Here is a 100,781-nt window from a genome sequence, read left to right as displayed (position 1 = left end):
AACAGGTTTTTTTAACTTTTTTAAAATCCTATCAACCTTAACCGCGATACACTCATAGTCCGTACGGGATTCGAACCCGTGTTACCGCCGTGAAAAGGCGGTGTCTTAACCCCTTGACCAACGGACCTTGAGCTTGTCAACTCTTTCTATTATACCTACTTTTTGACGCTTGTCAACTGGTTTTATAAAAAATTAGTTGACTAGAGTCAATAGCTACAAATAGAATGTCGGCAATCACAATTCAGCAATTTGATTCAAGTTTACTTCTGCTACTGTATCATTACCAAACATTGAAATAATCATCTTCACTTTGTTATTATCAATTTCAGTAATTTTTCCTGTGTAATCAGCAAAGGCACCATCGATAATACGGACAGTTTGACCTACTTCAACATTGATATTGAATTCTTGTACAGTTTGTCCCATTGATACCAAGATATCTCTGATTTCTTGTTCCAATAGTGGAGTTGGTTTAGATCTGTTACCGTGTGACCCAACAAATCCAGTAACGTTTGGTGTGTTACGCACTACAAACCAAGCTTCATCTGTCATAACCATCTCTACAAGAACATAACCTGGGAAACGATTTTCTTCAACTTCTTTTTTCTTCCCATTTTTTTCAACTTGTACAGTTTGAGTTGGGATTTCAACACGCAAGATGTTATCCAACATATTGTATGTCTGTGCACGTTGCAAGAGATTTTCTTTTACTTTATTTTCATAACCAGAATATGTTTGTAGGACAAACCATCCTTTGTCAAAACTATCCATCTTTTTTCCTTTCTTAACAGTAAACTTCTTTCAGTGAATTTGTTCTATTTTAAAAAATATTAATGAATCGAATTAATCCGCTAACGATTAATTGGTCAAAAATATAAATAATAACTACAAAGAAGGCAGTGTATTCCATGATAGATTTAAAATCTACCCAACTTTGTTTTCGAGTTGGCCAAGTTGTATCTTTAAGAAGAGTAAAGATATCCTTAATAAAACCCATTTTTATCTCCTATCTCGTTTCTCTATGTGTTGTGTATTTACCACAATGTTTACAAAATTTATTTACTTCTAAGCGAGTCGGTTTTGGATTCCCACTAATTTTAATTGAGTAGTTTCTCGAACCACAAACCGCACAGGCTAGACTTGCTTTTTTAAGTGCCATAGCGCCTCCATCCTAACTATTATAACAAGAATCCCTGTCTTTGACAAGTTAAATTATATTATCAGTTTTTCCTATTTTCAAAATAAAAAAGCCTAGGATTAATCCTAGACTCTATTTTACATTATTTTCCGAGGTAGTATTCGTTAACAACGTTCAATTTTTCGTCAAATTCGAATACCAATGGTGGGAAGTTTGGAATTTCAACATCCATGATTTCGTCGTCTGACAATTGTTTGATGTGTTTTACAAGGGCACGGATTGAGTTACCGTGTGCACCTACGAATACGTTTTTACCATCTTTAAGAGCTGGAGCGATTTTATCTTCCCAGAATGGAAGGGCACGTTCCAAAGTAACTTTCAAGTTTTCAGCATCTGGAATTACTGAGTCGTCAAGTGAAGCGTAACGACGGTCAGTGTGTGCTGAGTGCTCATCATCACGATCCATTGCTGGAGGCAATACATCGTATGAACGACGCCAGATGTGAACTTGCTCATCACCAAATTGTTCAGCAGCTTCTGCTTTGTTTTTACCAGTCAAACCACCGTAGTGACGTTCGTTCAAGCGCCATGATTTTTCAACTGGAACCCAAAGTTGGTCAGATGCTTCAAGAGCTAAGTTAGTTGTTTTGATCGCACGTTTCAGTACTGAAGTGTATGCTTGGTCAAATTCGATACCAGCTTCTTTGATCAATTTACCAGCGTCGATAGCTTGTTGAGTACCTTTTTCAGAAAGATCTACGTCAGCCCAACCTGTGAAAAGGTTAGCTTTGTTCCATTCAGACTCACCGTGGCGAGCGAAAACCAATTTTACCATTAGTTGGATTCTCCTTTTATTTTTCGAGGTTCCCTCGTTTATCTATTCTATTTTACAAAATTTTTCACAAAAAAGCTAGTTAAAATCAACGAAAAAGAGAAGAGCGCTTCAACTCTTCTCTTAGATAATCATTTATCCTTCAATTTTAAATTGTTTCAAGCTTGCTAGATACAAAGCTCCACCAATTACGAGGACAATTCCTCCAATCCATCCAAAGAATGGGATCAGTGCAACAACAGAACCAACAATAAATAGAATTGACGGTGCTAGTGAAATACGTTTGTCATCCTTATAGTAGACAAGCGTTAGGATTCCAAGAATGAGGGTTGCAATTTTTACCAAAGAGAAAACGATGAAAATGATTCCCAATATAAGTCCAGCTACATCTTCATCCTCAGAAATAGCTGCAAGAAAAATAATAAAAAATGGTAAGAAAGCTAAAACAGCTCCTGCAATGATACCAATGAATCCATCTACTTGTGCAAGTGTTTTTGTCTTCATAAATGTCTCCTTTTATTTTAATAAAGTATATTATACCATATTTTTATTAAAGTTTTTAATTTTTAAAAAAATACAGGAGTAACTCCTGTATTTTTGTTAAATTATTTTGCTTCAAAGCCCTCTGCTACTGCGTCTGCAAAGTTCTCTTCGACGATGCTTGCACAGTGATCACAGATGGTTGCGTGGTAGTGGCGTTCAGCCGTTGTTGGATCGATGCGACGGCAACGGTCACAAACTTCACCAGCTGCACGTTCTACTGTAAAAGCCACATCTTCAAAGCTGACAGCACCTTCAGGAGCTTCTCCTTCTGCGATGGTCAATTCTGACACAATCAAAAGTTGAGCAACATTGCTATCAACAGCTCCAAGAAGGGTTTTCACAACTTCATTTGGATAAACTGTCAAGTGAGCTTCAAGAGATTTACCGATTACTTTTTCATTACGTGCTTCTTCCAAGGCTTTTTGAGCTTGACCACGGAAATCCATGAAGGCTGACCAAGTATCCAAGATTTCTTCTTGGTTGGCAAACGTTTCTGCTTCTGGCAATTCTGACAATTGAACGAAATCTTCTGCTTCAAACTCAAGATAGGACCAGATTTCTTCAGCAGTGTGAGGAAGAATTGGCGTCAAGAGTTTCGTGATTTTCACAAGGATATCATAGAAGACTGTTTGCATTTGACGGCGTTCGAGGGATTTAGCTCCTTCGATGTAAACAACATCCTTGGCAAAATCCAGGTAGAAGGCAGACAAATCAACGTTAATAAAGTTCACTAGCGCTTTGTAGATCGTTAAGAATTCGAAGTTTTCATAAGCATCACGGATGGTCTTAACAAGCTGGTTAAAGCGAATCGTCATGTACTTGTCTACGGAACGAAGTTCGTCATAAGCAACTGCATCCTCAGCTGGGTTAAAGTCAGATGTATTAGCAATCAAGAAACGAAGAGTGTTACGGATCTTACGGTAAGTCTCAGAGACTTGGCTCAAGATATCCATAGAGATACGCACATCATTGCTTGAGTCTACACTTGTTACCCAGAGACGCAAGATTTCCGCACCAAATTGTTTTTCAACGTCACTTGGAGCAATGGTATTTCCAAGTGATTTAGACATCTTCTCACCTTTACCATCTAAAGCAAAACCTTGAGACAAGATTTGTTTGTATGGTGCGACACCATGGTTCGCAACAGAGGTGATGAGTGATGAGTTGAACCAACCACGGTATTGGTCAGAACCTTCTAAGTAAAGATCGGCTGGATATTTAAGTTCTGAACGGTTAACCACAACACCGTTCCATGATGAACCTGAGTCAAACCAAACGTCCATGATGTCTGTTTCTTTTTTGAACTCTCCATTTGGTGAACCTGGATGGGTGAACCCTTCTGGCAAGAGGTCTTTGGCATCACGTTCCCACCAAACGATGGAGCCGTGTTCTTCAAAAAGTTGCGCCACATGTTCGATTGTTTCAGCTGTCATGATCGGGGTTCCGTCTTCTGCATAGAAGATTGGAAGAGGCACACCCCAGGCACGTTGACGAGAGATGACCCAGTCACCACGGTCACGAATCATGTTGTAAAGACGAACTTTCCCCCATTCTGAATGGAACTTCACTTTTTCGATTTCATCTAAAATATCTTGACGGAATTTTGATACTGAAGCAAACCATTGTGGAACTGCACGCCAGATGATTGGTTTTTTCGTACGCCAGTCAAATGGGTATGAGTGAGAGATTTCTTCTTGAGCAAGAAGCAAATCACCAAGTTTTTCGATAACCGTTGGTACAACCTTGTCATAGAATTGGCCTTCAAAGTCAGAACCAGCATTCTCCATCATGATTCCACGTTCGTTAACAGTAACAGCAACTTCGAGGCCATTGGCAATACCTACATTGTAGTCATCCTCACCAAAACCAGGGGCTGTATGGACGATACCAGTTCCTGAATCAAGTGTTACATGCTCACCAAGAATCACCAATTCATCAACTTCCGTATCCCATGGGTGTTCTGTCACGATATGGTTCAATTCTTTTCCTTGGTAAGTCGCAAGAACTTCAGCATTTTCCCAACCGAATTTTTCAGAAAGGCTTGGTAAGAGATCAGATGCTACGACATACTTGCGGTCGGATCCAGCAGGTTTCACTACGATATAATCAAACTCTGCACCTACCGTCAAGCCACGAGAAGCCGTGATTGTAAATGGAGTTGTTGTCCAAACAACAATGTAGGTATCTGCATCTAGAACACCCTTACCATCTTTAACCTTGTTGGCATAGTAGAGTGATGTAGAAACCAAGTCATGGTATTCAATTTCCGCTTCAGCTAGGGCTGATTCAGAAGACCATGACCAGTAAACTGGCTTAGCCCCACGGTAGATGTAACCTTTATTGGCCATTTCACCAAAGACACGGATTTGCGCTGCTTCATAGTCAGGCGTCAAGGTTACATAAGGATGATCCCAATCACCTGAAACACCTAAGCGTTTAAAGTCTTCGCGTTGTTTATCTACTTGAGAAAGAGCGTATTCACGGCAAAGTTTCAAGTATTCAACCAAGTCCATTTCTTTACGTTTAACACCTTGTTTAGCCAAAACTTGCTCGATTGGCAAACCGTGTGTATCCCAACCTGGAATATATGGTGCGTAGAATCCTGACATAGACTTAGAGCGAACAATGATATCTTTTGAAATCTTGTTCATGGCATGTCCTACGTGGATGTTTCCGTTAGCGTATGGAGGTCCATCATGAAGAGTGAAATGAGGTTTCCCTTCATTTAACTCTTGACGGCGTTGATACAATTTTGCATCTTCCCATTCTTTTTGCCAAACTGGCTCTTTGGTTGGAAGACCAGCACGCATTGGAAATTCTGTTTTTCCAAGATTAAGGGTTTCTTTAAGTTTCATGTTTACTCCTTTAATGTAAATTGAAAAAATAAAAACCACGACTCGCAAAAAGGACGAAAATCGTGGTACCACCTTTGTTCGGAAAAAGACCTTGCCTTTTTCCCTCTTTTCCCGTAACGTGGGTAACGTCAAGTCTTACTCATTTCAGACTTGATACTAAGAGAGGATAAATTTACCAACAGGGATTGTAGGACTTCCACCATCTCCTACTCGCTAGAAATATATTTGATAAATCCTTGTTCTCTACTAAAATCTTATAAAATTAGAACTGACTCTTGTTGAGTATTAGCATCATCTTGAGGTTCTTCTTCATTAGCAGATTCAACAGGAGTTTCAACAACTGGCTGAACTTCAACTTCAGGTTCAGTTGTCTCTTCAACATCTTGATTTGCAGTAGCTTGTTGAGCTTCTAATAATTCCTTATTAGCTGCTTCAATACGTGCTTGAAATTCTGCAACTTCTTCAGGAGAGAATTGACGAGTCATGTCAATTGGGTCTTCTTCATGATATGAATATGTTGCTTCACCCAATACTTCTTCAACAACTTCCTTGAATGCTTCGTCACTCGTTTGAAGATAAGTTGCAGTTGGACGTAAAATCTCTTCCCACTCAGATGAATCAACAATGGCCAATTGGCTTTCGATAGTTGATTTCAAGCGTTGGTGGAAGACACGACTCTTATTCTTCAACTCTTCAGTTTCCACAGCAACTTTCTTAGCATTATCAGTTGCTTGTCGCAAGATTTCATTTGCTTTGTACTTAGCTTCATCAAGTAAACGTTGTGCATCTTGTTCAGCTTGTTGAATAATGTTGTGAGAACGATCGTTGGCTGCTTGTTTTACACGCTCAGCTGTATCTTGAGCGATTAAAACTGACTGGCTCAATGAATCTTTGATTTCATCAAAATATGATAGACGATCTTCTAAATTTTTAATATGTTGATCTTTTTCATGATTGCTACGAACCAAATCTTCATAGTCACGAACAACAATATCTAAAAATTCATCAACTTCTTCACGATTAAAACCTCTAAACTGAACACCAAAGGTTTTGTCCTTAATTTCTAACGATGTAATTGGCATATTTTTCCTCACTTACTTAATAAAAAATAGAATCATTCATTGCTTCTGGTTCTTGCTCTTGGTCGTTTGTTACTGTTCTCTTAGGAATATCATTCGTATAATAGGACAGACGTTCTTCTAGTCGTTTAATATAACGTTCCGTCTCATCCTTGTAACGGGTTAATTCCTCGTAATCAATATAAATTTTATCTAAAAATTCGTCAACTTCTTCCTTATCGTAGCCTCGGAATTTTGTTGAGAAAGCTTTATCAACAATATCTTGTGGTGTAATCGACATATTTTTCTCACTTACTTAATAGTAGCTGAACTGTTAATTTTTTCTTATCTTTCTTCGTTTGACCGTTTTCTTTAAGCAAGATGATTCGGCCAAACCGTCTGACACTTATCAAATCCCCAACTTTTACTTGGTAGTCAGATTTTTCAACTATATGATAATTGACTTGAACCAACTTCTTTTCAACTAGAACTAAAGTTTGTGATCGAGATAATTTCAATATACTTGATAAGAAAGTATCTAGACGAAAACTTGAAACTAGGATTTCCTTTTCTTGATATTCGTTTTTTGATTCTATTATATCTGAAAAAGGACGTTCCTCTAATCTTACAGGTAACTTGGAAATTTTTTGAATCCCATCCTGGAACAAGGTAATAAATCTCTGATCCACAATAATCTGAGCCTTCTCTTCAGTCACTATGATATCACCGAACAACTTACGGTCAATACCCAGACGATTGAGAACCGTTCCCAGAATTTTTGAATGGGTTAGTTGTTGAAACTTGCTGGGATACTCAATCTCAAGCAAGGCCATTTCGAAATCTTCCAATCTTGGTGTAAAATAATCTGGCGCCAGAATCACTCTAGCATACTCTGAGGGAATTTGGCTAGTACTAGTAAAAGTCTTGACTCCCCTATTATTTCCCAGTGTTTCTAAAATAAAAACTTGATGAGGATTTATAAACGGCGTTAAAATCGGTGCGTAATGCTCTTCTACCTGTCTTAACCACTCTAGCCCCTTGTCAATGAATGGGACATCTTCTGTTGCGAAATGTTGGTAAAGTTCTTTACTCATAACATAACCAGCAAATTGATAAGATAGCGACTAATCATACGGATGAGAATTAGAGCTATCCAAACTGAGAAATCCAAGCCTGCAATTTGCAGCGGTAGACGTTTCAAGGGTTCCAGAATTGGTTTACACAAGGTCTCCAAAAATTTTCCCAACTGAGTGTCGTAGGCATTTGGAAACCATGATAATAGCGCAAAAGCTACAAGTATCATTGAATAGATATCTGTAGCATTTTGGATAAAACGAATTATTAGAAACATTAACGTACTCTATTTCTCTTCATGTCAAAGTCGTACTCTTCACTTTGAGTTTCTTCCGGTAAACGAATATCTTCAATATTTACCACAACACCTACAGGTGTCAAAAGGTACATTGTATGCGCAACTTTTCTTAACTCACCAGCAAGAACATGACGTGCCCCATCCAAGTAATCCAAGCAACGACGCGCTTGAACTTCTGTCATATATTGGAAGTCAATCAAAATACTCTCGTTACCAGCCAACAAATCAACAATATCTGTTGCATCTTCGTAACGACGTGGATAACGAACATCGATGGTTACTTTTTCAGTACTGCGATGACTCTCAATTGCTAATTGCTGTTGACGAGCATGAAGTTTTGTAATATTCTTCTCTTTTGTCTCAACTGGTGAAGGTTCTTGAGCAGCAGAAGCTTGCTGAGGTAATTCTCTCTTTGGAGGAACTGAAGCTAGTGGACGTTCAGAACGTGCAGCTACAACATCTGAAGCAACTTCATCTCCATCTTCTGTAAAGTAATCTATAAATTTATCAAATTTATCTTTTAATGACATGATTATTTCCTATTTAAAAAATGCTGTACCAATTCGAACATAAGTCGAGCCACACTGAATCGCTTCTTTATAGTCACGACTCATTCCCATACTTAATTCTGTCATTGGCATATTGGGGAGTTGTTGTTCACAAATATATTGTTGCAACTCTTGCGTTTCTTTAAAGATTTTTTGCAACTCTTCTGTTTCAGCTTCAAATGGAGCCATAGTCATAAGACCAACATACTCTATTTGATCCAAGCTTGACAAGTCTGGTAAGACCGCCAAAAGTTCTTCTTTCGAAAAACCATGCTTGCTTTCTTCTCCAGAAATATTGACCTGCAAAAAACATTTAACCTTACGATTGGCACGTTTTTGAATCTCTTGAGCTAATTTCAAAGAATCTAAAGCGTGAAAATAATCAACATAAGGAATAATATCTTTCACTTTTCGTCTTTGCAAGCTACCAATCAAGTGCCAAGTAACATCCTTATCACTTAAAGCATGATACTTTTCAAGAAATTTGTCGACACGGTTTTCACCGATGTGTTGAACTCCTTGGTCGATCAAATTAGCTGCGGTTGCAATATCAACATATTTTGTTACTGCAATTACAGAAACCGAACCGTCTTCACGGCCGGCTTCTGTAATTGCTTTGGTAACCTGTTGAAATACCTGATTTGTGTTTTCTTTCAAATCCATCTCTATTAACGGTTTTTAAAGAATGGTGGTGTTTCTAACTCATCATCATCAGAAGATGGTGCTTCGAAACGCTCAACTGGTGATACGACTGATTCACCTTGACGAACGATTGAATCACGTCTCAAGTCCCAATCACCGAAAGCTGATGCCTTAGGTGCTTCAGAATGACGTTGAGAAGGAGTTGGAAGTTCAGCTGTTTCAGCTAAATCAAAATGACGGTCGTAAGTGTGGGTGTGTCCAGTTCTTGCTGGTTCACGGAATGATGCTTGTCTTGGTTGTGGTGCTACCACTTTTTCAACTGCATCTTGACGAACCCCAGTAGCAACAACAGTTACACGGATTTCATCTTTCATTGATTCATCAATAGAAGTACCGAGCCAGATGTTTACACCGTGTCCAGCAGCTTGGTTAACTATTTCTGAAGCTTCTTCAGCTTCAATCAAGGTCATATCCAAACCACCAGTTACGTTAACGATAACGTCTTCTGCTCCATCGATTGTTGTTTCAAGGAGTGGTGAGTAGATAGCTTTACGAGCCGCTTCAATAACACGCTCTTCTCCGCTACCGATACCGATACCCATGAGGGCATTTCCTTTGTTTGCCATTACTGTCTTCACGTCTGCAAAGTCCAAGTTGATCAAACCAGGATTTGTAATCAAATCTGTAATCCCTTGAACACCTTGACGAAGAACGTTATCTGCTTCAGACAAAGCTTCAAGAAGTGGAGTTTTCTTATCAACGATTTCTAGCAAGTTGTTGTTTGAGATAATCAAAAGAGTATCAACATGTTCGCGAAGTTCGTTAATACCTTCAACTGCGAATTGACCACGTTTGCTTCCTTCAAAACCGAATGGACGTGTTACTACACCAACAGTCAAAGCACCTAAACCTTTTGCGATACGAGCGATAACTGGTGCAGCACCTGTACCAGAACCACCACCCATACCAGCAGTAATGAAGACCATATCTGCACCACTGATTGCTTCAGTGATTACTTCTTCGCTTTCTTCAGCAGCCTTGCGACCAACTTCAGGTTGTCCTCCAGCACCAAGTCCACGAGTTAATTTAGGGCCAAGCTGGATAACTGTTTCAGCTTTTGTACTGCTCAAAGCTTGTACATCTGTGTTGGCCGCGATGAACTCAACACCTGAAACGCCTTCATCAACCATGCGGTTAATGGCGTTTCCTCCGCCACCACCGACACCAATTACTTTAATTACTGCACCTTGTGCTGCTGCTGTATCAAATGAAAATGTCATATTTTATTCCTCTATCCTATTCATCAAACATGCTTCCGATCAAACTACGGAATCGTTCAGTCAATTTCGGCTTTTCTTCTGATTGATTTGGAGTTGTTGAGTCAGTCGAATAAGTTGATTCAGCTGATTCAGTTGAAGTTGTTCCAAATACTGAACGTTGAGAAGTTGCAGGTTTTTCCTGACTTGGAGTTCTGAAGTCAATTGGTTGTTGACGCAAGACTTGATCTCCTCTGATAGCTCGTTGAGCCAAAATATTAACTTCTGTAAGACTTCCAGCGTATTCTGACAGACTAATCACATGGGCAAATGCTGGATTGCGGATACCTACTTGGTTTGGTACGTAAAGTTTTACACGAACTCCAAGTACTTCTTGGGCAAGCTCAACGATACCCGGCAGAATAGCATTCCCACCAATCAGAGCAATACCACCTGGCAAGTCTAGCAAATGTCTTCTTTCCAAATCTCGTTTGATTTGTTCGAAGATGTGTTTCAATCGAGCTGAAATAATTTGAGCCAAGTATTCTTCTGTAACTTCAACAGGTTCTACTTCACCGATAACTTCAACTTGGAAAGTTTCTTTGCTTGCAAGTTGCGGATAAGCTTCACCGTAGTTCAGTTTCAAACCTTCTGCGATCTTCTTAGAAGTTTTAAGAACTTTTGAAATGTCTTTAGTGACGTAATCGCCACCTTCTTGGTAAACATTTGTGTATTGAAGCTCTTGATTACGGATAGTAGCAACGCTTGTTTGACCACCACCCATATCGATAACAGTCGCTCCAAACTCACGTTCGCCTTCGTTAAGAACGGAGTTTACAATTGCAAGCGGTGAAATAATCACGTTATCAACTTGAACACCAACACGTTCAACAGTCTTACGAAGGTTGTGCAAAATAGTTCTAGGACCTGTGTAGAGTAGCCCACGCATTTCCAAACGAACACCCATCATACCACGTGGGTCACGAATACCTTGGAAACCGTCAACCACAAATTCTTCTGGTACAAACGTAATCACTTCACGATCAGGTGTCATGCTCTTTGTCAAAGCAGATTTAACAACATTTTCAACGTCTTGATCTGTAATTTCTTTTGTGTCTGACGTTACAGGAATCATTCCTTGAGTTGGTTCAACCTGCAACAAGTTCGCTGGAAGTCCAACGTTTACAGACTTGATTGAAATCCCTGCTTTTTCTTCTGCTTGAGAAATAGCAGATTTGATAGCCGTCGCTGCGGCTTCAATGTCAACGATAATTCCATCCTTGACACCTTTACTTTTGGCGTTGCTAACACCGATTACATTTACTTCACCATCTACAAGCTCAGCAACTAACACTTTAATTGAGCTCGTTCCAATATCTAAGCCTGTAAAGAAACCATTTCTAGTCATTACATTGCGTCCTCTCTATCTTCCAAGTTTCACACTTTGATTTTTTTAACAGCTACAAGAAGGCATAGCTATTCACAGAATATTATATCACAAAAATCTGATTCGTGGCCATTTTTTTATGATTTTATCGAAGGTTTTTCATTAAATTTATTTTAATATTCCATTACAAGTGCTAAATTTTATATTTTTTGTCAAAAAATAGTGTAAAACTATTAAAAATACTGAAAATTATTCTGAAAATCAACTGTTTTCCCATAGAAATTTTATCCAAATCCATTCATGAATCATTCATTTTTGTAATAGGAATTGATGTTTAATAGTATGTGCTGTTTTTTCTGTCCCTTAAAGACAAAAGAAGCTATAGACTAGCTTCTTAAGAATATTTTTTCATTTTATTACGTCTTGTTTGTAAAATTCTTTCAAGGCATCTTGCCAAGTTGGAATAACAAATCCAGTTGCTTTAGCTTTGGCTAGGCTCATCGTTGAGTTTAGTGGACGTTTTGCTTTGGCAGGAAATTGGCTTGAGTCTACTGGCTTGACTTCAACATCTGTATCCTTCAAAATTTCAACTGCAAAGTCATACCAAGTTGTGTCTTCCGTCGCATCATTTGACAAATGATAATAACCAAATTCCTTGCGATTTTCAGCTAGGAAAGTCATGAACTCGGCCAGGGTACGCGTCCAGGTTGGTCGACCATGTTGATCATTTACAACTGTTAAGGTCTTATGAGTTTTAGCAAGATTTTGCATTGTGAACACGAAGTTTTTGCCGTAATTTCCAAAAACCCAGGCAGTACGGATAATATAGAAGTTTGAAACGTATTTTTCTACAATCTCCTCTCCCCTACGCTTAGTACGACCATATTCAGTTTGAGGATTTGGTTTGTCATCCACTTCCCACTCTTGTCCAACTGGTTTCTTACCGTCAAACACATAATCTGTAGAGATGTAGACTAGAGTTGCTCCATGCTTTTCGGATGCTTTTGCGACATTTTCTGTCCCCGTCACATTGATAGCGAAGTCCAGTTCTTTTCCTTCATCTTCTGCTGCATCAACAGCCGTGTAAGCTGCACAATGGTAAACTAAAGTCGGTTTCACCTCTTCAAAAACTTTCTCAACCATTTCTGCATCGGTAATATCCATCTCAGCCACATCAACAGCAACGTATTCTTCATTACGCTCGTCCAATAAATAGCGAAGTTCCGTTCCTAATTGGCCATTTGCCCCTGTAATTAAAATCATTTTTCTTCCTTTCAACTGATTCACAATTCTTCGGTATAGCAATAAAAAGCAGAAAGTTTCTGCTTTTTATTTTGCAAGAACCTCTTGCGTCTTGGCATAGTTAGCCTCTACAGCCTCTTTCTCAGATTGCCACCAGTCTTGATTGTCTGTGTACCACTTGATGGTCTCTTTGAGACCTTCTTCAAAGTTGGTAAACTCTGGCTTCCACCCTAGTTCATCACGGAGCTTGCTTGCGTCAATTGCATAACGAAGGTCATGTCCTGCACGGTCAGTCACATGATCATAGGCATCGGCAGGTTGTCCCATTTCCTTAAGGATAAGTTCCAAAACTTCCTTGTTTTTCTTCTCGCCATCAGCACCAATCAAGTAGGTTTCACCAATTTGACCTTTTGTCAAGATTGTCCAAACACCTGAAGAATGGTCATTGGTATGAATCCAGTCACGAACGTTCTTACCTTCACCGTAAAGTTTTGGCTTAATTCCACTTAGGATGTTGGTAATCTGACGTGGGATAAATTTTTCAATGTGTTGATAGGGACCGTAGTTATTTGAACAGTTGGAAATAGTTGCCTTGACTCCAAAGGAACGTACCCAGGCTTTGACAATCAAGTCTGAAGCTGCCTTAGTTGATGAGTAAGGCGAGCTTGGATTGTATTTGGTATCAGCAGTAAATTTCTCACCTGGACCTTCACCATGACCTGGCAAATCCTCACGTAGAGGGAGATCCCCATAAACTTCATCTGTCGATACATGGTGGAAGCGAATATCATACTTACGAGCAGCTTCTAAAAGAGTATAGGTTCCGATGAAGTTAGTATGGATAAATGGTGATGGATCATTGAGTGAATTGTCATTGTGACTTTCCGCGGCATAGTGCACAATAGCATCTGCTTGAGCTGCCAACTTGTCTACCAACTCTGCATCCGCAATGTCACCAACAACTAACTCAACATGATCGCCTAAAATCTCCTCAATATTCGCGCGGTTTCCAGCATAAGTCAATTTGTCCAATACTGTCACGTGAACATCTGGAAAATTCTTGTAAACATAGTGGACAAAGTTGGAACCGATAAAACCAGCTCCTCCTGTCACGATAATATTTTTGTATTCAGTCATATTCTTTCCTTTTACAAATCCTCTTTTTTTAAAGGTTTTACATCCTTAAGTAGCGGATGATTTTTATCTGCTTCTGAAACCTCTGCTTCTGCAAGATTTTCCCATTCAATGCCAAGGCTTGGATCAGCGTAGTTTACAAAGGAGTACTTGGGTTTGAGTTCAAGAGCCCAGTAATCATTGACCAGATAACTATAAGAAACTGTATCTGATAGGACTTGGAATCCATTAGCTACGCCTCGAGGCACAAAGATTCCTTTGCTTGCATCAATTACTGTCTGATAAGTATTCCCAAAGGTTTCGCCCTCTCGTAGATCAACCCAAGACCCCAGTACTTTCCCACCATCTGCTACAGAGATGTACTTATCCCAAGGTTCGGCATGAAGGCCTCGAAGAACATTTTTACGTGAAAAGGATACATTGTTTTGCAGTTTCCCTTTTGCAAAGAATGACTCTGGAAAGCCAAGTGGCAACATTTTTTCTTTTTGAAAATTTTCTTTAAACCAACCACGGTTGTCTCCATGAACGGGAATATCAAACTCCAACATACCTGGAATAGCTTCAACCTTGCGTGCCGCAAGCGTCTTACCGAAAAAATTATCTGTCATCTATGCTTCTCCAATCAAACGTAGCAGATACTGTCCGTATTCATTTTTCTTAAGTGTTTGGGCTAATGCCAATACATCTTCTCGACTGATATAGCCCATGCGATAAGCAATCTCTTCCAAGTTTGCCACCTGAACATTTTGCATCCGTTGAACTGTCTCAATGTACTGCGAAGCTTCTAATAAACTTTCGTGTGTCCCTGTATCCAACCACGCAAAACCGCGTCCCATAACCTCAACCGATAAATCTCCACGATCCAGGTAAGCCTTATTTACATCTGTAATTTCCAATTCACCACGAGGACTTGGTTTTATATTTTTAGCAATTTCTACCACATCATTATCGTAGAAATAGAGGCCTGTAACTGCAAAATTTGAACGAGGGTGTTCTGGTTTTTCTTCGATAGAAATAGCATTCATATCCTTGTCAAACTCCACAACACCAAAGCGTTCTGGGTCTTTCACATGGTATCCAAAAACAGTCGCTCCTAACTCCTTGCTTGCTGCCTTTTGTAGCATCTTCGAAAGGCCAGGACCGTGATAGATATTGTCACCTAAGATCAGAGCAACGTTATCATTACCAATAAACTCTTCACCAATGATAAAGGCTTGCGCCAAACCATCTGGACTCGGCTGTTCCGCGTAAGACAGTTTAATCCCTAACTCAGAACCATTTTGCAAAAGCTCTTTGAAACGAGGCAAATCTTGAGGAGTTGAGATAATTAAAATATCCCTAATTCCAGCCAACATCAATGTTGAAAGTGGGTAGTAAATCATCGGTTTATCATAAACCGGCATCAGTTGTTTTGATGCAGCTCGAGTCAAAGGATATAAACGTGTCCCCGAACCACCTGCGAGAATAATACCTTTCATTATAAGCTACCTTTCTAGATACTCCTCATTACAATCTCACAAAAGATTATACTTTATTTCAAAAATACTGAAAATTACAGCTAACAGAACTATTATAGTAGAAAAATAAAAAATCAATCAAATTTTTTTAATGCCGTTTTTAAGTAATATCCTGCTCGAATATTTTTTCCTATTTTTTGAGAACAGCTCACTAGTTGTTGATATTCTTCATCCGATAAGGATTTTATTTTTTCAGCCAATTCAGATAAAGAGCCTACCGCAATTCCGCAATGATTGTCCAATACAAAAGTAGATAGAGCAGACTCTTCCCATACAACTAATGGAAAACCTGATGCTAGATAAAGCGATGCCTTGTGAGAATTGTTATAGCGAAGATACTCGCCAAAAACACCACTACATGTTTCAGCACTGTCACCATCCCAAACAAGTCCAAAACCACCCTCGAGAGCAGCAGGAAGCTCATCAGGTAGAAATGAACCAAAGTAGGTCTCGTTCTCTAGAGCTCTACTCTCGTCAAAGCCAACACCATAAAGGTTATAGTCTGGTGCTTTTGGAAGAGTATAAAGATAACCAGCCTTTTCCTGAGCCAAATTACCAGCCACAATAATGGGCTGATCTTTTGTCAGACCATTATTTTCTTGGAAATTGGGAATCAAATAGTCGAAAATGCCAAGACTAACAATCTTATCTGCATCAATCCCTTTATCCACCAGAACAGATTTCATAACTGGATTGTGGGCGATGATCCCATCCGCCGCACCAAGAAGACCTGATTCTTGAATCTTCATTCGGATTCTATGTTTCAAAGGAACAGCTTGACCATTCATGAAACGAAGAGCATCTAAGTCATGGATAATGAAATAGATCTTCACACCTCTTTTTCTTGCTTTTTTCACAAGAGATGTAGTAAAGAAACTATGGTGGAGCATTGGAAATTGAATCAGAAGTTCATCCCCTTTATTCAAACGATTTAAAGACTGTCTTAATGAGTTAGCCTTATGTATTTGAGCTTTTGTTATGCTCATATTGTACCAATTATCAACCGATAAGATAAGAGGTTCAAATCCTTGACTTCTTACTATAGATTCAACATCATTACGTGCCTTATTACCCGCATTTTTAACATTATTATCGTGTAAAAATTCTTCTTTTAAATAGTATTTCATCTTTTATTTCTCATTTTTCAAAAGCTGATTTTTCAGGATAGTGTTCTTGTAAGATTTCCTTAAAACGTATGATATTGTCCTCTTTAAAGTTAACTTCATCATTCACACAAAGCAATTTTTTGTGTTTATCTTTAAAGATACTCTCTAACCTATCTACTTGATGTAAATTTATCGTTTCACCAAAATTCTTTGATATAGGATAAAACTGATTACTTTCAATCTGCCAATACTGACAAATATATTGATTAACGTCTACTTCGTAGTCTCTAATTTTATTTCGTGACGTTCTATCTAAGGTTTCACCCTCAATTTTCCACAAATGTGCCAAAGTACTCTTTTTCATAGGTGTCGCTAAATGGTTGTTCACATAGCCTGTTGGTCCCCATGGCAAAAGTAGCAAGTTTTTAATAACTAAATGCCCATAGCGGTAGTTAAAAAATTTCCAAGGCGAGGACTTTAGGGCGTTCTTATTAGGAAAATGACGATAAATCAACTCAACATTTTTGTAATAAGTATTTGTATATGATGACCAAGGAACCAAGGCATCATATACAGCAAAAAGCTTAGGTTGACCATTTTTATAAAAATCCGAAGGTTGACTATCTCTAATCAAGTACATATCATCATTGAAATACAAATAATTCTCCGACAATCCTTCAATCCGATGAAGATTAAGCTCAATAGCAGCAGAATTATAGGTAGGTAGATACTCCTCAGGCATAAATTCCTTATGAGTAATCCATCTAAGTTTTGGATGATCTAAATTCAACCATTCAGGCTTTTGACCGTTGGTAACTAAGTAAACATTATTAACCCAAGGGGCATGTTTTTCAATCATTCGAAACCAGTAATTAAAAATTCCAAATTCACGGTATCTTAAATCTCCATCAACTAATTCATTAGAAACTGAGATTTGGCCTGTTACTTCTTGTTTCTCACAGATAAACTCCGGGTCGCTTCCATCTACCCAGAGAACAACGATATCAATTTTTTCTTGCGTCATTTAGTAAATTCTTTCTCAACGACTTCTAGAGCACGCTCAATAACCACGTGCATGTCGTAGTATTTGTAGTCTGCTAGGCGCCCACAGAAGATGACCTTGTCATTTTTAGCGGCTTCTTCTTGGTACTTGGCAAACATAGCGTTGTTCTTTTCATCATTGATTGGGTAGTAGGGTTCATCTCCACGTTTCCAGTCAACTGGGTATTCGCGGGTGATAACTGTCTTAGGTTGTGTGCCATACTCGAAGTGCTTGTGCTCAATGATCCGAGTATAAGGAATCTCACGCTCTGTATAGTTGACGACCGCATTCCCTTGATGGTTTTCCTCATCCAAGACTTCATGTTCAAAACGAAGACTACGGTACTCCAACTCACCGTGTTTGTAGTCAAAGTATTGGTCAATCATTCCTGTAAAGACAACTTTATCAGCTGAAGCTTCCAGCTCTTCACGATTGGCAAAGAAATCAACTCCAAGTTCAACTTCTACATCGCCCAGCATATTTTCAATGATGACGTTGTAACCACCGATTGGAATCCCTTGGTAGCGGTCATTAAAGTAGTTATTATCAAAGGTCAAACGAACTGGAAGACGTTTGATGATAAATGGTGGAAGGTCTGTGGCAGAACGTCCCCATTGTTTTTCAGTATATCCCTTAATCAACTTTTCGTAGATATCTGGACCAATCAACTTGATAGCTTGTTCTTCAAGGTTTTTAGGCTCAACGTCTTTCATATCAGCCGTTTGCTCAGCAATCTTATCCTTAACCTCTTGAGGAGTCTTAATGCCCCACATAGCGTAGAAGGTATTCATGTTGAAGGGAAGATTGTAAAGACTGCCCTTGTAGTTAGCTACTGGTGAGTTGATATAGTTATTGAATTCAGCGAACTGGTTGACATAGTCCCACACTTTTTTGTTGGACGTATGGAAAATGTGGGCACCGTACTTATGGACGTTGATGCCTTCAACCTCCTCGCAGTAGATATTGCCACCGATGTGATCTCGCTTGTCAATCACTTTTACTTTTTTACCACGTTTTGTAGCTTCATGTGCGAAAATGGCTCCAGACAAACCAGCACCAACAATCAGATAATCGTACATAGTAGACTCCATTATTTCTTAAATATTTGTTTCAATTCTTTCACATCTACCACTCTCAGCGATAGAATTGCAATCAGATAAATGATCCCACCAAGTACAGTAAATGCTAAAACATTTATGGTTGGTGTGGAATGTATAACTGTTTTTGAAACTAGCAAGAGACCATACATGATAGCTGATGCTAGAATAATTTTCATCATTGATCCGATAATCGGAACATCTTTTATATATTTACGAGTAAAGAACACTTGTATTGCCCATACAAGTGCTTCTGTCAATACAGAGACAATAGCTGCTCCGATATAACCAAGCCTTGGTAAGAAAAGTAAGTTTAATCCTACACTGATAATCGCAGGAACTGTTGTTGAAATCATGAATTCCTTGTTTTTATTATGAGGAATTAAGATTTGAATTCCCATAATATTGGTCCAACCGATAAAGAACATCCGGAAAATCATGATTGCAATCGCATAACGTGCATCTTGAAAATCTTGTCCAAGGAAAAATCGAACAAAATCATCATTGACGATTAAAATTCCTGCCATCATTGGGAAAATGACTAAATTATAAATGAGGAATGACATTTCATGCATCTTATTAACCGCCTTATGATCACCTGTCGATAACAAATGCGCAACACGAGGCAACATAACACTTCCCAAGGAAGTCACCAGGGTCAGAAGGATATTTACCAGTTTTAGAGCCTGGTCATAAATCCCAACGTCTTTTGTAGAAGCTAGTGCTCCAAGCATGGTACGGTCTAACGTGACATACAAAGAAATAGCAACTTGAGGTAGAAATAATAAAACGATTGGCTTCAAGTGACGCTTGGCGTACTCTAAATCAACATGCGGTTTTCCAATAAACTCTCTTGCCGGCAACCACATACTGAGTTGCCCAAAAAGTTCAAATATAGTAAGTAAAAAAACATAGAGATAAAGGTCGCTTGCAGATTTAACAAAGAGGAAGATAGAGATGACACCAACGAGTTTAACCGTGATGTTTCGAACTGTAATCTTTCGAAAATCCTCCAAACCATGAAAGAGCCAAGAAATGTCCAAACCTTTTGAAACCAAACTCAAACCTAAAATGTAGGCTACTGGATTTTGCATAAAAGGAAGCGCCAGACAAAGAACAATGTATAAGAACAGAGAAAAAATCGTCGCACTCAGTTGCAGGGAATATATTCCCCAAAAGTTTTTTTCAATTTCCTTGCGATGCCCTGAAATGACCTTTGTTCCATAGTTGGAAACTCCTAGTGTTGCTAAGAGGATAAAATACGTAACGATGGAGTTAAAATAACCATACGTTCCTAGATCATCCGATGAAAAAACCCGTGTTACATAGGGAGTCGTAATAATCGGGAGTATAATCACCAACAATTGATAAGAAAGATTGTAGGCGTAGTTTTTAAGAACCTTCATAAATAACCTTCATAAATATAGAACATCTTGCCTTCCTGTTACATTATCGTTTTTATCTTCTTTATTCAATTTCATTGTCTGAATTCATGATAAATAATCGACTAATAAATAAGATCAATGGAGAATATCGAAGAACTAACATTTGAGGGTCAAACATGCCATGGATAATCATAATTCCTAAACAGGCAAGTACGATATCCTTTCGAATCGAGGCGAAATATCGCATGACATTAGTAAGCGCAAACATCATAAAACCACCAACAATTAAACCATCTATTACAAACAATTGTACAAACGAGCTATCAATAAAATTATAATTACTAGTGAAATTACCAAAAATATCTGTTGTTGTAAATGTGATGTGTTGTCCTAACCAAGATACTCCAAAATTTCGGAACCCTTCTACACTTAACCGTAATCGATTATGTGTGAATTGGTCTACTAGATGAAATAGATTCCCAGATGAATAGAAACAAAAATATAATGTAATGATTAAAGCGAAAACAAAACCATATTTTGCAATTGTTTTTATCCAGAAGTTCTCTATAATAAAGCCTTTTTTAATGATTTTTAGACTAAATAATGCATACGCAAGTATCAAAATGCTTAAGTAAAATGGACTGGATGTAGAAGTTTGTTGGTACATGTAAATCGTAGCCGAAAGTAAGGCCAGCAATTCCATGTACGAAATTTTTTTACCACGAAACATCAGGTAGCTACACAAGGCAAAAAACAATCTCTGTGAAGCAAATGAAACATAGTTAAACCCTAGACTAAAACGATAGCCACCATCTGCCCTCATAAACATATTGGAAATCACGCCCTTGTTGCTAGCAAAAATTGTCAAAACAAGGACTAGAAATGTGGCAAAAGAGAAAGTTCCCAATAACTTTCTAAAATCTATATCTCTAGCAGAAAAAACTAATAATAACACGTTTATGTCAAGTAAACCATCACGATTTTTTGAAACTATCAACATCGAAAAGAGGAATGCAAGTGCTATCAACAGCGATTTCCAATGAAATCTAAAGTAATACAAGGTCTTGGGAAGAGTGATGAGCTCTTTTATCAAAATCATGACAATTGTAAAATAGAGGAGCATCCTATACAGGGATAGAAAACCTTCTAATCGAATAAAATAGGTAGTTGTGACTAATGATGCGACAACAACCCATATAAATAAGGTAAATATGTAAATTTTTTCTGAGATAAAACGATTGTTCACCACTATAGTCTTCCAAACCTTTCATTCATTAGAATAAGAATAAGATTAATATTTATATGGCACACCATTATGAAATGATGGGTGCTTCCACTTCAACAACATTTGCAACCTTTTGAGAAAAATCACTGCAATGTACATTCTCCAATACAATAAAAATCTAACAAGCGGATTAAGGAAAGAATCCACTTGATTTAATAAAGCAGTCATCTCTGAATTTTTGCACAATGCCTCAACATATCTCAGTTTCAAAAACAACGATATGTTTTGAATCGAAATATTCTGTATATTACTCATCAAAATACGAGCTTTTATTTGATCAATAAATTGATCATTATGAATATTCCATCTCATCATCAGCTGATCAATTTTACCTAGTTCTTCCAATTGACAGCTCATTCGTTTGGGATTGTACTGTCCCATCGCAGAGCCTACTCTACCCGAGATATAAACATAATAACAAGTTTGTGAAAAGGAAATGCTATTAACACGCTCGTATACTTTTAAATTGAATCGAACATCTTCTCCTAATTCATACTGCTCAAACATTATTCGATGCTCTTCCAAGAACTCTCTACGATAAATTTTATTCCAAACAGTATACATCATGTCTGATAAAAATAATTCTGTAAAAAGAGCAATGAACTGATTCCTGTCTTTTTTTCCTTCAATAGGAAGAATTTTTGCTGATCTAGCTGTTTCAGAAAAATTCTTTTCAATAGAGTTATAGTAGCTAAAAACCAACATATCCAATTCAGAATCCAGCTTATTTTCCTTATCGGAAAATAGGTTTCCTACTAAATAATCATCTGCGTCTACAAAACAAATAAATTCACCTTGAGCTTTTGCTAAACCAAAATTTCGAGCTGAACTGACACCGTGGTTTTCAATATGATAGACTGAGATATTCGAGTACTCACTAGCATAAGTATCGCAAATACTACCACTACTATCAGTAGATCCATTGTCAATCAATAAAATTTCTAAATCAGTATATTCTTGGACAAGTATACTATCGATGCAACGATGAAGATAGTTCTCTACATTGTACACCGGTATAATGACTGAGTACTTCAAAATAATCCCCTAAATCTCTTACTTCATTCCTTGTATAGTAAAAGCCATCTTCAACAAGTTCAAACGGTATAACAAATATTTCATCCTATTTGGCAGGTATTTTATTTCACTATACATTATTTTATTTTTTCTTAATTCCTGATTGACATCATTTCTTATTTCAGCATATTGACGATCTAATTTAGATTTATACAAACTAGCTAACAAATGAATCAATCCATTTACATAATAAAGTTGCGAGATATACAACTCTTCTCGATTTAAGTGCGAACGTACAAAATCTGAATAAAATATCTCTTTATAAAACCCAAACATATCTCGAAACTTTTTCTCATTCCAAGACTGTGTAATAGAATCTGGGTTATCGATCAAGTAATGATAATACTTTTGGTTAGTTGCATAGACCTTCTTAGCTGAAAGAAACAGTTTGTAATTGGTTCCAAGATCCTCATAGTATTTACCAATTGGAAACTGGATGTTATGATCAGAGAATAAGGATTTCCGATAGAGTTTGTCGTTAGCGAAACCAGTAATATAACTATGCTTCAGCATTTGCACAAAAGCATCTTTACCTTCAAACACTTGAGTCACTTCTGATTCCGAAATTATAGCATCTTCTTCACTCTTTACAAACTCACGATTAAAAGAAATAATATCAAACTCTTGAGATTCTAACGCTTCTGCCAAGGCTATAAAGGTATCTGGTTCAAGCCAGTCATCAGAATCAGGAAAATAAACATATTCACCCTTAGCATGTAAAATACCAGTATTGCGAGCTTCAGAAAGGCCTCCATTTTCTTTATGAATCACTGAGATAAAGTCATAATCTTTAGCATATTCATCACAGATTTGAGGAGAATGATCAGTACTTCCGTCATCAACTAGTAGAATCTCATAGTCCTTCCATTCTTGGACAAGAATACTTTCAATGCAACGTTTTATATATCTTTCAACATTATATACTGGAATAACGACAGTTAATAGTGGCTTCATAGATTCTTTACCTAAATTTTATTCTACTCTAAATCTTCTCCTCTCTGATCTAACTGACTTACAACATTCAATAATATATGGTAAATCTTTAAATCAGCTCGGATATAATCCTTTTTTCAGCGAATTTGATTATTTAATATTTTTTATACAAGTCCGAAAAATTCCGAATATAACTTTGTAATGAGAAGAGTTCTTTTTGGCGTTGGACAGAGGCCTTACCAAATTGCTCTCTCTTCTCGGTATTGTTAGCCAATTCTTGAATAGCCTTAGATAATTCTCCAGGCTGATTCGGTATAGCAAGAAGACCATTTTCACCTTCCCTGACCATCTCACAGACACCACCATGTCGGTAGCCGACTACAGGTTTGCCACAACCCATGGCTTCGAGGACGACTGTTGGTAGTGGATCTGGATTGGTACTTGGCAAGACAAAGATATCAAACATATTATAGAGTTCTGTCGTCTTGCTATAATAGTCAATTCGCTTGATTTGGCTAGCTACTGGAGAGTCTGAAATAGCTTTTTCCAACTCATCCACGCGCCACTCTTCCCCCTCAAAAGCACTACCTGCTAGAAAGGCTACTGCTTTTGGATTGGCCTGTAAAATTGGCGTCACAGCTTCTAGGAAGTCTCCTTGCCCTTTCCAGGCATTTACTCGACCAACCATTCCAATAACCAAGGCATCCTGTGCGATACCAAACTGGTCACGGACCGCGCTGGCATCCATTACCTGGTAAACAGCATTGTCAACACCATTATAGATAACTTGAACCTGCTCGTCTTTCACATAGCGAGACTGCTTGACGTGGTTGGCTACAGCATTTGAAACTGTCACAATCGTATCAGCATAGCGCCCCATCAAAAAGTTGATAAAATCTGAAATAGCTTTTGGTTTGACGATAATTTCATGCACATGCCAAATCAAAGGAAGTTTCAACTTCCGCTTGAGGTAAATTCCCTCCAGCACCGCAGTCGTATTATTGTGAACGAGGCTAATACCATTCTCCTTAGCATACTGAGCAATTTGTTTGGAATAACGGTTATAAGAGCCAAAATACTCAAGAATTCCTTTTGGATTAAAATATTTCCTTCGCAAGATTGGGTAGTCAATGACTTTAACCTTAGCTCCAACCTCTTCCAATGCACCCACTAAGACACCTTCATTAGGTAAAATAACGTGTGCTTCAAAAGCATCTTTATCCAATCCTTTAATAAGCTCCAACAAAACCTTGTCTGCACCATACATTTCGGCACCAGCGTGAAGATATAAAATTTTCTGCATTTCTATCCTTTAAATACTTTCTCGTAGTCAGTGACAATCTTTTCCCAAGTAAAGGCTTCAGCAATCCGTTGACTTGATTTTTGATTGAGATCTTCGATTGCTTGAGCATCCATTTGTTCAGCCTGATCAATGACATGTGCCAATTGATCTTTCTTCCAATAAAGTGCTCCATCTTCACCGACTTCACGGTTAAAGCCAACATCTAGCAAGAGGTTGAGTTTAGTAGACTCGAGCGCTTCTAGAAGTGACGGATTGGTTCCACCCACCTCATGACCATGGAAGTATGCGAAGGCATTCTCACGAATGTATTTGAGCAATTCTTGATCGTAGACTGTCCCGACAAACTTCACTCGAGGATCTTGATCAAATCCTGTATCCTTATGCAACTGTTCATAGAACTTGTTTTGTTCCACATTGGTAATGAGAACAAAGTCCTTGTCAGAGTTTGATGCCATAAAGCCACGAATCATGGCCTCATAGTTGTTTTCGGGGACAAAGCGACCCACGACAAGATAGTAGTTTCCTTCGAAGACTTGCTTGTCTGAAAACCAAGTTCGTACTTTCTCGTCCTCTTTATTCAGGATAGACTTGCTTGTATCAGTTCCATAAGCGATATAGGTAGTCTGTGGCTGATACTTAGCGTAATCCTTCTGAATATAAGCCTCGATATTCTTGCTATCGCAGATCAAAAGATCGGCGTGTTTAACCATGAGTTGTTCAGAAAACTTCCAGTATTTACGGACTGGAAGACTCCATTTCGCACGAAGCCATTCATGTCCGTCCGGATTGACCATAATGGTCCCACCGATAGCCTCTATTTTCTTTTTAATTCCTGAAATAAAAGGACCTATACGGCAAGCAAGAATGTAAAAAATTGGAGCCTCATCCTTATTAAACTTGGCTAATTCGATAGCCTTATTGACTGCGGCAATATCATAGGCGATTGCCCGAGCAGGTCCAATATTCGGAACATCAATGTTGTAACATTTTGCTCCATTATGCTCGAAATTGTCTGCTGAAATACTAGATTTAGCTGAATTTTCACGCATACAAGCTACATAATACTGAATATCTTTGTCTTGTTGAAACTCTGTCAGTTTCTCAACAAAAGTTTCAAATCCCCCATACTTTGCAGGGATTCCTTTCGACCCTACGATATAGACACTTCTTTTCATGCTACTCCTAATTTATAGAAAGACAGGCTATATTAACAAAATCACTTTGCTCCATCTCTCATCACAACTACTTTTATTGTTTTTAATAAAATTTCAAAATCTTTCCAAATTGTCCAATCATCGATATAGGCCACATCTAGTTTGACAACATCATCAAAATTGGTAATTCCACTACGACCACTAATTTGCCACAAGCCAGTAATTCCTGGTTTGAAACTCAAACGACGTTTTTGCTCTGGTGTGTATTTTTCGTATTCATCGACAGTTGGAGGACGAGTTCCTACTAAGCTCATATCACCAATCAACACATTCCAAAATTGGGGCAGTTCATCTAAACTTGTCTTTCGAATAAAGTGTCCAATTTTGGTAACGCGAGGGTCATTGTCCATCTTAAACATACCACCCTGCATGGTATTTTGGTCCATCAATTGCTGCTTGATTTCTTCCGCATCTACCCTCATAGAACGGAATTTATAAAAAGTGAAATGACGACCATTTTTCCCTATTCGGGTTTGAGAAAAAATTGCCGGCCCACCATCTTTTCGAATCATTGGAACAAGGACTATACTTACTAGTCCAAAGATGATCAGTCCAACAATTGATCCTAAAATATCAATGATTCGCTTTGCAATGATATGACTAGGTTTATATAAATTTGTAGAAAAAGTTACTACATTCAAACCAGCCATTTCATGAATTTGTTTATTTCTACCTAAATTTTTATTAAAGGCATTTAGATTGACTGTAACATCAATCCCCATTGTTTCAAATTGTGAAATAATGCTACCAATATCATAATCCTCACTAGGTAGATTTACAAACACTTCATCTACTACCTCATGAGTTGCATAATTAATGAGATTTTCTCGAGGAATAACCGTGACTTTATTGTGTTTAAAATCCGGTTTATCTAGTACACTCACAGCGACAAGTTTCCCACCAACATCAGTTGCATTCAACAAGCGGTCTATCACTTTCTCAATTCGAGATGTCGCAGTAATCAAAATGATTTTACGACTCCCCTTTAAATTATGGTTAAAATAAACCCAATATTTTTTGATAGCAAAACTCAGGAAATAATTAACTACTCCGTACAAAGATAGGAAGTAAATCATACCACGCCTTGAAATAACAAATTGGTCTTTCAGGAAAAAACTAGAAAAACTAATCAGCAATGCGAAAAAGATGATGTATTTTATTATCTCTATCAATTCGACGGATTGACTGCGTTTAAAAAAATCCTTACCGTAGCCACTGATATAGAAAGCTGCAAAATGAAGAAAATACAGAACAAAAACCGTTTTTGCAACAATTTCTGTTTCAGATACAGAGATTAGTATATAAGCTAATATACTGACCAGAATACTCTGTAAAAACGCTAAAGTTACGTTGTAGAAACCCCTTCCTTCCATACTTCCTCCCTAAACTTATTTTTTACCGTAGGCACCGTAATTCCCATATACGCCATATGTACCGTAAGTACCATATTTCTCAAGTTGAATATTAAATTTATTCAGAATAACTCCTAAGAATGGTGTTCCTGTTTGCTCTAGCTGGTCTTTAGCTTTTTGAACTTCTCTCCGTTTTGTTGCAGAAGCTTCAGTCACCAGGATAGAGGCATCACATTTTTGTACGATAATCGCTGCATCGATGACAACTCCGATAGGGGCTGTATCTACAATGATATAGTCAAAGTATTTGCGCAAGGTCTCAATCATTGCTTCAAATTTTTCACTTTGAAGAAGAGCAGTTGGGTTTGGTGAAACGGCTCCTGATTGAATGACAAACAAGTTTTCTACGTTTGTTTCACACAAACCATGAGATAGATCTTTGGTTCCTGACAAGTAGTCTGTCAAACCTGTAATTTTTTCTCGAGACTTAAAGACACCTGACATGACTGAATTACGAATATCGGCATCGATAAGAAGCGTCTTGTAGCCTGCACGCGCGAAAGCCCAAGCTATATTGGTTGAAGTGGTAGATTTCCCTTCTCCAGGTCTAACCGAAGAAAGTGCAATCACCTTTAACTTATCTCCACTCAATTGTATATTAGTACGCAAAGCATTATAATATTCTTCTGCTTTTTTTACGAATGCTTGGCGTTTTTCTGATAATTCTAACTTTGCCATATTTTCTCCCTTACTTTAATTTCTCTAAATTTGGAATAACTCCCAAAAGCGAAATATGCATTACTTCTTCAATATCTTCTGGACGTTTCACACGGTCATCCAATAGTTCAACCAATAGAGCTAATAGAATGACAATACTTGCTCCTATACCAACACCCAAGATTGTATTGCGACGAATGTTTGGAGAAGATGGTGATAGAGCAGGGCGAGCTTCTTCCAAAGTAGTTACGTCAGATACTTTCGTAACAGAGATAATTTTTTGAGCAGCCACTTCTCTAAGAGCATTCGCTATACGACTAGCTTCTTCAGGATTTCCATCTTTTACTGAAATTGACACAATACGGGTGTCTGCTGGAACCGTTACTTGAACTTTTTTAGAGAGAGCTTTTGCATCAAAATTTAATCCTTGATCAGCTACTACTTTTTCTAAAACATCTTGAGAAAGAATAATTTCACGGTAGTCTTTTACCAAGTAAGAACCAGCTTGCAAATCTTGATTAGTCAGACCAGGTTTGTCTCCTTGGTTACGATTTACCACATAGATACGTGTGGTACTTGTAAATTGAGGTTTAACTACATATGAACTATATCCAAAAGCAAGCGCACCTGTGACAATTGCTGCCAACGCTATTATCAATTTGCGTTTCCATAAAACTTTTAGCATTTGCACTACATCAATTTCGATTTTATCTTGTTCTTTCATCGTTTCTCCTATATAATTTCATCTTTTATAATTTTTGAAGGATTTGTTTCAAAAAGCTCCTGAGCTTTTTCTTTGCCATACTTTCTACTTATCAAATCATAAGCTGCTCTCATGTGAGGTCGTCTATCATCCAAGTTATGCATATCACTCGCAACAACATGAACTAAATCTCTATCTAAAAAATAGCGAGCACGTTTCTTCATAAACTTATAAGTGTCCCCAAATAGTTTCGGTTTTAGAACACTTGAACTGTTAATTTGCGTATAGCATCCCATATTGATGAGTTCTCTCACTCTTTTTTCATCATTCTCCAAAGCATGATAACGTTCAATATGAGCAATCACAGGTGTTACACCTAACATGAGAACTTTTGACAAGGCACTATGAATCTCTCGATAAGGTGTATTCATACTAAATTCAATTAAAGCATAGCGTGTGTCATTTAGTTTCGGGATAATATGATTTTCTAATTTGTCCAAGATATCGCTAGTGAAATATATCTCAGCACCGTATAAGATTGTTAAGTCAGGAGCTATCTCCTTGGATAGTTCCTGAATGATTTTAAAATTAGCAGCAATTTTATCTTCCGGTGTTTCAAACATTCCCTTTCGTCGATGAGAAGTTGAAACGATAGTCCGAGCACCTTGTGCATAAGCCTCTTTTAGCAGTGTCCGACTATCTTCTATACTTTTTGGTCCATCATCGACATCAAAAACTATATGTGAATGGATGTCAATCATCTTATTTTCCTTCCATGGTATCTTTTATTGCAGTCTTGATTGTCTCCAAACTCGTTGGATCAATTTCTAACATATATAGGTTGCTATCTGGCATAGCATATGACGGAAGATCCATACGTCCGGTTCCTTTTAAATCTTGATTTGTAACGGTATATTTTCCTCCGCTTGCCAATTGAGCATTGACCAGACTAACCATTGTTTCTGGCGGCATATTGGTTTGAACCGAATCTTGTAAACTTTGAATAATACTATCAAAGTTTTTCAAAGCTTCAGTTGAAGTCAATTTTTGAATAATAGCTGTAATGACTTTTTGTTGGTTGCGACCACGATCTCCATCACCATTTGCCAATGAATAGCGTTCACGAACAAATCCTAAAGCCTGTTCAGAGTCCAGATGAACGTTCCCTACAGGGAAGTGATATTTACCGTGTAGTGAAGTAAACTCTTGATCATTATAGACATCGACGCCTCCGAGAAGGTCAATCAATTTCAAGAACGAAGTAAAATTAAGACGAGCATAGTAATTCAAGTCAATATCATAAAGGTTTTCCAAAGTATGAATAGAAGCATCAACACCATAAATACCTGCATGCGTCAACTTATCATTTTGGTTATTCCCTCCATCTGCTATCGGAACATAAGCATCTCGAGGAGTTGTCGTCAAAAGAATCTTTTTAGTATCTTGATTGACTGTCATGATGATATTAACGTCTGAACGCGAAACAGAACTGATAGGACCATAGGTATCAATCCCACTAATGTAGACATTGAAGGAGTTTCCTGTAGCTACCTTAGGCGCTTCCACCTTCTTGGTCAAATCCTTGGTATAGATTTTCTTAATCTTTTTAGCGTGGTCAGGATATTCCTGCTCAATCAGATTTTCAAAAACGCTATTTAAAACAATCGCTTTGGTTTTACCATCTAACAAACTCTTATAAGCTGCCAGGTATGAAGAGCTCTCTTCTACTGTCAACTCTTTACTTTGAGTTACCTTAATGTCATCCATCAATCTTTGAATATTCTCAGCATCAGTCCCCGTTGGAGCAGTTACACTTGAAAGTTCTGAAACATTATTAATCTCACTATCTGCTAGCACCGCCACACTCATCGAATAACTCGAATAATTAGAAGTGGCATTAAATTGATTTGCAAGACTAACAAACTGTTGTACTGCTACTAACGCAACAGAGTTGAGTAACACTGCTAAGATAAGCATAATCAATGTAAATATTTTAGCTTTTTTCTTTAAAATCAAAACCAAGGCCAACAATCCTACAAGTACGAGGACTCCCGAGAGAATGATATTTACAAAATGAATGGCTAAAATCTGATATCTAAAAATTAGAAACAATAAAAAACAAGCAAGAACTACATAGATAACTAACAAACCTGCGTTCAAGCTCTGCTGAATTTGACTAGATTTACTTTTTTTTAATCGTCTGATACTCACGGAACACCTCTACAATATATTTTAATTCAATTATATCACAAACTATACCTCAAGGCTAACTACTTATACCAAGGAAACGCTTACTTTTGAATATGTATTTATCTTTTACATTTTTATTATTGTTTTTGTTAGTTTTTGCGTTTTTTAAAAACAATCAAAATAAAAATAGAGCTTTTGTAAGCTCTATTTTTTGTTATTTAACGTGGCTTTCAAATTCTTTTTGACTCTTTTCGACAGAATTTTTACGTTCCTGTTCCCATTTAGCCTTGGCTTCAGCAAATTGAGAGCTTGTAACGACATCTGTCTGCAATCTCATGTACTTGTAGTTACTTCCAGTTCCTTTGATACCAACTAGTGAGTAAGCACGTGTAAATGGTGTCACACGTGTCACCGAAGCACCACCACCATTTGATACAACTGGGATTAGAAGGGAACTATCAATCAACCAAGCTTGTGCATCTGCATAGTTTTCATAGCGTTTCGCTACGTCTGTATTTTCTGCATCTGCTGTTTTTAATTTTTGAGTATATTGGTCCAAACCTAGACTAGTAATCTTGTTTGCATCCTTGCTTGGATCAAGTCCCAAAATTTTGAGATAGAAACCGTCCTCAGAGTTGAAAGGATTGAGGTAAGTTGAAGGGTCTTGATAGTCAGCTGACCATCCATCCAAATTCAAATCATAGTCATGATCTGCTGGAGTTGGCGCTTGAGCTGTTGCATTTGTATAATCATCTGTCGATAATTGGATAACATCAACCACTACATTTTCAGAACCAAGTGTTGATTCGATTGATTGCTTGATTGAGTTTGTACCTGAAAGCAAAGTCTTGTTAACTTGGTCTACAGGCAAATCCAAATGAATTGGGAAGCTCACACCTTGAGCTTCTAATTCTTTTTTAGCTTCTGCAAACTTAGCTTGTGCTTTTTCTTTGTTGAAATAACCATCTTGAGCATCTTCAAGATTCATATTTGCCCATTGTGTACCATAGTTCACCAATTTAGAAGCAACTGTTTCACCAAAAGTCTTGTCTCCAACTTGTACAAAAGTCGGTGGCACAAGTGTGTTACGAAGAGTGTTCTTAGCTGCTTCTTCACCGTTTGATTGGGCTGAATAAGCTGTACGATCAATGGCGAAGTTGATTGCCTGACGGAAGTTTTTATTCAAAACTGCAGCTTGAGTTGCTTGTTTTTGTTCATCGCTTGTTTTTGCAGTGTGGTTATAAGCACCGCGGTTGACGTTAAAGTTATAATACCAAGATGTCGCATCTTGCAAACTATAAACGATATTGTCCTTGTATTTTTCCTTTGTCTTAGCAAAGTTTGAACTATTTGGATAAACACCTGCAGATGAGTATGCGCCACTTTCAAAGTTTCGGATCGTCAAGTCTTGGTCTGAGCCATCAAAGTAGGCCAATTTTACCTTTTCAATCGTTACCTTTTCTTGGTCATAGTAATGTGGGTTTTTCACATACTCGATAGAAGACTTAGATGTAAAATCTTTTAACAAATATGGTCCACTATAAAGAATACTATCTGGTTTCAGAGTTCCGAAGCCTTTTCCTTTAGAAGCAAGGAATTCTTCGTTTACAGGGAACAAGATACTGTTAGTTGTCTTAGAGTTCCAGAATGGCTCTGGACGAGTCAAAGTATACTCAACTGTGTAATCGTCTATAGCTTTTACACCAACATTTGAAAAGTCCGTATTAGCACCTGTTACATAATCATCCAAACCCTTGATAGAGTTTTGAATCAAATCCAGAGCTTGACCCTTGTTATCAGCAACGTACTTGATACCAGTTACAAAGTCTTGCGCTTTAACAGGAGCATACTCTTCTCCATCTGAAGTATACCACTTAGCATCTTCACGGAGTTTGTAGGTATAAGTTAAACCGTCTTTAGAAACACTCCACTCTTTTGCAAGGGATGGAATGAGGTTCCCGTAGTTATCATTTTCAAGCAAACCATCTACCAAGTTGGTTACAATGGCAGTGTTATCACCAGCGTAATCCAAGAGATAGTTAAAGGTTGTCGGATCCGCACCAAAGGTAGACGAGTATGTCTTGCCGTCTGATGCTGACTGGCCACAGGCTGTCAATAGAACCGCAGCAGCAAGCGTCAACCCCACTCCAATCAAATGTTTTTTAAGCTTCACGTTTCATTTCTCCTTGTATGTTAGGTTTTATGACATATAATTATATTATCAAATTTTAGCCTAAAAGTAAAGTTATATACTATTCGACCTCTTATTTGCAATCGAAAAAAAGAAAGAAATCCTGCTAAAAACAAGATTTCTTTATGGATAGTCAAAAATTATTTAACGTGATTGGCTAGCTCTTTTTGGTATTTGGCATTTGTTTCGATTTTTTCTTTTTGCCATTTCTTGAGAGCTTCTTCGTATTCTTTAGCAGTTACAATATCATTTTGCAATTCTAAGCCTTTGAATACAAATGGATCTCCCTTGATACCAACTTGAGAGTATGCTTTTGTGAATGGCACTGTACGGCTAACTGTCGGAGAACCACCTGAAGAAGCTACAGGGATAAGAAGTGAGCTATCTGATACCCAAGCTTGTGCTTTGGCATATTTTTCATAGCGTTTGTTAAGATCACTTGTTTCTGATGCTGCATCATCCAAAAGTTTCTTATACTCATCAAGTCCAACTTGAGCCATGACTTCTGGATCTTTACCTTTTGTAATACCCAAGTGTTTAAGAGCAGAACCCTTCTTAGCATCTAAGATATTGAGGTAGGTTGCTGGGTCTTGATAGTCCGGCCCCCATCCAGTTCCATTCAAGTCATAGTCTTTTTGAGAAGGCACTTTGGCTTGAGATGTGATACTCATTTTCTCATTGTCAGTCATTTGAAGTACATCGATAACAACATTTTCACTTCCAAGTGCTGCTTCGACAGACTGTTTGAGGGAATTGGTTTGTTGAACAGCAATGACATCTGTCTGTTCAACTGGAATATCCAAATGGATTGGGAAGGTTACACCTTTAGCTTGCAATTCTAATTTTGCTTTTTCAAAGGCAGCTTTTGCTTTTGTTGGATTGTAAAGAGTGTCTTTACCATCTGTCAAAGCTACATCTTTCCACTGTTCTCCGTATGTTACCAATTGTTCTTGAGCCAATTCACCGAAAGTCTTTTCACCGACCTGAACATAGTCATAAGGTACAAGACTGGTACGGATAATCTTGTCCGCTCCTTCTTCACCATTCATCTGAGCAGAATAAGAATGACGGTCAAGAGCAAAGTTGATTGCCTGGCGGAAGTTTTTATTGAGAAGTGCTTCTTTTGTAGAAGTCTTTTGTGCTTCATCTGTCTTAGCTGTTTTATTGTAAGACTGACGATTTACGTTGAAAGTAAAGTAATAGCTAGTTGCTTCTTGCGGACTATAAACAATCTTATCCCCGTATTCCTGCTTAGTTGAGTCAAAGTTTGAACTTGTTGGGAAGAGACGAGCTGTTGTGTAGGCTCCTGATGAGAAACTACGAATCAATGATTCTTGGTCAGATCCATCGTAGAAAGTCAATTTGACGTGGTCAATCTTAACATTGTCTTTATCCCAATAATTAGGGTTCTTTTCGTACTCGATCACTGATTTTGAAGTGAAGTTCTTCAAAATATATGGTCCATTGTAGAGAATACCTGAAGGTGTTGCTGCACCATAATCTTTCCCTTGAGAATTTAGGAATTCTTCATTAACTGGGAGCATAGTCGCTGTTGTTACCTTAGAATTCCAGAAGCTTTCTGGCTGGTTCAAGGTGTATTGAACAGTGTAGTCGTCAATTGCTTTAACTCCAACTGTTGAGAAGTCATTGCTTTCACCACTAACGTATTCTGCCAAGCCTTTGATAGAATCTTGGATAAGAGTTAGACCATCTGACTTACCATCAGCAGCATGCTTCAAACCAGTCACAAAGTCTTGAGCCTTGACCTCAGCGTACTCTTCACCTTCAGAAGTATACCATTTGACACCTTTACGTAGCTTGTAAGTGTAGGTCAAACCGTCTTGTGAAACCGACCAGTCTTCAGCAAGAGATGGAATCAAGTTCCCGTATTTGTCATTTTCCAAGAGTCCGTCGACCAAGTTAGCGATGACGTCTGATGTTGAACTTTTACTTGTAACGCTATAATCCAATGTTGATGGATCGATGGCATATACGTATGAAAATGTTGTTGGAGCGTCTGCTTTTTTCTCAGTCTTGCCACAAGCTGCCAAAAGAAGAGCTGCACTCATCGTTATCCCTGCTACTGCGAGCAACTTTTTCGATTTCATCGGTATTCTCCTTTAAAATACTATTTTTCACCATTATACCCTATTTTTTTATAAAAGCAAGGGTTTTCATGCAATTTTTTAGAAAATTCAAAATAATATTTTTTAAAGAAATTCCTACACTTATTTTAGAAAAAACTCAAGCATCTTGGATACTTGAGTTTTTTAGGTTTAATTGGCTAATTCGACGCAGAAGGCATCCCAAGGAGCTAGTGTTAATTGCTCGAGTTTGTCTGGAACATCGGTGTTGGCAACCAAGACTGAGTTGACGACCTCATCTAAGCGAAACTCTTGTTCTTGACTTGAAAGGTTTACCACTACTAAAAAGCGACGTTCTCCGTCCTTACGGATATAGGCAAAGACTTTCTCAGCTGTTTCTAGCAACTCAAAGTCAGCTTGAACCAACCAGCTATTTCCCTTGCGTAGCTGAACTAGTTTTTGATAAGTATAGAAGATGGAATCTGGATTTGCTAAAGCCTCTTCTACATTAATCTTCGCATAGTTTGGATTGACTGATAGCCAAGGTTTTGCACTTGAAAAACCAGCATAATCTGTAGAATCCCACTGCATTGGCGTACGAGCATTGTCACGTCCAATCACACGAATGCTGTCCATGATTTCTTCAATCGGAACGCCTTTTTCAAGAGCCTCACGCGCATAGTTGAGGGATTCAATATCTTCTACTTGGTCCAGAGTTTCAAACGGGAAATTGGTCATCCCGATTTCTTCCCCTTGGTAGATATAAGGCGTCCCTCTCATGAGATGAAGTAAGATTGCATACGCTTTGGCAGATTTTTCACGGTAGTCTTGGTCATTTCCCCAGATAGAGACAATACGAGGGAGGTCATGATTGTTCCAGAAAAGTGAATTCCAGCCATCTTCAACTCCCAACTCTGTCTGCCATTTGTTGAAAATCTCTTTTAACTTCCCAACATTTAGCTCTTTTTGGTACTGCCACTTAGGTTGCCCTTCCTGATACTGAAGACAGATATGTTCAAACTGGAAGACCATAGACAGTTCTTGTCCTTTAGGATCTGAATAGAGTTTAGCGATCTCTGGTGTTGCCCCCCAAGTTTCCCCTACTGTCAAGAGCTCTTTATCGCCGAAAGTAGCTTGATTCATTTCCTTGAGATAAGGGTGCAACATGGGACCATTATTTACAACTTTCTCATCCGGAATCTTTCCGATCATATCGATTACGTCCATACGGAAACCACCGATTCCCCTATCAATCCAGAAGTTCATCATCTCATAGATTTTTTGTCGGAGTTCTTCATTTTCCCAGTTGAGGTCTGGCTGCTTCTTACTGAAAAAGTGGAGATAGTATTGACCAGACTTTTCGTCATATTGCCAGGCAGAACCACTAAAAATAGACTCAAGTTCGTTAGGTTCATCCCGCCAGATATAGTAGTCTCGCTCAGGACTATCAGGATTTTCACAAGCTTCGATAAACCAAGCGTGCTCATCTGATGTATGATTGACCACCAAATCCATAATGATTCGGATATCTCGTTTTTTAGCCTCAGCAATCAGCTCATCCATATCTTCCATGGTTCCAAAGATAGCCGCAATATCTTGATAATTGGCAATATCATAACCATTATCGTCCATAGGACTGTCATAAACAGGAGAAAGCCAGATTGCTGTAATCCCTAGTTTAGCTAGATAGTCAAGCTTACTAGTAATCCCAGGCAAATCACCAATCCCATCTCCATTGCTATCCTTGAAGCTTTTAGGGTAGATTTGATAGACGACTGCGTTATGCCACCATTTTTCTTGCATCTTTTTACCTCTTTTAATATTCACTTTATTCCATCATAGACTTTTTATCATTTTTATGCAAGCGTTTGCTTCATCTTTTTTTCTCACTTTTGCGACTCTCTAGTTTCTAATCTTCTAATTTTTTTATATAATAGAAAATAGAGGTAAAAAAATGAAAAAACAAGCTTTCAGTTCTGAAAAATATCTAAATTTACAACGCGACCATATTTTGGAGCGTATCAATCAATTTGATGGCAAGCTCTACTTGGAGTTTGGAGGCAAGATGTTGGAAGACTTCCATGCTGCCCGTGTACTTCCTGGTTATGAACCAGACAACAAAATTAAACTCTTGCAAGAATTGAAAGAGCAGGTTGAAGTTGTTATCGCTATTAACGCTAGCAATATCGAACACTCAAAAGCTCGTGGAGACTTGGGCATTTCTTATGACCAAGAAGTGCTTCGTTTGATTGATAAATTCAACGAGCTCGGTATCTTTGTAGGTTCAGTTGTTATCACTCAATATGCTGGCCAACCTGCCGCAGATGCTTTCCGCAATCAATTAGCTAAAAACGGTATCGACTCTTATCTTCACTACCCAATCAAAGGGTATCCGACAGATATGGATCACATCATCTCTCCAGAAGGTATGGGGAAAAACGACTACATCAAAACTAGCCGCAATTTGATTGTCGTGACAGCTCCTGGACCTGGGTCAGGTAAGTTGGCAACTTGTATGTCTAACATGTACCACGACCAACTAAATGGCATTAAGTCTGGTTATGCTAAATTTGAAACCTTCCCAGTTTGGAACCTTCCTCTCCATCATCCAGTCAACTTAGCTTATGAAGCAGCAACAGCAGACCTAGATGACGTTAATATGATTGACCCATTCCATCTCCAAACTTACGGAGAAACAACAGTCAACTACAACCGCGATATCGAGATTTTCCCTGTCCTTAAGCGTATGCTAGAACGTATCTTGGGTGAGTCTCCTTATGCATCTCCAACTGACATGGGTGTAAATATGGTTGGTTTTGCAATTACTGATAATGACGCTGCAATTGAAGCATCTAAACAAGAAATTATCCGTCGCTACTATCAAACAGTTCTCGACTTTAAGGCTGAAAAAGTTGCTGAGTCTGCTGTCAAGAAAATCGAACTTCTTATGAAAGATCTCGGTATCACACCAGCTGACCGTAAGGTAGCTGTAGCCGCTCGTCAAAGAGCTGAAGAAACAGACGGACCAGCTCTAGCTCTTGAATTACCATCTGGTGAAATCGTTACAGGTAAGAACTCAGAACTCTTCGGTCCAACAGCTGCTGCCTTGATCAATGCTATCAAGAAGTCAGCAAATATCGATGCAGAAACAAAATTAATTGAACCAGAAGTGGTGAAACCAATCCAAGGATTGAAAATCAATCACTTGGGTAGTCGCAATCCACGTCTTCATTCTAACGAAATTCTCATTGCACTTGCCATCACAGCTATGCAAAATCCTGATGCAGATCGTGCCATGAAAGAACTCGGAAATCTCAAAGGAAGCGAAGCTCATTCTACAATTATCTTAACGGATGAAGACAAGAACGTCCTTCGTAAACTTGGAATCAACGTAACATTTGATCCTTACTACCAATACGATCGTTTATATCGTAAGTAGATTGAAGACTAGTAGAAACTTCTTACCAAGTATCACCCCTCTTCGATAGATTTCAAATCTCTCTTAAGGGGTGACTTTATTTTATATAAGAACTCTGGCAATCTACGATTATCTTTTTTTCTAATTATTCTAACATTACTTAGGGAGTTTATTTATAATGAGAGAATTACTCAGTCAAAAAGAGCAGAGACAATTAAAGATTTTAGAATATTTGTTTGAAAATCCTGACTGGATTTACCTAGATGATCTATCTAAGATTATTGGCTACAACGCTCGTATCATCAAGAGTGATATCAAGGATTTACGCGAAGTCTTCCCTGACTTTGATATCAGACATTCAACTGCAGGGATTATGATGGTGAATGTACAAAATAATGGTATTGAGCGAATCTACCAATATTTTTTACAGACATCTGATTATTTCCAAATTTTAAAAGCTTTCTTCCTCTTGAACAGCCCCTTTACCTATGAACATCTGGCCGAATCTTTGGATATTTCCCTTCCTTCTTTGCGTAAGAAGGTTGCAGATATCAATAAGATTCTTGACGGAACCTACCGCTTCAAGCTCAAGGTAACCCCTATCTCTATTATTGGTGATGAAAAAGATATTCGATTTTTCTTCTCCCAATATTTCCATGAAGCATATAGCTTTTTAGAATGGCCCTTCACAGAAATCAAAGAAGCAGACATTGATAGCTTTGTTTCCTTCTTTATCAATTTGGCAAAATTCCCTGCAAAATATCAAAACCTCTACCAAATCAGAACTCAGGCTACAGTCGATTTGCACCGAATGAAGAGAGGTTATTTTGTTCGTTTCCCAAAACAGACCACTTCCTGGTTGAGCCCTATCTACGACCAACTCTCTAATTTTCAGCATCAGTTACAAAACTTGGCCCAAGGCCTCAATGTTGAAATTACACCAGAGAACCTCAATCAGATTTTTAGCCCTTTTGCAGAACCTGCTCTCTTCTTTACAGTTGAAGATTTCCTAGCTGCCCGTCAGTCTTACGAACAAGTGGATCGTTCCTACCATGCTGCACGAGACATTCTAGACAACTTGACTCGAAGATTTGGTGTTCAATTTTCAAATACGGATACCTTGATTTGGAACTTGCATAACACTGCCTTGCTTGAGCGAAGAGAAATCAACTCTGAATCAATCATTTCACAAAACAAAGATTATACGCTTGGAAAAATTAAGAAATTCTTCCCTAAATTTTATGAAGCAACTGTCTTTGAAATGATGCGTTACAAGAGCATTATGGGACAAAAGGAGAAGACTCCTGCCCTTTCTCACCTGATCTACACCCTGTTCACTCACGCTGAAGGGCTTACAGATCAATTATTTGAACATAAAAAGAAAGTCAAGGTCTTAGTTCTGAGTGAGTATGACTTTGCGCATCCACAATTCTTGATTTCCCTCTACGAATTCCATACTTCAAATAACATCCAGTATGAAACTTGGGATAAAGAAACCCTTAATATCGAAGAAATTTTAGATTGTGAGTATGATGCTATCGTCACTAATTTTGATATCAAAGGTCTCGAAGACATGCTCGTCATCAATATCAGTCGACTATCTATCCTGCAAGTAGTCAATGAACTCAATAAAATTTCTATGCAAGATTTATAATAAAAAAGTCTAGTTTAACTAGACTTTTTTTATTCTACTGTTACTGATTTAGCAAGGTTACGTGGTTTGTCCACATCGAGTCCACGGTGTAGGGTTGCAAAGTAAGCGACCAATTGTGTTGGTACGACCATTGAGATTGGTGAGAGGTAAGGGTGTACGGTCGTAAGAACGATATCGTCTGTATCTTTTGCAACATTTTCCTCAGCGATAGTAAGGACCTTAGCACCACGCGCTGCCACTTCTTGGATATTTCCGCGAGTGTGGTTGGCAAGAATTGGGTCTGACAAGAGGGCCAAAACAGGTGTTCCATCTTCAATCAAGGCAATGGTTCCGTGCTTGAGCTCTCCAGCCGCAAAACCTTCACATTGGATGTAAGAAATCTCTTTGAGCTTGAGACTGGCTTCCATGGCTACATAGTAATCTTGACCACGTCCGATGTAAAAGGCGTTGCGTGTTGTTTCAAGAAGGTCACGAACCTTAGCGTCAATCAATTCTTTCTCTGAAAGAGTTGATTCGATAGACTGAGCCACGATAGACAACTCATGAACCAAGTCAAAGGCTTGAGCTTTTTCGTTGCCATTTGCTTCACCAACCGCTTTTGCAAGGAAGGCAAGGGCTGCGATTTGTGCTGTATAAGCCTTAGTTGATGCTACGGCAATTTCAGGACCTGCATGAAGCAACATAGTATGGTTGGCTTCACGAGAAAGAGTTGACCCTGGCACGTTTGTAACTGTCAAGCTTGGGATACCCATTTCATTAGCCTTGACCAAAACCTGACGGCTATCAGCTGTTTCACCAGACTGACTGATAAAGATGAAAAGAGGTTTCTTGCTGAGAAGTGGCATATCATATCCCCACTCAGATGAAATACCAAGTTCAACTGGTGTATCAGTCAATTCTTCTAGCATCTTCTTAGAAGCAAATCCTGCATGATAAGATGTTCCAGCAGCAAGGATGTAGATGCGGTCAGCGTCTTGAACAGCCTTGATGATAGCTGGGTCTACGACAACTTGACCATCCTCATCTGTGTAGGCTTGGATTAACTTACGCATCACCGTTGGCTGCTCATCAATTTCCTTGAGCATGTAGTAAGGGTAAGTTCCCTTACCGATATCTGACAAGTCAAGTTCAGCAGTGTAGCTAGCACGCTCACAACTATTGCCGTCATAGTCTTGCACTTCGACGCTATCAGCCTTGACAATTACCAACTCTTGATCATGGATTTCCATGTATTGGTTAGTTTCACGAATCATGGCCATAGCGTCTGAGCAGACCATGTTATAGCCTTCCCCGAGACCAATCAAGAGAGGTGATTTGTTCTTGGCCACATAGATGACATCTGGATTTTCAGAGTCAATCAAGGCAAAGGCATAAGAACCACGGATGATGTGAAGGGCTTTTTTGAAAGCCTCAAGTACTGACAAGCCGTCTTCTTCCGCAAATTTTCCAATCAAGTGAACAGCGATTTCTGTATCTGTTTGTCCCTTGAAATGGTGACCCGCAAGGTATTCTTCCTTGATTTCAAGATAGTTTTCAATCACCCCGTTGTGCACCAAGACAAAACGTCCTGTCTCAGAGCGGTGCGGGTGAGCATTGTCCTCTGTTGGCTTCCCGTGAGTGGCCCAACGAGTATGTCCGATACCAGTTGTCCCCTCAACGCCTTCTGTCTTGGCAGACAATTCTGCAATACGACCAACAGCCTTGACCAGATGGCTTTCAGCACCACCTAGAACAAAAATTCCAGCAGAATCATAACCACGGTATTCGAGCTTTTCAAGCCCTTGAATCAAAATATCAGTTGCATTTGTGTTTCCAACAACACCAACAATTCCACACATAGTATATACGACACAGACAATCTGTGCTTTCTCCTTAAATTGGTATAGTCTAATTCTCACTTTGCAGAATCAGCAAAAACAGTATATACTTGTTTCTTTCGCTTGTCAAGAACAAAAATTGGTATAGTTCAATTGCTTTTAAACAGTATACAAAAAACCATTCAAGAAATAGCTCTTGAATAGCTAGGAATGATAGTTGTCTGCATTGTTATTGTTTCAACAACATATATCTAAGACAAGAATCTTCACTGATGATTTCGCACAAGTCCAAGATAGGCATAAGTTCGAGTTCGTGGGCAATCTTTTTCCATCTTCACCCTAAAATAAAACCGATGCTCCCTACCGTCCTTGGCATTTTCCTTATTCAAGACAAAATAATCTTTTTGGTTAATGGCCATGGTTCGTAGAATGTCGTCAATCAGAAAAGTCAGGGGCACATTCATGGCAGAGAATTTTTGAAAATCTTCCTCGAAACGAATGTAATCATCTGAGAAATAGTCCATCTGTAATTTATTTTCATATAGCTCTTTTCTAGTCATACACTTCCTCCTGACAAAGCTGGATTGCGAGAATGTCTTGGACCCTTAGCAGCCTATAACCATCATCCGTTCTAACAGAGACTCCTTCAGGAGATAATTCTCTTACTTCACCGAATATCCTGCTTTTGCCTTCTTTCTCTCTAAATATGAAAGAACCTTTTAGTCGATTTATATAGAGTTGAGAGAGCAAGAGCAACTTCTCAACTGAAGTCAAATCTGTCGATAAGTCCACACGATTTTTTTCCTCACTGAGAGAAGTCGTATGTTCTGATAAAAAGAAACCCATCCACTTCTGCATCCCTGGATCCTGATAGTCCCTCGCGGATTGGAAGGGCAAATAAGAACGATCAATCATTTCAAGCCATCTAATCCTCCAGCAGAATGCCCTCCGATCAGCTTACTTCTGGAAATACTTCTCGATGCATCCTCTAAGGCAGTCGCCTTTAAGAGAGAAGTAAATCCGAATTGCTCTCGAATGGAATCAATAGCAGTCTGGAGCCTTTCTTCTTTTTCTACTTTGTCTACATCATCAAAGAGGGAAATCAAACCAAAGGATTCGTCCACAAATCCTGAATAACTAACGGCAACACTCCTGACGGCCCCAGAAGTATATTTGCTGTGAAATAATTCCAGGACATGACCGACCAAAATACTGGTGTTATTGGTCGGTTCAACCTTCATCTGAGTATGAATGGAGCGTTTCTGTTCCTGCTTAGAAAAACCAAGATGGATGGATACCACCGTCGTCTTCTTTCTGGCCCTTCGAAGTCTGATAGCCACTTGTTCAGCCATCTCTCGAAGGATAATTTCGATATCTCGTTGTTTGACATAGTCTCTCGGTAAAATTTGTGAATTGCCCAAGCCGTGAGATTTAGCTTTATAGGGCTTGTGAACATTACTTTCATCAACTCCATTAGCATGAAACCACAGGCGAAGTCCAGCTTGACCAAGTTCTTTCTTCAGGACATCAGGATTGCTATTAGCCAATTCCTTGATTGAATAAATCCCCAAACTGTTCAAGCGCTTCTCCATCCGATGCCCAATCCCCCAAAAGTCTGTCATCTTTGGAATGGACCAGACCTTATCTTCCACATCCTGATAAGACCAGTTAGCTCGCATGGTTGGTGTTTGCTTGGCTTCATTATCCAAGGCCAACTTAGCAAGCAGGGGATTGGCATTCGACATGCCGACCGTCGAGTAAATCCCTGTCTGTCGCCAGATATCTCTCTGGATACGAGCCGAAAGCATGTCCAGCTTATCTTTTCGAGAAATCTGCTGGCTTGGGACAAAATAATTAAGCGAACTGGTCAGGTCAATGAAACCTTCATCAATAGAGTAGGGATAGATATCATCTGGACTGCCATAATTCTGGAAAATGCGCTGAATTTCCATATTGACCGTGATATACTTATCCATCCGAGGAGGGACAATGACGGTCACCCGAGCCCAGTCTTCGATAAATTTCACATAGTCTTGGTCTGTCCGTAAACCTTGTTTCTTGGCATTGTAGTAGGAAAATTTGCGCGTCTTGATATCAAAAGGGAGGTCATAGGCACGACCAACATTTGCTTTCCCAAAAACCTTTTTAAACATAGGTGAGGAGGCAAGAATCAGCCCAACAGAATTATCCGCCCGACTCATAACACAAAGGGAGGTTTTAAGGGGATGGAGTCCTTTTTCTACACACTCAACGCTAGCATAAAAGGACTTCATATCGACAAAGGCAATATCACTTTTGGGCTCTCTGGAATAATCAAAGTAGCCCATAGACTATCCCTCCATCGGTACAAAATTACCTACGATAATTCCCACAATCCGCGGATCTTCTTCGTAAGAGATGTGGATATCCTTGTATTTAGGATTGATAGAGACCAAACGCAGACCATCTTCTTCACGGTAGACCCGTTTGATATAGGTCTGGTTATTACAAACCACTGCATAGACAGCTCCATCATAATCAAATCCAGTCTCTCGAATCAGAGCTACGGAACCATTTTGATATTTAGGTTCCATGGAATCTCCTGATACCCAGGAAGCAAAGTCGTGGGCTAGTTCTTCATTAAAGTAAACCGTATCAAAGTTTCGATCATCATAAACCGAAGCTCCGATACCAGCTGACATGCGTTCATAGACGTGATACTCGTATAGTTTTTCTGAAATAGCAATCACCTTCTTGGCTTGTTCTTCTTGAGCCAAATTACGGGCATAGACTACCACCTTTTCTTTCCCTTGGTTCGAGAGGCTATTATAGAGACGAACAATTTCGATTTGGGTGAAATAGCCTTTTGGTACTTTTAAGATTTTCTCTAGCTGCGTAACCTTTCCTTCAGAAGGCTCTTTGACACCACGCTCCCAAGCCGAATAAGCCTGAAAACTAATCCCAAGCTGCTCTGCAATCTCTTTCTGTGTTAGCTTTAACTCTTTTCTACGAGCTTTGAGTTTTTCTGGTTGGTACATGATTTACCTCCTAGTGTGATGTTTTCATCGTAGGTTGACTCTATTTCAAAATTCAACCATTTCGGTTTAGTTTTATTATATAAAAAAAGTAGACAAATGTCTACTGGGAAAATCAAATTTTAAACCTACTTACTTCATCTTCATAAAGTGATAATGACTCACAAATAAAGAAGAAAACCATCTCATCAAATCTGAGATGGTTAATCATTTAGTCTACTTTATAAAAAACTTGTTCTGAGCTAGTTGGAGCAGCTTGACCTGCAATAAGTCTATTTTTACTTAAATCAGAATCAACCCATTTCATAGTAGTCCCCGCAGGATAAATACTCATGCCAAATCCTGTAGCTCCAGATCTAACGCTAAAGTTAATACTCCCATCGTTACCCATGCTCACTTTCTCAATGTTCCCACTGTTTACTAGTCCATTTTTATCGAATGTAAACTCTTGGCCAAGTCCATTTCTCCACGTTCCAACTAGAGTAGAGAAATCTCCATTTAGAATGGCTTGCTCATCTATTTTTTTTGATTCAGCATTCGTTTTCTCTTCTTGTGTCGAAGTTCTTTCCTCCTCCGTAGTAGTAATACTATCTTGGGTAGTCGTTAAACTAGTGGTTGTCGAACTAGTCGTTGTCGTACTAGTAGTAGAACGCTGTTCCGTTGTAGGAGTATTCACTACTTCTGCATCTTGCTTCTTATGATTAAAAAAGAAGAAGAGAGAACTTATCAGCACTATAGGGATTAAGGAACATAACAAAATCAAAAGCCAATTTATGCCTTTTCCTATTTTCATTCATAACTCCTTTAAATTATTCTTATTTAATTATATCATACTACACTCATACAAGGAACAAAATATTGGACTTAAATATATTATTTGGGTGAATTTTGTATTTTTGAAACAAAAAGACATCCAAAAGAAAATTCTTGAATGTCTGTAAATGTTGATAGTATCGTATTGATTAAGGTTTACTAAATTGTGATGCTTTACGAGCTTTCTTAAGGTCTATTGAAAATATATTATTTTTATGCTAATAAAACAAGAAGCCTACTCATACCTAAAACTGTTTTCACCCAGATTAACCTTAAAATATTTGAACCTCTTGTCTGAATCTGGAATCGAGAATTCGAAGCTTTGTTTAGTTCCATTTTCCCATAAATATCTTGTTTCAAACTTAAAACCAGAATAAATTTTATCATTTTCATCATAAAAAGAAATATTTATATCTATGTAATTGATGCGATGACCTGTAGTATTTTCAAAATTCCCCACGTAGCGTTTCTCTTTTTCTGATCCATCTTCAACCTCTTCAACTACAAAGTTTTTTGCATCAAACGTATCTACTAATATTCCGTAAACTCTATTAAATTCTTTAACAGCTTCACCGGACCTCAATATATCATTTAAACTATTTTTATCTTGAACAGGGATTTCACTTATTGAATTAATATCTAAAAGTAATTCATAACGTTTATGTTGGAGTTTGTTCCACTCGTTTCTAAAGATTCTATCCAAGTATTTTCGATTTATTGCCGTTTCCTTTTCATTCTTAAGGACATCAATATAGGTGTCAGCTAGTTTCTTTAACTCAGGATTTTCGAACTCTCGATTTTTATATTTCTTAAGTTCATTTAGTTCATAATCCACATAGGTTCTATAGTTTTTTAGTGATTCTTTATCATACTCCCTTTTGGCAACAACCTCCCAACGTTTATCTAACCCTTTTGCTAATGAAGTTAGAAATTCATTATCATAGGTATTATTGTTGTTTTTACTTGCATTAAATATAAGCAAAAGCATTAGTAGAAGTATTGAAACTACACCTATTAGTTTTTTTCCCACACTCAATCTCTCATTTCTATCTTTTTTTCTATTATAACACTCCTTTGATTACTGTCAAACTAATAGATGCTTTTGAAAAGTATTGTAAATATAGGCCCTTTTCTATATCAAATGAATTTCATATATTTGAGAAAAGTTGTCGATAAAAAATAACTCAAGAAAAATTTTGTGATAAGTCTTACTTTTTAACAAAAAAAGAACACCCCGAAAGGTGCTCTTTGTAAGTATAGTAATTCTTTCGAATTAACGTTTACTAAATTGTGATGCTTTACGAGCTTTCTTAAGACCTGGTTGGGGCATCACTTATTTCGTCTAATTTCAAAGTGCTTTAAAATCAACATTTTCATAAGTTTTTAAAAATTAAAATTTCAATTAATTTCAATCACTTTCATTAAAATAAGGTAAACTTTCATTAAAAACAAGATAAAATCGAACCAGAATATCAAAAGTTTACCTTATTTAGTTTTTACAGAGGTGAAATAGGGGTTCACTACACGTCAATAGATGTTAGAAACCTTGATTTTAAGCGATTCTTGAAATTCTAAATTTCACTACATTGCAATATAAATCAACCGAATCACTACCTTTTTCACTACCTTTTTTGAAATAAGAATAATGATTCGGATATATAAAAGAAGAGGAACTTTATTGTGAAGCTCCTCTTTTTGTTATGTGTTCTTTTTCTCACAGATCGTATGACCTGGTTTGACACAGTTGGATTTCAGGTACTTTCAGTTTAGCTTTATATCAACCATCATCAAAATCCAACTATTTTCTTATTTTAAAAAATATGAATAAGTTTGATTGAATGAGGGAATTTCTTTAAATTTTTTCTTAGCACCTATAAGTTAATAATACTATTCTTTAAATTATAGTTTATAATTATCTGATGTTTCAATGACCACAAAACAAAGTACAGCGAATCACTTCCTTTAGTCAAACATATAACTGAACAACATTGTTTATCTTCCTGCACTTTCATATTTTTTCAATCCTTTTCTAAAAATTGTACGACTGATAATAATCAAAAAAACTGTAAAAACTATTTGATAGAAAAATAGGTTCAATGTATCTTTCCCTAAAAATATTAATACTGCAGGATTGGCAATTAATAAATTGGGCACAAATAACATAGTGATCAATCTGTTAATACCTGTAAAAATATTATATGGATACTTAGAAATTCCAATATAATTCAAAAATACATCTACTTTTGAAAATTTAGTTGGGAACCAAAATGAACTAATCGTTATTAGAAACCAAATTGAATAATATATAATACAACCACACATTAAAGAAAGGATATAAAATAATATTTTTAATGAATTTAAATGTACATTTAAATTTCCATAACTTATAAAAATGATCGCAAGACCAAAAAAAGTATTCACGAATTGAACTAAATTAAATGATCTAAAAATATAGAACAACTGAGTATCAAACGGCCTCAATAAAATTTGATCCAAGTTACCACTCAAAATATCTGATTCTAAAATTCCCATACTTCTAATTAACAATCCCATCATAACTCCATCTACAATAGTGTAGGAACCTACCAAAAATAAAATTTGATAATAGTCCCAACCATTAAAAGAGTCTATGTTTAAGAAAATCAATCTAAAAAATACAATAGGTAAACCAATCCACAGTATCGACGAAAATAGACCACAAAAGAAGTCAAAATGAAAATTCATATCAGATTTAAAACCAAAATGAAGTAGCCTAAAAATTACTTTTATTCTAAACATTTTATCCTCCCACATTTGAGAAGTGCTCCACTCCTTTTCTCAATATGAATCTTGATATAATATAAAAAATGATGCACCAAATCAATTGAATACAAATAATTCTCAAATAGTCTATTAATTTATATGTATCATTACTAAACATCTGAAGCGGTTCATATACTAAGTATTTAAAAGGTAATACATCTAAAAACAGACGAAAATTATTTGAAAAAAAACTTAAAGGCAATAATATTCCTGATAAAAACTGAATTACTATTTCTTTAACAGTAAGGACAAAAAATATATTTTCTAACCAAAAAGAAAGCATACCTACACAACATGATATTAAAAACCATAGAACCATAGATAGAATAATTGCAATACTTCCTAAAATAAGAATTTCAATGGTTAATAACTCATTCTTGTAATAAACACTGGAGAATAAAATGACAGGAATGATGATAAATAATAAATGAGCAAGCCTATCTCCAAGCATTTTACAAAAATAATACTTATAAAAAGTAACAGGTTTTATTAATATGCTAAAAAAATTTCCTGAATGAACATCGTCATTGATTTCCCAATCAACTGGATAAAAAACAAAATATGAAAAAATTATAGTCCCCAAATAGTATTGAACCATTGAGGTAAAATCATATCCTGCTATATTTATCTGGTTACTCTGATATATATACGTCCATAAAAATACTGATATCATAATTTGTATACTTGCCTGTAACATTAACAATAGTACACTTGATTTATAGTTCAAAATAGATCGAAATGATATCAGAATAATAGACATTTCTTTTTTCAATTGTGCTCCTTTTTTGTAAAATAGTTTTGTAAAATAATTTCTTCTAAAGAAAGATTTGATATTTCAAAATCTTCTATATCTACAAGCTTATTGATTGATTCTAATGTCTCAAAGACAAAATCTCTAGGTATTTTTAGTATACATTCCGATTTTGTTTGAGAAATGACTACTACTCCTTTAACAGAGCATAACTCTGGTACCAAATCTAATGTCATTTTTATCTTTAAATATTTAAAATCAGAAAATTTAGATAAAATAACATCCATTGACTCCTGCAAAATAATTTTTCCTTTGTCAATGACGATTAATTCGTCACAAACAGACGAAATATCATCCATATCATGACTCGTTAAAATAATAGTAGTATGACATTCTTCATTCATTTTCTTTAAAAATGTTCTGATATCTTTTTTAGACTGTATATCTAACCCTATAGTAGGCTCGTCTAAAAATAATATTTCCGGACTTGTTAAAGATGCCGCGATAAACTCCATTTTCATTTTTTGTCCAAGAGAGAGGGTCCGGACCTGCTGGTAAAGCTGATCTTTTACATTCAACAAATTGCTTAATTCCTGAATTCGTTCTTGTAAAATCGCCGGTTCTACCTCATATAAAGTACCAATCAATTGAAAATAATCCATAGCCGAAACATCTTGAAATAACTGTAATTTATTTCCTACTACTATTGAAATTTTTTTTCTAAAATTTATACTTCTTTTAAATGGAATTTCTCCATTCACTTCTAATTTTCCGGAACTAGGATAAAGAGTCCCAGTCAACATTTTAATCGTTGTGGATTTACCAGCTCCATTACTCCCAATAAAGCCAACTATACTCCCTCTCTTAATCGTAAAACTAATATCTTGAACAGCTCGAATCGTTATTTGATTACGTTTCAAAAATCTCTTGATAAATGGGAGTCTTGAATCAAAATTATAAAAATTTTTAGATAAATTCTGAGCATTAATAACTATTTCACTCATATATCTCTCCTTTCGATAAAATATATTTACTTGTACTTTTTCCATACTTTACCAAAATGCTAAAGATTGAGCTAAAATCTTCGGGATGGGTAAAATAATATTTGTCTTTAAAAAGTTTCTCAAAACCTTCAAGGCGATTATTGAAATCATTAAATTTTGTATTGTCTAGCTGGTTGAATGTCTCTTTAATATCCATAAACTTTCTCCGTGATTCTTTATTTCACTTTATAAATAGAAGAGTGTCTATATATTTATAGATCCTCAAGAACTTGCATTTTATCAAGTATAAGTAGAATAGTATGTAAGGGTTTACATATTCATATTATATGATTATTTAAGGAATCCGTCAATTTTCCACATATTTATTTCGAGATAGATAAATTGGAATAGTTACTGATTCAAAAAGAACACACTTATTGACATTGAAACAAAAGCAATACTAAAACTAAAGAGTCTGGGACAATAGTCCCTTATTTCCAAAAAAAGCAACGGATTTACCGTTGCTTTTTTTGCATGGTTGCGATAGGAGGTCTTATTTTTCGAATCTTTACATTTTACCAACATTTAAAGCCATCCCAAGTTCTCTCGATGAACAGAGCTTAGGATGGCTTTTTTTGTTTTTATTCTACTTTGTTAATATATTGATATTCGTATAAAGTTCCCTAAAAGATTCGTGTACACGAATCTTTTTAAAATGAGGTTTCACCTCAAACACCAATTTATTCATAAAAATTTATTTTCAATTGTTTATTCCCTAAAGGGAATTATACTCCAAAATCAAGATTCTGTCAAGTTAAATTTCAGTTACAAATCTTTACCCTCCCCCCCCCACACAAGTGCTGTGGGGGATTTTTTATTTTTCTAAACTTTTTTCACTTTTTTGTCCGACGACACCCCAAAAAATCTCCTTATAAACAAGAACAACCATCCAGCTCATGATGTTAAACCGAGCAAGAACACGTTCACTATTTTTGTCCATAAGAAAGGTAAAGAATCATGGCAAAAGAAAATTCAAAACAACCCAAACCTGACAAGGTCGCTATCCGAAGAGAAAAAGAAATTAAGGAAGCGGCTGAACGTGGCGACTGGAAAAGAGTTGTCCATCTTTTATCATTACCATTTGATAACGCAGAAAGAAAAGACAGGTATCATGGAAAACTCAGCCTCAATTTCATCTATAAGAGGAAAGAAATGCTTGACTTTCTACCAGATAACTTCAGACACTCCAATCCTCTTGAAATGCTCATTTATCAAGAAGATATCCAAATAGTCTATCAGACAATTGATAATTTTGACGATATCGTACAAAGCATTATCTATGGTTACTTCTTTGAAGATAAGAATTTTACTCAATTAGCTGAAGAAGTTCACCTCAGTGATAAAACAGTCAAAAGAAGGCTAGAAAAATCACTCAAACTTCTGAGGGAAAAACTAGAAGAGTAAATAAAGACTGTCCAGCTCATGACATGAAACCGAGCTTGTCTCTTCTCACTTTTAAATCTACTTATAGAAAGGTATATCCATATGAAAATTAAACCACAACACCGCAAAGGCGGTTACTCAAACCACATCGCTCAACAATACGTTGACCTTACCGAACCTATCTACTTATTGAGTGACGAACTCGAACCCCAACAAAAATATGAAGATAATAAACCAACCGGTGAAATTATCGCATATAAGGCTTGGTTTGGTCAAAAAGGACTTCCACCTTTTCAAGTAAAATTTACAGAAGCACCTGAACTACCAGACTACCTATCTCTAATTTCATTTGAAAATCTAGTAGCATGCGAAGTTAACTACAATGTTTACTTCAAAGCTGATGGATTGAAAGAGGTGAACTAATGGTTTCAACTCTTACACAAAGAGAGTTGGAACAATACCTGTTACAGAGCTTGAACATGGGTTTGGGCTCTGTATTACAGGGTGAAACATCCTACACCAACTCTTTTAACATTCTCGTCCGAGAAGACGGTTTTATCTTTGTCCCTCGGCTTCCTTGTGGCTTTATCATCGATGATGACTTGTATCAAAAGATTTTTCTAATCGCAAACGCCTCCCTCTATCCACAATATACTTTGTTAAAGCAAAATTCTGCTTACTTTATCGCATTAAAGACAGAGGATATTCATGTTCAGCGAGGCTTATTCTTCCCATGGGAAATCGGAATTTCGGAACGCTTGGTTATTCCAGAACTTGAGACATTTGCCTCAAATCTAAAGGGTAATAATATTCCTATTATGAAAAATCTAACCATTAACTATGACAAGGTAACATCCCTTGCGATTGCGGGAAATTCAGGTAGTGGAAAAAGCTATACCCTTACCTACCTTTTAAGTGTCCTCAGAAACTTTTCTGACTTGATTATCATTGACCCTAAGTTTGATACCCCATCACGTTGGGCAAGAGAATACCAAATCCCTGTCATTCACCCTCATGAAAACCGTTCTAAGTCTGACTTTGTGTCAGAAATCAATGAAAACTTAAGCAAGTGTCTGACCATCATCCATAAAAGGCAAGCCATCCTGTTTGAAAATCCTAGGCACGATTTTAAACATCTAAGCATTGTCATTGATGAAGTCCTTGCCTTGTCAGAAGGGGTCAACAAAACCATAAAAGATTCCTTCTTCTCGTTATTATCTCAAATCGCGTTACTGGGACGTTCCACACGAGTTCATTTACTTCTAGTCAGTCAACGCTTTGACCACAATACAATTCCTGTATCCGTTAGGGAACAATTGAACGTTCTGATACAGATTGGAAACATTAATAAAAAGACCACACAGTTTTTGTTTCCTGACCTTGACCCAGAAGGTATCGTTATTCCAATCGGCAAAGGGACTGGATTAATTCAAATCATTGATAATGAACATCCTTATCAAGTTCTACCTTTGCTATGTCCAACCTATTACACTAAGAAAGGAATTTTATAGATTATGAGAAAAACGAACTTTCAAAAAAACATACATCCCGCAACTACCCTTTTTATAGTGGGAATCCTATCCATGTTTATTGCAATTCTATTGAGGTTTGGGATGAACCCCTTGGAAAACAGTATCTATTTCACATCTCTGTTTGAGTTCCTGCGCTTGCTTCACTTTATCAGCTCATCTATCTCTTTCTTGTCCCTTCTCTTATTCTTTGGATTATTTGGCTATGAAATCAAGATACGCCAGAGTGAAGACAGAATAGTTAACCTCTTTAAATCCATCATACAGACCTTTTCACTTCGCCTTTTTCTTATTCAAAGAGAACACTCAGAATCTGTAAGCACAAGCGAGCAAGGGAATGTAAAAAGATACAGTCCTGTCAATAAACAGTTCAATAAAGCAATTCAGAAAGTGGTTGTAGATATAAGAGAAGGAAGCGCAACCTTGATTATTCCTGTTCCCAAATCCCAACAAGCCATTAAAATCTTAAAGGATTTGGAAACAATCATCAGTGAAGAAGTTTCTAGTCGCAATCCAGACTATTATTTTTCAAGACCTGAAAGAAAGGGCATGGACTTCTACTTTATCGGAACAAGACGCAAATGATTGGAAGGGCGCTTTGGCGCACGAAGTGAGCGCCACCTAGCGCCCTTCTGTTTTGGTCTACGGACTAACGGGTTACTACGACCCCGTTAGTCCAATAATCAATAATCACAAAAATATCAAATAAAGCGTGTCCCACCTTCCGAAGACACCCTTCTAAATCTCCTTATAGATAGAAATACAACTGAAAGCGAGACATATTGCACATGGCAAAAGAACAACGTTCTAACAAGTGGGCTTTTCTTTTTTACAAAGAAAGCGCCCCAGAAAACTATTTAGAAATCCTTGAGAGTTTTCATATCCCCTTCATCTTATCCCCTTGGCATGATAGAGATATCAATCGAAAAACAGGTGAGCTAAAAAAAGCTCATAAGCATGGCGCCTTTTTCTTTGATTCACTAAAAAGCTATAATCAAGTATCTGAGCTAATCAAGGATAAATTAAAGGGTCCTGCTCATGTAGAGCCTATTATGTCTCCCAAGGGGATGTATGACTACTTTGTTCATGCGGAGAATCCTGAAAAGACTCAATACAAAATTGATGATATAGAAATAGGATGCGGATTTGAATTAGACAAATTCCTCATAAACAATAACAACGATGATTTTCTATCAACTATTATTGACGTGATAGACAAGAAGAATTTCACAGAGTTTAATCATCTGGTTAGATATGCGAGAGAAGAAAATCCGATCTTATTAAGGCTTATCGTAGATAAAACTTACTTTTTTGCTAAGTATTTAGATTCACGAAGGTATAGCACAGACAAAAGCAAAATAACTTCATCAGAAAATTCTTTGACGAATACTCCTAATGAAACTAGTGACGTCATATCAAGCACTACTTCAATAGAAGTATAATGGAGGAAAAGCTATGCAAGTAATCTTACCAGATGAGCAAATTCATCAAATTCAACTTTTACTCTCTAATCTTATAAATAAAGAAATCAGAGAGCAATTAGACAAGAGCGGTATCGATAGCCCCTATTTGAACAAGCAACAAGCTTGTAACTATTTAGGTATATCAAACAATACACTGGATTCTTGGATTGTAAAAGGCCTACCCAAAATCAAAATCGGTAAAACGATTCGATTCCATAAAGACGCTATCGACCAATGGCTAAACTCACATAACTAGAAATATCAAGATGTTTGTTTTATAATAGTCATGATATTTTCTGGTTCGATACACAAGGAGAATATCATGACTATCACTAAAACAAAAAATGGTACTTATCGTTTAAAAATCTACATTCCAATAGAAGCTCGAATGCCACTTGGAATCGTCAGCAACAACTACTACGATAAACGATTCAAAACAAGAAAGGAGGCACGACAAGCAGAGATAGACTTACTCACGAAGTTAAACCAAATTGAAGACAATGCGTTTTCGGGACTAGGAAAAGAAGATATTCTTTTCTCAGACTTCTATAATAATATTTGGTGGGAATCCTATAAAGCAGGACAAACTACATCAACTTCTAAGCCACCAAGCAGGTCAACAATTGCTAATACCAAAACATGTTTTGAAAAGCATATATTACCACTTCTTGGCAACTATACGATTCAATTTTTAAACCAAAATAAACAGGTTATTCTAAATTTGATGACGGCAAAAGCCAACGAATATGCCAACTTCAAAACTTTACGAAGTTACGTTATTTCTATTTTTGATTGGGCAGAAGAACTTGAATATATTGAAGCAAATAGAGTTGCAAAAACTTTAAGACGAATTAAGGCTGTTAAAAAAATTCAACTTGCAGAATCAAAACGTGATGAAGATTTATATTTAACTCATGAGCAACTCCAAGAATGGTTCTCAGCTTTTAAAGAAGATTTAGAAAACGATAAAATATCACTCAAAGATTACGTCCTTTTCTATCTCACTTTTTTCCTTGGAGATAGAAAATCAGAAACATATGCTCTCCAGTGGAAACATATCGACTTTTCAAAATCTCAGATTCAGTTAATTCAGGCTTTAGATAGATATGGACAAGTAAAATCTACCAAAGGAAATAAAAAAACTATCTTTTCTATTTCTAGCGACTTGCTTCAACTTCTAACCTTATGGAAAAAACAACAAAAATATGAACTAGCAAAGTTTGGTATCATCACTAATCCAGAACAATTCATCTTCACTTACATAGATACCAGAGGAAATATCAATAAACCTTTACACTCTGACTATCTCAATAATAAGATGAAAACTATCAGAAAGCGACACCCAGAGCTTACACAAGCTACACCACATAAACTACGTCATACGGGAGCAACACTCGCTAAACAGGCAGGAATGAGCTTAGAAGCTATTTCCGAAGCTCTAACACATAGCGACACAGGTACAACACAGATTTATGTCAATACTTCTAATGTAGTCCCTATGGCAGTCGGTGAATTTGCCTTAAAGTCTCTAAAACAATAAGGTTAAAACAAGGTAAACTTTGAGGTGAACTTTTTCAAAAAACATAAAAAAAGCACCCATGAGGTAAACTCTTGAGTGCTTTGAAACGTTGATATAATCGTATTGATTAACGTTTTGAGAATTGTGATGCTTTACGAGCTTTCTTAAGACCTGGTTTCTTACGCTCAACTTTACGTGAGTCACGTGTAAGAAGTCCTGCGCGTTTCAATGAATCGCGGAAGTCTGGGTCTACTTGAAGAAGGGCACGAGCGATACCGTGACGGATAGCTCCTGCTTGACCAGCGTATCCACCACCTACAACGTTAACGAAAACGTCGTATGAACCTGCAGTTGAAGTAACTGCGAATGGTTGGTTGATTACAAGACGAAGGTCAGCGTGTGGGATGTACTCTTCAACATCTTTTTTATTAACAGTGATTTTACCAGTTCCTGGAACAAGGCGAACGCGTGCAACAGCGTTTTTACGACGTCCAGTACCTGCATATTGTGCTTGTGACATACTTTATTGTTCCTTTCCTTAGATAAGTCCTGAAATATCAAGAACTTCTGGTTGTTGTGCAGCGTGAGTGTGCTCAGCTCCAACGAATACTTTCAATTTCATACCTTGAGCGCGGCCAAGAGTATTGTGTGGAAGCATACCTTTAACTGATTTCTCGATCAAACGTACTGCATTTTTAGAACGAAGTTCACCAGCAGAGATTGATTTCAATCCACCTGGGTGGTTTGAGTGAGTGTAGTAAATCTTATCAGATGCTTTTTTACCAGTCAATTTAACTTTTTCAGCATTGATAACAATTACGAAGTCACCTGTATCAGTGTGTGGTGTGAATGTTGGTTTGTTTTTTCCGCGAAGTACGCTAGCAACAACTGCTGAAAGGCGTCCAAGAGGTACATCAGTTGCGTCAACAACGTACCATTTGCGTTCTACTTGGCCTGGTTTAGCCATGAATGTAGTTTTGTTCATGATTTCTCCTATATGAATGTCGTTTTTGTTTACAGGGCGGATGTTCCGGTCCGCAAGTTATTTGAAAGGTTCCGGGGCCTTACAAATGGGGTAAACAATACCGCCTACTATTGTATCAAAAATCTCAGATAAAAGTCAAGCGGTTGGGAAAATATTTTTTCATTTTTGCCAGATTCGTAGTCTTCTTTCACCCTTCTCCTCAAGCATGGTCTGAAACGCCTTAGAAACTAAGTAAATAGCGCAAGTCAAGAACAGCGTAACCACTATATAATTGATCAAAGGACCGTGGTCTCCAACCAATGGTGGTTTTGTCAAAAAGCCATAATCTCCACCCGTCATTAGATTAACCACAAAGATCAGCGCATTAAGCGAAGATGTGATGACTAGGATTCGTTTGAAATCCAATAAACTAGCATCATAGTCCTTTAAAAGATAAATCAAGGAATTTCCAAAGAGGGCTAAATGTCCGAAAATAAAAGACAGAATAGCGATGTGGGGGAAGGGATAGGGATCTGGCACTGGATAAACAAAGGCTGCCAATGTCCCAAAGGTTCCAAGCACAGAAAAGTACTGTTTGACTCTAGAGACTCCCGGGGTCAAAAGCACTACAAACATTGCTAAACGGCAATGATAAAAGGGCAGACTTTCTGTCAGAGGCATCTGGTTGACCAAATACCAACCGTAGAGAAGGATTAACTGGGTCGCCTGTAAAATCTGGAAAAATCGTTGACAAATCTTATTATTACCATAGCGATAGGCAAGAAATACAGTCAATGCCAATAAACTAAATAGACTTCCATACCAAAGAAGATCAAATTGGGGTGGCTCCGTCGGCTTCGTGCTAAATAAAGCATCCCAAATATTCATGTAACTTTCCTCATTTTCATATAAGCAGGCCTCTTACTCATCTCTATAGAGCCTAGCTTACATTTATTTCTTATAATTTTGTGTCCCAAAGAAGCTAGTAGCCTTAAGATAAAGCAAAGCTTCTAATCAATATATTGTTCCCGCTCACCCTGATAAACCTGCCAAAGAATATCCATTTGTTCCTTAGTTATTCTTTTTTCAGATAAGGGAGGGAGAGCCGAAATGTCAAAAAATCCTAATTCTGCAACTTCTTGATTTTCTTGAAATTGTCCATCTAATAACTGACAGTCAAAGACGAACTTTGCATACTGCTTGTTCTGAAGTTGAAAGCGGTTGGTATCAAAAACTGCCAATAAAGAGCCTACTTCTGCTGAAAAACCTGTTTCTTCCTGAACTTCTTTTCGGATATTTTCCTTGGGAGAATATCCTACCTCACCAAAACCACCAGGTAATGACCAAGTATCCTCTCCTTGTCCTCTAACCAGGCAAATCTTCTGGTCTTGAACAATCCAAGCTCGTACATCCATCAAGGGAGTTGCATAGCTAGCTGTTGGTTTTAAAATTGCAGTTAATTCCTCTTGATTGAGCTCTGTTTGATCCTGCAAAACACTCCATAAAATCTGACGTAAATCCTCATAACGTTCACGGTCAAAAGGATCCTTTGTATAGGTCAAACCAGTATCGGTAATCGCTAACATTCTCTGCATAGCTTTGGCGAAATCAGTTGTGCTCATTTTCTAGACTTTCTACTAGCTTGGCTAGATTCATAGAGTTCGAACCTTTAAGCAAAATCTGGTCATGTGCACCAAGACTTTCCTTAACTTGCTTAACCATGGCTTCAAACTGGTCTTCTTCAGCTGTTTTCTTGAAGTAGTAAACATGGCCGATTGGGAACATTTGACTAGCTAACTGAGCCAAGTCAGCAATGTCTTCACCGTAGAAAATAACCGTATCAAGGATATCTGGTGAAATGCTCAAAATCATCTGATTATGGAGTTGAACAGACTGGTCTCCAAGTTCTTTCATATCTGCCAGAACTGCGAGTTTCTTACCACCTTCATTGGCTGGAATGGCAGAGAAAGTTTCTAAAATCAACTTCATAGCTGTTGGGTTAGCATTGTAGACATCTGACAAGATATCTGCTCCATTGGCAGCTTTTTTCCACTCGGTACGATTGCGGGTCAATTCTAGATTTTGGAAGGCTTGACCAATTTGCTCCTCAGTCACTCCTTCTTGAAGAGCAACATAAGATGCAATCATGGCATTAGTCGCATTGTACTTACCTGTTACTGGCAAGTCAAGAGCCTGCTCTAAGAAATTGGCCTTGAAGGTTAAGCTATCCTTACGCTCAATCAATTCTGTAATTTCGAGTTCTGCACCTGGACCAAAACGAACTACTTTTTGATCAGCAGGGAGATAATCCTCTACAATGGGATCAGCCGGTGCCAAAAGTAAGGAACCCTTTTCCATCCCATCAGCGATTTGCAATTTCCCTTTGGCAATTTCAGAACGATCTTTAAAGAAGGCCAAATGAGCTTCTCCAACCAAGGTCACAATTGCTGTTTTTGGATGAGCCAATTCAGACAAAAGATGGATATCTCCTAGGTGATCCTGCCCCATTTCCAAGACCAGCTTTTCGGTATCATCTGGCATATGGAGAACCGTGTAGGGAAGCCCAATCTCGTTATTATAGTTCCCTTGCGTTTTGTAGGTTTTGTAACTTGTAGAAAGCAAATGAGCCAACATATCCTTGGTAGTAGTCTTCCCATTTGAACCTGTAACAGCAAAGACATCGACACCTGTCTTTTGAAGGTAATAGGCCGCAAGTGCTTGAAAGGCTGTCAAGACATCATCTACTAAAATGTAAGGATGACCTTCTACTTCCTTTTCTGACAGGGTTACAACAGCGCCATTTTCAAAAGCTGTCTCTATAAAGTCATGACCATCACGCGCCCCCTTTAGTGGCACAAATAAATCTCCAGGCCCAATCAAACGACTATCAAACTCAGCCTTGACTAGCGGGCTATCCGCATAGCTTGTCACATCATTTTTTGCACCGACGGCACGCGCAACTTCGTGAATCGTAAGTTTCATGTTTACTCCTTTAAAAAGGGGCAGGGAGTCTTGCCCCGCCCTTATGTCTGTCTTTACAATAGGTGCGCTTCACGCTTGTCAAAACTTTCCTTAGCAAGATCAACTAAACGTTCAATTAATTCTGGATAAGAAATTCCCATATTGTCCCAAAGTAAGGGATACATAGACCATTGAGTAAATCCTGGCATGGTGTTAAGCTCGTTTAGGAAAACTTCTCCCTTATCTGTATAGAAAAAGTCACAACGTGAGAGACCAAGTCCACCAATAGCACGAAAGGCAGTTTCGGCATTCTTGCGCATTACCGATACCACATCATCGCTAATCTTAGCTGGAATATCCATCGTAATCTTATTATCGATGTATTTTGCTTCATAGTCATAGAAGGCTACATCTTTGACAACTTCACCTGGAAGCGTGCTCTTGACATCGTAGTTTCCTAAGAGACCAACTTCTATTTCACGTGCATTGACTCCTTGCTCTACCAAGACACGGCTATCATACTTGAAGGCAAGTTCTAGAGCTTGATGGAGTTCCTCTTTAGTTTCAGACTTAGAAATACCAACACTAGAACCCATATTGGATGGTTTGGTAAAAACTGGGTAGGTTAATTTTTCTTCGACTTCTGCAATCTTAGAGGCCAAGTCATCCCCTTCAACAATCGCTACGTAAGGAACTTGGGCAATTCCAGCAGATTCCAAAACACGTTTGGTAGTGATCTTATCCATGGCAAGGCTTGAAGATAAGATATTGCAACCGACATAAGGCATTTTCAAGACTTCTAAGAAACCTTGAACGGAACCATCTTCTCCCATAGGTCCATGAAGAACTGGAAAGACAACGGCTCCTTCTTCGTAGATAGCACTTGGAGCAATTTTCTTGTACCAATCAATAGTCGCATTGGTCATGAGACGTTCATCTTGTCCAGGAGTTTGGGTAAATTCTTGGGTTTTGATGAAATCACCGGACTGGCTGATAAAGAAGGTTTTGACTGCGAAACGATCATAGTTAACCGCACGCATCACACTCGCAGCCGACAATACAGACACTTCACGTTCTGCACTGCGTCCACCATATAATAAAATTATTGTTTGTTTCATATGATTGTCCTGTTTCTACTAGAATACTTGCTCTTTAGTATATCACATTTGTCTCTTTTTTTAAACTTGAATAGCAAAAAAGAGACTGGATTAAAAATAAATCCAGCCTCTTAGTTTCTTAAAATCTTATCTATTAGCTAATTGCTTCTATCATTAATCTTACAGACTAGAGTTCTGTACGATTTTCGATAGCTCTTAGGAGCGTTACTTCGTCCGCATATTCGATATCAGCTCCGACTGCTAGACCTCGTGCTAGACGAGTAACCTTGATTCCTGCGGGTTTGAGAAGTCGTGAGATATACATGGAAGTCGCCTCACCATCAGCAGTCGCATTGGTCGCTACGATGACCTCAGAAACTTCGCTATCCATGAGACGTGTCATGAGACTCTTGAGATTGATGTCATCTGGGCTAATCCCATTCATAGGTGAAATTAAGCCGTGTAAGACATGGTAAAGACCGTGGTATTCTTGAATATTTTCCATGGCAGCGACATCGCGACTATCTTCCAGAACCAGAATCGTGGATTGGTCACGACTAGGGTCTGTACAGATAGAGCAAGGGTCCTCGTCTGTTAAACGTCCACAAATAGAGCAATAAGTCAATTCTCGCTTAGCTGCAAGGAGATTTTTTGCAAATTCATTGACATCGTCATCCGGCATCCCAATGGTATAAAAGGCCAGTCGGGTCGCTGTCTTAATCCCGATACCTGGAAGTTTAGAATAACTGTCAATCAGTTTAGCTATAGGTGTTGGATAAAGCATGGCTTCCTTTCTAATTCATTGGATGGTGTTGGTTGTATAGATTGATAATGTCGCGAGCAATTGCTGGCCCAACATTTTTGGTTAAATTGGTATTATGAGGAAAGACTACTGCAACTGCAATTTGAGGATTTTCTGTTGGAGCATAGGCCACGGCATTGGTATTATTAGCTTCTTGACCACCAGCTACATAGCTTTCAGCTGTACCGGTCTTACCACTGATAGAAACAGTGGCGCCATCTGAAAACGCCCGTCCTGTCGTAAGGGGACTAGTTCCATGCGATACTTGGTAAAATCCTTGGTGCAAGATTGCCATATCTGATTCAGAAATATTGACCTTGTTGATTTCCTTGGTATCTATTGCTTGGATTAATTCCCCAAGGCCACCCTTATCATTGTTGTCATAGATTCCTTCTACGATGTGAGGAGCTAAGCGGACACCATTATTGGCAATAGTTGCAACATACTGAGCTAACTGCATTGGGGTGTAGTTATCGAACTGCCCGAAAGCATTATTTAGATAGTTGGCCAAATCATAGTCTTTAGGGATAAAGCCTGTTGATTCCTCGGGCAAGTCAATACCTGTAGAAGCACCCAAACCATACTCACTAAAAGTCGCGCGTAGTTTTCCCATGGCAGACTCAAGTTGGTTGGTTTTGACTGTCATATTTGGTTGATAGGTCTGACCCATCATTCCTAGCGCAGTTTGAACCATGTAGGCATTAGATGAATATTCTAGAGCCTCAACGGCTGTAACCGGAAAGGAACTGTAATAAGGGGTATACCAGGAATTGATAGGGGCAGAACCTTGGAAGACGATTGGTTGGTCTGTCAAGGTTTGGTTACCTGACAAGACCCCATTTTCCCAACCAGAACTGATGGTTGCCGCCTTAACGACAGACCCTGGTACAAAAACATTGGTCACTGTTCCTAGTGAGTCTGGTGTCAAGTCTCCTGTTTCTAGATTGTGTTTAATTCCTGACATTGCCAATACAGCACCTGTCTTAGGATTAAGGGCTACTGCATAAACGCCTTCTGAGTATTTAGCACCACCATTTGCAAGTTCAGAATTGAAATAACTCTTCAAGAGGCTATCAACACTATCTTGGAAGGTCAAATCAATGGTTAATTTGGTGTTTTTACCCTTGCTACCTTCTTCGATATTCTCTACGCTCTCCATGTCTCCGTGCTTGTCCAAATGGATTTCCTTGATGGTCCGTTTACCTTGCAAGACTTCTTCGTATTGTTTTTCAAGGTAAGAAGTCCCGACACGGTCATTGAGCGAGTAACCTTTTTTCAAATACGCATCCACTTCTTCTGCTGGAAGTCCGGATTTTTCACTAGAAACAGTTCCAACAATAGATGAAAGTGAGGTTTCTAAAACCTTTCGATCCCATGAAGTAGAGATAGAAATACCTGGCAATTTCTTAGAAGCAGATGCAATCAGAGCTACCTGCGTATCCGTCAAAGGATCGGTTTGGATATTCCCTGTCGCAAAATTTTCTACTGAATTGAGTTGGCTAAAGAGGTAGATTGCCTTCTTTTCATCATCAGAATAGTTCAGCTGATTCGCTGTAATACTCTCAGCAGCATTATTATAGAGTTCAGATTCAGAAAGTTGATTGCCATCAGAATCAAAACGTTTATCCTTAGGAAGAGCTTCAACTGTTTTCTTATAAGCTTCGGCATCCGCCAAGTAGTAGTCTGCCATTTGTCGGTCCGTCAACTCTGGAGAAGTGACTGTGACATAAGTCAACAATTTTTTAGAAATATCCTTCAAATCAGCCGCAGTCATCTTGTTACTTCGTGTGAATGAAACAACTTGTTTAACGGTGTTTTGGACTAAGGGTTTACCAGTCGCATCATAGATCTCTCCGCGAGCGGAACCCATGGTTACTCGAGTTTGGCTAGCAGAAGCTAGTTTATTTTCATAAAAATCCTTATGAAGAACTTGCATATAAAGCAAACGGCCAATAATTGTTAAAAAAAGCAAAATGACGATTGCAAATAACAAATTAAGCCGTATCGGTATCGAGTGGCTATTGAATTTTCTCATACAAATCAATCTCATTTCTAATCAAAATCTTACTTTTCATTGTACCATAATTTAGGGAGAAAATTATGGAAAAAGAAAAGACTTTTCCTTTTTGGCCCAAAAATTATTTTCTATGATATAATAGTGGTAAGCGCTATTTTTATTTGTTAGATTCATCAAAGGAATTCTAGCAAATATCTATAAAAGGAGTCCCATGAATAAGCAAGACATCTCTACGATTATTAATCTTCATTTTGAGGAAATGACGGAATTAGAGCAAGTGATTGCCCGTTATTTCTTACAAGTTGAAACAATTCATGACGACTTGTCTTCGCAAGAGGTCACCCAAAAACTACATATCTCACAAGCTGCTCTCACACGTTTTGCAAAAAAATGCGGATTCAAAGGTTATCGTGAGTTTATCTTTAAATATCAACAACAAAAAGATGCCCTAACTCTCCTACAACCAGATATGAATCCCTTGACACAAAGAGTCTTAAGAAGCTATACTAATCTCCGAGAAATGTCTCGAGAACTGATTGATGAAAAACAACTAGAACGCGTAGCCCAAATGATTGAACAGGCTGAGCGTGTCTACTTCTTTGGAACTGGAAGTTCTGGCTTAGTCGCTCGGGAAATGAAATTTCGCTTCATGAGACTGGGTGTAGTCTGTGAAGCCATAACAGATCCAGATGGTTTTGCCTGGACTACAAGCATTTTGGATAAGAACTGTCTCGTATTTGGTTTTTCTCTTTCAGGAACAACAACTTCCGTCATCGATAGTCTACTAGATGCTCAGGATATGGGAGCAAAAACTGTTCTATTTACCAGTATGCTTAGCAAGGAGACTCAGGACTTTACTGAGACTGTACTTGTAGCAAATCAAGGTCAATCCCCTTATATTCAACGGCTTTCTGCCCAGCTTCCTATGCTCTTTGTCATTGACTTACTTTATGCTTATTTCTTAGAAATTGATCGCGAAAGCAAAGAAAAAATCTTTAATAGCTATTGGGAAAACAAAAAATTGAATGGTTATCGTAGAAATCGCAGAAAGTAAAAATCCTAAATTGTTAAAACAATTTAGGATTTTTTATCACTCAAAATTACTTACATAAGAGTTCAATGGATATTTATCTATAGTCGATAATTTTTCCTAAAGTAATTCTGCTTTCATCACTCGAATCGTTGCTTCTGAAGCGAATCCAAGAAGAGCATTATCAGAAACGCTAGTCATTTTCACCTTGAAATCAAAGATGGAATCAGCTTGCTCTGTAAAGTCAATCGTTGGAATAGTGATTGTTTTCTCTGTTTCACCATCCTGGAAGGTTAGGTCAGCTGTTGTATCCTTGTAAACCTTACCGTGAACCCCAGTTCCTGGCTCTGTTACAACATGGACTGTTGCTACACCCTTACTTCCACCAACACGTTTGATGGTTACAGTAACCGGTTGACCTTTTTGAACTTCATAGGTTGTTTCTTTCATTTCAAACATACCCTTGCCGGCATTGTTGAGGGTGTAAATACCTTCAGTTGCAATGGCTTCGCCAGTTTTATTGACAAGTTTGATAGTATGTTCACCAGGAGCCAAGTCATCTGTTTCATAGACCATTTGGCTACGTTTACGAGTTGCATTCTGGGTTTGGACATCTACAACCTTTTGACCATCTACGTAAACTGACATTTCCCCGTGGTTTGGATCGACGGTAGAAACGACATATGCTTTTGTTCCTGTGAAGCGGTAGGTTACACTTGCATCTTTTTGGTTGGTCCACATAGATGTTCCACGGATACCTTCAGATTCATCATACCAAGTTGTATTTTCTTTATCGGCTGTTGTGTTTGAATGGTAATCCAATCCAAGTGGATATCCATCTGTTTTCTCGATACTGCTTGGTGTCTTATAGACAGAGAAATTTGTCAAGATAGGAGTTGCTTGCGCACCAGTAATTGTTACGCGAATCTTTTGTGCTTCTACTGGCTGACCTTGGATCAGACGACGATAACCAACAGTTGAGCCCTCACCGTATGGTAACCAACGACCGTTGAGTTCAACTTCAACCTTGAATCCTGAGATACGTTGACCTTTAGCAATATCTTCTTTGAGTTCAACTACATCAAAACGTCTCTTTTGACCAAGATCGACAGTAAATTCACCCGTTTTAGCATCATTTGCTAGCGCCCAGCTGGTATCATCCTTACCATCTGTTAGGTGGCTTGCTTGATACAAGTGATTCTTACGAGTAGAGCTTGCAGTAACTGTTGCACCCTTAGCAAAGTCAGTCGCATACATTTGGTCCAAGGTTGCTCGGAATTCTTGCAAACGAGCCACATCTGCATCTGCGAATTTACCTTCTTTGTTTGGTGGAATATTGAGAAGCAGTGGCGTTCCACGACCAACAGATTTGAAGTAAATATCCATCAAATCTTTGATTGATTTTGGTTGTTGATTGTCATGGTAGAACCAACCTGAACGGATAGAAACGTCTGCTTCACCAACTGAATACATATCTCCTTCTGGATCTCCATGGTTGAGATATTCATTCTTCACATCGTCAGTGATTTTAGCTTTCTTGACCTTATGCCAAACTGGATCTCCAGCAATACCACGTTCATTACCAATCCAACGTACACTTGTTGGTTGAGCAGAGAAAATAGCGATATCTCCTTCAGCTTTCTTGATGTACCCGAACCACTTATCAAAGGTGTAGGTTACTTTTTGAGCCCCGCTACCACGCGCACCATCCATCCATACCTCGATGAACTTACCGTTATTTCCGTATTTAGGATTGCCAAGGATTTCCTTGAGTTGGTTGAGGTAGTATTCGTTGTACTCTTTTTCAGTATTCACGTGATAGTTTGGATTGTTTGCATCCCAAGGTGATAGGTACACACCCATATTCATGTCATACTTAGTTGCTGATTTTGAGATTTCTTCGAGAAGGTCACCCTTACCATTTTTCCATGGACTAGCAGCCACGGTATGTTTTGTGTATTGAGAAGGATAGATGACAAATCCGTCATGGTGTTTAACGACCATAATTGTTCGTTTTAATCCGGCATCCTTCAATGTTTTAATCCACTGATCTGTATCAAGATTTGTTGGATTAAAGTACTCAGGATTTTCTCTACCATTTCCCCACTCAGAGTTGGTATAGGTATTCATACCATAGTGGATGAAGGCAGCCAATTCTTCTTTATGGTAGTCCAATTGGGCCTTACTTGGCAGTGGACCGTAAGTTGCGATCTCTGTTTCTTGATCCTCAGGGGAGCTTACTTTATTTTTATATTTTTCTTGTTGATTATAGGTCAATGATTGCTTTCCTTTAGTTCATATCTGTTAGTGTTACTAGCATATATTTGAATTAACTTAAATATACTATATCGAAGTCAAAAATGCAAGATTCCTTGACATTAGTAAGCAAGTTACTCTTTGCTTTCATGTAAAAAACCTAAATTGGCAAAGCCAATTTAGGAATGTTTTGTTCTAAAATGATAATAAGCACCGAGCATACCGGCAGTATTCTGATGGTGGGCAAATTCAAGTTGTGTCTTGTCTGCCAAGCTTGGAACGAGGGCATCTTTCAAAGCCTTACGGATTTTAGGTTTCAAAATTGCTTCTTGCCCCATGATGCCACCGCCAAGGATGACAACTTCTGGATTAACCACATAACAAATATTCGCTAAACCTTTGCCCAGATAATCTACCATACGGTCAATCCCCTCCATACAGAGTTTATTGCCTTCGGTAGCTTCTTTGAAAATTCTACGACCGTTCCACTGTTCCACTTCATCTCCATGTGCGTCTGCTACATACTTAACAAGAGCTGTCGTAGATGCTAAATCCTGGAAGGCTCCATCCTGCATGTGCAGATAACCAACTTCACAGGCAGAATTACTAAAGCCATGGAAAACTTGGCCATCAATGATTAAGCAACCACCGATACCTGTTCCAATTGTCAAACAAAGGGTAATACTTGCACCCTTTCCTGAACCAGAGACAGCTTCAGCAAGACCTGCACAGTTAACATCATTTTCAATTTCACAAGGAATATTAAAGCTAGCTTCAATTTCCTTTTTAAATTGGGTTCCAGCATAATTTGGAATCTGTGGACCAGCGTAGAAAATCTCACCCTTATCAGGATCAACCATTCCCGCTGAGGAAATGGCTACACCTGACACTGGTCCTTTTTCTAGATAGCTAGCTACGATATCTTTTGTTTTCTGTAAGATATGTGGACCGCCCTTATGAGCCTCAGTTGCTACTTCGTGAGACTCTATCAGTTGTCCATCTTGGTCAATCAAACCATATTTGATATTAGTTCCGCCAATATCAATTGCAACGTAATTAGTCATAAAGCCTCCTATTGATTAGAGGAAACGCTCCTTAGTTTCACGAATCAATTGAGCAGCTGCTTCTACAACTGGACGATCTTCTTCGGTCACTGGTGTAAGTGGAGAACAAACTGATCCGATATTAAGTCCTTCATTGATTTTCAAGACTTCTTTGATAACACCGTACATGTTTCCATGTGCAGCAGTCAATTTTCCAATGATAGCGTTGATTGCATATTGCAATTCACGCGCTGTTTCTAGGTCTTTTTCCGCAATCAATTGGTTGAGTTTCAAGAAGAGTTCTGGCATAGCACCATAAGTACCACCGATACCAGCTTTAGCACCCATGAGACGTCCACCAAGGAATTGTTCGTCTGGACCATTAAAGACGATATGATTATCACCACCAAGACTTACAAAAGTTTGGATATCTTGAACTGGCATTGAAGAGTTTTTAACACCGATGACACGTGGGTTTTTCAACATTTCTGTGTAAAGGCTTGGAGTCAAAGCAACTCCTGCCAATTGAGGAATGTTATAGATAACATAGTCTGTATTTGGTGCTGCTGCACTGATGTCGTTCCAGTATTTTGCTACTGAGTACTCAGGCAAACGGAAGTAAATTGGTGGGATTGTTGCGATAGCATCTACTCCCAAACTTTCAGCATGGCGAGCAAGCTCGATACTGTCTTTGGTATTGTTGCAAGCCACGTGAGCAATGATGGTCAATTTACCTTTAGCAACAGCCATGACTTCTTCCAAGATCAACTTGCGGTCTGCTACACTTTGGTAGATACATTCACCTGAAGAACCGTTGACATAAAGTCCTTGAACACCTTTATCAATAAAGTATTGCACCAAAGCACGAGTTCGTTCTGGGCTTACTTCTCCCTCATCATCATAACATGCGTAGAAGGCAGGAATAACACCTTCATATTTTTTTAAATCTGACATAGATTTCTCCTAAGATTTCTTATTTTCTGCTCTGAGCAGATGATTTTTTACTATTTTAGTATACACCTTGTAAAAAGCGCTTTCAATACATCCAAGCCACTTAGATTTTAATTTCTATTCATCTCCCGTAGCTTTTATTGTGTGAAAGTAGTTTCATATCATTTTCAATCTGCTTGATATTTAGCAAACAATTTTTCCATTAATCCAGCCTGGCAAAAGGCAAGAAGACCAAAGCCAAAGAGTAGAAATGCTGATCCACCGAGCACTAGAGTAAAACCTGACAGATAGAGAAGCATAATGATTAACAAAATAATCGCAAGCATCAAGAAGAACCACACGAAGTTAAAACTTACCAAGAGCAAGCCCTTTTGGAGCACTTCTTTCCAAGTTAATGCATAGCGTGCAGCAATTGGATAGCTAGCCAACATAACTAGGGTTAAAAATATCAGAATTCCCAAACAAATAGCTTTAATGAGTTGAAAGGCAACTCCAGTTTGACTCCAAAATAGTGATAAGTCAACCACACTGATCAAAAAGATTCCTAATTCCAGCAAACCTAACTGAAAACCTAATTTCAAATTTTGCTTAAAGGCTCTAGTATAAATTTTGAAAACAGGAATACGACGGCTGCGCTTCACTTCAAAGATTGTCTGATAGAGACTGATTTTAGCTACTCCAATAGTCACAATAGGCAAACAAGACACAACAAAGAGCAGATTAACCGTCACGATATCTAAAACCTTCTCACAAAATCGCATAAGAAAGTTATCCGTATCGAATGCCGCTTTTATCAATCCTGATCCTTTATGTGCCATTGTTTGCTCCTCCTAACTGACTAATCGATTAAAATTTTAAATAAGTATTTGCGAACTTTATCTTCCATACCTGCATAGCCATTAGGTTGATGAGGTTCACCTGGGAAAAAGACTGCAAAATTGTGATAACCCAATAAAAGTGGGTATTGTTCATGACAATGAACAAAGCCGATATCGCTAGCTTCGTCAAAGGCTGCAGCCTCATCTTTGACACGAGAACCGTAACTAGAATACTCATGTCCTTCAACTAACAAATGCAAATCTGCATATTTTTTATGATGCTCAAAGCGATCATTTTCTTCTTTATTGAGAACATTTTCTTGTACAACTAGGAAAACTTTATCCCCATCAATCTCGTATTTCCCTAATTCAAAGTTATCTTTACGATGCTCATAGAGATAATCAATAGCCTTGTCCAGATTTGGGTGAATTCCCTTGTAAAAGCTAATGTTTTTTAAATCATCAAAAATCATAGTAATTTCCTTTACTTCTGATGCTTATTTCCAATTTGATTTATCTTTTTTACCCTTTCCCTTAAATAATGCGGACGGAAGGTAAAATTATCCAGTGGATGATTTTAGAAAACCATGAAATGAAAGTCCTAATTTTTGAGCTCCTCGCTCATTCATTTCTAGGCTCAGGCTAAAATAGTTCCCCGAACTATTTTACTCTCAAAAATTCCGTCCAAGATAAGTACAACATACTTATCTTGGATACCACTAAAATGGGAAATAACTACTCTAAATAGTATCTAAAAAGTCAAAAATCAAGTTTATAAGTGTCTAACAAAACTTCGTGAAGCAAGCAACTCCTCTCCATTTTGTAGACACTTATATATCCTGTATTCTCTTAGTATATCAACTATACTTCTGTATACTGATAAACAGATTGTACGATATTCAATATTCGCAGAGTACTATCCTTTGACAGCTCCCATAGTAATCCCTTGAGTGAAGGATTTTTGGAAGACAAGGAAGACTGTTACGATTGGCACAGCTGCAAGAGCAGCCCCTGCCATGATCAAGCCATAGTTGGTTGCCATCTCAGCCTGCATAGTCGCAACCCCGAGTGAGATGGTCAAGTTGTTACGAGATGTCAACATAACCAACTGCATAAAGTAGTCATTCCATGTATTGATGAAGGTAAAGATTGCAAGAGCTGCAAATCCTGGTTTCACAATAGGGAAGGCTACACTCCAGAAAGTACGAATCTCACCACATCCATCTATTTTAGCAGATTCGAGCAATTCTGTTGGAATGTTTTCACTGAACTGTTTCATGAGGAAAACCCCAAATGGCCATCCGATCAAAGGCAAGATAACCGCCCAAAGAGTATCATGGATTCCCATGAAGTTAACGATACGTACCAATGGCACAAGGACAACTTGTTTTGGAAGAGCCATGGCAGCAATAAAGATAGCAAAGAGAATGCGTTGTCCATAGAAACGTTTCTTAGCCAATACATAACCTGCTAGTGAAGAGGTTGCACAAACCAAGAACATTGTTACCAATGAAATGAAGACTGAGTTCCACATCCATTGCAAGGCTGGGTTTTGCACCATCAATTGTTGGAAGTTCTCCATTGTTGGAGCTTTAGGGAACCATTGTGGTGGAATCATAATGGTATCTGGTTGTGATTTGAATGCACCTGTCAAAATCCAGTAGAATGGAAAGATAAACAGTACAGTCAATAAAAGCAAGAAGATGGTTGAAATAACAGTGAAGGCTGTTAAAGGTTTCTTTTGTGTAGATTGCATAGCTGTCTCCTTTCTATTAATATTCTACGTCGTTTCCAAGTACTTTAAATTGAACAAAGCTGACGATAGCGATCATAACTGCCAAGAATACACCAATAGTATTGGCATAACCATACTCAGTCAATTGGAAGGCTTTCTCGTATAGGTAGTACATAAGTGTACTTGTTGAGTAGTTTGGACCACCTGAAGTCAAAAGTTGAATCAAAGCGAAACACTGGAATGAGTTGATTGTTGTGATGATTGCGATATAAAGAGTTGTTGGAAGGAGGCTTGGCCATTTAATCTTCCAGAAAACTTGTAACTCAGTAGCTCCGTCGACACGCGCCGCCTCTACAAGTGAGTTATCAATATTACCCATTGCAGCGATGTAAAGGATGATTGGCTGACCAACTGAGGTTGTCAAAAGAATAATCATAATCGCCATCAAAGCCCAGTTTTTATCACCCAACCAAGAAATGTTTTGGCTAATGATATGACTTGACTTAAGCACAAAATTCAAAATACCTGATAGAGGATCATAAATCCATTTCCATACAACCGTTACGGCAACACTACCTGTTACAACAGGAAGGAAGAATACAAAACGATAGAAGGATCTAGCAACTGCATTTTGTTGGTAAGTTTGTGATGCCACAAATAGTGAGAAGAGTACAACGACTGGTACAGATCCGATAACTAAGATTACGGTATTAATCAAAGATTTTGTAAAGACAGGGTCTTTAAACATGCGGATGTAGTTGTCCAATCCCACAAACTCAAAGCTAGTCATCGAGTAGTTAAAGAAACTAGTGATGAATCCCATGATCATTGGAGCTAGGACAAAGACGGTAAAGAAGATTAATACTGGTGCTAAGAATGCATAAGAAACAATTGTTTCTCTCATGCGAATTTTATTGACTTTCACAGTCGGCACCTCACTTTCAAATAGTTTTTGTTTTTTTGATTGTTGTCTGACATTGATGTAAAATCAAAATGAAATTTTTTCCAAGAAAAGCCTATGTAAGAACTTCATTTTAATTTTGACCTGTCAGTTCCTTACATTTTTTAAACAAAACTCCCCCTTTTCGTACACAGATGTGCACAGGGAAAAGGGGGGATTTTACTTTTTATTTAGGGCTTATTATTTAGCTGCTTTTTTGATTGTTTCATTCGCTTTTTCAGTGAATGTTTTCAAAGCTGCAGCAGGTTCTTCGTCACCATTAGATACTGATTGAAGCATTGGGAACCATAGAGTTCTCATTTCAGCAAATCCATCGATTGTGTTGTAGTATGGAGAGTAGTATTTAGTCCAACCACTGATTGTTTCCATACGTTTGTCATCGTAAAGTTTACCAAATGAAGTACGAACTGGGAATGCTCCTGTACGAACTACGTCTTTAGGACCCCACTCTTTATCATCAGCGATGAATTGGATGAATTTCTTAGCTGCAGCAACTTTCTTTTCATCCTTGTTGTTGAATACTGCAAATCCGTTTACAAGGTATTCAAGAGCTGGTTTACCAGAATCAGATGGGAATGGAACTTCTACCACTTCAACTTTACTTGCTTCCAATAATTTAGCTTGGATACCGTTTTGAGCTGGTGCCCAAAGGATTGTGTATGATGTTTGACCATTTGCAAAGTTTTGGATGTCTGCACCACCGTCAAATTGTGAACCGTTGTTCAACAAACCGTCTTTGATCCAGCTAGATGCTTTTTCAAGACCTTTAACGAATTTAGGATCGTCAGTTGTGTATTTAGTTACTTCTTTATCAGTTACAGATCCGCCATAAAGGTTAGCGATGAAGGCACGTGTTCCTTGGTCTCCCCCTTGACCTGAACTGAACAATGAACCTGGTGTGTAGCCTTTATCTTTAAGCGCTTTCAAAACTTTTTCGAAGTCATCTGTTGTCCAACCTTCTTTTACAAGGTTTGCAACTCCTGCGTCTTCCAACATTTTCTTGTTCATAGCCATGTAGAATGGTGCAGAACTGATTGGATACATGTAAGCTTTATCGCCTGCTTTACTTGCTTGGATGATGTTTTCGTTGTTAACATCCTTCACAAATTCGTCTGTAAAGAGGTCGTTCAAGTCAGCCAATTTACCATTTTTACCGTATTGGATGATACGCCCTGGTGCGTCAAAGAGTACGTCTGGAGCAGTTCCTGCTTCGATTGCTGTAGTGATCTTTTCAGGACCAGATTTGAAGTCGATTGTTTCAAGTTTAACTTTGATATCTGGATTTGCTTTTTCGAAAGCTTCGATGATAGATTTTTCATAAGTTCCTACACCGTCACCAGTTTTTTCTTGAGTAAAGACTGGGAATGCCCACCAAGTGATTTCTGTTTTTCCTGAATCACTTGCAGCATCTTTTTTAGCGTCTGATTTGCCGCAAGCAGCAAGAGATAGAACTGCAGCACCTGCAAGTACTGTACAAGCTAGTTTTTTAAATTTCATTAGTATTCTCCTAAATGATGATAAGCGTATCCGAAGCGGATAATGAGTATTGGCAACTTTGTATACGTTTTTATTTTTTCTACGAATCAACCACTCTCCTCGTGTTTTTATTATCTTATTTGAGTCCAGCAACAAATCGTTCTGTTATCTCTTTTGGTCTAGTAATAGCTCCACCAACTACGATTCCTCGCACTCCGTAACCTAAGATTTGCTTGGCTTGTTCTGGTGTATGAATCTTACCTTCTGCGATAACGTCTACTCCTGCATCGCAAAGTTTCTTAATCAATTCAAAGTCTGGGCCATCCACTTTTGGACTGTAAGATGTGTAACCTGACAAGGTTGTTCCGACAAAGTCAATTCCAGCTTCAACTGCTGTAAGACCTTCTTCAAAAGTACTTGTATCAGCCATCAACAATTGATTTGGATATTTTTCTTTGACTTGACGGATAAATTCTTGAATGTCTAAACCATCATAGCGTTCTCTCTTGGTACAATCAAGAGCGATAACCTCAATGTCTAGAGCTGCTAATTCATCAACCTCTTTCATAGTAGCTGTGATGAATGGTTCCTGTGGTGGATAATCACGTTTGATAATCCCGATAATCGGAAGGTTTGTGACCTCTTTTATTTCCTTGATATCTCGAACACTATTTGCTCGGATACCGACTGCTCCACCTTGCTCAGCTGCTTTGGCTAGCAAGGGCATAACACCTCCCGCTTCTGTATAAAGCGGTTCGTGAGGAAGTGCCTGACAAGAAACGATGATTCCATCTTTAATCTGCTCAATCAAAGCTTCTTTAGTGATTTGTGGCATCTACTTTCCTCCTTTTCTTTTTCTTATGAGCCTATTATATATCATTTTTAAAGCGCTTTCAATAACTTGTGCTAGAATAGATTGAAGTTTCAAAACAATTTTATGAAACAGATTCTGCTGAAAGTAGTTTCAGTTGCTACTGTTTTTTATTTATAAAAAGCAGATTTATCAACTAGCACATCTATATTTAAACTCAATTCTGTTGTACTATAGCCCCCACTTCAATAGAAGCTATAGTGATATTCAAAATTATTCTATTGCCCTACATATGTAAAAGGTATCTCACTGCCACATAACCAATTATAAACTTGATCATTGACATGAACATTCATAGCTTCATGCGCGTATTCAGGCATAAGGCGATAACTCTTCTCACAAGTTAGACGATTGTATATAGCAAATTGAGTGATTGGGTAGCAGACGTCATCATCTAGCCCCGTAATCATGCGAACCTCACCCTTAATACGATGGGCAAAGTTTTTCACATCGATATAACCTAATGTTTCCATAATCTTCTCTTCCGTTTCATGGAAAGGATCATGAAATTTGAAATATCTAAAGAGCTCATCATAAGCTTCACTAGTATTCCCAATCTCTAACACTCGTCTAAAGTCAGACAAGAATGGATAGATGGAAACTGTACGCTTGATTTTAGGGTTCAGAGCTGCTGCAACTATGGCTAAAGCCCCACCTTGAGATGCTCCATAGCTAGATAATTGTTCTTCATCAACTCGAGGAAGACTTGCAATAATTTCCACCAACTGATAAATATCTAGATAAACATCCTTGAAGAACAATTGGTCCTTGCCCGCTACAGCTCCTCGAATAATTTGCCCTTTAACTGTATTTCCTAGAGGAGAACACATGCCATCTTGAGAATAACCAGACTGTCCTCTGACATCCATGGATACCACACCATAACCTGCTACGGTATAGGTAAGCATATCTGTCCAATCCCAACCACGTCCCATATAACCATGGAAGTGGAAAATGACTGGTACTTTCTCTTCTGATTTTGGTAAGACTACACGTGCATAAACAAGGCCATCACGTGTACCTTTAAAGGTTAACTCATAGCACTTTACATTTGGAATATGAAAAACACGTTCCTCTAGTTGGTAGTCTGGCAAGACCGAAACCTTGCCAATCTCACCATCCCAAAAAGCATCAAAATCTTGAGGAACTTCATCTCGCCCTCTATAAGTTTTCATTTCTTCTATTAATGCTGGATTTCTCATAAAACTCTCCTTGTTTTTTGTAAACGTTATCATAACTGTATCATATCTAGAAAAGCAATGCAAGAATGACCCTAAATCAGAAAGTTTTTTTACGTTATTCTTTCATTCCAAGATAGACTAAAAGTAGTTTCAAGCAGATTCTTTCTTAAAAATTCGTGATAGTTGTTTGAGTTTATATTACACAACTAAAAATGAGAGCAATTCCTTGCTCTCAGTTCCTTATCTATATGTTTACATGTTGTCTTTAACTGCTACGGCAACCATTTTAGCTTTTGCACGCACTTTACCTGCCACTGACATTTCCATAGAAACAATGGCTTTTCTTTCCCCTAGTTCCTCCAATGTTGAAGTAACGACAATCTCATCGTCAATTGGGGTTGGGCTAAGATAATCAACTTCTAAATGAGCTGTGATGAAGCGTCCGATAACTGTTTCGGCTGTCAATTCCAAACCCTTTTGATGATGAGCGAACCATGCAGCAGACGCTGTTCCATGACAGTCAAAAATGACAGCAATCATGCCACCAAATAGATTTGCAGGGACACCTCCTGTATACTGCTGGTCTACCTTGATACGGCTAATGCAGCTCGTGCCCTCTACACTTGGATAAGTTTTCAAATGCAATCCTAAATCATTCTTAGGTCCACAACCCCAACAGTGTTGAAATCTTTCCCCATATGTATCCTGAATTGCAACATTTCTTGTTTCTAATGTCATGTGAACTCCTTTCAGAAGTATATTGATTAGTTTTCTTCATTATAGCAACCTTTGCCACAATAGTAAATAGACTAGTCCGATAATTATTTTAATTCCTAGTCTAAGCTCACTTTATAGAGAAAAAAGAGCGTTTCCGCTCTTTTACTTAGTATTTAGGAGAAGGTACTTGTTTCACTTGAAATGTTTTTTAATCATTTACTTTAATCATCATATGAGAGTCCTCATTTCTTTTTGATGACTTTAGTATAGATCTCTTTCCTAAAACATATCTTATAGTTTTCTTAGAAAATACTTAATCCAAATGTTCTTTCTTTTGTAGATTTAGAGCTATTATATGCCATTCTGGATCCTCTTGCCAGTTAGGGAGAGAACTGATATAGCTTGCTACCTTTCTAGCTTCCTCAAGGATTGGGAAGTCTTCGATGATATCAGCTACATGAAACTCTGGTAGACCCGACTGTTTGGTCCCAAAGATTTCTCCAGAGCCTCGCATTTTCAAATCTTCCTCCGCAAGGACAAAACCGTTGGTCGTTTCTGTCATGATACGCATGCGGTCTTTCCCAGAATCAGTTTTTGGATTGGCCACTAGAACTGCGTAGGACTGCTTGTCCCCACGACCGACACGACCTCTAAGTTGATGAAGTTGACTAAGTCCAAAGCGATCAGCATCCATGATAATCATGACTGTTGCATTTGGAACATTGACCCCGACCTCAATAACCGTTGTAGAAACCAAGATACCTGTCTTTCTCTCTTTGAATTCCTGCATAATCTGGTCTTTTTCATCACTCTTCATCTTTCCATGTAAGAGGGCAACTTTTGCTTTCCCTGCAAAATGAGTCGTCAACTCTTCTGAGAGTGCAATGGCATTTTTCAAATCCAAGGCTTCAGATTCTTCAATCAAAGGCGAAATAACATAGGCTTGGGAGCCTTTTTGAATCTCACCCTCCAACCAAGTCAAAACCTGTGGCAGTTGTTCATGCTTAATCCAACGTGTCACAATTGGTTTACGTCCAGCTGGCATCTGGTCAATAATGGAAACATCCATATCTCCAAAGGCTGTGATGGCTAAGGTTCGTGGAATGGGAGTTGCCGTCATCATGAGGACATCTGGATTTTCTCCTTTTTCACGTAAAATACGCCTTTGTCCGACTCCAAAACGGTGTTGCTCGTCGATGATAATCAAACCGAGTTTAGCATAGTCCACCCCATCCTGTATAAGGGCATGGGTACCGATGATTACATCAACATCACCCTTGGCAATAGTTTCCAAAACCGTACGTTTTTCTGCAGCTTTTAATGAACCTGTTAGGAGAGCTAGTTTCAAATCAGGAAAGAGACTTTCTAGACTTTCAAAATGTTGCTCTGCAAGGATCTCTGTCGGAACCATGAGGGCAGCCTGATACCCAGCCGTTACAGCAGCATACATGGCAAGACCTGCAACCACTGTCTTCCCGCTTCCTACATCCCCTTGTAAGAGTCGATTCATGTGGTAGTTCGACTTCATATCTGTTAGGATTTCTTGCAGGCTTTTTTCTTGGGCTTGGGTCAGAGCAAAGGGTAACTTTTCTTTTACTGCCCTTAGTTTTTCTTGGGACCAATTCAAGACCAGACCACTTCCATCAACCTTATTTTCAGACTTGAGGGTCTGTAATTGCATTTGGAAATAAAAGAGTTCCTCAAACTTGATTCGACGAAGGGCCTGTTTGTATTCTGCCAAAGCCTTGGGAAAATGCATGGCACGCACAGCCTGACTTCGGGGCATGAGTTTGTATTTATCTAGCAAAGACTGAGGGAGATTTTCCTCTATCAAGAGATCCAGTCCTTGATCAAAGGCGGTCTTGATGACCTTAACAAGTCCTACTTGACTGATACCTTGTGCGAGACGATAGACTGGTTGAAGGTCGTCCTCCACTTGGGCTAAAACCTTCATCCCTGTTAGACTAGCCTTAGCGCGATCCCACTTGCCAAAGACTGCTAAATTCGCTCCTAGCTCAATCTTATCTGCTAAGTAAGGTTGGTTAAAGAAGTTAACGGCAAACACAACCTCTCCTTGCTTGAGGCTAAAGCGTAGGCGATTGCGCTTAAAACCATAATATTGAACACTAGCTGGCGTCACCACCTGACCAGACAGAACTGCTTTCTCACCATCTTCTAGTTCTAGCACCTGCTTGGTTTTAAAATCTTCATAACGGAAAGGAAAGTAGAGCAAGAGGTCTTGCAGGTTTTCAATTCCTAGTTTGGTATATTTCTCTGCTGATTTTGGTCCCACGCCAGGCAAGACATGCAAGGGTTGATGTAAATTCATGCTCCTCTCCTTTCCTTCTGTTTCTTAATGATATTCTCTCGGAACTCGATCACTGAGGAGACAAACCACCTCATAATTGATGGTTCCTCGGTAGACTGCTACGTCTGTTGCAGTAATTTCTTTATCACCGTCTGAGCCAATCAAGGTTACCTTGGTACCTAATGGGTAAAGCTTAGGTAAGCGAATCGTGATTTGGTCCATGGATACACGCCCTACGATGGGGCACAATTGTCCATCAACCAGAACTGAGAAATTCTGCATATCTCGTGTCCAGCCATCCGCATAACCGATCGGCAAAGTGGCAATGACTTGTTCACTGTCTGCCTGATAGGTCGCTCCGTAGCCCATACAAGCCCCAGCTGGGACTTTTTTAACATGAACAATGGCTGACTCCAAAGTCAAGGCCGGCTTCAGTTCATAAGGCAACTCTAAAACTTGTCCGCTTGGATTGAGACCATACATAGAATCTCCCATACGAACTGCATTAAAAATCGTTTCTGCATGCCATAGAGTAGTCGCAGAGTTACTCGCATGGACTAGTTCAGGGACTTCTTGCAAGCCAGCGAGTATTTCCTTGAAACATTCTAACTGTTGCTTAAAGTAGCTGTCTGACTCTTCATCTGCAGTTGCAAAATGGGTAAAGATCCCTTCAACATTAGCCCCATGTTCCTTGAGCAAAGTTTGAGCCTGTTCTGCCTCGCTTGCACTTCTAAAACCAATTCGCCCCATACCTGAATCAATTTTAAGATGAACGGTTAAACCTGATAAGTCTGGATCTGTAGCTATGAGTTTCTGGATCCATTCCAATCCTGCCACTGTTAAGGTAATAGCATACTCCTTAGCCAGTGAAAGAGATTCAACCTCAGATACTCCCAAAATAAGAATTTTCTTAGAAATTCCTGCCTGACGAAGTTCGAGGGCTTCATCGATATTAGAAACGCAAAAGCCGTTAACATCATCCTGGATAGCCGTCGCAACAGCTATCGCTCCGTGCCCATAGGCATTGGCTTTTACAACCGCCCATTTAAGGGTATCTTTGGGAATGTGCGCTTCCATTTGTTGGATATTGTAGCGGATAGCACCCAGATCGATGAGGGCTTTGGTTGGTCTATGTGGACTAGTTTTCATGATTCTCCTCCAAAATAACACTAGCTGTCACAAACTGATCTGTATGGCTGATTGATAGCCAAACATTTCCTGAAAACGGGGATTTGCTGAAGTAGGGAGCTCCTCTTTCATTGTTCAAAATTTCCAAATCTTGAAAGCTCAGCTTACCAATTCCCGTTCCCATAGCTTTTGAGAAAGCCTCTTTAGCTGACCAACGACCAGCCAAATACTCGAACTGTCTGCGGCCTTTGAGACTGGAAAAGCGCTCCATTTCCTTGTCTGTCAAGACACGTCGAGCAAAACCTTCTCTTTTTTCAACTGCATTTTGTATGGAAGCTAATTCTTCGATATCGATTCCGTGTCCAACTATCATTTTCATCAAAAGGAGTTGAGATACCCCCAACTCCATCCTTTTCACTTATTTTGTTAAGGTAGTATAGATTTCTTCTACCAGGGCTACTGTATTTTCCCATCCTAGGCAGGGGTCTGTAATCGAACAACCAAAAAGTTCTGGTTGATTTTGTCGACCATCTACCAAGTAAGACTCAATCATGAAGCCTCGAACTGTCTTCTTGATTTTTTCATTCCAGTCACGATTGAGCAAAGATTGGCGAACAATTCGAACTTGCTCCATATATTGTTTCCCTGAATTATCATGGTTGGTATCAATCATGATAAAAGGATTTTCAAGACCCATAGACTCGTAACGTCCAATAGCATCTAAAAGAGTTTCATAGTAGAAGTTTGGCTCATTCTTCCCATATTCATTCATAGCTCCACGTAAGATTACGTGAGCCAAGGGATTTCCTGAAGTTTCAACTTCTTGGCCGTGAAAGAGAAAGGTTTGTTTGTTTTGTGCAGCATAGATGGCATTAAACATAACAGACAGATTTCCAGAGGTTGGGTTCTTCATTCCCACTGGTGCATCTATTCCTGAAGCTACAAAACGGTGTTCTTGGTCTTCTACTGAACGCGCACCCACTGCATGATAGCTCACCAAGTCATCGACTAATACGAGATTGGCCGGATACAGCATTTCATCCGCTGTGGTCAATCCAGTTTCTGTAATCACTCGATAATGAAGTTGACGAACAGCCTGCAAACCATTAATCAAGCTTGGAGTCTTAGAAGTATCTGGCTGATGAACCAAGCCCTTGTAGCCATCTCCATTGGTACGTGGCTTTGCAGTATATACACGCATAACCATGAAAATCTTATCTGCCACTTTTTTCTGCAAGTCTGCCAAACGACGAGCATACTCAAGCACTGCTTCTTCATTATCAGACGAACAAGGCCCAATGACCAACAAGATGCGGTCATCCTTTCCTGAAAGGATGTCTGCTAGTTCCTGGTCACGACTTTCCTTATGTTGCAATGCTTCTGCAGATAGCTGTGTTTCCGCCTTAATCGCTTCAATATCGATTTCTTGACCCTTCTCGATAAATGCCATATTATTCTCCTAGTCTTTGGTAGATTTCACGAACAAGAGCTTCAGTATTTTCCCATCCAAGACATGGATCAGTGATAGATTTTCCAAAGACCTCTGGTTCATTTTGACGACCGTCTTCTAGATAAGACTCAATCATGAAGCCACGAACATGTTTTTTAATCTTTTCATTCCAGTCGCGGTTAATCAAAGTTTGACGTACGATACGAATCTGATCCATATACTGCTTGCCTGAGTTGTCATGGTTAGTATCAATGATGATAAATGGATTTTCAAGTCCCATCTTTTCATACTGGGCAATAGTATCCATTAAATTATCGTAGTAATAGTTCGGAATGTTTTTCCCGTATTCATTGAGGGCGCCACGGAGAATGGCATGAGATAGAGGGTTCCCTGTAGTTTCAACTTCTTTCCCTAGGAAAAGGAAACTTTGTTTATTTTGCGCTGCATAAATACCGTTGAACATGACATTGAGATTTCCTGATGTTGGATTTTTAAATCCTGTTGGGAAATCTGCTCCACTGGCTACAAAACGGTGTTGTTGATCTTCAACCGAACGAGCTCCAACTGCCATGTAAGAAATCAAGTCATCGACCAAAGGAAGATTCTCTGGATATAACATCTCATCTGCCGTTGTCATACCTGTTTCAGAAATAACACGGTAGTGCAGGTGGCGAACTGCCTTGATCCCATTGATGAGGCTAGGTGCTTCTTTGGCATTTGGCTGGTGAATTAATCCCTTATAGCCATCACCATTAGTACGTGGTTTAGCAGTGTAGACACGCATGACCATAAAGACCCGGTCTTTGACTTCTTCTTGCAGCTTTGCCAAACGCTTAGCATACTCGAGAACTGCTTCTTCATTGTCAGATGAACAAGGACCAATCACCAACAAAATACGCTGATCTTCACCACGAATAATCGCTTCAAGCTCTTGATCGCGTTGCTGTTTATTGGCCAGCGCTTGTCCTTCTAATTTAGACAAACCACGAACTTCTTCAATATTAATTTTAGGGCTTTTTGCTGTAAATACCATTATTCATCTCCTTATAAAGCAAACGGACGCCAAGCGAAAATTCACTTTTCACTAGGCATCCGCCTGAAAATTAGTCAATATTAACGTCGTTTACCGTGACAGTTTTTAAATTTCTTACCAGAACCACATGGACACAAGTCATTGCGTTTTACTTGACTTAGGTCCAAATCAGCTGGAAGACTTGTTTGTTGCGCAGCGATATTGCGAGTTGCTGTTGTACTGATATGGTGTTCTGTTTGTGGTCGTTCTTGTTCATGAATCTGTGCTTTCATCATCAAGCGAGTCACATCAAACTCAATCGAACCAATCATATCGTTAAACATACGGAAGCCTTCTGCTTGATACTCTACAACAGGGTTGTTTTGAGCATAACCACGAAGACCAACAGCGTTTCTCAACTGATCAAGAGCATCGATATGGTCTGTCCATTTGTTGTCAACTACACGTAGAATCAAGACTTTTTGGAATTCTTTCACAGCTTCTTCGTCACGAAGCTTCGCAACTTGGCTATCGTAGACTTTCAATGCACGTTGGTATAATTCATCCTTGATAGCTTGGTCTGACAAACCTTCTAGATCTGAAAGTGAAATTGAATCTTCTGGAAGCAAATTGTACTTCGCAAAGTTCAAGATTGCTTCGAGTTTTTCATCTTGTTTAGAACGAGCATGGCCATCGACAATTCGTCCAATCGTACGGCGAATCATAGCGTGAATTTCAGGAGCCAAGTCACGATCTGCAGTGATGACATCATAACGTTGTGCGTAGATAATCTCACGTTGTTCACGCATGACATCGTCATATTGAAGGACTTGTTTACGAGTATCGTAGTTATTTCCTTCAACACGTTTTTGCGCTGCTTCAACCTGACGTGTCAACATACGAGATTCAATGGCTTCGTCAGACATATTGAGACGTTCAAAGACACCCTTCAAGCGTTCTGAACCGAAACGTTTCATCAAATCGTCTTCTAGTGACAAATAGAATTGTGATTCACCTGGGTCACCTTGACGACCTGAACGTCCACGAAGCTGGTTATCGATACGACGGCTCTCGTGACGTTCTGTACCAATGACACAAAGTCCTCCAAGTTCACGAACACCTTCGCCAAGTTTAATATCGGTACCACGACCGGCCATGTTGGTTGCGATAGTCACCGCACCACGTTGACCAGCATTCATGATGATTTGCGCTTCTCTATAGTGGTTCTTGGCATTCAATACTTCGTGTGGTACGCCTGCTTCAACCAATTTCTTAGAAAGAAAATCACTGGTTTCAACGGCAACAGTACCTACCAATACTGGTTGACCTTTTTGGTAACGCGCCTTAACATCTTCAACGACAGCCTTAAATTTTGCATCGAGGCTAGCGTAGAGAAGGTCTGAATGGTCGATACGTTGGATTGGACGGTTAGTAGGAATTGGAATAACACGGATGTTGTAGATTTCGCGGAATTCCTCTTCTTCTGTTTTACCAGTACCAGTCATACCTGCCAATTTTTTATACATACGGAAAAGGTTTTGGTAGGTAATCGATGCAGATGTCTTGGTTTCATCTTGAATTGGGACACCTTCTTTAGCTTCAATCGCTTGGTGCAAACCATCAGAGTAACGGCGACCTTCCATAGTACGTCCAGTAAATTGGTCGACAATCAGGATTTCTTGCTCTTCACTCACCACATAGTCGATATCAAGAATCATGATGTAGTTGGCGCGAAGGGCGTTGTCGATAAAGTGAGTCAATGCTACGTTTTCGATATCGTAGAGATTTTCGAGTTTGAAGTATTCTTCAGCCTTATCAATACCTGAGTCAGACAAACCGATTGTCTTAGACTGAATATCAATGATGTAGTCATCTTTATCCAAAGACTTCACAAAATGGTCAGCCATGTGGTAGAGTTGACTTGTTTCAACTGCATTAGCTCCTGAAACGATCAATGGTGTACGAGCTTCGTCAATCAAGATAGAGTCAACCTCATCGACCAAGGCATAGTTAAGTGGGCGTTGAACCATGTTCTCTGCACGTACAACCATGTTGTCACGAAGGTAGTCAAAACCAATCTCTGAGTTAGTTGAGTAAGTAATATCACAGAGGTAGGCTTCTTTTTTCTCCATTGGAGATTTTGCAGCTAGGTTAATCCCAACTGACAAACCAAGCCATGAGTATAACTCACCCATTTCAGTTGCATCACGTTCTGTAAGGTATTCGTTGACGGTAACTACGTGTACACCTTTACCTGAAAGAGCATTTAGGTAAACAGGCATTGTCGCTGTCAAGGTTTTCCCTTCCCCTGTACGCATTTCTGGAACGTCACCGTGGTGAAGAACGATACCACCCATAACCTGAACCTTGTATGGGAAAAGCCCAAGAACACGTTTCGCTCCCTCACGTACGACCGCAAAGGCTTCGTACAAGAGTTGGTCAAGCGTTTCACCATTTTGATAGCGTTGTTTGAATTCTTCTGTTTTTGCTTGCAATTGCTCGTCTGTCAATGCAGCCATTTCATCTTCATATTTGAGGACTTTATCAGCCATCTTTTCTAAGCGGCGAAGTTCTCCTTTATCATTTTCGATGATAGTTTTTAGTAAATTTGCCATTTGTTTCCTTACTTTAAATTCTGAATATTTTAGAATGTTCTTTTTATTGTAGCATATTTGCCAAGTTTTATCAAGAAAGAATCCGTGTTTATGCATGCTAAAAGAGGCACATTTAGAGCCTCTTTTTCATAAATCATCAAACTAGTCTAGTCATTGTTTTCCTTTTAGGAAGATCAAGCTTAATCCTTGGTTGTAGAATTACTAAAATCGACCTTTGGAGCTGTCTTGGCTTCATCACTTTCTTTGAAAGTTTCCGCTTCTTTAAAGTTCATCATGTTTGCAAAGAGAACCGTTGGAAAACTTCTCAACTTTTGATTGTATTCTGTAGCCGCTTGGTTGTAATCCTTGCGAGCTACAAAGATACGATTTTCGCTTCCAGCCAACTCCGTCATGAGTTGTTCAACGTTTTGATTGCTCTTCAATTCTGGATAGTTTTCTGTTAGCGAAATCAAACGTGAGATAGCGGAACTCAACTCTCCTTGAGCCTCTTGATTTTCTTTTGAAGTTACGGAGCCATTCCCAATTTTAGCACGAGCTTCTGCAATTTGGGTAAAGACTTCTGTCTCATGGTTCATCTGACCTTTTACAGACTCTACCAAATTTCCAATCAAGTCAGAACGACGTTGAAGAGCTGTCGCTACATCTGCTTGCGCTTGCTCGACCTTGGTTTGCTCTGATACAAGACCATTATAAGTGCCTACTACTGAGCATCCACCTAGCAAGAGAATAGCCAGTAAAATACTTAATACATAAATAATTCCTTTATTTTTCATTTCTTAAACCTACTTATTTCTTTAAATTACATACGAACATTACCAATCATCGGATGAGCCTCCGCCATCGAAGCCTCCGCCGTCCCAGCTACTAGATGAGTCTGATCCTGAGTCGGACCAAGATGACCCTGAGTCGGAAGAGTCACTAAACCACCAGCCGCCGTCAGAGGAGTCTCCCCGTCCGCTACCTCTACCTCTGATAATGGCAATAATGACTCCAACGAAATATATTACCGTCAGGAACATAAAGAAATCTTTTATGGGGTCTTTTTTTTGACGACGGTTTGATGAACTAGTTCTATCTCGATTAGATTTTTTCCCACTGATACTTTCGGAATAACGTTTGATATCAGAGGAGTCATCATCAGACGAGAAGGTCCCAGTTCCTCTATAAAACTGATTGTCCAAACCTTTGGCAATCGCTAGAATTCCTTTACTATAGTCACCAGTTTTAAAATCTGTACGGCTGGCTGCCAAGATCTGCTTGGTTTGATAGTCTGTTATTCTAATGGCGGTGTTATTACTGGTTTCAATTCTTGATTTACGGTCTTGAACGGCTACTACAATGAGACTTCCAAAATTATCGCCTGAATAGCCAATCTTCCAAGACCTAGCGGTTTCATTTGCTACCGTTTCAATGCTTTCACCTTCCAAACTGTCTACGATATAGACACCTATTTGAAGCTTTTCTGCCTTTTGACTATTGGTTTCATTTAAGTCACGAATTTGAGTAACTACTTCCTCTGTCAAATAATGATTTGGATCATAAATACCATAGTCTGGTTTTTCAGGTGCGGTAAATCCTGATAGGAAGAAAAATGCCATCAGCAATCCAAGTAGATGCACCACGAAACGATTCTTTAACAATCTATCTTTTTTCATAATAACCTCCTTGTGCAAGGAAAATTGTTTAGAGAATTATAGCATTTTGACTTTTACAAAGAAAGTACCTTTTCATTACAAAACCATGACACAGACCAGGAAAAATATGTTATTTCGATGACAAATGTAGCTCTACAATCTTGAACTTATCGATAAAAAAAGAAGACTAAATGCCCTCTTTTTTATCATCTTACTTCCGTTTTCTTGCGATGAGGTGGATCGGCGTTCCTTCAAAGACGAAGGCCTTGCGGATTTGATTTTCCAAGAAACGCAAGTAAGAGAAGTGCATCAGTTCTTCTTCGTTTACAAAGATAACAAAGGTCGGTGGTTTGGTTGCAACTTGAGTCGCATAGAAGATTTTGAGGCGTTTCCCTTTGTCTGTCGGTGTCGGGTTGATGGCAATAGCATCCATAATCACATCATTCAAGACAGCTGATGGGATACGGGTATTTTGGCTCTCGCTGATTTGCTTAATCATCTCTGGTAATTTGTGAAGACGTTGTTTGGTAAGAGCTGACACAAAGATAATCGGTGCGTAAGGCAAGTATTGGAACTGCTCACGGATATCCTCTTCCCAGTTTTTCATGGTGTGGTTGTCCTTATCCAGCGTATCCCACTTATTTACCACGATGATCATCCCTTTACCAGCCTCGTGAGCAAATCCAGCGATACGTTTGTCGTACTCACGGATACCTTCTTCGGCGTTTAGCACCATCAAGACCACATCCGAACGGTCAATGGCGCGCATGGCACGCATAACAGAGTATTTCTCAGTATTTTCATAGACTTTACCAGACTTACGCATACCAGCCGTATCAATCATGATAAATTCTTGGCCATCTGCATCTGTAAAATGGGTGTCAATAGCATCACGAGTTGTCCCAGCTACAGGACTGGCAATGACGCGATCTTCTCCCAAAATGGCATTGATCAAGCTAGATTTTCCGACATTTGGACGACCAATCAAACTGAATTTGATGACATCTGGATTTTCTTCTTCAACTTCATGTGGAAGATTTTCGACGATAGCATCCAACACATCCCCTGTACCAATCCCGTGAACAGATGAAATGGGCAGTGGTTCACCCAAGCCTAGTGCATAAAAATCATAGATATCATTTCGCATCTCAAGATTGTCCACCTTGTTGACTGCAAGGATGACCGGTTTATGGGTTTTATAGAGTTTACGAGCTACGTATTCGTCTGCATCTGTGATTCCTTCTTTTCCAGAAACGACAAAGACGATGACGTCTGCCTCTTCCATGGCAATTTCTGCCTGGTGCTTGATTTGTTCCATAAACGGAGCATCGACATCATCAATCCCTCCAGTATCAATCATACTAAAAGAACGATTGAGCCACTCACCAGTAGCATAGATACGGTCTCGTGTTACTCCTTCGACATCTTCTACGATTGAGATGCGTTCCCCTGCAATACGGTTAAACAGGGTTGATTTCCCAACATTGGGACGTCCTACAATGGCAACAGTTGGTAAGGCCATGTTTTCTCACTTTCTACAATAAGTTCTTTTGTTCAAGATTTTCTCTAGTCGAGCTTGGTTCAGGCTGACCGAATTGCTCCGCAAGACGCTGACTCCAAGTCGTAGTCGCACGCGCTCCTGCGTATTCATTCTGCACACGGTCATAGGCTTCAATAGCCTCAGTTGTTTGTTCTTGGTATTCTTCCTCAAAAACAACATTCTCGAGTGGCAATCTTGGTTTTACATCATGCTTTTGATTTGGTACACCTAGTGCAATCCCAAAAACTGGATAGGTGTAGTCAGGTAGCTTGAACAATTCTGCTAATTCAACAGATTTGTAACGCACTAAACCGATAATCACTCCACCATAGCCAAGGCTTTCTGCCGCAAGCAAGGTGTTTTGCCCAGCTAATGCAGCATCTACTGAAGTGATGAGGATCCCTTCAACTCCTTGAGGTTGGAAAGTATCTGTATGGAGACGAGCTCCTTTTTCTGCACGGTTTAAATCACCCACAAAGAGGAGAAAGACAGCAGACTGACGAATCGCTTCTTGAGGAACAAGCTCATACAAAGCTTCTTTCTTTTCTTGACTTCTGACTACAATCACAGAATACGATTGGAAATTTTTCCAAGAAGAAGCCATTTGCCCTGCAGACAAAATGGTATTTAAATCTTCTTGAGGAATTGCTTCTTCTTTAAATCTGCGAACCGAAGTATGAGATTTCATTAATCTGATTGTTTCACTCATCGGCGATTTTCTCCTTCTAGTCGTGTTTCATCTGCCAAATAACGGATACGCTCCATCACACGTCTAGCTTCCCAGGTTTCATCATTTCCATTCTTGCCTTTAGCAAAATGTTTTTCCAAATCTTCAAAACTGAAATTTGAAGTAAAGAAGGTCGGTAAATCTTCTTGCATACGATATTGGAGAATCACTTGTAAGACTTCATCACGCACCCAAGGTGTTGATTGCTCAGCACCGATATCATCAAAAATCAAAACTTCAGCTTGCTTGATTTCATCCACCAAACTCTTTACATTACCATCACCGATAGCATTTTTAACGTCAATGACAAAGCTTGGATAGTGAAGAAGGGTAGATGAAACGCCACGTTTTTCTGACAAATCATGGGCTAGGGCAGCCACCATAAAACTCTTCCCAACTCCAAAGTCTCCATAGAGGTAGAGACCTTTTCGGATTTCTGGATATTGTTCAACAAAAGTTAAGAGCTTTTCAAAAACTGGCAAGCGTCCTAAATCATCCAAATCAACTTGAGCTAGGCTAGCTTTTTTAAGACTAGCTGGAAGATTAATCAGTCTGAGACGGTTCTTGATAGCCGCTTCCTTCTCAGCCGCAATCAGTTCCGGAGTTTCCTCATAAGATACATCCGCGTAACCATGGTTCATGACTAGGATAGGCTTGTAACCACGCGCGATATAGTCTGTATCTCCTCGGAGGAACTTATCTCTCTCAGTGATGTATTGGTTAAACTTGGAAATACTACGGTTCAACTCCTCCTGACTGAGAGATTCCTTCTGGATAAAAGCCGCAACATCTGGATCTTTTACAATCTGCTGGACCAAGTCCTGGTATTGAAAACGGCTGGGATGACCCTTAAGCACATCTCCTACACTTTCCATCTAGTCTCCTCCTTTTCCTAATCGGGCTAACATTTCTTTTTTCTTGCGTTCTAATTCCAAGCGAGTTTCTTCGCTGGTTTCATTTTTATATTCTGGATTACTCCATTTTGGGACATTGGTTTTGGCTTGATTAGTCTTAGACAGTTTTTGCTCCTGTCCCTTTTGATTCTTCTCTCTGATTCGAAGTACAGCTTCTTCAGCAGATCTGACTTTGTTATAAGAGTAATCATTAGCCACTTTCATGGCATATTTTTCATTGAGGTTGGCCGAATCAACCTTATTGAAGGTCAAGAGTATAACAATGTTGATAACCTCATCAAGCAATCCCAAGTCAGCCATCTGTTTTAACAAATCGCGTTCAGCTTGGATAATTCCTGCATTTCGTGTTTGTTTGATTCCCGCTAAAAACTGTAGGGCAGTTTTGCTTTTCGCTTCCCTGATAATAGTCGCTTCTTGGGGACTGAAGTCCGACGAAACAGATTTTTGCGCTGATTTTTCACGCATACGCTTGACAGAGATAACTTGAGAAACAGCTGTCGCCTTGGCCAATTGATAGGTTTCAAACCAGGTCCATTTTTTCTCGTCAGCTATTTTAAACAGTTCTAAGACATCTGTCTGTTCATCTTGGAAACGGAGGCCATCTCTCGCCATAAGTTGACGGAAATGTTCCAAATCAAAATCATTTGTAAAATTAGCTTTTCCGAGTGTTTCCTCAGTGTTAGCTATATCTTCTATCTCTGGAAAGGCCTGACTCAAAGGAACGGTCAAAGCTTCTCCCTCCGCAGACTCTTGGCGCAAATCAGAAACTGCTGTCTCACCGATTTTTTTCTCCAACAAGGTACGATAAACCGTATGACGCAAGAAATCCGAACTAGAAAGCGTTGGATGAATAACAAGTTCATAGGCATCCCCATTTTGGTAAAGAGTGACCAAGTTGAAGGCTGATAAGATTTTAAAGGCTTTTAAGAGCCTATCCATCCCGAAATTGAGATGATTGAGAATAGCAGCAAAAAGATGTTCCTTTTGCCCATTATCCCAAAAGGCTAGGGTGTAAAGGTAAAGACTCAGCGCATCCTGACCGATAATCGGGAGGTAGCACTGCACCAGAGATGTGGGATCTTGCGACACCCGATTATTCTTTAGAAAAGAAAAACGATCATTAGGCTTCATTTATTTTTCCTTTTTCTTCTTTGAAGATTGCGTAATTTGTTTGAGAAGATTCTCGAGCTCACTCACGTCTTTAAAACTACGATAGACACTAGCGAAACGAACATAAGTAATTTCGTCTAGTTCAGCCAGTTCTTCCATAACGAGAGAACCAATATCTTCACTTTGAATTTCATTATCATTGCGACTGAGGAGTTTTTGTTCAATACGATTGACGACCATGCCAATCTCATCACTGGACACCGGACGTTTTTGAGCTGAACGGATTATCCCATTAAAGATTTTATCTCTCGAGAACTGCTCCCGTGTGCCATCCTTTTTGACCACAACTAGCGTTCTTTCTTCTACACGTTCATAGGTCGTAAAACGATGTTGGCATTCTTCGCACTCACGTCTTCTTCTAATCGTATTTCCTTCTTCAGCCTGACGGCTATCGATAACACTTGATTTAGTAGCGCCACACTTTGGACAACGCATGCCTTCCCCTCCTTGTCGTTTTCTTTTCATTATACCATTTTTTGAGCAATTCCCAAAATAATTCTCCTTTTGGCTTGACAAGTTTTTTGTTTAGTTGTACTATTTAATTAACACAAGAGAAAAATAGAAAGGAGACCGTGATGTCCTGGACATTTGATAACAACAAACCCATCTATTTGCAGATTATGGACAAAATCAAACTGCAAATTATTTCCCACAAACTTGAGCCTAGTCAACAACTGCCAACTGTTAGAGAATTGGCTAGTGAAGCTGGTGTCAATCCAAACACCATCCAACGTGCCCTATCAGACCTGGAAAGAGAAGGTTTCGTATACAGCAAGCGGACTGCTGGCCGCTTTGTCACAGAGGACTTGGACTTAATCTTCCAATCCCGCAAACAACTATCCGAAGAACAACTGCAACAGTTTGTCACAGCCATGGTAGAATTTGGCTATGAAAAAGAAGAACTACCTACTGTTTTGAGAGATTATATTGAAGGAGTTTAGACTATGACCTTATTAGAATTTGAAAATGTTTCAAAATCCTATGGACCCAACCCTGCCCTTAAAAATGTTTCCTTCGAAATTCCAGCTGGTAAGATTGTGGGTCTCCTTGGCCCAAATGGTTCTGGAAAGACAACCTTGATTAAGTTGATTAATGGCTTGCTTCAACCTGATGAAGGACGTATTCTTATCAACAATACAGAGCCTAGTCCCGAAACAAAAGCCATTGTGTCTTATCTACCTGATACGACCTACCTTAACGAGCAAATGAAGGTCAAAGAAGCTCTTACCTTCTTCAAAACCTTCTACAAGGATTTCAGTCTTGATCGTGCTCAAGGCCTTCTTCGTGACCTAGGTATCGACGAAAACAGTCGCCTTAAAAAGCTCTCCAAAGGGAACAAAGAAAAGGTCCAATTGATTCTTGTCATGAGTCGTGATGCTCGCTTATATGTCCTTGACGAGCCCATCGGAGGAGTCGACCCTGCAGCCCGTGACTATATCTTGAACACCATCATCAACAGCTACTCCCCAACTTCGACTGTCTTGATTTCAACTCATTTGATTTCAGACATCGAGCCAATCTTGGATGAGATTATTTTCCTCAAGGATGGAAAAATCGTCCGTCAAGGAAATGTAGATGATATTCGCTACGAATCTGGAGAGTCTATCGATCAACTCTTCCGTCACGAATTCAAAGCTTAGGTAAAGGAGATTCTTATGTTTTGGAATTTAGTTCGTTATGAATTTAAAAATGTCAACAAATGGTTTTTTGCCCTCTATGCAGCTGTACTATCCCTATCTGTCATCATAGGAATTCACGGTAGTGCCTTATCAAGTACCTATTATCAAGACAAAGGTGCTCTCATGTTATTCTTTCTAGCTCTGGTTTTTGGGGGCCTCGTTATTACTCTGAGTATTTCAACCTTAATTTTGATCATTCAACGATTTAAGGGAAGTGTCTATGACCGTCGTGGTTATCTAACCCTAACCCTTCCAGTATCTGAACACCAGATTCTCTCTGCTAAAATCCTTGGAGCCTTTGTCTGGTCTTTGACAAGTACAGTGGTCTTTCTTTTGAGTCTTTACATCATCATTGCCATGATTAGCCCTGATGTCTTCATATCAACCTTATTCAAGGATCTTTTCGACTACTATCTAGGCAATTTATGGTTAAGCCTGACAACTTATGTCTTAAATACCCTTGCCAGCATCCTTTGTATCTACTTGTCTATTTCTATCGGTCAACTATTTGATGAATACCGTACAGCTCTAGCTGTTGTGGCCTATATTGTGATTCACACTCTCATTGGATTTAGCGATCTTTTCTTAAATATTAGTATAAATTACAGCTCTTTTCTCACTTATGAAATCATTAAAGATATCATTTTGATTGTTGTCTACTATATCGGCACCTACTACATCTTGAAGAATAAAGTTAACCTTCAATAATAAAAAACCCCTAGCAAATGAATTTTTGCTAGGGGTTTTTTATTGTTAAATTGATAAAAGGCCAAGAGATACTTGACCTTTAACTTAATATTAAACCAGCCACGATAGGACTGACAAATACGTAGAGAATACCGGTGACACCGATAGCCAGGCCACCCATAGCCCCCGCAACAGCTCCATAGCGAAAAGCTGTCCCAGTCCCAACTGCGTGACCAGTTCCTCCAAGAGCAAGACCAACAGCTACTGGATCATCTATTTTTAGCCATTTCAAGAGTGTTGGACCGATAACGCTGGTCAAAATACCAGTCGCTACTACTACGACCAAGGTGATTGTTGTGATTCCTTGTAGCTTTTCTGTGATTCCAACCGCCATGGCCGTCGTTACCGACTTTGGAAAAAGTGAAATCGCCAAGAAGAAATCCATGCCAAAAAATTTTGCAACTAAAGCTGTAAAAACTGTATTTACAACAACAGCAAGGAAACTACTGAGTAGAATACTTCTAACATGGTGTTTCATGAGGTGAAAACTCTTATAAAGAGGAATTCCTAAAGCTACTGTTGAGGGAACAATCAAGTTATTGAGGTAGACCCCACCTTGATAATAGGCAGCGTAAGAAATACCCGTAAATTTCAGAAATGCTATGATAAACAAGGTTGCTAGCAGTAAGGGAGTCGTCAGAGGATGAGGGTATCGTCTAAAGATAATCATGCCTCCAAGATAAGCTAGGATAGACAAAGCTATCCCAAAAAGTGGATTGGATACAAATTCGCTCATTTGGCACCTCTTTCTTCGTAATCACCTTCATAACGCTTTTTAATAAACTGAACCACCAGCGCAATCAAGATAATATTGATCACTGCCGCAAAAAAGACAATCAAGACAATGGGCAATAAATAAGGAGCAATCACATCAAATTTCTCCATAATCCCAACCGCAGGAGGCAGAAAGAGAATGGTCATGTTGGCCAGAAGAAAATTCCCAACCATGTTGACATGACGTACCCGCAACCACTTGAACTGCAAAGCCAAAAATAAAATAATCAAACCAATAATGCTTCCAGGGATAGGCAAATGGAAAAGAACAGAAATTCCCTCACCAATCAGCGAAATCACAAAAAGAATCATTAACTGAACATATAACTTCATCGTATACTCCACAAATAGACTTTCTGCATACCAGTTTACTCCTTTTTCAGAAAATTTCAAGGAAATACACAATAAACATCCTTCTTGCTATCTCATCTAAAAAGTTGTATACTAATTGCGTGCGCAAGCATCTTAGATGTATAAAGCTATTTACAACTATTATATAGGAAAGGAGATTGACGTGACTTACTTAGAAAAATGGTTTGACTTCAACCGCCGACAACTAGAGCTAGAAGCTCTTTTAGAGCAAACGATTGCTGATCAGAGTGACCAAAGCCTAACGCTCAAAGAATTCTATCTCTTACACTTTTTAAATCAGGCTCAAGAAAAATCTTTGAGACAGATTGACCTGCCTGACAAACTCCATCTGAGTCCAAGTGCTGTATCACGAATGGTGGCACGCCTAGAAGCAAAAAACTGCGGTTTACTTAGTCGGAGATGTTGTGACCAGGATAAGCGAGCTAGTTTTATCTGCCTCACTAAGGAGGGTCAGACAACTCTTGCCTATCTACAAAAAGCTGTAGAAGAAAGCCTTGAAACAAAAACAAGTTGGCTTTCCTAAAATTTTTACAAAAAACTTGCGTGCGCAAGCAATTTTCTTGACATTCCTTTTTCCAAGGAGTAAAATGAAGATATGATTTAGCAAAGGAGAATCCTATGATTGAAATCACTTATCTTGATGCCAGCAAGCAAGAGAGAACCATGACCTTCGAGTCATACGAAGAATTTGAACGTTCTCAACATGCCTGCCTGATTGGTGTCGCAGACTACTACCCTGTCCAAAAAGTAACCTACAAGGGGCATGATTTGGACTACCATGGGACTTATGGAGATGTTTTCTTCTATCTCATGAAACAAGATTTAAGCCAATATAATTAAAAAGGAGAAATACTATGGCAAAAGCAATTACAGATGCAACATTCGAACAAGAAACTAAAGACGGATTGGTCTTGGTAGACTTCTGGGCTACTTGGTGTGGTCCATGTCGTATGCAAGGTCCAATCTTGGACAAATTGTCTGAAGAACTTTCAGAAGATGTCTTGAAGATCGTTAAAATGGACGTTGATGAAAATCCAAATACAGCTCGTTCATTTGGTATCATGTCTATCCCTACTCTTCTTTTCAAGAAAGATGGACAAGTCGTCAAACAAGTTGCAGGTGTTCACACTGCAGAACAAATCAAAGCCATCGTTGCTGAATTGAGTTAATTATAAAATCCCTCACCTCTTATCGTGGGGGATTTTAATATACAAAAAAACTACTCTCCAATGTGAAGAGTAGGCTTTTTGCGTTTCAATTATTCTTCAGTTCCAAGGAAGTTTTTAGCAACAAGAGCTGCAAGAACTCCACCAACGATTGGTGCAAGGATGAAAATCCAAACTTGTTGAAGGGCTGCGCCACCTACCAATACAGCAGGAGCCAAGCTACGAGCTGGGTTTACTGAAAGACCAGTAATATTCAATCCAACAAGGATCAAAGCAGTCAATGACAAACCAATCACCAAACCAGCAATAGCACCATTACCTTTGCTTGCTGATGTTACAGTCATGATCACCAAAACAAACAAGAAAGTTGCAATTGTTTCAAACAAGAAACCACCAAAGACAGTTACACCATTTGCCAAGGCATTTTCACCAAGACTTGCAGTTGACATACCTGAATTTGCCAAGAGGAAGAATACAGCCCCAGATGCAAGGAAAGCACCAACTACTTGTCCAAGGATGTAGTTTACAAGCTCTGAAGATGACAAACGTTTGTTTACAAACATAGCGATAGAAACAGCTGGGTTCAAGTGAGCACCTGAAACAGTTCCAATTGAGAAGGCTGCGACTACGATTGCTAAACCAAAAGCAAGAGCAATCCCAAGGTGTCCAAGTCCTTCAACACCATTTCCAAAAACAACAGCTCCTGTTCCGATGAACACAAGCATAAATGTACCGATTAATTCAGCAACAAATTTTTTCATAATTAGTCTCCTTTTTTTCAACTACCTATTAGTCTATCAAAAGAAGGGGAGGGATTCAAGAAAAGTGCTTGGAAAATTGCAGGTCTTTGCACTTTTGGTTACCCGAGGCTAGTCAGGACAAACAGCACCAAGGACGGCTAAGGAGTGTCTTTGGTGCTGTTTATCTGGTTGAGTTTATTCTGTATATTCAACATAACCTTTTTCTTGTAATTTAGCTGCAGCTTCACTAATTTTCACTGGTTTTGGTTTGGTCGCAGGAAATTGATTTGGATCGCGTCGATGTAACTCTTTCCAGTCCATAGTTTGGTAATCATATATTACGGTTTGAATGTATTCTCCATCTTCCTTCTCAACTTTAGAGGTTATTCCAGTTACATCCTTATAAAGCTCTTGACTTTTGTTCAGAAGTTGAACAACCTCTTCTTCAGATTTGCCTAATCCTTTAGGGTTATAAAAGTAAATACCAATCTGTTTATAGACGATGTCATCCTTGAAGTAGTAGATAAGAAATGTTGATCCACCTTTATCTATACGCTTGAATCTTTGTACACCGTCTTTTGGCAGAGCTTCTGTTGTATTTTGTTTATTGGACGCTACTTGTGTTGTTGGAGCAGTCGTGGTTTCTTGAGCTGTTTGTGAAGTTTGCGCTGCACTTCCTGCTGAATTGTTTTGTCCGCAAGCCGCAAGGGCGAAAACCGTTAATAGTAATACGAGTGATGTTTTTAAAGTTTTATTCATAGTGATTTACGTCTCCCTTGATCACTTTTATTTTACTATTGAACATAACCATTTTCAAGTAATTTTGGAACACCGTCACTATATTTTAAGATTGACGGATTATCATCTGGATGTGTTTCAGGAGATCGCTTATGTAATTCTTTCCAAATTTCTTCCCGACTATAGCTTGGTTTTTCTTCTGTCACTTTACTTTGTAATTCTTGATACATCCCTAGCACCTCTGCTTTTCTAGTCACTGATCAAAAAGCCATTCATAGATGACTTTTTATTTCTTAAACATCGAATTTTTAATGAAAGAGAATATGGTACAAAGAATATGGTACAAAAATGAAGTAAAGCACAAGCAATACCAGCTCTACTTTCAGTTCAGTTTTGAAATCACGGCCTCCAACGGCTTTTTTGAAAATAGCTACAAATAATCCAAAGACAATGACTGTCAACCATCCAAAGATCATCAGCAAAGCAATAACCCACCTCTCTATTACTTTACACTTACTCTCCCAACTCTGCACTGTAGGCGATAATCTGATCAACCGTGTCAGACAAGAACTGGATGGTATCACGGAGTGGTTTGTCTGTTGAAATATCCGCACCTATAATCATGGCTGACTCAAGTGGTGTCTTGCTACCACCTGATTTGAGGAGGTTGAGCCAGTCTTCAGCTCCAGTTTCCGAATGTTTCAGATGGAGGTAACCCGCAGTCGAGATGACAAGTCCGGCTGAGTAGGTGTAGCTATACAAACCCATGTAGTAGTGAGCTTGGCGCATCCAAGTCAAAGCCGCATCATCATCAATCTCAATAGCATCACCCCAGAACTCTGTCAAGACTTCCTTCATAATGCTGTTGAGTTTGCTTGCTCCAAAGGTTTCCCCTTCTTCAATCAGTGTATACACCTTACGCTGAAAGGCTGCTTCCAAGAGGTGGGTGATGAAATTATGGAAGTAGGTATCTGTCAAGCGGTGGGCAAGAGCAAAGCGTTTTTGACGTGGGTCATTAGACTGGTGCTCCAAGTAATTACTAAGAAGCAATTCATTGAAGGTTGACGGCGCTTCGACATAGTAAGTAGACATGTGAGCATTGAAGTAACTCTGGTGATTATCTGAAAAGATAAATTGACCAGAATGCCCGATTTCATGAATCAAGGTATAAACATCGCTCAAACGACCTGTCCAGCTCATAAGGACATATGGATGCACACGGTAGGGATCAGCTGCATACCCACCAGAATCCTTGCCACTATTGGCAGCAAAGTCCACCCAGCGTTCTTCTTTATAGCGAGCAACTTCCTGACAATATTCTTGTCCCAAAGGTTCTACCGACTTCATGACCAAATCATAGGCATCATCAATGGTCACTTCAGGATTAAGGGCGCTGTCCAAGTCCAATTTCCAGTCTGCAAAGGTCATCTTTTGAAGACCATTCACTTTGGCAACATGCTTGAGATATCGCTGAGCAACTGGCGCAAAATCCTTCATGATGAGGTCAATCTGGCGGTCAAACATGGCACGGTCCACTTCTTGTTCAGCCAGAAGATAATCAAAGACTGAGTCATAGCCCTTCATATCTGCCAACAGTTTTTCAGATTTAACCTGAGCAAGATAGGCTGCCGCAGCTGTATTTTGGTGCTTACGAAGTCCTTCTGAGAAAGAACGGAAGGATTTCTCACGAACCTCAGCATCCTCGTGGTTTTGATAGAAGTTTTCATAGGTCACAAAACTGTTTTTGTAGGTTTTTCCATGGGCTTCAAAATCAGCCATTTCAAAGTCCCCAGCTCGCATTTTAGTATAGATATCCTGTGGACTGTAGAAAACTTCACCCAGATTGGTCAATGCCCTCTCCACATCAGCCCCAAGATAGTGGGCTTTTTTGATTTTGGCCTGACGAATAGCTGCAGTCAAATGTGGCAAGTCACCCAAACGGTCCAAGACTTCTTCGTCTGCTTCTACCAAGGCATCATCAAAGAAGGTCAAGGCTACGCTGGCATCTGTTTCAAAGTCCATTCCAGCTTGGGCGATATTGGCAAAATCTTCATTGCTATAGTCTGTCGTCTGAGGCATAAAAGCGTAATTCCCGATATGGCTCATCTGAATATAGATTTGCTCCAATTCTTCAAAGGCCTTCTCGAAATCTTCAAAAGTGTGAAGATTGCCCTTGTAGTCACGACTAAACTGGTTAATATCTTCACGCGCCTTCTCTATCGCACGCAAGAAATCCTCACGGTCTTGATATAGGGCTGTTAAGTCCCAAAGTTCATTTTCAGGAAATACTGAACGGTGTTTTTGTTCCATCTTTTTCCTCTTATTTCTCTAATTCTAACAAAACACTGATGGCTGATAAGGCATAAAGTGGTGCTGTTTCTGCTCGCAAAATACGAGGACCAAGTCCTGCCAGGACTGCTCCCTTTTCTTCAAAACTTTCAATTTCTGCAGGAGATAGACCACCTTCTGGTCCAAAGATAAAGAGCAGTTTAGATCCTTTTTCTAACTCCGCAACAGCTTGGATAAGCGCTGCTGATTCACCTTCTTTGGCTGACTCTTCATAGGCTACCACGATAGAGTCAAACTGGTCCAGCTGAGATAGAAAATCTGCTTTTTTTTCAAAAAGGGTGATGTTTGGGACCAAATTCCGCTTGCTTTGCTCGGCTGCTCCAAGGGCGATTTTTTCTAGTTTTTCAACCTTTTTACCCAATTTTTTGCCATCCCATTTGGCAACGGACCAGTCTGCAGGAAATGCCCAGATTTGACTAGCACCCAGTTCGG

At 38.8% G+C, this 100,781-nt stretch carries 102 protein-coding genes, 1 tRNA gene, 2 pseudogenes and 1 other annotated feature (1 of these 106 only partly in view); of the genes and pseudogenes, 16 read left to right on the top strand and 89 right to left on the bottom strand.

From position 1 onward, the window contains the following. Window positions 1-55 precede the first annotated feature (55 nt). The 37 genes and pseudogenes from ACXYSK_RS07860 to ACXYSK_RS07680 form a co-directional block, all read right to left on the bottom strand. A tRNA-Glu gene (locus ACXYSK_RS07860) sits at window positions 56-127 on the bottom strand. Between the two features lie 107 nt (window positions 128-234). Next, window positions 235-771: a transcription termination/antitermination protein NusG gene (gene nusG / locus ACXYSK_RS07855; RefSeq protein WP_006149705.1), complete on the bottom strand. Its 537-nt coding sequence runs from the start codon at window positions 769-771 to the stop codon at window positions 235-237. A gap of 49 nt (window positions 772-820) precedes the next feature. After that, window positions 821-997: a preprotein translocase subunit SecE gene (gene secE, locus ACXYSK_RS07850; protein ID WP_004254104.1), complete on the bottom strand. Its 177-nt coding sequence runs from the start codon at window positions 995-997 to the stop codon at window positions 821-823. A 9-nt stretch (window positions 998-1,006) separates the two neighbouring features. Then, a complete protein-coding gene (gene rpmG, locus ACXYSK_RS07845; RefSeq protein ID WP_001809375.1) occupies window positions 1,007-1,159 on the bottom strand; it encodes a 50S ribosomal protein L33 in 153 nt (50 codons plus the stop codon). A gap of 121 nt (window positions 1,160-1,280) precedes the next feature. Then, window positions 1,281-1,973: a phosphoglycerate mutase gene (locus tag ACXYSK_RS07840; protein ID WP_002884137.1), complete on the bottom strand. Its 693-nt coding sequence runs from the start codon at window positions 1,971-1,973 to the stop codon at window positions 1,281-1,283. A gap of 132 nt (window positions 1,974-2,105) precedes the next feature. After that, the gene (locus ACXYSK_RS07835; protein WP_235083371.1) at window positions 2,106-2,474 is read right to left on the bottom strand and encodes a hypothetical protein; all 369 of its coding nucleotides are present in this window, start codon (window positions 2,472-2,474) and stop codon (window positions 2,106-2,108) included. A gap of 101 nt (window positions 2,475-2,575) precedes the next feature. Beyond that, a complete protein-coding gene (gene ileS, locus ACXYSK_RS07830; RefSeq protein WP_458625625.1) occupies window positions 2,576-5,368 on the bottom strand; it encodes an isoleucine--tRNA ligase in 2,793 nt (930 codons plus the stop codon). 46 nt (window positions 5,369-5,414) lie between these two features. Next, window positions 5,415-5,626 (bottom strand) — a binding site (T-box leader). After that, the gene (locus ACXYSK_RS07825; protein WP_458625624.1) at window positions 5,623-6,450 is read right to left on the bottom strand and encodes a DivIVA domain-containing protein; all 828 of its coding nucleotides are present in this window, start codon (window positions 6,448-6,450) and stop codon (window positions 5,623-5,625) included. It overlaps the preceding feature by 4 nt. A gap of 16 nt (window positions 6,451-6,466) precedes the next feature. Further along, a complete protein-coding gene (locus ACXYSK_RS07820) occupies window positions 6,467-6,727 on the bottom strand; it encodes a DivIVA domain-containing protein (RefSeq protein WP_235083374.1) in 261 nt (86 codons plus the stop codon). Window positions 6,728-6,734: 7 nt separating this feature from the next. Then, window positions 6,735-7,520 (bottom strand): YlmH family RNA-binding protein, encoded by a 786-nt coding sequence (locus ACXYSK_RS07815; protein WP_458625623.1) that lies wholly within the window; start codon window positions 7,518-7,520, stop codon window positions 6,735-6,737. Further along, a complete protein-coding gene (locus ACXYSK_RS07810) occupies window positions 7,517-7,777 on the bottom strand; it encodes a YggT family protein (RefSeq protein WP_458625622.1) in 261 nt (86 codons plus the stop codon). Before ACXYSK_RS07810 ends, ACXYSK_RS07815 begins: the two co-directional genes overlap by 4 nt. Next, window positions 7,777-8,328, bottom strand: a complete 552-nt coding sequence (locus tag ACXYSK_RS07805) for a cell division protein SepF (protein WP_458625621.1) — start codon at window positions 8,326-8,328, stop codon at window positions 7,777-7,779. Before ACXYSK_RS07805 ends, ACXYSK_RS07810 begins: the two co-directional genes overlap by 1 nt. Window positions 8,329-8,337: 9 nt before the next feature. Next, window positions 8,338-9,009: a YggS family pyridoxal phosphate-dependent enzyme gene (locus tag ACXYSK_RS07800; RefSeq protein WP_458625620.1), complete on the bottom strand. Its 672-nt coding sequence runs from the start codon at window positions 9,007-9,009 to the stop codon at window positions 8,338-8,340. 5 nt (window positions 9,010-9,014) lie between these two features. Then, complete coding sequence (gene ftsZ, locus ACXYSK_RS07795; RefSeq protein ID WP_006149714.1) at window positions 9,015-10,268, bottom strand: cell division protein FtsZ; 1,254 nt, start codon at window positions 10,266-10,268, stop codon at window positions 9,015-9,017. A gap of 16 nt (window positions 10,269-10,284) precedes the next feature. Next, window positions 10,285-10,485, bottom strand: coding sequence for a cell division protein FtsA C-terminal domain-containing protein (locus ACXYSK_RS07790; RefSeq protein WP_441348881.1), 201 nt, complete (start codon window positions 10,483-10,485; stop codon window positions 10,285-10,287). Next, window positions 10,461-11,652: pseudogene (gene ftsA / locus ACXYSK_RS07785) on the bottom strand (cell division protein FtsA); the annotation flags it as partial. The gene ACXYSK_RS07790 and the pseudogene ftsA, both read right to left, overlap by 25 nt. Window positions 11,653-12,039: 387 nt before the next feature. Continuing rightward, the gene (gene rfbD / locus ACXYSK_RS07780; protein WP_458625619.1) at window positions 12,040-12,894 is read right to left on the bottom strand and encodes a dTDP-4-dehydrorhamnose reductase; all 855 of its coding nucleotides are present in this window, start codon (window positions 12,892-12,894) and stop codon (window positions 12,040-12,042) included. A gap of 66 nt (window positions 12,895-12,960) precedes the next feature. Beyond that, on the bottom strand, window positions 12,961-14,010 hold the full coding sequence (rfbB, locus tag ACXYSK_RS07775; protein WP_458625618.1) for a dTDP-glucose 4,6-dehydratase: 1,050 nt from the start codon (window positions 14,008-14,010) through the stop codon (window positions 12,961-12,963). A gap of 11 nt (window positions 14,011-14,021) precedes the next feature. Next, a complete protein-coding gene (locus ACXYSK_RS07770; protein ID WP_458625617.1) occupies window positions 14,022-14,615 on the bottom strand; it encodes a dTDP-4-dehydrorhamnose 3,5-epimerase family protein in 594 nt (197 codons plus the stop codon). Beyond that, window positions 14,616-15,485, bottom strand: coding sequence for a glucose-1-phosphate thymidylyltransferase RfbA (gene rfbA, locus ACXYSK_RS07765; protein WP_458625616.1), 870 nt, complete (start codon window positions 15,483-15,485; stop codon window positions 14,616-14,618). It lies immediately after the preceding gene. A gap of 113 nt (window positions 15,486-15,598) precedes the next feature. Then, a complete protein-coding gene (locus ACXYSK_RS07760) occupies window positions 15,599-16,651 on the bottom strand; it encodes a galactofuranosyltransferase (RefSeq protein WP_458625615.1) in 1,053 nt (350 codons plus the stop codon). Window positions 16,652-16,661: 10 nt separating this feature from the next. Next, window positions 16,662-17,654: a stealth family protein gene (locus ACXYSK_RS07755; RefSeq protein ID WP_458625614.1), complete on the bottom strand. Its 993-nt coding sequence runs from the start codon at window positions 17,652-17,654 to the stop codon at window positions 16,662-16,664. After that, on the bottom strand, window positions 17,651-18,751 hold the full coding sequence (glf, locus tag ACXYSK_RS07750) for a UDP-galactopyranose mutase (RefSeq protein ID WP_458625613.1): 1,101 nt from the start codon (window positions 18,749-18,751) through the stop codon (window positions 17,651-17,653). Before glf ends, ACXYSK_RS07755 begins: the two co-directional genes overlap by 4 nt. Window positions 18,752-18,762: 11 nt before the next feature. Beyond that, window positions 18,763-20,175, bottom strand: a complete 1,413-nt coding sequence (locus ACXYSK_RS07745) for a flippase (protein ID WP_458625612.1) — start codon at window positions 20,173-20,175, stop codon at window positions 18,763-18,765. Between the two features lie 61 nt (window positions 20,176-20,236). Next, a complete protein-coding gene (locus ACXYSK_RS07740; RefSeq protein ID WP_458625611.1) occupies window positions 20,237-21,403 on the bottom strand; it encodes a polymerase in 1,167 nt (388 codons plus the stop codon). Window positions 21,404-21,445: 42 nt separating this feature from the next. Next, window positions 21,446-22,474, bottom strand: a complete 1,029-nt coding sequence (locus ACXYSK_RS07735; RefSeq protein ID WP_458625610.1) for a glycosyltransferase family 2 protein — start codon at window positions 22,472-22,474, stop codon at window positions 21,446-21,448. A gap of 18 nt (window positions 22,475-22,492) precedes the next feature. Further along, window positions 22,493-23,467, bottom strand: coding sequence for a glycosyltransferase family 2 protein (locus tag ACXYSK_RS07730; protein WP_458625609.1), 975 nt, complete (start codon window positions 23,465-23,467; stop codon window positions 22,493-22,495). Window positions 23,468-23,600: 133 nt separating this feature from the next. Next, entirely contained in the window at window positions 23,601-24,749 is a 1,149-nt protein-coding gene (locus ACXYSK_RS07725) for a glycosyltransferase family 4 protein (RefSeq protein ID WP_458625608.1), read from the bottom strand. Between the two features lie 2 nt (window positions 24,750-24,751). Then, complete coding sequence (gene cps2T / locus ACXYSK_RS07720; RefSeq protein WP_458625607.1) at window positions 24,752-25,924, bottom strand: beta 1-4 rhamnosyltransferase Cps2T; 1,173 nt, start codon at window positions 25,922-25,924, stop codon at window positions 24,752-24,754. Between the two features lie 41 nt (window positions 25,925-25,965). Then, complete coding sequence (locus ACXYSK_RS07715; protein WP_458625606.1) at window positions 25,966-27,336, bottom strand: sugar transferase; 1,371 nt, start codon at window positions 27,334-27,336, stop codon at window positions 25,966-25,968. A 15-nt stretch (window positions 27,337-27,351) separates the two neighbouring features. Beyond that, window positions 27,352-28,053: a tyrosine-protein kinase gene (locus ACXYSK_RS07710; protein ID WP_458625605.1), complete on the bottom strand. Its 702-nt coding sequence runs from the start codon at window positions 28,051-28,053 to the stop codon at window positions 27,352-27,354. 10 nt (window positions 28,054-28,063) lie between these two features. Then, window positions 28,064-28,756, bottom strand: coding sequence for a CspC family polysaccharide chain length determinant protein (locus tag ACXYSK_RS07705; protein WP_458625604.1), 693 nt, complete (start codon window positions 28,754-28,756; stop codon window positions 28,064-28,066). A gap of 8 nt (window positions 28,757-28,764) precedes the next feature. Then, window positions 28,765-29,496, bottom strand: a complete 732-nt coding sequence (gene cps4B / locus ACXYSK_RS07700) for a capsular polysaccharide biosynthesis protein Cps4B (RefSeq protein ID WP_458625603.1) — start codon at window positions 29,494-29,496, stop codon at window positions 28,765-28,767. Window position 29,497: 1 nt separating this feature from the next. Continuing rightward, window positions 29,498-30,946: an LCP family glycopolymer transferase CpsA gene (gene cpsA / locus ACXYSK_RS07695; RefSeq protein WP_458625602.1), complete on the bottom strand. Its 1,449-nt coding sequence runs from the start codon at window positions 30,944-30,946 to the stop codon at window positions 29,498-29,500. A gap of 193 nt (window positions 30,947-31,139) precedes the next feature. Then, window positions 31,140-33,098 (bottom strand): peptide ABC transporter substrate-binding protein, encoded by a 1,959-nt coding sequence (locus ACXYSK_RS07690; RefSeq protein ID WP_458625601.1) that lies wholly within the window; start codon window positions 33,096-33,098, stop codon window positions 31,140-31,142. 158 nt (window positions 33,099-33,256) lie between these two features. After that, complete coding sequence (locus ACXYSK_RS07685) at window positions 33,257-35,224, bottom strand: peptide ABC transporter substrate-binding protein (RefSeq protein ID WP_458625600.1); 1,968 nt, start codon at window positions 35,222-35,224, stop codon at window positions 33,257-33,259. Between the two features lie 168 nt (window positions 35,225-35,392). Further along, window positions 35,393-37,003: a glycoside hydrolase family 13 protein gene (locus tag ACXYSK_RS07680; RefSeq protein WP_458625599.1), complete on the bottom strand. Its 1,611-nt coding sequence runs from the start codon at window positions 37,001-37,003 to the stop codon at window positions 35,393-35,395. A 151-nt stretch (window positions 37,004-37,154) separates the two neighbouring features. Here ACXYSK_RS07680 and ACXYSK_RS07675 point away from each other — a divergent pair, with 151 nt between their 5' ends. Together ACXYSK_RS07675 and ACXYSK_RS07670 are read left to right on the top strand one after the other, a co-directional pair. Next, on the top strand, window positions 37,155-38,639 hold the full coding sequence (locus ACXYSK_RS07675; RefSeq protein ID WP_458625598.1) for a DUF1846 domain-containing protein: 1,485 nt from the start codon (window positions 37,155-37,157) through the stop codon (window positions 38,637-38,639). Between the two features lie 157 nt (window positions 38,640-38,796). Beyond that, window positions 38,797-40,272 carry a M protein trans-acting positive regulator PRD domain-containing protein gene (locus ACXYSK_RS07670; protein WP_458625597.1) on the top strand — a complete coding sequence of 492 codons (1,476 nt, stop codon included), beginning with the start codon at window positions 38,797-38,799 and terminating at the stop codon, window positions 40,270-40,272. A 29-nt stretch (window positions 40,273-40,301) separates the two neighbouring features. Here the strand turns inward: ACXYSK_RS07670 and glmS are convergent, their stop codons facing one another. The 12 genes from glmS to ACXYSK_RS07610 form a co-directional block, all read right to left on the bottom strand. Further along, on the bottom strand, window positions 40,302-42,110 hold the full coding sequence (glmS, locus tag ACXYSK_RS07665) for a glutamine--fructose-6-phosphate transaminase (isomerizing) (RefSeq protein ID WP_458625630.1): 1,809 nt from the start codon (window positions 42,108-42,110) through the stop codon (window positions 40,302-40,304). Between the two features lie 245 nt (window positions 42,111-42,355). Beyond that, complete coding sequence (locus ACXYSK_RS07660) at window positions 42,356-42,649, bottom strand: DUF5960 family protein (RefSeq protein ID WP_458625596.1); 294 nt, start codon at window positions 42,647-42,649, stop codon at window positions 42,356-42,358. Next, the gene (locus tag ACXYSK_RS07655) at window positions 42,642-43,004 is read right to left on the bottom strand and encodes a hypothetical protein (RefSeq protein WP_458625595.1); all 363 of its coding nucleotides are present in this window, start codon (window positions 43,002-43,004) and stop codon (window positions 42,642-42,644) included. Before ACXYSK_RS07655 ends, ACXYSK_RS07660 begins: the two co-directional genes overlap by 8 nt. Continuing rightward, a complete protein-coding gene (locus ACXYSK_RS07650; protein ID WP_458625594.1) occupies window positions 43,001-44,416 on the bottom strand; it encodes a Y-family DNA polymerase in 1,416 nt (471 codons plus the stop codon). The genes ACXYSK_RS07655 and ACXYSK_RS07650 overlap by 4 nt, the downstream gene beginning before the upstream one ends. 3 nt (window positions 44,417-44,419) lie before the next feature. After that, complete coding sequence (locus ACXYSK_RS07645; protein WP_458625593.1) at window positions 44,420-45,106, bottom strand: XRE family transcriptional regulator; 687 nt, start codon at window positions 45,104-45,106, stop codon at window positions 44,420-44,422. A 208-nt stretch (window positions 45,107-45,314) separates the two neighbouring features. After that, window positions 45,315-45,779 (bottom strand): DUF6287 domain-containing protein, encoded by a 465-nt coding sequence (locus ACXYSK_RS07640; protein ID WP_458625592.1) that lies wholly within the window; start codon window positions 45,777-45,779, stop codon window positions 45,315-45,317. A 372-nt stretch (window positions 45,780-46,151) separates the two neighbouring features. After that, on the bottom strand, window positions 46,152-46,946 hold the full coding sequence (locus tag ACXYSK_RS07635) for an FxLYD domain-containing protein (protein WP_458625591.1): 795 nt from the start codon (window positions 46,944-46,946) through the stop codon (window positions 46,152-46,154). Between the two features lie 962 nt (window positions 46,947-47,908). After that, window positions 47,909-48,694 (bottom strand): ABC transporter permease, encoded by a 786-nt coding sequence (locus ACXYSK_RS07630; RefSeq protein WP_003013947.1) that lies wholly within the window; start codon window positions 48,692-48,694, stop codon window positions 47,909-47,911. A gap of 1 nt (window position 48,695) precedes the next feature. After that, complete coding sequence (locus tag ACXYSK_RS07625) at window positions 48,696-49,490, bottom strand: ABC transporter permease (RefSeq protein ID WP_003013825.1); 795 nt, start codon at window positions 49,488-49,490, stop codon at window positions 48,696-48,698. Then, window positions 49,487-50,473 carry an ABC transporter ATP-binding protein gene (locus ACXYSK_RS07620; RefSeq protein WP_003010129.1) on the bottom strand — a complete coding sequence of 329 codons (987 nt, stop codon included), beginning with the start codon at window positions 50,471-50,473 and terminating at the stop codon, window positions 49,487-49,489. The genes ACXYSK_RS07625 and ACXYSK_RS07620 overlap by 4 nt, the downstream gene beginning before the upstream one ends. Further along, entirely contained in the window at window positions 50,466-50,669 is a 204-nt protein-coding gene (locus ACXYSK_RS07615) for a hypothetical protein (protein WP_003010127.1), read from the bottom strand. The genes ACXYSK_RS07620 and ACXYSK_RS07615 overlap by 8 nt, the downstream gene beginning before the upstream one ends. 657 nt (window positions 50,670-51,326) lie before the next feature. Beyond that, window positions 51,327-51,452, bottom strand: coding sequence for a hypothetical protein (locus tag ACXYSK_RS07610; protein WP_458625590.1), 126 nt, complete (start codon window positions 51,450-51,452; stop codon window positions 51,327-51,329). A gap of 17 nt (window positions 51,453-51,469) precedes the next feature. Between ACXYSK_RS07610 and ACXYSK_RS07605 the strand changes: the two genes are divergently transcribed. The 7 genes from ACXYSK_RS07605 (at window position 51,470) to ACXYSK_RS07575 (ending at window position 56,427) form a co-directional block, all read left to right on the top strand. Next, entirely contained in the window at window positions 51,470-51,916 is a 447-nt protein-coding gene (locus tag ACXYSK_RS07605) for a sigma factor-like helix-turn-helix DNA-binding protein (RefSeq protein WP_225750020.1), read from the top strand. Window positions 51,917-52,003: 87 nt separating this feature from the next. Beyond that, window positions 52,004-52,318, top strand: a complete 315-nt coding sequence (locus ACXYSK_RS07600) for a hypothetical protein (RefSeq protein ID WP_346775286.1) — start codon at window positions 52,004-52,006, stop codon at window positions 52,316-52,318. Continuing rightward, window positions 52,318-53,406: an ATP-binding protein gene (locus ACXYSK_RS07595; RefSeq protein WP_458625589.1), complete on the top strand. Its 1,089-nt coding sequence runs from the start codon at window positions 52,318-52,320 to the stop codon at window positions 53,404-53,406. The genes ACXYSK_RS07600 and ACXYSK_RS07595 overlap by 1 nt, the downstream gene beginning before the upstream one ends. Before the next feature lie 72 nt (window positions 53,407-53,478). Continuing rightward, the gene (locus ACXYSK_RS07590) at window positions 53,479-54,009 is read left to right on the top strand and encodes a hypothetical protein (RefSeq protein WP_225750018.1); all 531 of its coding nucleotides are present in this window, start codon (window positions 53,479-53,481) and stop codon (window positions 54,007-54,009) included. 203 nt (window positions 54,010-54,212) lie between these two features. Then, window positions 54,213-54,866: a replication protein gene (locus ACXYSK_RS07585; RefSeq protein ID WP_458625588.1), complete on the top strand. Its 654-nt coding sequence runs from the start codon at window positions 54,213-54,215 to the stop codon at window positions 54,864-54,866. Between the two features lie 13 nt (window positions 54,867-54,879). Next, a complete protein-coding gene (locus ACXYSK_RS07580) occupies window positions 54,880-55,143 on the top strand; it encodes a helix-turn-helix domain-containing protein (protein WP_061418099.1) in 264 nt (87 codons plus the stop codon). Between the two features lie 66 nt (window positions 55,144-55,209). Continuing rightward, on the top strand, window positions 55,210-56,427 hold the full coding sequence (locus ACXYSK_RS07575) for a site-specific integrase (RefSeq protein ID WP_458625587.1): 1,218 nt from the start codon (window positions 55,210-55,212) through the stop codon (window positions 56,425-56,427). A 106-nt stretch (window positions 56,428-56,533) separates the two neighbouring features. Here the strand turns inward: ACXYSK_RS07575 and rpsI are convergent, their stop codons facing one another. From rpsI to pbp2b, 8 genes are all read right to left on the bottom strand, one after another. Further along, the gene (gene rpsI, locus ACXYSK_RS07570; RefSeq protein ID WP_002893764.1) at window positions 56,534-56,926 is read right to left on the bottom strand and encodes a 30S ribosomal protein S9; all 393 of its coding nucleotides are present in this window, start codon (window positions 56,924-56,926) and stop codon (window positions 56,534-56,536) included. An 18-nt stretch (window positions 56,927-56,944) separates the two neighbouring features. Beyond that, the gene (gene rplM, locus ACXYSK_RS07565) at window positions 56,945-57,391 is read right to left on the bottom strand and encodes a 50S ribosomal protein L13 (protein ID WP_001044622.1); all 447 of its coding nucleotides are present in this window, start codon (window positions 57,389-57,391) and stop codon (window positions 56,945-56,947) included. 159 nt (window positions 57,392-57,550) lie between these two features. Further along, window positions 57,551-58,258: a YwaF family protein gene (locus ACXYSK_RS07560; protein ID WP_458625586.1), complete on the bottom strand. Its 708-nt coding sequence runs from the start codon at window positions 58,256-58,258 to the stop codon at window positions 57,551-57,553. 122 nt (window positions 58,259-58,380) lie between these two features. Continuing rightward, the gene (locus ACXYSK_RS07555) at window positions 58,381-58,992 is read right to left on the bottom strand and encodes an NUDIX hydrolase (RefSeq protein WP_458625585.1); all 612 of its coding nucleotides are present in this window, start codon (window positions 58,990-58,992) and stop codon (window positions 58,381-58,383) included. Further along, complete coding sequence (locus tag ACXYSK_RS07550) at window positions 58,979-60,352, bottom strand: UDP-N-acetylmuramoyl-tripeptide--D-alanyl-D-alanine ligase (RefSeq protein ID WP_458625584.1); 1,374 nt, start codon at window positions 60,350-60,352, stop codon at window positions 58,979-58,981. The genes ACXYSK_RS07555 and ACXYSK_RS07550 overlap by 14 nt, the downstream gene beginning before the upstream one ends. 53 nt (window positions 60,353-60,405) lie before the next feature. Next, the gene (locus tag ACXYSK_RS07545) at window positions 60,406-61,449 is read right to left on the bottom strand and encodes a D-alanine--D-alanine ligase (RefSeq protein ID WP_458625583.1); all 1,044 of its coding nucleotides are present in this window, start codon (window positions 61,447-61,449) and stop codon (window positions 60,406-60,408) included. Between the two features lie 166 nt (window positions 61,450-61,615). Further along, window positions 61,616-62,212: a recombination mediator RecR gene (gene recR, locus ACXYSK_RS07540; protein ID WP_000966738.1), complete on the bottom strand. Its 597-nt coding sequence runs from the start codon at window positions 62,210-62,212 to the stop codon at window positions 61,616-61,618. 10 nt (window positions 62,213-62,222) lie between these two features. After that, entirely contained in the window at window positions 62,223-64,265 is a 2,043-nt protein-coding gene (gene pbp2b, locus ACXYSK_RS07535; protein ID WP_458625582.1) for a penicillin-binding protein PBP2B, read from the bottom strand. Between the two features lie 193 nt (window positions 64,266-64,458). Between pbp2b and ACXYSK_RS07530 the strand changes: the two genes are divergently transcribed. Beyond that, window positions 64,459-65,301, top strand: coding sequence for a MurR/RpiR family transcriptional regulator (locus tag ACXYSK_RS07530; RefSeq protein ID WP_458625581.1), 843 nt, complete (start codon window positions 64,459-64,461; stop codon window positions 65,299-65,301). A 96-nt stretch (window positions 65,302-65,397) separates the two neighbouring features. On the opposite strand, the pseudogene ACXYSK_RS07525 reads toward ACXYSK_RS07530, so the two are convergent. The 24 genes and pseudogenes from ACXYSK_RS07525 to nrdR all read right to left on the bottom strand — a co-directional run. After that, a pseudogene (locus tag ACXYSK_RS07525) lies at window positions 65,398-67,518 on the bottom strand (alpha-L-fucosidase); the annotation flags it as partial. Between the two features lie 194 nt (window positions 67,519-67,712). Beyond that, window positions 67,713-68,597: an ROK family protein gene (locus ACXYSK_RS07520; RefSeq protein WP_254726697.1), complete on the bottom strand. Its 885-nt coding sequence runs from the start codon at window positions 68,595-68,597 to the stop codon at window positions 67,713-67,715. Window positions 68,598-68,612: 15 nt separating this feature from the next. Continuing rightward, window positions 68,613-69,530: a dihydrodipicolinate synthase family protein gene (locus ACXYSK_RS07515; protein ID WP_458625580.1), complete on the bottom strand. Its 918-nt coding sequence runs from the start codon at window positions 69,528-69,530 to the stop codon at window positions 68,613-68,615. 164 nt (window positions 69,531-69,694) lie between these two features. After that, on the bottom strand, window positions 69,695-70,345 hold the full coding sequence (locus tag ACXYSK_RS07510; protein WP_458625579.1) for a YesL family protein: 651 nt from the start codon (window positions 70,343-70,345) through the stop codon (window positions 69,695-69,697). 20 nt (window positions 70,346-70,365) lie between these two features. Next, entirely contained in the window at window positions 70,366-70,818 is a 453-nt protein-coding gene (locus ACXYSK_RS07505) for a YhcH/YjgK/YiaL family protein (RefSeq protein ID WP_458625578.1), read from the bottom strand. A 443-nt stretch (window positions 70,819-71,261) separates the two neighbouring features. Then, complete coding sequence (locus ACXYSK_RS07500; protein WP_004250812.1) at window positions 71,262-72,101, bottom strand: carbohydrate ABC transporter permease; 840 nt, start codon at window positions 72,099-72,101, stop codon at window positions 71,262-71,264. A 16-nt stretch (window positions 72,102-72,117) separates the two neighbouring features. Next, window positions 72,118-72,984, bottom strand: a complete 867-nt coding sequence (locus tag ACXYSK_RS07495) for a carbohydrate ABC transporter permease (RefSeq protein WP_053092415.1) — start codon at window positions 72,982-72,984, stop codon at window positions 72,118-72,120. A gap of 237 nt (window positions 72,985-73,221) precedes the next feature. Further along, complete coding sequence (locus ACXYSK_RS07490; protein WP_254726701.1) at window positions 73,222-74,538, bottom strand: ABC transporter substrate-binding protein; 1,317 nt, start codon at window positions 74,536-74,538, stop codon at window positions 73,222-73,224. A 115-nt stretch (window positions 74,539-74,653) separates the two neighbouring features. Beyond that, window positions 74,654-75,352 (bottom strand): N-acetylmannosamine-6-phosphate 2-epimerase, encoded by a 699-nt coding sequence (locus tag ACXYSK_RS07485; RefSeq protein ID WP_006150888.1) that lies wholly within the window; start codon window positions 75,350-75,352, stop codon window positions 74,654-74,656. Between the two features lie 254 nt (window positions 75,353-75,606). Beyond that, window positions 75,607-76,590, bottom strand: a complete 984-nt coding sequence (locus ACXYSK_RS07480) for an acetylxylan esterase (RefSeq protein ID WP_458625577.1) — start codon at window positions 76,588-76,590, stop codon at window positions 75,607-75,609. 231 nt (window positions 76,591-76,821) lie between these two features. Beyond that, window positions 76,822-77,307, bottom strand: coding sequence for an acyl-CoA thioesterase (locus tag ACXYSK_RS07475; RefSeq protein ID WP_006154562.1), 486 nt, complete (start codon window positions 77,305-77,307; stop codon window positions 76,822-76,824). Between the two features lie 292 nt (window positions 77,308-77,599). Further along, window positions 77,600-79,615 carry an ATP-dependent DNA helicase RecG gene (gene recG / locus ACXYSK_RS07470; RefSeq protein WP_458625576.1) on the bottom strand — a complete coding sequence of 672 codons (2,016 nt, stop codon included), beginning with the start codon at window positions 79,613-79,615 and terminating at the stop codon, window positions 77,600-77,602. Window positions 79,616-79,639: 24 nt separating this feature from the next. After that, on the bottom strand, window positions 79,640-80,743 hold the full coding sequence (alr, locus tag ACXYSK_RS07465) for an alanine racemase (protein WP_458625575.1): 1,104 nt from the start codon (window positions 80,741-80,743) through the stop codon (window positions 79,640-79,642). Further along, entirely contained in the window at window positions 80,733-81,095 is a 363-nt protein-coding gene (gene acpS, locus ACXYSK_RS07460; RefSeq protein WP_458625629.1) for a holo-ACP synthase, read from the bottom strand. Before acpS ends, alr begins: the two co-directional genes overlap by 11 nt. 45 nt (window positions 81,096-81,140) lie before the next feature. Further along, entirely contained in the window at window positions 81,141-82,172 is a 1,032-nt protein-coding gene (locus ACXYSK_RS07455; RefSeq protein ID WP_458625574.1) for a 3-deoxy-7-phosphoheptulonate synthase, read from the bottom strand. A 1-nt stretch (window position 82,173) separates the two neighbouring features. Beyond that, window positions 82,174-83,205: a 3-deoxy-7-phosphoheptulonate synthase gene (locus tag ACXYSK_RS07450; protein WP_458625573.1), complete on the bottom strand. Its 1,032-nt coding sequence runs from the start codon at window positions 83,203-83,205 to the stop codon at window positions 82,174-82,176. An 80-nt stretch (window positions 83,206-83,285) separates the two neighbouring features. Next, window positions 83,286-85,799, bottom strand: a complete 2,514-nt coding sequence (secA, locus tag ACXYSK_RS07445; protein WP_458625572.1) for a preprotein translocase subunit SecA — start codon at window positions 85,797-85,799, stop codon at window positions 83,286-83,288. A 179-nt stretch (window positions 85,800-85,978) separates the two neighbouring features. After that, entirely contained in the window at window positions 85,979-86,572 is a 594-nt protein-coding gene (locus tag ACXYSK_RS07440) for a LemA family protein (RefSeq protein WP_235083442.1), read from the bottom strand. Window positions 86,573-86,611: 39 nt separating this feature from the next. Beyond that, a complete protein-coding gene (locus ACXYSK_RS07435; RefSeq protein ID WP_458625571.1) occupies window positions 86,612-87,454 on the bottom strand; it encodes a TPM domain-containing protein in 843 nt (280 codons plus the stop codon). A 190-nt stretch (window positions 87,455-87,644) separates the two neighbouring features. Then, window positions 87,645-88,955, bottom strand: coding sequence for a ribosome biogenesis GTPase Der (der, locus tag ACXYSK_RS07430; protein WP_458625570.1), 1,311 nt, complete (start codon window positions 88,953-88,955; stop codon window positions 87,645-87,647). A 13-nt stretch (window positions 88,956-88,968) separates the two neighbouring features. Next, on the bottom strand, window positions 88,969-89,682 hold the full coding sequence (locus ACXYSK_RS07425; protein WP_458625569.1) for an NADPH-dependent oxidoreductase: 714 nt from the start codon (window positions 89,680-89,682) through the stop codon (window positions 88,969-88,971). Further along, a complete protein-coding gene (dnaI, locus tag ACXYSK_RS07420; protein WP_458625568.1) occupies window positions 89,679-90,575 on the bottom strand; it encodes a primosomal protein DnaI in 897 nt (298 codons plus the stop codon). The genes ACXYSK_RS07425 and dnaI overlap by 4 nt, the downstream gene beginning before the upstream one ends. Then, complete coding sequence (locus ACXYSK_RS07415; protein WP_458625567.1) at window positions 90,576-91,745, bottom strand: replication initiation and membrane attachment family protein; 1,170 nt, start codon at window positions 91,743-91,745, stop codon at window positions 90,576-90,578. Further along, window positions 91,746-92,219: a transcriptional regulator NrdR gene (nrdR, locus tag ACXYSK_RS07410; RefSeq protein ID WP_004250782.1), complete on the bottom strand. Its 474-nt coding sequence runs from the start codon at window positions 92,217-92,219 to the stop codon at window positions 91,746-91,748. It abuts the gene before it with no gap. Window positions 92,220-92,359: 140 nt separating this feature from the next. Between nrdR and ACXYSK_RS07405 the strand changes: the two genes are divergently transcribed. The 3 genes from ACXYSK_RS07405 to ACXYSK_RS07395 are packed head-to-tail and all read left to right on the top strand — an operon-like array spanning window position 92,360 to window position 94,171. Continuing rightward, window positions 92,360-92,725: a GntR family transcriptional regulator gene (locus ACXYSK_RS07405; RefSeq protein WP_006150869.1), complete on the top strand. Its 366-nt coding sequence runs from the start codon at window positions 92,360-92,362 to the stop codon at window positions 92,723-92,725. A gap of 3 nt (window positions 92,726-92,728) precedes the next feature. Further along, window positions 92,729-93,424 (top strand): ABC transporter ATP-binding protein, encoded by a 696-nt coding sequence (locus ACXYSK_RS07400; RefSeq protein ID WP_458625566.1) that lies wholly within the window; start codon window positions 92,729-92,731, stop codon window positions 93,422-93,424. Window positions 93,425-93,439: 15 nt separating this feature from the next. Then, on the top strand, window positions 93,440-94,171 hold the full coding sequence (locus ACXYSK_RS07395; protein WP_235083448.1) for a hypothetical protein: 732 nt from the start codon (window positions 93,440-93,442) through the stop codon (window positions 94,169-94,171). A 79-nt stretch (window positions 94,172-94,250) separates the two neighbouring features. Here the strand turns inward: ACXYSK_RS07395 and ACXYSK_RS07390 are convergent, their stop codons facing one another. After that, on the bottom strand, window positions 94,251-94,946 hold the full coding sequence (locus tag ACXYSK_RS07390; protein ID WP_458625565.1) for an LrgB family protein: 696 nt from the start codon (window positions 94,944-94,946) through the stop codon (window positions 94,251-94,253). Beyond that, the gene (locus ACXYSK_RS07385; RefSeq protein WP_235083450.1) at window positions 94,943-95,317 is read right to left on the bottom strand and encodes a CidA/LrgA family protein; all 375 of its coding nucleotides are present in this window, start codon (window positions 95,315-95,317) and stop codon (window positions 94,943-94,945) included. The genes ACXYSK_RS07390 and ACXYSK_RS07385 overlap by 4 nt, the downstream gene beginning before the upstream one ends. A gap of 181 nt (window positions 95,318-95,498) precedes the next feature. On the opposite strand from ACXYSK_RS07385, the gene ACXYSK_RS07380 reads away from it, so the two are divergent. From ACXYSK_RS07380 to trxA, 3 genes are all read left to right on the top strand, one after another. Beyond that, on the top strand, window positions 95,499-95,879 hold the full coding sequence (locus ACXYSK_RS07380; RefSeq protein ID WP_458625564.1) for a MarR family winged helix-turn-helix transcriptional regulator: 381 nt from the start codon (window positions 95,499-95,501) through the stop codon (window positions 95,877-95,879). 95 nt (window positions 95,880-95,974) lie between these two features. Further along, window positions 95,975-96,196 carry a DUF4649 family protein gene (locus tag ACXYSK_RS07375; RefSeq protein ID WP_004250771.1) on the top strand — a complete coding sequence of 74 codons (222 nt, stop codon included), beginning with the start codon at window positions 95,975-95,977 and terminating at the stop codon, window positions 96,194-96,196. A gap of 14 nt (window positions 96,197-96,210) precedes the next feature. Further along, window positions 96,211-96,525 (top strand): thioredoxin, encoded by a 315-nt coding sequence (trxA, locus tag ACXYSK_RS07370; protein WP_001029584.1) that lies wholly within the window; start codon window positions 96,211-96,213, stop codon window positions 96,523-96,525. A gap of 89 nt (window positions 96,526-96,614) precedes the next feature. Here trxA and ACXYSK_RS07365 read toward each other — a convergent pair whose 3' ends face one another. The 6 genes from ACXYSK_RS07365 to ACXYSK_RS07340 form a co-directional block, all read right to left on the bottom strand. After that, a complete protein-coding gene (locus ACXYSK_RS07365) occupies window positions 96,615-97,283 on the bottom strand; it encodes an MIP/aquaporin family protein (RefSeq protein WP_006150854.1) in 669 nt (222 codons plus the stop codon). 174 nt (window positions 97,284-97,457) lie between these two features. Beyond that, window positions 97,458-98,021 (bottom strand): DUF1307 domain-containing protein, encoded by a 564-nt coding sequence (locus ACXYSK_RS07360; RefSeq protein WP_006150859.1) that lies wholly within the window; start codon window positions 98,019-98,021, stop codon window positions 97,458-97,460. Window positions 98,022-98,056: 35 nt separating this feature from the next. Further along, window positions 98,057-98,257 (bottom strand): hypothetical protein, encoded by a 201-nt coding sequence (locus ACXYSK_RS07355; protein ID WP_176602644.1) that lies wholly within the window; start codon window positions 98,255-98,257, stop codon window positions 98,057-98,059. A gap of 51 nt (window positions 98,258-98,308) precedes the next feature. After that, window positions 98,309-98,482 carry a hypothetical protein gene (locus ACXYSK_RS07350; protein ID WP_458625631.1) on the bottom strand — a complete coding sequence of 58 codons (174 nt, stop codon included), beginning with the start codon at window positions 98,480-98,482 and terminating at the stop codon, window positions 98,309-98,311. A gap of 31 nt (window positions 98,483-98,513) precedes the next feature. Then, window positions 98,514-100,310: an oligoendopeptidase F gene (gene pepF / locus ACXYSK_RS07345; protein WP_458625563.1), complete on the bottom strand. Its 1,797-nt coding sequence runs from the start codon at window positions 100,308-100,310 to the stop codon at window positions 98,514-98,516. A 10-nt stretch (window positions 100,311-100,320) separates the two neighbouring features. Then, a protein-coding gene (locus ACXYSK_RS07340; RefSeq protein WP_373113810.1) for a 16S rRNA (uracil(1498)-N(3))-methyltransferase crosses the window boundary here: on the bottom strand, window positions 100,321-100,781 show its 3' portion. Its footprint extends 283 nt past the window's final position; 461 of the gene's 744 nt are visible here — the last part of the coding sequence; its start codon lies off the right edge, out of view; it ends in the stop codon at window positions 100,321-100,323.

It is taken from the genome of Streptococcus sp. V919 (assembly GCF_054353475.1).
Note: the sequence above shows the minus strand (reverse complement) of the source record. Positions and strands in the feature narration are given on the sequence as shown.

What these genes read in the sequence shown, in the direction of transcription:
- ACXYSK_RS07575 (WP_458625587.1), top strand. Translation starts at nt 55,210, where the DNA reads ATGACTATCACTAAAACAAAAAATGGTACTTATCGTTTAAAAATCTAC.
- ACXYSK_RS07660 (WP_458625596.1), bottom strand. Translation starts at nt 42,649, where the DNA reads ATGACTAGAAAAGAGCTATATGAAAATAAATTACAGATGGACTATTTC.
- ACXYSK_RS07425 (WP_458625569.1), bottom strand. Translation starts at nt 89,682, where the DNA reads ATGAGTGAAACAATCAGATTAATGAAATCTCATACTTCGGTTCGCAGA.
- cps2T (WP_458625607.1), bottom strand. Translation starts at nt 25,924, where the DNA reads ATGAAAAGAAGTGTCTATATCGTAGGGTCGAAAGGAATCCCTGCAAAG.
- ileS (WP_458625625.1), bottom strand. Translation starts at nt 5,368, where the DNA reads ATGAAACTTAAAGAAACCCTTAATCTTGGAAAAACAGAATTTCCAATG.
- ACXYSK_RS07670 (WP_458625597.1), top strand. Translation starts at nt 38,797, where the DNA reads ATGAGAGAATTACTCAGTCAAAAAGAGCAGAGACAATTAAAGATTTTA.
- ACXYSK_RS07760 (WP_458625615.1), bottom strand. Translation starts at nt 16,651, where the DNA reads ATGAAATACTATTTAAAAGAAGAATTTTTACACGATAATAATGTTAAA.
- ACXYSK_RS07530 (WP_458625581.1), top strand. Translation starts at nt 64,459, where the DNA reads ATGAATAAGCAAGACATCTCTACGATTATTAATCTTCATTTTGAGGAA.
- ACXYSK_RS07505 (WP_458625578.1), bottom strand. Translation starts at nt 70,818, where the DNA reads ATGATTTTTGATGATTTAAAAAACATTAGCTTTTACAAGGGAATTCAC.
- ACXYSK_RS07455 (WP_458625574.1), bottom strand. Translation starts at nt 82,172, where the DNA reads ATGGCATTTATCGAGAAGGGTCAAGAAATCGATATTGAAGCGATTAAG.
- ACXYSK_RS07675 (WP_458625598.1), top strand. Translation starts at nt 37,155, where the DNA reads ATGAAAAAACAAGCTTTCAGTTCTGAAAAATATCTAAATTTACAACGC.
- ACXYSK_RS07705 (WP_458625604.1), bottom strand. Translation starts at nt 28,756, where the DNA reads ATGAAAGAACAAGATAAAATCGAAATTGATGTAGTGCAAATGCTAAAA.
- rfbB (WP_458625618.1), bottom strand. Translation starts at nt 14,010, where the DNA reads ATGACTGAATACAAAAATATTATCGTGACAGGAGGAGCTGGTTTTATC.
- ACXYSK_RS07615 (WP_003010127.1), bottom strand. Translation starts at nt 50,669, where the DNA reads ATGGATATTAAAGAGACATTCAACCAGCTAGACAATACAAAATTTAAT.
- rpmG (WP_001809375.1), bottom strand. Translation starts at nt 1,159, where the DNA reads ATGGCACTTAAAAAAGCAAGTCTAGCCTGTGCGGTTTGTGGTTCGAGA.
- ACXYSK_RS07415 (WP_458625567.1), bottom strand. Translation starts at nt 91,745, where the DNA reads ATGAAGCCTAATGATCGTTTTTCTTTTCTAAAGAATAATCGGGTGTCG.
- rfbD (WP_458625619.1), bottom strand. Translation starts at nt 12,894, where the DNA reads ATGATTTTAATTACAGGGGCAAATGGCCAATTAGGAACGGAACTTCGC.
- ACXYSK_RS07405 (WP_006150869.1), top strand. Translation starts at nt 92,360, where the DNA reads ATGTCCTGGACATTTGATAACAACAAACCCATCTATTTGCAGATTATG.
- ACXYSK_RS07800 (WP_458625620.1), bottom strand. Translation starts at nt 9,009, where the DNA reads ATGGATTTGAAAGAAAACACAAATCAGGTATTTCAACAGGTTACCAAA.
- ACXYSK_RS07560 (WP_458625586.1), bottom strand. Translation starts at nt 58,258, where the DNA reads ATGAATATTTGGGATGCTTTATTTAGCACGAAGCCGACGGAGCCACCC.
- ACXYSK_RS07710 (WP_458625605.1), bottom strand. Translation starts at nt 28,053, where the DNA reads ATGGCAAAGTTAGAATTATCAGAAAAACGCCAAGCATTCGTAAAAAAA.
- ACXYSK_RS07605 (WP_225750020.1), top strand. Translation starts at nt 51,470, where the DNA reads ATGGCAAAAGAAAATTCAAAACAACCCAAACCTGACAAGGTCGCTATC.
- secE (WP_004254104.1), bottom strand. Translation starts at nt 997, where the DNA reads ATGGGTTTTATTAAGGATATCTTTACTCTTCTTAAAGATACAACTTGG.
- ACXYSK_RS07650 (WP_458625594.1), bottom strand. Translation starts at nt 44,416, where the DNA reads ATGGGCTACTTTGATTATTCCAGAGAGCCCAAAAGTGATATTGCCTTT.
- ACXYSK_RS07680 (WP_458625599.1), bottom strand. Translation starts at nt 37,003, where the DNA reads ATGCAAGAAAAATGGTGGCATAACGCAGTCGTCTATCAAATCTACCCT.
- dnaI (WP_458625568.1), bottom strand. Translation starts at nt 90,575, where the DNA reads ATGGAAAGTGTAGGAGATGTGCTTAAGGGTCATCCCAGCCGTTTTCAA.
- ACXYSK_RS07550 (WP_458625584.1), bottom strand. Translation starts at nt 60,352, where the DNA reads ATGAAACTTACGATTCACGAAGTTGCGCGTGCCGTCGGTGCAAAAAAT.
- ACXYSK_RS07590 (WP_225750018.1), top strand. Translation starts at nt 53,479, where the DNA reads ATGTTTATTGCAATTCTATTGAGGTTTGGGATGAACCCCTTGGAAAAC.
- recR (WP_000966738.1), bottom strand. Translation starts at nt 62,212, where the DNA reads ATGCTTTATCCAACACCTATAGCTAAACTGATTGACAGTTATTCTAAA.
- ACXYSK_RS07585 (WP_458625588.1), top strand. Translation starts at nt 54,213, where the DNA reads ATGGCAAAAGAACAACGTTCTAACAAGTGGGCTTTTCTTTTTTACAAA.
- rpsI (WP_002893764.1), bottom strand. Translation starts at nt 56,926, where the DNA reads ATGTCACAAGCACAATATGCAGGTACTGGACGTCGTAAAAACGCTGTT.
- nrdR (WP_004250782.1), bottom strand. Translation starts at nt 92,219, where the DNA reads ATGCGTTGTCCAAAGTGTGGCGCTACTAAATCAAGTGTTATCGATAGC.
- ACXYSK_RS07400 (WP_458625566.1), top strand. Translation starts at nt 92,729, where the DNA reads ATGACCTTATTAGAATTTGAAAATGTTTCAAAATCCTATGGACCCAAC.
- ACXYSK_RS07485 (WP_006150888.1), bottom strand. Translation starts at nt 75,352, where the DNA reads ATGCCACAAATCACTAAAGAAGCTTTGATTGAGCAGATTAAAGATGGA.
- glmS (WP_458625630.1), bottom strand. Translation starts at nt 42,110, where the DNA reads ATGTGTGGAATTGTTGGTGTTGTTGGAAACACAAATGCAACTGATATT.
- ACXYSK_RS07685 (WP_458625600.1), bottom strand. Translation starts at nt 35,224, where the DNA reads ATGAAATCGAAAAAGTTGCTCGCAGTAGCAGGGATAACGATGAGTGCA.
- ACXYSK_RS07480 (WP_458625577.1), bottom strand. Translation starts at nt 76,590, where the DNA reads ATGAGAAATCCAGCATTAATAGAAGAAATGAAAACTTATAGAGGGCGA.
- ACXYSK_RS07490 (WP_254726701.1), bottom strand. Translation starts at nt 74,538, where the DNA reads ATGAAATTTAAAAAACTAGCTTGTACAGTACTTGCAGGTGCTGCAGTT.
- ACXYSK_RS07500 (WP_004250812.1), bottom strand. Translation starts at nt 72,101, where the DNA reads ATGCAATCTACACAAAAGAAACCTTTAACAGCCTTCACTGTTATTTCA.
- ACXYSK_RS07595 (WP_458625589.1), top strand. Translation starts at nt 52,318, where the DNA reads ATGGTTTCAACTCTTACACAAAGAGAGTTGGAACAATACCTGTTACAG.
- ACXYSK_RS07360 (WP_006150859.1), bottom strand. Translation starts at nt 98,021, where the DNA reads ATGAATAAAACTTTAAAAACATCACTCGTATTACTATTAACGGTTTTC.
- recG (WP_458625576.1), bottom strand. Translation starts at nt 79,615, where the DNA reads ATGAATTTACATCAACCCTTGCATGTCTTGCCTGGCGTGGGACCAAAA.
- ACXYSK_RS07435 (WP_458625571.1), bottom strand. Translation starts at nt 87,454, where the DNA reads ATGAAAAAAGATAGATTGTTAAAGAATCGTTTCGTGGTGCATCTACTT.
- pepF (WP_458625563.1), bottom strand. Translation starts at nt 100,310, where the DNA reads ATGGAACAAAAACACCGTTCAGTATTTCCTGAAAATGAACTTTGGGAC.
- ACXYSK_RS07580 (WP_061418099.1), top strand. Translation starts at nt 54,880, where the DNA reads ATGCAAGTAATCTTACCAGATGAGCAAATTCATCAAATTCAACTTTTA.
- ACXYSK_RS07395 (WP_235083448.1), top strand. Translation starts at nt 93,440, where the DNA reads ATGTTTTGGAATTTAGTTCGTTATGAATTTAAAAATGTCAACAAATGG.
- alr (WP_458625575.1), bottom strand. Translation starts at nt 80,743, where the DNA reads ATGAAAACTAGTCCACATAGACCAACCAAAGCCCTCATCGATCTGGGT.
- ACXYSK_RS07510 (WP_458625579.1), bottom strand. Translation starts at nt 70,345, where the DNA reads ATGGCACATAAAGGATCAGGATTGATAAAAGCGGCATTCGATACGGAT.
- ACXYSK_RS07770 (WP_458625617.1), bottom strand. Translation starts at nt 14,615, where the DNA reads ATGACAGATAATTTTTTCGGTAAGACGCTTGCGGCACGCAAGGTTGAA.
- ACXYSK_RS07365 (WP_006150854.1), bottom strand. Translation starts at nt 97,283, where the DNA reads ATGAAAAAATTTGTTGCTGAATTAATCGGTACATTTATGCTTGTGTTC.
- ACXYSK_RS07755 (WP_458625614.1), bottom strand. Translation starts at nt 17,654, where the DNA reads ATGACGCAAGAAAAAATTGATATCGTTGTTCTCTGGGTAGATGGAAGC.
- ACXYSK_RS07815 (WP_458625623.1), bottom strand. Translation starts at nt 7,520, where the DNA reads ATGAGTAAAGAACTTTACCAACATTTCGCAACAGAAGATGTCCCATTC.
- ACXYSK_RS07610 (WP_458625590.1), bottom strand. Translation starts at nt 51,452, where the DNA reads ATGGACAAAAATAGTGAACGTGTTCTTGCTCGGTTTAACATCATGAGC.
- der (WP_458625570.1), bottom strand. Translation starts at nt 88,955, where the DNA reads ATGGCCTTACCAACTGTTGCCATTGTAGGACGTCCCAATGTTGGGAAA.
- ACXYSK_RS07440 (WP_235083442.1), bottom strand. Translation starts at nt 86,572, where the DNA reads ATGAAAAATAAAGGAATTATTTATGTATTAAGTATTTTACTGGCTATT.
- ACXYSK_RS07390 (WP_458625565.1), bottom strand. Translation starts at nt 94,946, where the DNA reads ATGAGCGAATTTGTATCCAATCCACTTTTTGGGATAGCTTTGTCTATC.
- ACXYSK_RS07835 (WP_235083371.1), bottom strand. Translation starts at nt 2,474, where the DNA reads ATGAAGACAAAAACACTTGCACAAGTAGATGGATTCATTGGTATCATT.
- ACXYSK_RS07840 (WP_002884137.1), bottom strand. Translation starts at nt 1,973, where the DNA reads ATGGTAAAATTGGTTTTCGCTCGCCACGGTGAGTCTGAATGGAACAAA.
- ACXYSK_RS07495 (WP_053092415.1), bottom strand. Translation starts at nt 72,984, where the DNA reads ATGAGAGAAACAATTGTTTCTTATGCATTCTTAGCACCAGTATTAATC.
- ACXYSK_RS07515 (WP_458625580.1), bottom strand. Translation starts at nt 69,530, where the DNA reads ATGTCAGATTTAAAAAAATATGAAGGTGTTATTCCTGCCTTCTACGCA.
- ACXYSK_RS07620 (WP_003010129.1), bottom strand. Translation starts at nt 50,473, where the DNA reads ATGAGTGAAATAGTTATTAATGCTCAGAATTTATCTAAAAATTTTTAT.
- ACXYSK_RS07745 (WP_458625612.1), bottom strand. Translation starts at nt 20,175, where the DNA reads ATGAAGGTTCTTAAAAACTACGCCTACAATCTTTCTTATCAATTGTTG.
- ACXYSK_RS07555 (WP_458625585.1), bottom strand. Translation starts at nt 58,992, where the DNA reads ATGAGCACAACTGATTTCGCCAAAGCTATGCAGAGAATGTTAGCGATT.
- secA (WP_458625572.1), bottom strand. Translation starts at nt 85,799, where the DNA reads ATGGCAAATTTACTAAAAACTATCATCGAAAATGATAAAGGAGAACTT.
- ACXYSK_RS07520 (WP_254726697.1), bottom strand. Translation starts at nt 68,597, where the DNA reads ATGACTAATTACGTTGCAATTGATATTGGCGGAACTAATATCAAATAT.
- nusG (WP_006149705.1), bottom strand. Translation starts at nt 771, where the DNA reads ATGGATAGTTTTGACAAAGGATGGTTTGTCCTACAAACATATTCTGGT.
- acpS (WP_458625629.1), bottom strand. Translation starts at nt 81,095, where the DNA reads ATGATAGTTGGACACGGAATCGATATCGAAGAATTAGCTTCCATACAA.
- ACXYSK_RS07655 (WP_458625595.1), bottom strand. Translation starts at nt 43,004, where the DNA reads ATGATTGATCGTTCTTATTTGCCCTTCCAATCCGCGAGGGACTATCAG.
- rplM (WP_001044622.1), bottom strand. Translation starts at nt 57,391, where the DNA reads ATGAACAAAACTACATTCATGGCTAAACCAGGCCAAGTAGAACGCAAA.
- rfbA (WP_458625616.1), bottom strand. Translation starts at nt 15,485, where the DNA reads ATGAAAGGTATTATTCTCGCAGGTGGTTCGGGGACACGTTTATATCCT.
- ACXYSK_RS07385 (WP_235083450.1), bottom strand. Translation starts at nt 95,317, where the DNA reads ATGAAGTTATATGTTCAGTTAATGATTCTTTTTGTGATTTCGCTGATT.
- ACXYSK_RS07645 (WP_458625593.1), bottom strand. Translation starts at nt 45,106, where the DNA reads ATGTACCAACCAGAAAAACTCAAAGCTCGTAGAAAAGAGTTAAAGCTA.
- ACXYSK_RS07630 (WP_003013947.1), bottom strand. Translation starts at nt 48,694, where the DNA reads ATGTTTAGAATAAAAGTAATTTTTAGGCTACTTCATTTTGGTTTTAAA.
- ACXYSK_RS07545 (WP_458625583.1), bottom strand. Translation starts at nt 61,449, where the DNA reads ATGAAACAAACAATAATTTTATTATATGGTGGACGCAGTGCAGAACGT.
- ACXYSK_RS07730 (WP_458625609.1), bottom strand. Translation starts at nt 23,467, where the DNA reads ATGAAGCCACTATTAACTGTCGTTATTCCAGTATATAATGTTGAAAGA.
- glf (WP_458625613.1), bottom strand. Translation starts at nt 18,751, where the DNA reads ATGTACGATTATCTGATTGTTGGTGCTGGTTTGTCTGGAGCCATTTTC.
- ACXYSK_RS07725 (WP_458625608.1), bottom strand. Translation starts at nt 24,749, where the DNA reads ATGCAGAAAATTTTATATCTTCACGCTGGTGCCGAAATGTATGGTGCA.
- ACXYSK_RS07825 (WP_458625624.1), bottom strand. Translation starts at nt 6,450, where the DNA reads ATGCCAATTACATCGTTAGAAATTAAGGACAAAACCTTTGGTGTTCAG.
- ACXYSK_RS07715 (WP_458625606.1), bottom strand. Translation starts at nt 27,336, where the DNA reads ATGGAAGGAAGGGGTTTCTACAACGTAACTTTAGCGTTTTTACAGAGT.
- ACXYSK_RS07810 (WP_458625622.1), bottom strand. Translation starts at nt 7,777, where the DNA reads ATGTTTCTAATAATTCGTTTTATCCAAAATGCTACAGATATCTATTCA.
- trxA (WP_001029584.1), top strand. Translation starts at nt 96,211, where the DNA reads ATGGCAAAAGCAATTACAGATGCAACATTCGAACAAGAAACTAAAGAC.
- ACXYSK_RS07820 (WP_235083374.1), bottom strand. Translation starts at nt 6,727, where the DNA reads ATGTCGATTACACCACAAGATATTGTTGATAAAGCTTTCTCAACAAAA.
- cps4B (WP_458625603.1), bottom strand. Translation starts at nt 29,496, where the DNA reads ATGATTGACATCCATTCACATATAGTTTTTGATGTCGATGATGGACCA.
- ACXYSK_RS07475 (WP_006154562.1), bottom strand. Translation starts at nt 77,307, where the DNA reads ATGACATTAGAAACAAGAAATGTTGCAATTCAGGATACATATGGGGAA.
- ACXYSK_RS07450 (WP_458625573.1), bottom strand. Translation starts at nt 83,205, where the DNA reads ATGGTATTTACAGCAAAAAGCCCTAAAATTAATATTGAAGAAGTTCGT.
- ACXYSK_RS07805 (WP_458625621.1), bottom strand. Translation starts at nt 8,328, where the DNA reads ATGTCATTAAAAGATAAATTTGATAAATTTATAGATTACTTTACAGAA.
- ACXYSK_RS07375 (WP_004250771.1), top strand. Translation starts at nt 95,975, where the DNA reads ATGATTGAAATCACTTATCTTGATGCCAGCAAGCAAGAGAGAACCATG.
- pbp2b (WP_458625582.1), bottom strand. Translation starts at nt 64,265, where the DNA reads ATGAGAAAATTCAATAGCCACTCGATACCGATACGGCTTAATTTGTTA.
- ftsZ (WP_006149714.1), bottom strand. Translation starts at nt 10,268, where the DNA reads ATGACATTTTCATTTGATACAGCAGCAGCACAAGGTGCAGTAATTAAA.